This is a genomic window from Thalassotalea sp. PP2-459 (assembly GCF_001913705.1).
Classification (GTDB): domain Bacteria; phylum Pseudomonadota; class Gammaproteobacteria; order Enterobacterales; family Alteromonadaceae; genus Thalassotalea_C; species Thalassotalea_C hakodatensis.
Genome location: NZ_MKQD01000054.1, coordinates 1 through 115,343 on the forward strand (window position 1 = coordinate 1; position 115,343 = coordinate 115,343).

Sequence of the window (115,343 nt, forward strand, 5' to 3'; positions counted from 1 at the left end):
AAGGCGATTTATCACCGATTTTTATGCACTTTAATCAAGTTTAGATATTCAGTTACTTCTTGGCAGTGGTATAATGGATGTCTAATTAAGTCACAAATTAAGTCACAAATTAAGTCACAAATTAAGTCACAGTAATAACAGCTTAATTTTACTCAAAAACACGTCAAATCAGCCATATTGCAATTATCAGATACCCAAAAATATAGATCGGCAAAAACGTACACGTTTTTGATTGTTAAAAAGAATTAATGAAGTTAGAGTATTTGAATTCAAAAATAATAATAACGAGTTATTCTACAGGCTCGTTAGGCAAAACTGGGAATGATCCATGATAGATAGGTCTTTAATTGGAAAGCAGTTTGAATTCAATGCGACTTTAGAGAATTGGGCTGAGGGTATGGATTACTGTGCAATCAGCGTACCTTCAAGCGTAACCAAGTCACTTGGAACTAAAGGGCCTGTATTGGTTCATGCTAGTGTTAATCATTCTGAACCATTTCAAGTAAGCCTTTTTCCTGTTGGCGGTGGAAAGCATTATATTCGAATTAAATCAAAAATACGTAAGCTCACGAATATAAAATTGGGCGATAATATTAAACTTGATTTCGTTGTAGTTGACCCAGAAGACGTAGATATACCAGATGATTTACTAGCTTCACTAGAAGATAGTGGCATGATAGATGGATTCGTAGATCTTCCACCTGGAAAAAGGAACTATTTAATCCGAAGGATAGGTGAGGCTGCCAAACCCGTTACGAGGGCAAAGCGGATTCAGGAAGCATTAGAAGCCGCTATTGAAAGAAACTCTAAGAAGTAAGGCCTAGTGGAAAGCAAGGCAAGAGGTTAAGCCAATGCATAACAAACACATGTTGTCGGATTGGCTTTCCGCTGCGCTCCAAACCAACCGCAAATGCGGGCGTTATATGCAATTCAGGTTTTAGTGTAATATTAAGAAGATCGTATGGAAAATTTAGTTGTTATTAGAGAAGCGCAAAAAAGTGATCACCCATTTATTTTTGAGCTGTCACCTAATTTAGCCGAAGTTGCTCAATTAGAGTGGCATAGCGATGATACCATTCAGAAAATGCAATATGGTTATATTGCTGAAATGCTTGCTGAAACATCACATCCCAATGCCACATTTATCGCAGAAGCCAATAATGTTTCATTGGGTTTTATTCATGTTCGCACGCATAAAGATAGTATTTCGGGTGAAACATGTGGAACTGTGCCGCTTCTTGCTGTTTCTTCTAAATCACAAGGTTTAGGTATAGGTAAACTTTTAATTAATCACGCTGAAAAGTGGGCTAAAAATTTAGGGTGTAGGTTGCTACATCTAGAGGTTTTCGCCAATAATAAAAAAGCAGATAGCTTCTATCAAGATCTTGGATTTAAACCTGAAACGGTTCATATGATCAAACCTATATAGCGTACTGTCCACTAATGTTTTTCTGGCAGCGGTTTTGGTTTAAAATTAGTTAAGAGCAAAACTCATTAAGAGAGTAAAGATGAAAACGTTAAAAACACAAACCGACGCTAAAATTGCTGCGGGGCGACAAGCTAACCCTGATTTCATGAAGGGAGTTGATGATATTATTGAACAAGCAAAAGCTTTTCAACAAGGCAGTGATGCCATAAAAGTAGGTAATAAAGCACCGGGTTTCCAGCTTCCTGATCCAGAAGGAAAAATGACATCATTGGATGTTTTCTTAACAAAAGGTCCCGTTGTTCTTACATTTTATCGTGGAAGTTGGTGTCCCTATTGCAACCTACAACTTAGAGCTTTACAAGCACGCCTAAAAGATATTCATGCACTGGGGGCTACGTTAGTTGCTATCAGTCCACAAGTGCCTGACGGATCAATGAATCGAGATGAAATTAGTGAAATGGATTTTGATGTTTTGTCTGATCAAGATGCAAAAGTTGCTTCAAAATATGGTATCGCATGGGAAGTACCAGAGTTTCTTCTTGAACACATGCGTACAGATCGCAACCTTAATCTTGAAGAAATCAATAATGGCAACGGCAGTGTTTTACCCATTCCTGCTACATTTGTATTAGATCGTGATGGGGTAGTTACTTGGCGTTTTGTCGATGTTGATTATAGGATACGTTCAGAGCCTGAGGATATTATTGATGCCTTGCAAAAACTATCTTAAAGATGTTGCTTTATTAATTCCATTACTGATTTTCTTATCAGCTTGCGGAACCATACATACAGGGTTTGATCCTTTAGATGCTATTTATTCAGGTACTGCCGCTGTTATAAAAGGTAAGGGAGCCTCTGAAAATTGTGAACAAGGTCACGTTCAAGATCGAGTAAATTGTCGAGAAAAGAAAGATGTACAAGTGGAAGCTTTAAAAAAATCTTTAAAAAAGAATAGTGGTAAATAGAGCGTTTAATAAACTACTAAATTAATGACTTGTTAAACGTTTATCAGGCAAAGAGTAAAAAGAGATTATTTATATGGACTTTCTGCTTAACATTCTAATGGCATTAGGATTAGTTCCAGCAAAGGGCTTAACAGATTCGATGCAAAAATCAAAAGCCTTAACCGTTATGGTCATAATTGGGCTTATTTTGCTTGGTGCTTTTGTGCTCTTTCTGTTTTATATGGCAGCTAAGCAATAACCACTGTATGAGGTAGTAATCAGCTAACACGAAAATATAAAAGAAAAAACAGTTGGTTTTTGCATCTTCGTCGCTTATTTTTACCAACTATTTTATTGTCCATTCAACGGGCGCTAGGCTTCAAAACCACAACCAAAAGGAGCTGTAAAAAATTGGAAGCTTCAACAACCATTAGAAAGATGATGGCGGGCAACAAAATTGTCGTGCCTTCATATCAGCGTGCATACTCTTGGGATACTCCGGTGGAGAAATCAGACAAAAACACGCAAACAGATGTATTCGTGTCAGATTTAGAAGAATATAGCAGAAGCAATGCAATTAACCCTTATTATTTCGGCCACTTCCTTTTTGAGGAAAAAGCACAATCTTTCAACGTAATAGATGGCCAACAACGCTTAACTACCATTGTCATTTTTTTATCTGCTCTGTTTGCCAAGCTGAAATCCATAAGGGCTTTATCTGAGGAAGAAGAAATTTGCTTTGAAGATATGGTGAAGAGGCGAAGCGCAATTCGCTTTTGGACTGTTGATTACGATAATCAAATATTCGTTGACTATGTAATAGATCAAAATAAGTTTGACCATAATGGTCTTGAAACAGAGTCGTCACGCCGAATTGTCAGAGCATTCGATTTTTTCAAAAAACATCTTTCTAACAAGTCAGAAGGGTATCTGACCAAAATGTTGTCTATCGTTGGTGATGCAACCTGTACCACGCATCCGGTTCAAAATGAATCAGAGGCGATACAGATGTTTATCTTTCAAAACAGCCGTGGAAAGCGACCGTCAAACCTTGAAATAGTCAAAGCTCAATTCATGCATCAAGTTCACTTGCACGGCAAGGGTAGCGACGAAGTGGAGTCGTTAATTGATGAAATAAAAGGGCGTTTTGAGAAAATCTACAAATCTATTTCATCGATTGAATACAGAATTAATGAAGATGATGTATTGCTCTATACTTTGCGGGTTTACTTTAATTCGCTCTGGGAAACAAATTCTTTAGACAAAATTAATAAGATGTTGGCTAATGAAAAACCACTCGATTTTATCAAATCTTTCTCTAGGTCACTCTCGACAAGCTTTGAACATTTATCACAGTTTTTTGGCCGAAATGAGAGAGAAAGCTTTGCCATTCACTCCCTCATCTCTCTTGGCGGAATAGCGGTCGCGATTCCATTTGTCATTAAGGCGTACCGATATGGCTTGCCGCTTGATGAAATTGGAAAACTTTGCTCGTCATTGGAATCTTTGGTACTTAGGCATCGTCTGATAGGAACGCGGGCTGATATTACTTCAAGAATTAATGATGTATTTGAGAAATTCACCGAAAGCAAAAAAGATATTTCACCAATAATTGAACGCATTGAGTGGATGAAAACCACAACAGACTGGTGGTGGGGTTATTGGAACAATGAAAGATTTAACGAATCTCTACAAGGAAGTATCAACCATTTGGTTGCAAAATATTTACTCTGGAAATATGAAATTTATCTAGAGCAACAAGGAAAAGCCGGTTATTCACAAACTCGGTTCGATAGAGTTATTAGTCCAGAACTTGAACATATTGCGCCTACCACTGAGCCAAAAAGCAAGCCTCATGGCTATGACAACTATGACGAAGAATTTAGGAATCAATTTTTGAACTGTCTGGGAAATTATTTGTTGTTGTCAAAGTCGCATAATTGCGCTGTGGGTAATATTCCTCTGAATAAAAAGCTGGAAACATATATTCACAATGAACAGCAACGTGAGGTTAAAGGACTTGTGCCTGAAAACGGAATTTGGAGCAGGGTAATTATTCAACAGCGAAAAGATAAGATCATTAATGTAATTATGAGCAATTGCTAACAAAATATAATAATAGCATGCACTCGTACACTAAAATGCGCTGCTCATATATTGCCCTGTTTGTGCAGAAGATGATGTGAGGCGAAGCGATAAAAGATAAGGAGAGTCTCATTAAATATTTAATTTTAGCATACATCATTGCATTATCAGGCTGTGCGTTAAGCCCCGAGAATGCATCTAAACCAAAAGTAATCACTAAAACTAAATTGATCACAGTTGAAAAAGAATACACACCTCAGCTGTGGTCACATCATAAGTTATTAAAAGAAACACCTGAATTATGTGCAGTGAAAGGTGTGTCTATTTTATCGTCCTTAGGCTTTAAATCTATTGTTAAAAATGGCAACTATGTTTATGGTAATTTCAGCAGTAACCGAGCGGCAATAAAGTGTGTAAGCGTTAATAAACAAACTTTTGTGTACACGGCTGTTGCGGGAGCTGATGTTAAACTGGTTGAAAAACTAAGAAATGAAATTGCTTGGAAGTTGTAATTGTTGTCTCACAAGCGCGTAAAGCATAGGGCTACTAAAGTGGCTCAATTCGGCTTGGTTTGACATAACCACCAACTTTAGTCCGTTTAAGTTTGTGGTTATGTACTATTGCAAAAAAAAACTGAGGTGAATGCATTTAAGTAACCAAGGCTTGAAGCATTTACTTAGATAAATTTTTTAATGTTAATAACGTTTTCGAAAATAAATGTAGGAATACTCCTCATTAAAAGGAAAATTAAACGATGCGATATACAGCGGTAATAATTAGTCTTTTAGTGTTATTAAGTTTTAATGTACTGAGTCGTGAAAGTCATGCTTTACAGACAATTAAGGCTCAGGCTAACCACTCTAAAATTAAAGTCCTTAATTTTGGTACTTTTCATTTTGGACCAACGCCTGATGCAAATAGCACCGAATTTGACGAAGAAAACAAAAGTTTACATAAAGAAGTAAGAGCAATCTCTAAAATGATTGCGAAATTTCGACCAACTATTATTTGTGTGGAGTCAGTTCCAGAAAAAAATGAGCAACTTAATTTATTATATCAACAATTTTTAAAGCATCCGTCTGAATTAATTACGTCAAGCGGTGAAACCAGTATGATCGCATTTGATGTTGCGAGATTAAACAACATTGAAAAAATTTATGGCATAGATAATCACATGGGATATAACTATAGCGTAGGTGACTTTATTGAAAATAGCCCCGAACTAACCAATTCGATAGATCCTAAAACTTATTTAGAGATCACCAATAACCCATATAAACATTATCCTGAACTTGCTGCATTAGACGAAAAATACGAGTCCCTTTCGTTACTTGAGAAGTTAAAGTTTATAAATCATCCAATATCTTTGAATGCTTCAATAAATGCTAATGCCGATAAACTACTATATGTTGGACTGGATGATAATTTTGAGGGGGCAGACAATGCGGCTCTTTTTTATCACAGAAACATGAAAATTTACTCTAACCTTAACAGGATTAAAATGAATAAAAACGATCGAGTATTTATTTTAATGGGAGCGGCACATACAGCTTTTTTAAGAGAGTTTATAAAGCGAAGCCCTAAATTTGAAATGGTTGATACTTTAGAGTATTTAAAAACGGAATAATTAAATATGATGATTAATAATTACGTGCGATGCTACCTTTTTAGGTTGCTAATTGTGAATGAAATGTTTTAGGTGAAATAAATCGCGTGTAGCACCTTGTTACCGCGTTCGTCAAGGATAAAAACATATAAAAGTCATGCGTGTAGCTCGATTCTACAATAAAATTGATGAAACGGAGTAGAGAATTTCGTAGAGCTTTCTCCTTTGTGTTTAGTCGCCTTGCAGTTTAGTCAAAAGCTTGGCCCATCATAGTCACTTTAAGAAAAATAACAGTTGGTTTTTGCTTCTTTGTCGTTTATTTTAACCAAGCACTTATGCGGCCATTTGTGAAGTGTTAGGCATTCCAAAATTAAGTAGATTATGGAGAACTCATGGGAAAGTATAAATATAAAATTGTAGATTCTAAGGATGTTGATTCAGCGGGATTATTTAAAGGTAAAAAACGCGAAGACGTAGAAGCTTACCTTAATAAACTTGGAACAGAAGGTTGGGAACTCGTGAATGCAGATTTTCGTGAACTCGAAGGCCGGTTAGAATTTTCTGGAATTATGAAAAAAGAAATATAAAACCGTTGGGTATATCAAATGCCTAACAAGGTTTTTCAAGTTGAATACGTAACAGTTTGCTCGGCTTTGCTTGGCTACACAATGTTAGTAAACTTATAAAAAGCCCTTACGTGGGCGTTTTAGCGAAGCTAACGAACCACATGTAAATCACAAATAATTGATAAAGGAGCGAACGGTGGCTGACTTTACTATCACTACATTTGATTGGGTTCCGGAATTTCCTCGTGGATATGTGCGTGACCTTCGTGCACGATGGGCATTAGAAGAAGCAGGCTTAAGTTATGATGTTCATAGTGTCCCATTTCATGAACGTAGTTCTAATCATTTTGAGCATCAACCCTTTGGACAGGTACCTTGGCTAACAAAAGGAGATATTTCAATCTTCGAAAGCGGGGCGATCTTGCTGCATATTGGTGAGTATAGCGAGACTTTACTACCCACCGAGCCACGAGAACGAGCGCGGGTTCAAGAATGGCTATTTGCCGCATTAAATTCAGTCGAAATGGCTAGTTTACCTTGGTTCATTTTTAAGTTTACTGGCGGTGACAGTGAGTCACCAGAGCAAAAACGTATAGGAGCGTTTCTTCATTCTCGCCTTCAGCATATGGAGGCAACGTTGAAGCAGAAAGAGTGGCTTGCACAGTCTTTTTCAATTGCAGACATAGCGATGACTGATGTATTGCGGCTTATTCATCGATTTGATGGTCTTGACGATTATCCAAATTGTCGTGAGTATGTGATTCGGGCGACGTCTCGTCCTAAGTTTGAGAAAGCACACGCAGATCAACTTGCTCACTTTGCAAAGGCACAATAACCTTGCTTCATTTTGAAACAACATGCAACACAATGTGGTAGGCAATCAATATCTCATTGCTTAGACAAACCTTAATCAATGATTGAAACTAAAGAACCCGAGCTTAGGTTAAATCACTTAGCTACAGCATAAGTGTAGTGCTGCTCTTATGCCGTAGCTTTAATAGTTTTTGGTTTAATGTTTGTCTAATGCATTAATTGGCATGCTTGGCGACGCTTTTTTCCCTTCTATCCAATAATCAAAAATAATAGACAAAGTACCGTTTTGTTTTTTCATTGCAATCCAATTGGCCATAAATTGTTCAAAATCATGGTCATACCTATTAATAGGGAAGGCCATAAATATTGGTGGTCTAACAGGCTTAGGAACAACTACAGTGTAGTCTGGGTGTAATAACGTCCAACCCGAAGCAGCGGCTGCACCAAATAACATTGCATCAATATGTTGATATTTTTCTTTAAAAAATAAACGTGGTGTAGAAATTTCCCATGCCGTGGTGGTGACAAAACTCTGCTGAACTTTGTCTTTATAAAAAAATGTTTCAGGAATGCCGATAATGAGTTTGTTATTATCGAGAATTTTTTGCCAATGGGTAAACTCTTCACGGCGTTCTGATTTGACAAGTAACGCTATAGGTTGCGTTGAATAAGGTTTAGTTAACGTGAATTGCTTCATATTGTCGGGAATAACTGGAATGCCAGTGGTTATATCTAAATAACCAGAAGCAAGGAGTGACTTTGTTTGGTGATGAAAAATTCTGACGTATTCAATATCAACATTTAAATCTGCCGCGAGTAAATTGATTATCTCAATATCGTGGCCTACAAGTTTGCCTTTGTCGTTGTGAAAAGAGTATGGTAAATCATCGCGAAAATAGCCAACGCGAATAAAGCCCCTTTGTTGTATGCGAGTTAAAACATCACTTGATGATGCTGTGTCACTAATGTTTTCTTCAGGTTCGGTAAGGTAACGAGAAGGTGTGGTTGTAAAAATTAAATCACGTTGAATAAACTTATCGTATCCTTGATATTGCAAACTTAACTGCTCAAAGCTCACTTTTAATACCATAAAACTGGCGATTGCTATCAAGGGAATTACAATTGAGTTTCGAATTAAATAACGCCACTTTATTTGATTTCTTTTGGCGAAATGACAAGCAATAATTAAAGGAAAACAAACTGCAAAACTCACGGAAAGTAGGGCACTTAAACGGCCAATAATTAAATTTTCAGCGACTAAGAACAACTCAAACATAGCACTAGAGACATTAAATAATTCTAGTAAGCTCGGTATGGCAACGGTTGCATTACTAAAAAGCTGTGGAACACCAAAAATAATGAGGTTGAAGTAATCGTCGGTTGAAATGTATGCGCCCGATAACCAAGCTGAAAACAAAGTAAACAATAATGCCAATAGCTTGCCGCCAACGGGCAAGCTAAATACAATGGGTACGATAATACCTGGAATTTTAATTACCTCAGATGGGCAATCTTCTAATTCTGCTAATGCTTTTTTGGTGTGTTCAATAATAGCAGGTAATACTGCAAAAAAGCTGCCTGTAGCAAAGGCAGTGATCATTGCTACACGACAAATATTCACCGTTTGGCGGTAACTAAATGGTGTGATAATAGCCACAGTAGCTGGAAAAATAATAAAGCCTAACAGTATCACTAAGATAACGGTTGTAACGATATATACGGTCAAGCCTTCTAGTAATGAAGGGTCTAGTGTTGCTGCTGCACGATACCCAATACAAAAAATACCGATTGGTGCTAATTTCATCACTAAACTAGCAATGTTGGCTAAAGACGTTTGAAGACTGGTTAAAACCAATAAAGTATGGCGTTTGCCTTTTATGGTCATTAATCCTACACCCACTAATAAACTGAATAAAACTACCGCAGGGATCACACCATTGGCAAAGGCGCTAAAAGGGTTAGCGGGTATAAATAGTTCAACGAAGCTGAATTCTGGTTGTGGCTTTATGGTACTCGCACTGTAAAACGAGGCATTTTCCCAGTCAGGAAAAGCAATAGAGGTTAATAAAATAAAGAAAACACTGATTGAAATGAACCCTAAAAGTACTAACACACTAAAACGTAAGGTTGATTTTGCCTTGGCAGGTGATAAGCCACCAATCCCCACTATCAGGGCTAATGCAATATAAGGTAAGGCTGTCATTTGTAATAGCATGACGAAGCCATTGGCGATTGAGTCAATACTGGTGTGCATGGTGTATTGGCTACCAAAGGCTAATCCAAGAAACATCGCGATTAATATTTTCGCAGCTAAAGGTAGTTTAAGAGGGTTGAGCACGTGTTAATTGTCCTTAATGGAATTGACTTTAGGGAGAATAGATATGAATTGAGAATCAATGGACCAGATTTTATTCATCTCAATTATCACTGTGGTAAAGGATAAATGATTGAACGGAGTCTGTAAATTTGATCTAATGAATCAATATAATTTCGAATAACAGGCTTTTGTTCGTAATAGTTCTACAATGGCTAATAATACTCACCGTTTGCCATTTAATAATGAGGAGTTAGTTAGATGAAAGATAAGCAATTTAAAGCATGGGGGGTTACACGCTCAAAAGGAAAATTGAATTTTATCTTGATCAGCGGTGTTTTATCTTATGGCTTACCAATGTTTATCATGATGGCCTTTGTGACTAAACCTTTTGCCGAGGGCTTTTTGTCTAAAGCGGCCATCATCCACTATATTGCTTGGCCTGTTGCAGGTTTTTTATTTGGTGTTATCGTATGGTATGTAACTGAATACAAATATAAAAAAGCGTTAGCTAGTCGTACAAAACCTTAATGCTTTTTGAGATGACTTTTCTTGGCGAAGTTAGCGCTTTTTTAAGATAAACCGTATTTTTTACTGATTAATACAAGTAAAGTAGCCTCTGAAATTTAATAACAGTGTAAAGTTGATAGGTGCAGAAGATAGCGCCTTTCGGAATGAGTGTATTCAAGTGAAATATAATGTTTTTCGCAAGTGACGAGAAAATGGGGGGGGTAAATGAATATTAAAATCCACCGCATTTATGAAGATGAATTTCCACAAGGCTTTTATGCCCTTATTGACCGTCTATGGCCTCGCGGCATATCGAAAGATAAAGCACAACTTGATGATCATTGGAAAAGCTTAGCTCCTAGTAGTGAGCTACGAAAATGGTTTGACCATGAACCAGAAAAATGGAACGACTTTAGAAAAAAATACATGAGCGAGTTAAGTGAAAACAAAGAGCATGCGAAAGAGTGCTTAGAAAAAGTGAGCCATAAAAATCTCATTTTATTGTATGGTGCAAAAGATAAAAAATATAGTCATGCTCATGTTTTAAAAGAATATTTAGAAAAGTTAATTTAAGGTTAATACTCCTTTAATATTATTTGGCGTTAAAAGCACTGACAACGTGAAGACAATCAAAAATATAACCGCAGATATTGTTTCTGTCGCAATGAGATAGCATGAATAGAACAAAAGTCGTCGCGTTAAGCGGGGCATCTGGCTCTGGCAAAACAGCTTTGGTAACACAATTAGCAAATAAACTTGGTTGCCCTTATTTACTGTTTGATGAACATACAGACACAAAAACATATCCTGACAATATGAAGCAATGGCTAAAAAGTGGCGCAGATGTCTCACTGATTAAAACACCAACGTTAGTCAGTTCGCTGGAACAGTTACTTTCAATCAATAACAGTCGTTATATTTTTCTTGAAGAACCTTTTGGTAAGCAACGTGATGCTATTTCAAAATTAATTGATTACGTTGTTTTATTAGAGCCCCCGTTAGAACTTTGTTTAGCGCGTATTATAAAAAGGCATACTGAGCATTCACATTCAACAGAAACTATTTTAGCGTATCTTAATAAATATGAAGATCATTTAAGGGATATCTATATAACGGTAACAAATCAAGTAAGAAACAATGCTGATTTGATCGTTGATGAAATAGCGTCAATAAATGATATTTGTGATCTTATTAGCAACTGGTTGGGCGAGAAAGAGCGAAAAAAGTAACGAAATCTTAGTTTTTATTGTTGTCAATTGGCCTAGTTTGTAAAGCTGAACCCCATAAATGCTACTTATGTTGCCATGCTATTTTGATATTTAGACACTAACACATTGACATTATTATAATCATTGAACATTATTACCATATGAATATAGACAATCATCAGATAGATCAAATTATTATCATCATTCCTTAGGGATGGTGGCTCTTTGATGTATTTAATTTTATCAAACCCGCTATAAGGCGGGTTTGTTGCTTCTGCCTTATAGAGTAAACCCTATTTGTGGAGGCAATATGAACAAAGTGGCTATTTTTGGTAAGCCAGGTAGTGGTAAGTCTACGTTGAGTAAAAATTTATCTCGAACAACAGGTATATCATTGCACCAACTCGATTCTATGACATATAAACCTAATGGTGACCTGGTCGAAAGCCATATTTATGAAAGCGAACATGAGAAAATATTATGTTCAGATAGTTGGATTATCGATGGTTTAGGTTCGATGAATTCGTTTTACAGGCGATTAGAAACTGCTGATACTTTGATTTATATAGACTTACCTTACAGGGTTAGTTATTGGTATGTAACGAAGCGACTGTTAAAAGGTCTATTTATTAAGCCAGAAGGTTGGCCAGAAGGAAGTTCAATTATAAAGGGCACGATTAAAAGTTATCAGGTGTTACAGCGTTGCCCTAATTTTTGGAATGATAACTTTGCAAAACATTTAGCGACACTTTCAGAGAGTAAATCAATTTTTATTATTCATTCAGTTGCAGAATTAAATACGTTTATTCATAAAAAGCAACTCCTCTGATTGGTAATGTTACGGCCTCCTGCTCTTTGTTACTTGAATTAACCATAGAATGACTATGCAATAATCCAAGTGCCGCGATCAGAAGGCATTTAATTTGAACAAAACTTAAACAACAAAGATCAACACGCTCTAGTGAATGACAAATAATATCAAAAGTGGAAAGTCAACGTTGGCTATGTATTTTTACGTTGAATTTGATATGGTACTGTATGATTTTTAAGCGAACTTTAAATAAAAGCTAAAACATAAATATAATAATTAAGGAGAGACTTATCAAAACTATATTGAGTTTTCTATTTAGTGCGGTATGTTGGGCCGGTTTTGCAGCTGATAATTCGTTTCAGCAATTGGCAAATTTTACGAGCCAACAATTAACGGACCATTTGTTCGTAGTTAAATCTAATAATTCAAACACCAATGTCGGGGTATATATTGGTGATGCGTATACTGTGTTAATTGATCCTGTGGTTGGTAAATCTCATAATAAAATACTAGTGAATGCGATCAATAAAATTTCAACAAAACCCATTAAGTATGTTCTAAATACACATAGTCATAGGGATCATACCGGTGCAAATACGTTCTATATTGAGCTTGGTGCTACGGTAATTTCAAATAAAAACGGTGCCATTTATGAAAATAACACGCGTTTAACGATGGACAAAAAATACTCCCTAGAGTTAGGAGCTGACAGAATAGATTTATACCCTTTTATATCACATACCGAAGATGACATTCTTATTCATTTTCGTAACAGTAATGCAATTTTCATGGGCGATACGTATATGCATAATACTTATCCACATGCTTATGTTGGTGGTAGTAAAGGACAGTTTAGCGTTATCAATAAAGCCCTCTTATTAGCAAATAAATCAACTAATATCGTTACCGCACATGGGCGTTTGACAGCACAAAAATCAGAGCTTTCAAACTTTAAACAAAAAGCAACTTTGTGGTATAACAAAATAGCCGAGTTAAGTGCGCAAGGTGTATCGGTTGATGCTATTTTAAATAACGAAGAACTAAAAGAAATTAGTAAAAAGTTTAGGCCATTTTCTGTCGGTTTTTTTAATCAGCAAGTGAAAAAAACAATAAAAGCTGAACAGGCAGTGTCGAAATGATCATTTATACTAACCGTTGTATTTTGTGTGCTAATGACTGCTTTTAATGCATCCAAACGTATTTGGTAGCACAACGTTAAATACATTGGTATTTTAGTGTTATTGCGTTAAGGCAAGTTTTGCAAATATAGACACTAAAACCCTAAGCGATTTTTTGTTAAGTAGCATTAGCTATTCAAATTGTAGTTATTGTTTAACTCATATTAAATCTAAGTGAGTTTAAAGAAGGATTACGTATGAAAACAATTGGCCTTTTAGGTGGTATGAGCTGGGAAAGCACAGTTGGCTATTATAAAGCGATTAACGAAGGGGTTAGAGCAGAACTGTGTGGTTTACATTCGGCAAAAATTGCAATGTATAGTGTTGATTTCGCACCGATTGAAAAGCTACAGCACAGTGGTGATTGGCAAGGTACTGCCGACATACTTGTTGATGCCGCAAGAAAAGTTGAATCTGCAGGTGCTGATTTTTTACTAATTTGCACTAATACTATGCATAAAGTGGCGCCACAAATAGAAGCATCAATAACTATTCCATTATTACATATTGCTGATGCAACCGCTGAGGTTCTTGTTGCAAAAGGTATCAAAAAAGTGGGTTTGTTGGGCACCGCCTTCACAATGGAACAACCTTTTTACAAAGGGCGGTTAAGTGAAAAATACGGTTTATCAGTAGTGGTACCCGATGAAAACGACAGACGGATTGTTCATAACGTTATTTATACAGAGCTATGTTTTGGCGAATGCTTGTCAGCGTCTAAGGCGGAATATCTAAGAATTATTAATTCCTTGGCTGAACAAGGCGCAGAGGCTGTAATATTAGGGTGTACTGAAATCGGTATGTTGGTTCAACAACCAGATACGAGTGTTACGCTGTTAGACACCACGTCAATTCACGCCGAAAAAGCGGTGAAAGCCGCGATATAATTTTATAAGTATAAGCTTTGATATTACTAATTTGGGTAAGCTGCCTTTTTATGCTAGCCTTTCGATTAATCAATACACGATATATTCCTCAGTGAATACGATGTATATCGTCAATATTGAAAATTAAATTCAATGTGTATTTTCTGCCGTTTATAGGTGGACTTACGATTTATTAAAAGGAGTTATGATGAAAAAGTTACTGTTCATATTATCTTTATGCTTTACCGTGCCAGTGTTGGCTAATGAACCATTAAACGCGGGAAAAGCGTGGTTAAATATTATTGATAAAGCAAATTATACGAAAAGCTGGCAAGAGGCAGATCCTACATTTAAAGATCAACTTACCAAACAAAAATGGGGTGAGGCACTTAAGAGCGTTCGTACTCCTTTAGGTCATGTGAACTCACGTGAAGTTTTAATTCATAAAGAATATGATTCATTACCCAATATGCCTAAAGGTGATTATGTCGTTATCCAATATAAAACGAATTTTTCCAATAAAAAGGAAGCGGTTGAAACGATAACATTAAGTAAAAGCAGTGGGCAGTGGCGTGCGCTTGGCTACTTCATTAAATAATAATAAAGAACTTAAGTTACGTTGTATAAGCACTAATACAACGTAACGTTGTAGGATTTTATTCTATATATTTACTGTGTTATTGAGTATGCGATAACGCATGAAAATTTGATTTTCTCGCTAGCACAACGTTATTGGTTTTAGCATCCTTAAGAATAAAATTAAAAGGTTTTACTACCGTATTGTAGTCAACAGGGGACTTAATCACGAGAGTCTTTTGATAACTTTGTTGACTCATTAATGTAATACTATTACCGCCACTGATTGAAAAAGTATTCTCTAAAGTTGTGTTTAGTGTAAGCGTTATTGGTTGCATAGACTTATTGATAAACTTTAGTTGAAATACATTTTCAATTTGACCAGTAGAAAGTTGACGATATAACGTATTTCTATCTTTAATAACGGTTAACTCAATTGGACTTCGGTATGATAACCAAACTGAAAAGGCAATCGCTAACGCTATAATTGTAAGAGTGTAAAAAATAACTGCAGTGTTTTTTGTCTGCCTAACCGTTTTTGCGAAACTTATTAGTCGCTCTTTATAGCCGAACCTAGCCATCACTTGGTCACAGGCGTCGATACAAAGCCCACAACTGATGCACTGATATTGAAGGCCCTCTCGAATATCAATACCAACAGGACAAACATGCACACATAAGTTGCAGTCAACACAATCGCCTAAGTGAGCGGGCTTTGAATGTTTTAATTTTCGTGCACCTCGTTGTTCGCCACGCTCATTGTTATAAGTAACAATACTGGTACTTTCGTTAAACATTACCGATTGAAAGCGTGAGTATGGGCACATATGTTCGCACATTTTTTCACGTATCCAGCCAGCGTTGATATAAGTACACACTAAGAAAATGAATGTCCAGTTTAAGAAAGTACTGGATAAGTTTCCGGTAACTAGATCAGTATACAAGGACGTTACAGGATTAAAGTAAGACATAAAAACTAAACTAGTGAGTGCCGAAATTAAAAGCCATATAAAATGCTTAGTGGTTTTTAACATTATTTTTTTAATCGTTAATGGCGTACTATCTAGCGCAATTCTTTGTGCTCGATTGCCTTCAATTCTATGCTCTACCCAAACAAACAATAAGGTCCAAATTGTTTGAGGACACGTAAACCCGCACCAAACACGACCATATTTTTTAGATACAACAAATAACAAGAATGCTGCAATGATAAAAATAAACACAAAAAGCAAGAGATCATGCGGGTAAAAAATGAATGAGAAGAAATGCAACTTTTGTGATGTTAAGTCAAAGAGGACAGCCTGTTGCCCTTGATATTGAAAAAATGGAATAACAATAAATAAACAAAGTAACATTGAAGATAAAAGCCTTCTGACCCGTTGATAATGACCTTTTTGTTCTTTTATATAAATGGGACTATCGATATGTGTTGTCTGAAAAATTACTTGATCTTGCTTTGGTTGAGACATGAACATTAGCTCTAATACTACTTAATAGTAGAATTTTAGAATGTTACGTTTATTGGTTACAGATACAGAATTTTTAATTACAATGGGTACAGAATAATAATTTTATTGAAAACATGCATAAATATAAAGTATTAGCAAAAATGCTAACGCGACAAATTAACCAACATCAATGGTTAAATGGTGAAAAATTACCGTCGATCCGGGAACTGTCTTCAAAGTATGGGTATTCGATAAATACCGTCGTGCACGCATTACGTGAATTAGAGGCTCAATCAATCGTTGAAGCGTCGTTTAAGCGTGGTTATTTCGTGAAAAACAAAGTGTCCCAACATCAGCAAACAATGACATTGTCACATGATCTAGCCTTAGTGAAAGTAAATTTACCTGTGTTGTTTTATGATGTGATGGCAACGGGTGCGGCTTTCGATATTTTACCAAAAAGTGAACAGATAAGTGCTGATAATGCAATTGTAGCGCTAAACCGCATAATCAATCGTGTAACACGTAATCAACCTAATGACTTCGCAATGTATTACGATCAACCTCTTGGTGAGCCCATGCTAAGACAGCAACTTAGTCTGAGGTATCGGCATCGCGGTGCTTCGATTACGGAAGAGCAGTTTTGTATTACTTCGGGCTGTCAGCATGCCTTATTTTTATCACTATTATGTACAACTAAGCCAGGAGACAATGTAGCTGTTGAAAGCCCAGCATTTTATGGTGTTTTGCAAGCACTTGAACAATTAAACCTCAATATTATTGAAATTCCATCTTGCTCAGAAACAGGACTCAAGGTTGATGCCTTAGAAGAAGCTTTGATGAAATGGCAAGTTAAAGTGTGTGTCGTTACTCCTAACTTTGCAACCCCTACAGGTGCTTGTATGCCAATAAAGCATCAGTTGAAATTATTAGCGTTAGCTAATGAATACCACTTTACAATCATCGAAGATGACATTTATGGAGATATGTCATTTTCTCATCTACGTAGTCCATTAAAAGCGCTTGATGAAAACAGTCATGTTATTTTATGTGGTTCAATGTCAAAAGCGCTTTCAAAAGATTTACGTATTGGATGGGTAGTTGGTGGTCAGTTTCAATCTCAACTCGTTCGTTTAAAGCTGGCAACGAGCTTGGCAACGAGTCGTGCACAACAACAAGGTTTAGCAATATTCATGTCCGATGGGGGCTATCGCCGACACTTACAAAAATTAATGGTAAACTTAGCTCATCAAAAGCAACAACTGATCAGTGCTATCAATAAACATTTACCTAGTAGCGTACTTTATACAAACCCTGAAGGTGGTAATAGTTTGTGGGTTGCTTTGCCTGAAACTGTGGATAGTCATCAATTATATTTAAAGGCAAAAGCATTTGGTATTACTTTAACGCCAGGGCAACTGTTTTCTGTGTCTGAGCATTATCCACATTATCTGAGAATGAGTTTTAATCATTCAATGACAAGTAAGCGATTAGTAGCGTTAAAAACGTTAGGCGCGTTAATCACTGAGGTTGAAAGCCCGAGTTAATTTATCAACGCAAAATCAAAAAGCTTTTTGTTTAACGCATGCAGCAGCGTTTGTATTTTTTACCACTTTCACAGGGGCATGGAGAGTTTCGTGTTAATTTTGCAATCTCAATTTGCTCTATAACGTCGCCTGATTCATATCGCCATTGGTTATCTTCAACGGTAAAGCGTGACTTCTCAGACATCTGGCAATATACATTATCAACGATAAAAAATGCAGAAAAGGTCACCGTTGGTAAAAGCGAGGACTGAGCGTTAGACGCTCGTTGCATGAACTCTTCTCGTGAAATGTTTTCAGCATCATGTATCACGAGCTTTAACCATTGAGTTTGTTGGCACCATGCTGAAATATCAGCCTTCAGACTTGCCACCTTTTGAGGTGAAGTATATGTATTACATAAGTAGTTAACATTTTTCACAGCATAACTGTAATATCTAGAACGCATTAGCTGTTCTGGGAAGTTTGCGACTCGACTGCCTTCAACGATACGCTTACAACACGCGTTTTCGTTTTGTTTACTGCCACAAAGACAAAGCATCATTATCCCCAAAAATAGTATTGAGCGCTATTTTATGGTGATTCGAGATATTTGCAACCAACCTAGTGTTAATGGATCGTTTTATTGTTTGTTAATACCACACATTCTGTTTTACCTAAACGTGCATATTTTTGTAACTCTGCAATTTCTTGTTGTTTTAAGCAAGGGTTGCATAGCACGACAGCTGAGCAGTTTCCTTTGCATAATGCAGATTTAATATTGTCAAAACTGACAGGCGTTTTGGTGGTATTTACTTTCAATATTTTGCTTTTATCTAAATGAGGTAGGTCATTTAATGCTGCAATCGCTTCACCTTCTGGATTTACCAAGAGTACCCATTTTTTGTCAAGCGCATGTCGTTTGCATATATCCACATATTGCAATGATGCTTGGCTAACCTCTTGAATTGATTTTACATTAAGCCAGTGAATTGGACGTTTAGCTGTTGTTGAAACGGTTGTTAAATTGTTCATACTGTTCACCTGTACATATACTGTATAAAACAACAGTATATGTATTTTTAACGTAAATCAAGAAAAAAATACCAATATTTTTGATGATCAAAGACAGCTTGCGTGTAAATAATTCAACTTTATGTTCAGAGAGATAAACAATTGTATAAAATATCATTTCAGATCAATTGCTTTTAGATTATTTTTGCAATTAGTTGGGAAACTTCTACGTGATGAGACATAGGTTTTTTAAAGATTATTGCGTGGTTTAATCGAATTTACATTATGCTTATTTTTACATTGCATAGTAGGAAGGACGCATAGAAATCAAATTAAATGTGTTATCAATTAACGCTAGTGGCACTTGTGTGCCACTAATGCGAGGGGGATATTATGAAGAATGCAAGAGCAAATTATGAAAAATTGACGGCTTAGTTAAGACGACTAAGTTCTTTAATACGGCTTTGCGTTAACAAGATATAGCACTTTTTGTAGGCAGAAGCCGCTTTTTTGTCTGGTGAAATATGTAAATACTGCCATCGACAGTTATTCTCGCGGTAAGTAATAAAGTTACGTTGTGAACGCTTAAACATATTTAATGCTGCTCTTCGACCAGTAACGATAGAAAACTCTTCCAATACAAATGTTTGGTTATTAATCCACGTTTGCATTTCTTTATCTACGTTTTCTTTTACGCTGTCAAAACACATTGAAAGCTCGTCAACCTTGTTATAGTTTTGCTCACAAACTTCAATTGTTTTTTCATTCAAGGCACTTGCTTGATAACTGATGATGCTTGCAATGCATAGCAGTGAATAATGTGTATATTTACGTATTAGCTTCATTACGCAGGTAATACCTTTTTGTAAGGTTTAACGGTAACATTTTTATACACGCCAGCATCAATGTAAGGGTCGTCATTTGCCCATGTTTGTGCAGCTTCAAGGCTATCAAAGGCTGCAATGATTAATGAACCAGTAAAACCAGCGTCTCCTGGGTTTTCACTATCAATCGCAGGGCAAGGACCTGCGACTAATAATCGGCCTTGTTCTTGTAACAAAGATAATCGCGCTAAATGTTTATCTCGTACGGTCATTCTTAATGCTAAGCTGTTTTCTATATCTTCACTATAGATCAAATAATACATTTATTATCTCTTATTTTGGATCTTTTGGGGATTCTGATTCTTCTTGAGGTAAATATTTATAAATAGCAAAAATGGTTGATATGGCAAAAACAAACGTCATGCCCATTAAACCAAATACTTTAAAATTCACCCAAAATTCTTGAGAATAATTATACGCGATATATAAGTTTAGTATCGCACAAAGAGCGAAAAATATTGCCCAAGAGAGGTTTAATTTTTTCCAAATATTTTCAGGAAGTGCTAAAGACTCACCCATGAGTTGTTTGATCAAGTTTTTACCAAAAAAGGTATCACTGATAATGAGTACACTGGCAAATAAGCCATTAATGATTGTTACCTTCCATTTTAGAAATTGGTCGTTTTGGAAAAAAATCGTTAGGCCACCAAAAATAGCGATAAGCCCGAAGAAAATCCATTGTCTTTTAGGGATTGGTTGTTTTCGAATAACAAACGATAAAAGATGAATGGCTGAGGCGATAATTAACGCACCTGTTGCCCAATAAATGCCGGCTATTTTCCAAACAATAAAGAAAACAATAAGAGGAAGGTATTCTAAAAATGCGTGCATACGAAAGTTTGTTGTTGACTGATAATAAAGATTCTATCTAAAAGCGGGCTAGATCTCCAAACTTTAATTGTAGAAATAAAACCCGCTTATTTACTCTATAACGTCTTTGACATATTAAAACGCATTTATTCTTCGTTTTGTGGATATCCAAATGGGTTATTTATACTGTATGCAGGTTCTGTAAACCATCTAGCCCCTTGCTCTGTCATGTAAAAGTGATCTTCTAAACGAATGCCAAACTCTTGTGGAAACACCAACATAGGTTCATTAGAAAAACACATACCACGGGCTAGTGGTGTTTGTTCACTTCGAACTAAATATGGCCATTCATGAATATCCAAACCAATACCGTGACCTGTACGATGAGGACAACCGGGTGTTTGATAATCAGGACCTAAACCTTGGCTTGTAAGGAAGTCACGAGCAGCTATATCAACAACACCGCAAGGCTTACCGATCTGCGCGGCATTAAAGGCTGCAATCTGAGCATCCTTTTCTACTTGCCACATTTTTCGTTGCTTGTCAGTTGCTTCACCAAACACATAAGATCTTGTGATATCGGAATTATAGCCATGAAGTTGATAACCAGTATCAATCAATACCATATCATTGTGTTCAAGGTTTTTAGGGGTTTTAACGCCATGAGGATAAGAAGAGTCTTGTCCAAATAACACGATACAAAAATAAGAGCCGTTCGTTGCGCCAACGGCTCGATGAGCTTGATCAATAAATGCTTCTACTTCTTGTGTTGAAATACCAACACGAAGAATTTTTGCAACAGCTTTATGCACTTCTAATGTCATGTTCATTGCTGTTTGTAAAATTGCTATTTCATGATCAGATTTTTGCATGCGGCAACCAGCGGTAACTGGTTTTGCATCAATAAGTTCAAGGTTTTTGGCAACCTTTTGAATACCATTTGCGATAAAAAAAGCGGTAGATTCGTCAATGGCTAATGTGTTGCAATGAGGCGCTATATCACTAAGCGTGTCTATACAACATTGAAAAGGGCTTTCATGTTCATGCCATCCTTGAACGTCGCCTTCAATCACCATGTGTTGGCGTAATGTATCAATTTCAAAATGGGGTGCTATGTAAGTTACAGTTCCATTTTTAGTTAAAAGGGCACCAACTAAGCGTTCGCTCGCATACCATTTCGTACCTGTGAAATAGTGGAGATTTGTTCCAGCGTTTAAGTAAACAGCGTCAATATCGTTAGCTGACATTAGTTCAGTCGCTTTATTTATTCGTGCTTGGTACTCTTCAATGGAAATACCTGGCATAGTAGGCGCAAGGCTTTTAAGCTTTTCTAATTCAATTTCGGCTGTTGAGCCGCCAATTCCAATTGTCATGATTTTTAACTCTACATTGTCGATTTAAGCAAGGGCAGGATTATGACACGATAGTCTTTATAAAGAAATATCGTATACAGTATAAAATAATTTTAGTTGTGGCGTTTCAGTATTGATACACAACTATCGTTGTGGCTAACGAATGAACAAGGTAGTGGTAATATTCTTCATGATAATTAATACGTAAACACGGACATTTTCACCTAGGCAGGCTAGTATCTTTATTGGTACTGTGTGAAAGTAACATAGCAATATTTTGACTCATTTTTAGTATATGTAAAATGAGAAAATAAGACACGATGAGATTTAAGCGCATATCTCCTCTGTTTTTAAAAGAAAAACATGAGGCAGCATTTTTTAGGCAATGGATATAGGAATAACAATGAACGTTAAAAAACAAATTTCCGCTGACAATAAAACCATTACAATTTCAGTTGAAGAACGATTCGACTTTTCTGCCCATCAATCTTTTAAAGAAGCTTATGTTAATCATAATACGCCAGGAAGTTTATTCGTATTAGACTTGTCAAAAGCATCCTATATGGATAGTTCAGCTTTAGGGATGATTTTATTACTTAAAGATCATGTTGAAAATGTATCAGGACAATTAAAAATCGTAAAACCGAATGATGCAGTCAATAAAATTTTGGAAATAGCACAGTTTCATCGTTTGATGACAATTGAGCGCTGATATGAATCAAGACTTGGGTAATGCAAAGCTTGCATTAGTTGTTGATGACTCAAAAATGCAACGCACCGTACTTGGTGTTTTGCTCAAAGAAGAGAAGTATCACGTGCTTTGTGCCGAAAATGGTGCTCAGGCTGTTTCAATGTATATCAAATACCAACCTGATCTGGTATTGATGGATATCAATATGCCGGTGATGAACGGATATGAAGCAGCCAGAAAAATAAAAACATTAACCCATGAAAATAGCCTATGTCCATTGATCTTTATAACCAGTATGGCAACAGATCAAGCCTATATCGAAAGTATTGAAGCAGGTGGCGACGGGATTTTAGTCAGGCCATTTTCTCCCGAAGTTTTTAAAGCAAAAATAAAATCAATACAACGTATTAGTGACTTAATCATTAAGAATAAAGCATTGCAACAAGCGCAACAAAAAGATGTTGAATTAGCAGAGCAGCTGATGTCTGGGGTCATTGAAGCGAGGAATTTTGCACAAGATAAAATAGGTATTCTTAAAAAGGCAGCTACGTTATTTAGTGGTGATATTCAACTGACTGCGCGTTGCCCAAATGGCGATGTGAATGTGCTATTGGGAGATTTTACTGGTCACGGTTTACGCTCATCAATAGGTGCAATACCGCTATCGGAAACCTTTCGTACTATGACGAAAAAGGGCTTCACATTAGTCGATATCATTAGTCAAGTAAACCAACAATTACATCAACTTTTGCCCACCGATCTCTTTTTAGCGGCAGCATTTGTGACGGTATCTAGTCATGAAAATACCGTTTATATTTTTAATGCTGGCCTTCCTGATGCGTATATTTTTGACCAATCAGGGGGTATTAAACAGCGTGTACCTTCGCAGCACCCTCCGATTGGTGTGCTACCAACATTAATAAGCGATGTTAGCTTATCGGTTATTTCTATTGAAGAAGCTGACCGTGTCGTATTAATTAGTGACGGAATTCTTGAAGCACGTAATCCACAAGGCGAAATGTTTGATATTGAGCGGTTTGAACGTGCGGCAACAACAGGCATTGTTCATGGAAATATCACAGAAGCAGTATTAATGAGTGTCAATCAATTTTGTCAACAAATGCCACAAGAAGATGATATTTCATTAATTGATATTCCATGTGGAGGTTGGCAACAACCACATGTTGTTAATACACCACAAGTAGCAAGCGAAGTTAACGATACTAACTCTAGCATAGAAGCGGCTTGGCAGTGGCGGCTTAAATTAATGGGTAGTAGGCTCTCTCGTGTTAATCCTATCCCTATAGCAATGAACCAAATACAAGAAATTGAAGGAAACGCAGAGCACTGGCAAAATTTATTAACCATTTTGACTGAACTATTTGTTAATTCACTTGATCATGGAGTATTAGGGTTAGACTCTACGATGAAATCATGTGCTGATGGCTTTGCTGAGTATTTTTTAGAGCGTGAACAACGTTTAAAATCTATTACAGATGGATTTGTTGAGGTTAATTTAAGTTATTATCCGCTTACCTCTGGCGGGCGTATTATCATCGCTATTTCTGATAGCGGTAATGGTTTTAAGGTAAAGAATTATAATGGCATTATCAGCCAACAGCAGAAAGATAAGGCTGAACATGGTTTAAAATTAAGTGGTAGAGGCATTCATCTTGTGACTCAATTGTGTGAATCACTACAGTACAGTGAACGAGGAAATCAAGTTAAAGCAACTTATGTGTGGCAGTAAAGTGATGTTTATTAAATAGATTGGCGCATGCTGCTATATTTAATAAACCACTAACGTATAACAAATATAATTAACACTAGGTAAAAATAACGATAAAACATGCATCAAACTTCATCGACAGATAAACATGATAAACCAATGAATATAATGATTGTTGAAGATAGTCGTATCAATCAAATGGTATTAAAGGGCGTGTTATCTAACTTGAACCTACATGCTGACATAGCAAATAATGGCCAGGAAGCGCTTGATATATTAAAAAATGGCGTTGAGGGTGACCAGTATCACCTGATTATTATGGACTGCCAAATGCCGATACTTGACGGCTATCAGACCACACAAGCGATCAGACGTGGCGAGGCTGGCAAAAATAATGAAAATATCATCATTATTGCAATGACAGCAAGTGACTTAGCTAGTGATAGAGAAAAATGTCTATCGGTGGGAATGAACGATTATGCAACGAAACCAATAGATGCAGACTTGCTGCACATGAAACTGTGTTATTGGTTAGGAATAACACGACAAGATAATCATGTATCGGAACAATCTTTAACATCAGCTTCTCAACGGGTAGAGATTAACCAAGATGAATCTATCGAGAACGATATATGGGATAAAGCTCAATTTTATCGGCGAATAAAACATAATGAAAAGCTTGCGAAGAGGTTACAATTGTTTTTTCTTGAGGAAGCACCATTACTTCTACAAGAAATTAACAAAGCGGTTCAAGAAAATGATATGGCAAGTGTTAAGGTCAATATTCATAAATTAAAAGGTATGAGTGTTAATTTGAGCGCGAATAAACTGGGTAAGGTAGCAGGGCAAATTGAGACAGCTGTGATTAACAAAGTCTCTTATAATCAAATGGTAATACTGATTCAAGTGTTAGATAACGTTTGTCAAGATTTATACAATAAAGTAAAAAATTCATAAGAGTATGATAAACGAATTGAATAGTTGCTATTTTTCTAGCATTATCAATGTTAATACTCTGCAAAAACAGGTACATAAATGATTAAAAACGATCAGTATACGGTTATGGCTATTGATGATGCCAAAGACACTTTAATGCTTTTAGCCTTTGATTTGTCTGAATCCGGGTATGAAGTGTTAACAGCAGAGTCTGGTGAGCAAGCCTTATCATTATTGGAAGAGTTAAATGTTGATCTCATTTTATTAGATATGCACATGCCAGCAATGTCAGGGCTAACGTTTTTAGAAACACTTAAAAATAGCCGCGCTTTTAAAAATATCCCTGTGATTATGTTATCTGCCTCAGGGCAAGAAGAAGCGATAGTTTCATCATTAGAGAATGGTGCTGACGACTATGTAACAAAGCCGTATATTCCAAGCGTGTTACTTGCACGAATTAGAAACTCGTTACGCTTTATGGAAAAAACTAAGCAGCTTGAGCAATTGGCGAGAACTGATAGTTTAACGGGAGTGCATAATAGAGGTAGCTTTAAGGAATTGGTAAGTTCAGTGATCAGTCAAGCAAAGCGTAAGCATCAGCCAATTTCCCTTGCAATGTTTGATCTTGATTATTTTAAAAAGGTTAATGATACTTACGGTCATGAAGCTGGCGATATTGCACTTAAAGAGTTTGCTACTATTCTCAAAGACTGTTTTCGTGATTATGATATTGTCGGTAGGGTAGGCGGTGAAGAGTTCGCAGTATGTATGCCAGGCACAGAAATTGATGATGCCTACCTTGCATGTGAGCGATGTAGAACGATGCTAGAAAAATACCCAATGAAAGTTGAGTATAAAGACGGCATCAAAGAATTTACACTTACGGTAAGCATTGGAGTTACTTGCCAAAACATGCAGTCTATGACATTCGATGAGTTATTACATGTGGCGGATAACGCATTATATAACGCTAAACAATCTGGCAGAAACCAAACCATTTTAGACGAAAATATAGAAGGTGATACAAATACCATGATGATTGATGATACAAGCGATGAATTGTCAGCTTCTAATTCAGCAACCAGTGATACTGAGCAAGGGAAATACCCAGGGATTGAATATGAAGTTGGTGTGAATAATGTTTTAGGTGACGAAGAACTGTTTGAAGAGATTTTGGTGATGTTTTGTCAAGATCATGGCAAAGATAAAGAAAAGATCGCGCAGGCCATTGAAAATAACGACTACGAATTACTAAAGTCACTTGTACATACGTTAAAAGGGGTTTCGTGTTCAATAGGTGCAATGAGCTTATATGAGTATTGTAAACACCTAGATGTGGCGATTAATGAACATAATTCTGATGAGTATAACGCTTTATTTTCACCGGTAGCGGATCAACTCGATATTGTTGTTGGCGGTATATCTGCTAAGTTAGGCGATAAATTTTAATCAATTTCAATTTCAATGTTACTAGCAGGGATACAACAACAGGGAAGAATTTCGTTGTCACCAACAAAGGCTAAAGGTTCTCCTTGAGGGTATAACACTTGACCTTTTTTTAATGTCACTCGACATGCACCACAAAAGCCATCTCTACAGTGATAATGTACTTCAACATCGTGTTTTTCTAGGCAATTTAACAGGGTTTTATCTTGATCTTGATATTCAATGTTTTGTTGATTTGCAGTAACGATTTTAGCAGGAGGCTTAGACATATTAAAAGTAGGGCAGTTCGCCATAGCAAAGAAAGCTATGGCGTATTAGAGATATGTTACAAATCAAAATCATCAAAATCATCACTTGAAACAGCCGAATCTACTTGGCCAACTAAGTAACTTGAGATTTCAGTTTCTTGTGGTGCAACCTGCACGTTGTCACTAACAAGATAAGCATTCATCCAGGGTAGTGGATTGCTTTTAATAGAGAATGGCATATCGTAGCCAATGGCGGCTAAACGTTGATTACTAATATACTCAATATATTGATTTAATATTTGAGCATTCAACCCGATCATTGAGCCATCTTTGAAAAGGTATTGCGCCCATTCTTTTTCCTGTTCTACAACATCTAAAAATATTTGCAATCCCTCATCTTTTAATGCATGAGCAATTTCTTTCATTTCTGGATCGTCTTTGCCAGAAAACCAATTATTTAAAATATGCTGTGTGCCAGTTAAATGTAACGCTTCATCTCGAGCTATAAGCTTGATTATTTTAGCGTTTCCTTCAAGAAGTTCACGTTCTGCAAATGCAAAAGAGCAGGCAAAACTCACATAAAAGCGAATGGCTTCAAGCGCGTTTACTGAACAAATAGCAAGAAATAAGCGTTCTTTTAACTTACGCATGCTTACTTCTAATTGCTTGCCTTCAACCTCGTAGGTTCCTTCACCTTGCGCTTGCATTAATTGCGTTGTCACAATGACATGATCGAAATACTTTGCAATGCTAGAAGCACGTTTTAATATTGCGGGGTTAACAACAATATCGTCGAATACTTCACTTGGGTCGGTAAATAAATTGCGTAAAATATGTGTGTATGATCGAGAGTGAATGGTTTCACTAAAGGCCCACGTTTCAATCCAAGTTTCTAATTCAGGTAAAGAGACAATCGGTAATAATACCGCGTTAACTGAGCGAGCGGCTACGCTATCAAGTAACGTTTGATATTTAAGGTTGGAAATAAAGATATGCTTTTCTGAGTCAGTCAATCCTTGCCAATCAGAGCGGTCTTTAGATACATCAATTTCCTCTGGACGCCAAAAGAATGAAAGTTGTTTTTCAATCAGTTTTTCAAACGCGGAAAACTTTTGCTGATCATAGCGTGCAACATTAACACTGTTACCCAGAAACATTGGTTCTAGCAATGGGTTATTGGGAACTTGGTTAAAGGTACTATAGGTCATTTATTGCTCCTTGAAGCAGCTTTTAGTGTTATTGTTCAGTAAGCTGCTTCGTTAAATTCTTCAGAAATATTACCGTTAAATAATCGCCACATTGCTTGTGGCTATTAAAACTTAGATTTTACACGCACCGCCTTCACAGTCATCGTCTTCTGCTTCTACCTGACCATCAGCTGCGCCGTCTCTGGTATTGTGGTAGTAAAGTGTCTTAACACCTAATTTATAAGCAGTTAATAAGTCTTTGATGATTTGTTTAACAGGCACTTTACCACCTTCATATTTAGAAGGGTCGTAATTCGTGTTAGCTGAGATAGTTTGATCAATAAACTTCTGCATAATACCAACAAGCTGTAAATAACCTTCGTTGTTTGGAATCTTCCAAAGTAATTCATAATTATCTTTTAACGTGGCGTACTCAGGTACAACTTGTTTTAAAATGCCGTCTTTACTTGCTTTAATACTGATCAAACCTCGCGGTGGTTCAATGCCATTAGTCGCATTAGATATTTGAGAGGATGTTTCAGAAGGCATTAAGGCTGATAACGTTGAGTTTCTCACACCATATTGCTTAATGTTCTCACGTAGCGTTTCCCAGTCTAGCTGTAACGGCTCATTGGTGATTTTATCGATCTCTTTTTTGTAAGTGTCAATGGGCAAAATGCCTTGAGATAAGCGTGTTTCATTAAACTTAGGACAAGCACCTTGCTCTTTTGCAAGCTTATTCGATGCTTGCAATAAATAAAATTGAATCGCTTCAAAAGTACGGTGAGTTAGGTTATTTGCACTGCCATTTGAATAGTACACGCCATTTTTAGCGAGATAATAAGCATAATTAATGACACCTATACCAAGTGTTCTTCGACCCATGGTTGCATTGTATGCAGCTGGAACAGGGTAATCTTGGTAATCTAATAAGCTGTCTAATGCTCGTACTGCTAAATCAGCAAGTTCTTCTAGCTCATCTAAACTATCAATAGCACCTAAATTAAATGCTGATAACGTACATAATGCAATTTCACCTTCAGGATCATTAATATCCTTTAAAGGTTTCGTGGGTAAGGCAATTTCAAGACACAAGTTACTCTGGCGAATAGGTGCTTGGCTTGGTTCAAACGGGCTGTGTGTATTACAGTGATCCACATTTTGTAAATAGATACGGCCGGTACTTGCACGTTCTTGAGCAAATAAGCTAAACAGTTCAATGGCTTGAATACGTTTTTTGCGAATTGACTCATCTGCTTCATATTTTACATATAACGCTTCAAATTCATCTTGATCTGCGAAAAAGGCATCGTATAAACCAGGTACGTCGCTTGGACTAAACAACGTAATGTGTTCACCCTTTATTAAACGTTGGTACATCAATTTGTTGAATTGAACACCGTAGTCAAGATGACGCACGCGGTTCTCATCAACACCACGGTTATTTTTTAATACCAGTAAACTTTCAACTTCTAAGTGCCATAAAGGATAAAATAGCGTAGCTGCTCCGCCGCGAACGCCGCCTTGTGAACAGCTTTTTACGGCTGTTTGAAAGTGTTTGTAAAACGGTATACAACCTGTATGGAATGCTTCACCGTTTCTTATTGCGCTACCTAGTGCTCTAATATTACCAGCATTAATACCAATACCTGCGCGTTGTGATACATATTTCACAATGGCACTAGAAGAGGCATTTATAGAATCTAAGCTATCATCGCATTCAATCAATACACATGAAGAAAACTGACGAGTAGGTGTACGTACACCAGCCATTATTGGGGTAGGTAATGAAATTTTAAAGGTAGAAATGGCGTTGTAAAAGCCTTCTATGTAACTCAGTCTTGTTTCGGCAGGGTATTTTGCAAATAAACATGCGGCCACTAATACATATAAGAATTGTGCACTTTCGTAAATTTCTCCGGTAACGCGATTCTGTACTAAATACTTACCTTCAAGTTGTTTAACAGCAGCGTAACTAAAGTTTAAATCACGACGATGATCAATGAATTGCTCCATTGCTTCGAATTCTTCTGGGGTATAATCAGCTAATATGTGTTGATCATAACGACCAGACTCAACAAGTTTCACCACATGTTCGTATAATTTTGGTGGCTCAAATTGCCCATAGGCTTTTTTACGTAAATGGAAGATAGCTAACCGAGCGGCCAAATATTGGTAATCGGGTGTTTCTTCAGAAATTAAATCTGCGGCAGATTTTATGATGGTTTCATGAATATCTTCCGTTTTAATACCATCATAAAATTGGATATGAGATTTCAGTTCGACCTGTGAAACAGAGACATTTTCTAAATTCTCAGCAGCCCAGGCAATTACCTTATGAATTTTCTCTAAATCGATGGGTTCTTTCTTACCGTTGCGCTTGGTGACAAAAAGGTTGTTGTTCATGAAAAACCTGTATATGTGTTTTGTTTTTTTAATTTTTTAGACTGTAAGCTCACAACGGTGCATCAAAATACTCAATACACAATATCTAGGGGGTGAGCACTAAACTAATCACAAGATAATGAGGTTTGAGCTTCATTGCAAGCATAAAAAAAACATAAATTTACTTGATAAATTTTGACAAATTCTTTTGTTAGTAACAACTAACTTAGTAAGAGTAATTGATTTGCTTTTTTGTAAAAGGCAATCTTTATTTTTGTTTTTTTTATCCAATAGATTTATTTTAGGTTTTATAGTTATTCCCATATTACAAAAAGTAATATAGAAATAACTTATCAATAAAAACAATTAGTTACATTAGTTGTTTTTTTCTTGAACAGGTTGTCTGTTATATAATCGATAATAATTTTTCAGGGGATGCGCTAATGTATTTAGCTTGCCAAGTAGCAAGGTTATCTTGTTCTTTTATATACCCCCATTGAGCAATTGCTGTTGACATGTTTGCAGCGTTGCCTGCTTGAATATCTCTTAATGCATCACCAACGTACAAACATTGTTCAGGTGCAACACCTATATGCTCTGCAGCGTGTAATAGTGGCAACGGATGAGGCTTTCGTTCCGCAAGGCTATCACCGCCTACCATGACTTGACTGTGTGTAAATTCTGTAAAGTTAGGTAACAATAGTGTGGTTAAGTATTCTGGCTTATTGGTAACGATTCCCCACGGAATATCACGCTCATTAAGCGCTTGAAGTAACTCTGGTACCTCAGGGTACAAACATGTTTCAGCGGCTAAATTTTCTTCATAATAATCTAAGAACATACGACGAAGGGCTGGCTGATCATATTCAGTGATTTTATCTGCAAACCCTAATGCAAGTAGACCTTGAGCACCATCAGAAGCAACGGGTCTAAATACCTGCTTTTCTACTGTGGGTAAGTCAAATTGTGATAACACATAATTTAATGCCGCGCCTAAATCATTTGCGGTGTCTAATAACGTACCATCTAAATCAAAAAGTACGCCTTGGTATTTATTGTTTTTCATTCACTCACCTTTTGACAGCATAGAATGTAGTTTACGTCTAATGAATCAATTAATTTATGATTTTCAGTGATAGGGTTGTAATGGATACCTGCAGCATCGAGGCATGTTAACTCATGTGATTCAGCCCAACCAATTAATGTCGAAGGACGAATAAATTTGTCATGCTCATGTGTGCCATCAGGGACTATTTTTAATATTTTTTCAGCCGCTAAAATGGCTAATAAATAAGCTTTTGTTGTTTTGTTTAACGTTGAAAAGAAAACAAAACCCTTTGGTTTAACCATTTTTGCACAGGCGGCAATGACAGAAGCCGGATCAGGAACATGCTCTAACATTTCCATGCAAGTCACAATATCATATTGTGCTGTATGTTTAGCGGCGTGCTCTTCTGCAGTACTTTTTAAATATTCGACATTGATACCTGATTCAAGTGCATGCAGCTTTGCAACATTAAGAGGTTCATCGCCCATATCAATACCTGTTACGTTTGCGCCTAACTTTGCTAGGCTTTCCGCTAAAATTCCGCCGCCACAGCCGACATCGATCACCTTTTTATCGAATAGGTTTTGCGCATGCTGAATGATAAATTGACGTCTAATGGGATTTATTTGATGTAACGGCTTGAAGTCACCTTCGAGATCCCACCAAAATTGCGCAACCTTTTCAAATTTGGCTATTTCATCTTGGTTTACATTAATAGAGTTGGTCATAGTGTCGTTTTTTTATTTACAATTGCTGACTATGTTAAACCATACCAGATAAAAGCGGCAGTAAAAATTCACCATACTAAGTTGACCTAATAATGCATTAATTATAATTTAGTACATATGTATAATTATTAGGTGATATCATGAAATCGTTAACTACGCAGCTTTCAACGTATAAAAGTGTGCATTTAAATCACAAAAATATATGGACACATGTGGTAGGCATTCCATTGATCATATGGGCTGCAGCATTAATGTTATCTTCTATAGAATTTACGGTAACGTTTACCGGTACAGATATTAAGGTAAACCTGTTAACAATTATTTCATTAATGATCTTGGGATATTATTTTATCTTGTCACCGACATTAGCTTTGGTGGCTTTTTTGTTATTCGGGCCGCTTATTTATAGTGCTCTTGCTCTTTCGTCGATGGATCATAAGTGGTTTGTAGCAATTGGTGCTTTTTCTATCGGTTGGATATTTCAATTTATTGGTCATGGGTATGAGAAGGCAAAGCCTGCATTTGTTGATGACTTAAATCAGTTGTTAATTGGCCCACTCTTTTTACTGGCTGAACTTTGTTTTGCGTGTGGAAAACTGTCTGATTTAAACAAAGAAGTGACACGTTTGGCGATTGAAAAGCGACAAGTTTTCGAGAAAGATAAAATACCCGGTTAGGGTTTAGTTGCTTTAGGCTATTAAATATTCGTGATGAAAAACCGATATTAGCCTATCGTATGTACTGCTTTAGAGAAAGCGATGTTCAAATAAACGACGGTGTTGTTATAAAATGAATAACTGTTCAAATGTTGTACAGTGTGCTTCGTGGATAACGCATTAATATTCAATATGTTAGTTAAAAAGAGATTCAATTAAAATAATCACTTGAAATACGGCGTTAACCAGAGCAAAATGTCAGGTTATATGGCCGTATACTGTCCACTAGTTACTAGCGTATACGTATTGCCTTTATAAAATAATAATTTCCAAAAATACATTTAGGGATACTGTCAATTTATGACCGATCTGGCAAAAGAAATACTTCCAGTCAATATCGAGGATGAGCTTAAGAGTTCCTACTTAGATTACGCGATGAGCGTAATAGTAGGGCGCGCACTTCCTGATGTTAGAGATGGTTTAAAACCCGTGCATCGACGCGTACTTTATGCGATGAATGTATTGGGTAATGACTACAATAAGCCTTACAAAAAATCAGCACGTGTGGTTGGTGATGTAATCGGTAAGTATCACCCACATGGTGACACTGCTGTTTACGACACGATTGTACGTATGGCCCAGCCTTTCTCGCTGCGTTATATGTTGGTAGATGGTCAAGGTAACTTTGGTTCTGTCGATGGTGATTCAGCGGCTGCGATGCGTTATACGGAAATCCGTATGGCAAAAATTTCGCATTCAATCCTTGCTGACTTAGACAAAGAAACCGTTGACTTTGTACCTAACTATGACGGTACTGAGATTATTCCTGCGGTTATGCCTACGCGTATTCCTAATTTATTAGTGAATGGTACTTCAGGTATTGCGGTAGGTATGGCAACAAATATTCCGCCACATAATTTAACGGAAGTCATCGATGGTTGTTTGGCGTTAATAGAAAATGATGACATCACCATTGATGAACTTATTGAACATATTCCTGGTCCAGATTTTCCAACCGCAGGTATTATTAGTGGCCGCGCTGGTATTGTTGAAGCTTACAAAACTGGCCGAGGTAAAATAAAAATTCGTGCGCGCGCTGAGATTGAAGTTGACGAAAAGTCAGGTAAAGAAACAATCGTTGTTCATGAGTTACCCTACCAAGTTAATAAAGCTCGCTTAATTGAAAAAATGGCTGAGCTAGTAAAAGAAAAGCGCTTAGAAGGTATTTCAGCCCTACGTGATGAGTCTGATAAAGACGGTATGCGTATGGTGGTTGAAGTGAAACGCGGCGAAGTAGGCGAGGTTGTGTTAAATAACCTGTATAAGCTTACGCAAATGCAGGTGTCTTTTGGTTTTAATATGGTTGCCTTAATCGAAGGTCAGCCAAAATTATTTAACATTAAAGAAATGCTCGAAGCGTTTATTCTTCACCGCAGAGAGGTGGTTACACGTCGCACTATTTTCGAACTAAGAAAAGCGCGTGAACGTGCACATATTTTAGAAGGCTTATCGATTGCCTTAGCTAACATTGATGAAATCATTGAGCTTATTAAAACTTCTCCTTCAAGAAAAGAAGCGGAAGAAAAGTTAATGGCGCAAGGTTGGACACTTGGCAACGTTGGTGAGTTACTCGCTCGTGCCGGTAATGATGCTGCGCGCCCAGAGTGGTTAGAAGACCACTTTGGCATCCGAGACAATCAATACTTCCTGACTGAACAACAAGCACAAGCAATACTCGATCTTCGCTTGCATAAACTTACTGGTTTAGAACATGAGAAAATTCTAAGTGAGTACAAAGAGTTATTAGACATCATTGCAGAATTGTTGCACATTTTAGAAAATCCATCGCGTTTGATGGAAGTCATAAAAGAAGAGCTTGAAGTGATTCGTAATGATTTCGGTGATGAGCGTCGTACCGAGATTACTGATGCTTCTCATGATATTTCGTTAGAAGACTTAATTAACGAAGAAGACGTTGTTGTTACCTTGTCAAGCGAAGGGTATGTTAAGTATCAAGCGTTGACTGACTATCAAGCACAGCGTCGTGGTGGTAAAGGTAAATCTGCTACACGCATGAAAGAGGAAGATTTCATCGAGCGTTTATTGGTGGCTAATACACATGACACCATTTTATGTTTCTCTAACCGTGGTAAATTATATTGGTTAAAAGTGTATCAATTGCCGCTGGCTAGTCGAACAGCACGTGGTCGTCCGATAGTGAATTTATTACCACTTGAAAATGATGAACGTATCACCGCTATATTACCAGTACGTGAGTACGAAGAAGGTAAATATATTGTGATGGCTACTGCCTCTGGTACGGTTAAGAAAACGCCATTAACAGCATATTCGAATCAACGTGCTAACGGCATTATTGCCTTGAATTTACGTGATGATGACACGTTAATTGGTGTTGATATTACAGATGGCACAAATGACATTATGTTGTTTTCTGATGAGGGTAAAGTGGTACGTTTCAATGAACTTGCTCGCGATAGTGAAACAGGTGAAGTGAAAAAAGACCCTGAAACAGGTGAACCAGTACAAGCACTTCGTGCCATGGGTAGAACGGCAACAGGTGTTCGTGGTATCAAACTTGAAGGTGAGCAGCGAGTTGTTTCTTTAATTGTGCCGAAGAACGATGGTGCAGTATTAACCATTACTGAAAATGGTTATGGTAAACGAACTGAACTTGATGAATACCCTGCAAAAAGTCGTGCTACTAAAGGTGTGGTGTCAATCAAAGTGAGTGACCGCAACGGTAAAGTAGTTGGTGCGATTCAAGTTGAAGATAACGACGAAACCATGCTCATTACTAACAACGGTACTTTAGTAAGAACACGTGTTAACGAAGTGAGTATTATCGGTCGTAATACACAGGGTGTTCGTATTATCAGAACAGGTGATGAAGAACAAGTTGTTGCATTACAGCGTATTGATGAAGTAGAAGATGTAGAGCTACTTGTAGAAGGCACTGAAGAAAATACAGAAGGAAGCGAAAGCACTTCTGAGGGCGATATTGCATCAGAAACGGAGCAAAAGCCAGAAGGCCTTGACCAAGGCGATGATGAATAATCACCGCTAGAACGGAATGGAAATAGGCGGTTATTTAACCGCCTATTTTTTTTGATTAAAATTTTACATAAGGTTATGAAAAGCATGTCATCGGTTTACAACTTTTGTGCAGGACCCGCAATGTTACCCACAGCGGTAATGAGCAAGGCACAACAAGAATTTATTAATTGGCAGAATACAGGGTGTTCTGTCATGGAATTAAGCCATCGTAGTAAAGAATTTATGGCGTTAGCAACGAAAGCAGAGGCTGACTTGCGACAATTAATGAATATTCCGGTAAATTATCGCGTGCTTTTCTGTCATGGCGGCGGTCGTGGGCAATTTTCAGCCATCCCGATGAACCTTTTACCCGTTGGTGGTCATGCAGAGTATATTGTTTCTGGATCGTGGTCGAAAGCGGCAGCGAAAGAAGCGGAAAACTTTGGTGAAATACGTCAACAATCTGTTGTTGAAGAGCATGACGGTATTAAAACCATTAAACCTTTTGACCAGTGGAAAATTTCACCTGATGCTGCTTATGTTCACTATTGCCCCAATGAAACAGTAGATGGTTTAGAACTATTTGATATCCCAAAATTTGGAAATATTCCAATTGTCGCAGATATGTCTTCGACCATCTTGTCACATGATATAGATGTTAATAAGTTTGGCTTGATTTACGCAGGCGCACAGAAAAATATCGGACCGTCAGGCTTAACCATTGTTATTATTCGAGAAGACTTGCTAGGCAATGCTCGTAAAGATACGCCTTGTATTATGAATTACACAACTTCAGCTGAAAACGACTCTATGTATAATACCCCGCCAACTTATGCTTGGTATTTGGCAGGGTTAGTATTTGAATGGTTAAAAGGTATTGGTGGTGTAAGTGCGATTGAAAACGTTAATAAACGTAAAGCTAAATTGCTTTATGACTATGTTGATAGTAGTAGCTTTTACCAAAACCATATTGATGAAATGTTCAGAAGTAGAATGAACATACCTTTTTGGCTTAAAGACGAGTCATTAAATGATGCGTTTTTATCAGCAGCGAAAGAAAATGGATTAGTAGCACTAAAAGGTCACCGTATGGTGGGTGGCATGCGTGCAAGTATATACAATGCTATGCCGTTAGAAGGTGTAGAAAAATTAGTAGATTTTATGAAAACGTTTGAACAGAGGAATAGTTAAGTGGAGCAATTAACAGTACAGCCCATCGGTAAAATTAATGGCGAAGTATTCTTACCAGGATCAAAAAGCTTGTCTAATCGCGCTTTGTTAATTGCTGCATTAGCTAATGGTACAACCAAAATCACAAACTTATTAGTGAGTGATGATATTAAGCATATGTTAAATGCGTTAACCACATTAGGCGTAGAATTTACCTTAAGTGATTGTGGTACAGAATGTACCGTGATCGGTAACGGAGGTTTCTTTAAGGCTCAAGAGAAGCTTGAGTTATACCTCGGAAATGCAGGTACGGCAATGCGCCCTTTATGTGCTGCACTTGCAGCGAGTGAAGGCGAATTTGTGCTTACCGGTGAACCCCGCATGAAAGAGCGTCCAATAGGGCACTTAGTTGATGCATTAGCGCAACTAAATGCTGATATCGAATACCTTGAGACTAAAGATTATCCACCAGTTAATATTCGTGGTAAGGCGTTATCAGGTAACTCTGTGACCATTGACGGTTCGATTTCAAGCCAGTTTTTAACCGCTATTTTAATGATCACGCCATTGTTAGCTAGCGATACCCATATTAATATTGACGGTGAACTTGTATCAAAGCCTTACATTGATATCACGTTAGATATTATGAAACGATTTGGTGTTACGGTACAAAACAATGACTATCAATCTTTTCAGGTTACTGGCAATCAATCATATCAAGCCGTTGAAAAGTATATGGTAGAAGGTGACGCTTCATCAGCCTCGTATTTTTTAGCTGCAGGCGCTATTAAAGGTGGAGAAATTACCGTACACGGAGTAGGTACGTTAAGTGTGCAAGGTGATAAACACTTTGCCGATGTGTTAGAAAAAATGGGCGCAGAAGTTACCTGGCAAGATGAATCAATCACGGTTAAAGGACAACCACTAACAGCCGTTGATATGGACATGAATCATATTCCTGATGCAGCGATGACAATAGCAACGACTGCGCTTTTTGCCAAAGGCACTACTACCATCCGTAATATTTATAATTGGCGTGTTAAAGAAACTGATCGCTTAACCGCGATGGCCACAGAGCTAAGAAAAGTTGGAGCTGAAGTTGTAGAAGGGGAAGATTATATTTCTATCACGCCACCTGAAACATTAAACCATGCTGACATAGACACTTATAACGATCATCGTGTAGCAATGTGCTTTTCATTAGTGGCATTAAGTCAGACGCCTATCACGATAAATGATCCTAAATGTACAGCGAAAACGTTTCCTGATTATTTTACAAAATTAGCCGATGTGTCTTGTTAATCTGTAAAATTTCACAATTTATACGCGATTTTACGCGCTAAATCTCGTATACTTCTGCCGATTTTCGACATTAGGAGAAAAATGTATGCAGGAAAGCATCCCAGTGATCACAATTGATGGCCCTAGTGGTGCTGGTAAAGGAACTGCAGCACGCTTAGTTGCTGAACAGTTAGGTTGGCATTTACTTGACAGTGGTGCAATTTATCGTGTTCTAGCTGTTGCAACGCAATATCATCATCTTGATATCAGTGATGAAGAGGCACTTATTCCTATTGCAGCACACTTAGATGTGCAATTTGACATTAGCAGTGAAGAGCAAAGCAAAGTTATCTTAGAAGGCGAAGATGTTACTGACACTATTCGTACGGAAGAAATTGGTGCTATTGCCTCAAAAGTTGCAGCATTTCCACGTGTTAGAGAAGCGTTATTACGGCGACAACGAGCATTTCGTGTCTCTCCTGGTTTAGTTGCTGATGGCCGAGACATGGGCACCGTTGTTTTTATTGATGCGCCTGTTAAAGTGTTTTTAACGGCAAGTGCAGAAGAACGCGCGCACCGTAGATATAATCAGTTGAAAGACAAAGGTTATGATGTTAAAATCGGGCGCCTTTTGGATGACATACGTCAGCGTGATGAGCGAGATCAGAATCGTTCGGTTGCGCCACTCGTGCCTGCTAAAGGGGCTTTTGTTATTGATTCTACTGAACTTTCTATAGATCAGGTCGTCGATAAAATACTTTCATTTACGAATGAAAAATTAACACAATCATCAGAGCTTTAATAAAAAGCTTTGATGAAGCTGCCTAAAAGTATGGATGCTTAAGGCGTTTTTAATAACCCCATGACACATGAATGTGGATTGGATAAATTATATAGAGCTCATATAACTATTATGACTGAAAATTTTGCACAACTTTTTGAAGAAAGTTTAAAAGAAATCGAAACACGCCCAGGTTCAATTATCAAAGGAACCGTAGTAGCTATCAACAAAGACAACGTTTTAGTTGATGCAGGCCTAAAATCTGAATCTGTTATTTCAATTGACCAATTTAAAAGCTCAACGGGTGAAGTTGAAATTAATGTTGGCGATGAAGTTGATGTTGCATTAGATGCAACAGATGATGGTTTCGGTGAGACAATTCTTTCTCGTGAAAAAGCAAAACGTCACGAAGCTTGGCAAGTTCTTGAAAAAGCTTACGAAGAAAAAGAAACTGTTATCGGTGTTATCAACGGTAAAGTTAAAGGTGGTTTCACGGTTGAAGTTAGCAACATTCGTGCTTTCTTACCGGGTTCATTAGTAGATGTACGCCCAGTTCGCGACACTGCTCACCTTGAAGGTAAAGATTTAGAATTCAAAGTTATTAAGCTTGACCAAAAGCGTAATAACGTTGTTGTATCTCGTCGTGCTGTTATCGAATCAGAAAGCAGTGTTGAACGTGATGCTCTTCTTGAGTCACTTGCTGAAGGTATTGAAGTTAAAGGTATCGTTAAGAACCTTACAGACTACGGTGCATTTGTAGACTTAGGTGGCATTGACGGTCTTTTACACATCACTGATATGGCTTGGAAGCGTGTTAAGCACCCAAGTGAAATTGTAAATGTTGGTGACGAGATCCAAGTTAAAGTATTAAAGTTTGATCGTGAACGCACTCGTGTTTCATTAGGTATGAAGCAACTTGGCGAAGATCCATGGGTAGCAATTGCTAACCGTTACCCAGAAGGCTCTAAACTTTCTGGACGCGTAACAAACTTAACAGACTACGGTTGTTTCGTTGAAATTCAAGAAGGCGTTGAAGGTTTAGTTCACGTTTCTGAAATGGATTGGACAAATAAAAACATCCACCCATCTAAAGTTGTTAACTTAGGTGATACTGTTGAAGTAATGGTATTAGAAATAGACGAAGAACGTCGTCGTATTTCTCTTGGTCTGAAACAATGTGTTCCAAATCCTTGGGAAGAATTTGCTAAGAACTTCAGCAAAGGCGATAAAGTATCTGGTAAGATCAAGTCAATCACTGACTTCGGTATCTTCATCGGTCTTGACGGTGGTATTGACGGTCTTGTTCACTTATCTGATATTTCATGGAATGGCGGTGATGAAGCTGTTCGTGAATATAAGAAAGGTGATGAAATCTCAGCTGTTGTACTTCAAGTTGACCCAGAGCGCGAACGTATTTCATTAGGCGTTAAGCAAACTGAAGACGATCCTTTCAATATGTATCTGACAGATAACAAAAAAGGTGCTATTGTTAAAGGTAAAGTAGTTGAAGTTGACGCAAAAGGTGCTAAAGTTGAATTAGCAGAAGGCGTTGAAGGTTACTTACGTGTTTCTGATATTTCACGTGACCGCATTGAAGATGCTACTACTGAATTATCTGTTGGTGATGACGTTGAAACTAAGTTCATGGGTGTAGATCGTAAGAACCGCACTATTAGCTTATCAATCAAAGCGAAAGATCAAGCAGACGAGCGTGAAGCTATGGATAACTTAAACCAACCAGAAGATACAGGTTTAAGTGCAATGGCTGAAGCGTTTAAAAACGCTAAGAGCTAATTTTAACCGGTAATATGGAGAGAAACGTTCTCTCCATTTTGTTACCTTTGTCGTGATGTAGGATGGACACTGGAGGGTCGAATGACCAAATCAGAACTCATTGAAAAGTTAGCTGATAAGTTAAATCACTTATCAGCAAAAGATGTCGAACAAGCTATTAAAGAAGTTCTTGAGATGATGGCGCAAACTTTGTCAAAAGGCGAGCGTATCGAAATTAGAGGTTTTGGTAGTTTTTCGTTGCATTACCGAGCACCACGCGTTGGTAGGAACCCAAAAACTGGTGAATCTGTTGATTTGGCTGGTAAATATGTTCCGCATTTCAAACCCGGTAAAGAATTACGCGAACGCGTAAATGCTTCAATAGCATAGCATTAAAAAATTGAAGAAACGGCATGCATTAGCATGCCGTTTTTGTTTTAATAAGACTAAATAGCTTGAATAGGACCATAGCCTGTGCGCTTATACATTACGGTAATTTTTATTGTCTTGCTTTTACTCATCGCGTTCGTATTTGGCAGTCAAAATAATCAAGACATTACCCTGAATTATTTAATTGCAAAACAAGAAATGACAGTGGCTTCAGCGGTTAGTTTATTTACCGTTATCGGCTTTTTCATTGGTATTTTATTTTCTGTGCTATGGAAGTTAACCATGGCAATGAGAAAGCGTCGCAAACACGTTGAGCAAATAAAATAAGGCTATTATTCAATAATGTTGGAACTTTTATTCCTTTTATTACCTGTTGCAATGGGCTATGGCTGGTTCATGGGGCGCAATAGCGTCAAACAAAGCCAGCAAACAGCAAAACAAGATCTTTCTATCAAGTATTCCACAGGTTTAAATTATCTGTTGTCTAACCAACAAGATAAAGCAATAGAATACTTATTAGAAACCCTTACACTAGAAGATGATACTGTTGAAGCGCACTTTGCCATGGCGAACTTATTTCGCAAGCGGGGCGAATTAGATCGAGCGCTTAAAGTGCATGAACATTTAGTACGTCAAAAGCATTTACCCACTCAGGCAAAACAACAAGCAGCATATGAGCTTGGTAAAGATTTTTTAAGTGCTGGTTTATATGATCGCGCTGAGTCAATGTTTCATGGCCTATTAAAAACCAAAGCGTTTGGTCTTAAATCACTTAATTATCTGTTGCAAATTTACCAATCTACCAATGATTGGCAGCAAGGCATTGCGTTAAAGAAAGTCATTGTAAAGTCAAAAGATAAAAAGCTACTTCATGTGTTGGCAAATTTTTATTGTGAGCTAGCTACAGTTGCCTTAGATAATGATCAATTTATTGATGTAATAGAACTGTTAGAAGAAGCGCTAAAGTATGATGAAAATTCTTGTCGTGCAAATTGGTTACTCGCACAAATATATGAAAAACATCAGCAGTATTATGAAGCTTGCCAATGTTACAAGGCAATCTACGGTCAAGATAGTGAGTTTTTCCCTGATGTTATTGATAGAATGTACTATTGCTTTAAAGAGCTAGGAGAGTTAGATAGTTTTTATAGCTTTATTAAAAAAGTCTATGATGAAACGGGTTCAAGTAGTGCGTTAATTGAATATCTCTCATATATCGAACAAAAACATAGTAATAAAAAAGCACAAGATTTCTTGCTGACAGCGTTAAAACGTAGACCAACGATCAAAGGGTTTAAGCATTTTATTAAAATGCAAATGCAAGACAAGTCTGCTGAAAATGATTCTGAATCGTTAGAGATGATCAAGCAACTTATCTCTGCCTATTTAAATGTAAAACAGCGTTATAATTGTCGTACATGTGGATTTAATAGTAGTACACATTATTGGTCATGCCCATCATGTCATGATTGGGAACAGCTTAAACCCGTGCGTGGCCTAGAAGGCGAATAATACCAATTCGCATAAAGATTAAGTCAGTTCAGAGCGATGTCAGAGGTGTGAGAATAAGCGAAACGTGTGCTGTTCTACATCATACACGTTTTGCGCAATTATCGCGCCTCTAACACGCTCCCAAAGGGCGAGTTTAAACGCTTCATAGCCTGTGTTGTTGATTTTGAAAAGGGAATAACCATTCTCTGCAATCAACGCCGTGCCTCTAAAGCGTTTAATTCTCGCTGAATGACCGAATATTTATGCGAATTGGTATAACGCTTATATTCGTCATATAAAGGCACCGCTTTTGTCGATACTCATTTGCATTAGCAAACTGCGTCTCTCCGCTTCAATTAGTACCTTTCTATTTAGAATATAAGTCGTTATTTATTTATTGGTACAAAGTACGGTAAAATACTTCCAAGTTTATTTTAAGGATAATTCTATGAGTCATGCAAAAGTTGTTGTTGCATTAGATTTTAATAATCAGTCTGATGCGTTAGCGTTTGTTGATACTATTGACCCAACGACATGTCGATTAAAAGTAGGCAAAGAAATGTTTACTTACTTTGGACCTGAGTTTGTTAAAACATTGGTAGTTAAAGGCTTTGATGTATTCTTAGATCTTAAATTTCATGATATTCCTAATACGGTCGCAAAGGCAGTAACTGCAGCGGCTGAGTTGGGTGTATGGATGGTTAATGTACACACTTCTGGTGGTCTTGCCATGATGCAGAAAGCAAAAGAAGCGTTACTACCATATGGTGACAAAGCGCCATTACTTATTGGTGTTACGGTACTCACCAGTATGAGCCAAGATGATTTAATGACCCTTGGTATTAATAAAACGCCTGCTGAGCAAGTGCAATTTTTAGCGCAGCTTGCAAAAAAAGCAGGGCTTGATGGAGTCGTTTGTTCGGCTCAAGAAGCTAAATTATTAAAAGAGCAGCTTGGACAAGATTTCGCTTTGGTCACTCCTGGAATTCGTCCAAAAGGTGCAGCAAGTGATGATCAACAACGTATCGTGACGCCTGAACAAGCGGTGGCAGATGGTGTTGATTACCTCGTTATTGGGCGACCCATCACGAAATCAGAGCAACCAACAGAAGTATTAAACGCAATTAACGCGTCAATTAGCGAAGTTAATCAATGAAAAATTAAAGGGGCTAAATGTTAACATTTAGCCCCTTTATTAATGAATTTTCAGGATTAATATTCAGGTAATTTTTTACGCCGCCAATCAAAGAATATTAACAGCACTAAAATGAGTACGACGAGTTTGAGTAAACCTGACCAGTTCACGCTCTGTATTTGCTGGCTATTAAAACGAGGAAACTGGGGTAAGCTGTGCTGATTAATTTTATTTTCAGTATATAAATGCTGATATAAATACTCACGAATTTCCTGATGATAGTTATCAATACTTTTAAGGTAGTGTAAGTAACTTTCACCGTCGCTTCCAGCAAGGTGATTGACATTCAATTGTAATTGTAGACTAGGCGTCAACCAACTTAAGGCCTTTAAAGTCTCGAATCTACTTTCTGATTGTTGCAAATATTGCTGCCATTGATGATTTACTTGCACATCACTAAGGTGTTGTTGTGCGTAATACCATGGCCAAGAACCACTTGCATCAGGAAGTTCAAAGTTCTGGTATTGTGGGTACAGTTTAATAAATTGTTGAAATGCTTGTTGTGGCGGAGCATCCCAGCCATTATTCATTATCATTCGCTGTTCTAGTGTTGCCGCAAGTGCAGGGTGGTCTTGATACTGATGATTTAAATACAATTGTATACTTGCTGGCAGTAATATGGTTATCGCTAACCAAATAGCGACAAATGAGAAGGTATTAAATACGGAGTTTTTCCCCAAACATATGATCAGGGCAACCACTAAACTCCAAAAACAAAGATACAAGGCTAGCGCGCAAATTAACCACCAGAAAATTTCACTGATATTAAGGTTTAACCAAATCACGGCTAATACGAGTAAGCTATAACTGAGCCCTAATACCAACAAACCGCAAAGTATTAATCGCCGCCAGATTAATCCTGTACCTGCTTGAACTAAGGAATTAAGTATTCGCCACCGGTTTGCTTGTCGTTCATCACTTAATGTTGTTACCGCTAACGCTCCCAGTAATAAAGGCATTAAATATATGAACACAAAACCTAAATCTAAACGACCCGCTTTTTGTTGGTTTGGGTTTAACATTTCTTGCGTATAAATCTGTCCTTGTAATGCTAACGCTCTTACCGGCATATCAGCATAGGCGGTTTGACTTTGGCCTATAAATAAAGCTGACCAAGGTGATAACTGCCACTGTGTTGCTCCAAATAAGTAATAACCTAAATGACCGGCAGTTGGGGGCGACGTTTGTTTTTGATATTGCGTCAGTGTTTGTTCAAATTTTGCATGGCTTTGGGCCTGCGCTTGTTTTTGCTGTTGTAATGCATTATCACCGAATTTAATCGCGAATAACGCACATGTGATCACTAACAAAAGTGTCATTCTTGTGACAACGCTAGATAATAAGAGTTTAATTTCAAATTTAAGCCAATGCATAAATCCTCCTACGTAAGATTTTGCTAAATAACAAACCACCAATGAGAAAAAAGCATATTAATGGCATAAACCAAACTTGCTTAAATGGTGCTAATGAGAAAGAGAGTGACGGTACTTGATATTCAAAGCGTTCAAAGTCTTGCCAGTGAGTTGAATCAGCTTTTGATGAACTATCATGTTCACGTTCGATATGTTCAGCATGTATTTTATTGAGTTTTGAAATTCTAGCAAAGCGATGTGCTTCTGTTTGCTGTTCAAAGTCATAAAAGTGCCATACATCAGTAGCAGATAGTGCCATTGATATATCACGTACTAATAAATAAGGATTGATCCAATACCAGTTAGCGAGCATCGATTGTTGCTTACGTAATTGTTCAACTTGCTGCTGATACAATCGCGTATAAATTTCAGAACTAATACGTTCGCCTTCTTGAATAACCAGTGCTCTATAATTAACGGGCAATTCTTCTATATGGTTTACACCATATTGTGCTAATACTTTTGTTTTGAAATCGTTAAAGTGTGGATCGTCTGGATTATGGCTATCACCTACTTGGTTTATGGCTTGTTTAATTTGTTGGTTAAACGCATTACGGTTAAGTTGAGGGTAGCTTTCACCTGCAATATCCGCTAATAATCGCGGGCTTATAATGGTTAATAAAAACCAAATGGCGATCAAAATATTAAGTGCTTGTGAGGAGTACTTTACCACACTAGAAATGACTAAAATTAGCCCTATCCAAAAACCACAATACGCCAGATATAGCACGAACAATGTTAAAATACGCAATAATGTATCGACATTAAAGCCAAGACCACTAAACGTAATCAAACCAAATGTACAGATAAAAATGGGAAAGATAAATAAAATAGATACAACAAAGTAAGCTAATCCTTTACCAATGAGTAAGCGTGTCAGAGGTATATTCATCGATAGAAGCGGACGTAATGTGCCAGTTTCTCGTTCAGTCACCATGCTGTTATAGGCAAGTGCTATCAGCAATAAGGGCCAACATAATAATAAAATATTAGCGACAGACAACTCTGAGAACCTTAATAGCACATCACTGTCTTGAATATTGGCAAAATTAGCACTGTTTTGTTTATGGGCTTCTATGTATATGGCATTACCAACAAAATGGTTAACGCCATTATCAAAAAAGCTTAATGAACTTGGTGGTCGGAAGGTAAAATGTCCAAAATGAGCAACGCGGTGTGGGTGACGTTCAGGTTGCTGTTGCCATTGCTGTTCAACGATGGTTTGAGCACTTTGTTGTTGATTTAGCGTATGTTTAAATTGTCCCCAGGCGGTTAGTAAGGCAATTAATAATAAAATTTGCATCGTGATAAACAATAAAATCAGCAGATCACTACGACGTTTTTGTTGCCACTCATGGATAAAAATAGCGCGAATTTGTTTCATCGTTTCACCTGCTATGCACTTAAATTAATGGGTTGAGGATAAATGGCTTGTTGGTAGCGTTGATGAAGCGGGACGCTAGCAAGATCTTTTTGACTAAACTGCTCTATGACTTCTCCTTCCTTTAGGATGGCAAACTTATCTCCTAATGTAGTGCTACACTCAAGATCATGAGTAACCATTAATACTGCAGCACCTTGTTGTGCAAGATTATCTATTATATGAATAAACTCTTGTGTAGCACTTGGATCAAGCCCAGAGGTTGGTTCGTCTAACAGTAATAGCTTTGCTTGGCGTAAAATAGCAAATGCGATACCGACTTTTTGTCGCATACCTTTTGAATAATCTTTTAGCGGCTTATGCCACATATTTTTAGCAAGGCCTGTTTGTGTTAATGCTTGCTCAAATTGCTCGTAGGCGGGTTTAATGCCACCTAAATTCGCTAAATATGCTAGATTCTCCATGGCATTAAACTGCGGATATAAATTTACTTGTTCTGGGATATACGCAATTTTATCTCTCGCTGTAGCAAGTGAATGTTTTTGATTTACATCCACAAGTTGTTCATCAATATAGATGTGTCCGCTGTCTGCTTTTAAAAAACCAAGTAACAGGTTGAGTGTTGTACTTTTACCGGCACCATTACTACCAAGTAGGCAATATATTTCACCTGGTTCAATGTTTAATGAAAGTTGTTGCAAAGCATAATTGTCATTAAATGCTTTCGTTAATTCTTCGATGCGTAACATAGGGTTATCCTTGAATTAAAATGTTTGACTAAAGCTAATGTTAACGGTGGGATCTCGATGACGTTGTGTCACTTGTAATTGTTGTAGGGCATCGTGACGAGAGGGGTGATATAATTTTCGTTGCCATTTCGTTTCGTCATCACCTATATTGCTGATATCAACTCGTATTTTTAAGTCGTTAAAGACTATCCCTTCAACATATACATGCCATCGCCCGTATGTGTGAAAATGGCTATATTCATTCACATAAAATTCTTTACGACGTTGGTAGTCTTGATAGCTGATCCCCCAAAAAATATGGTGTTGATTTATGTCTTGTCTAAAATCTACCGTAATGTCAGGGGTGGTTAATTCTGTTAACTGGCGGTTACGGTTAGTCACGGGATCAATAAAGGTTGAGTCAATAAAATTTGCTTGAAATGCTATTTGTGCTCCTTTGACCCATTGATGTAGCGGTAAATTTAAAGAGGATGTGATACCTTTAACTTCTGCTTTACCTGCATTGCCAAGTGCGTAGTCCCCTGAAGGTAAAATTATGTGCTCTAATACATGTTGTCGCCATTCATAATACAGTGCTATTGAGAATGCGCCTTTTTCAGCAAATCGTTGATCGAAAGCTAGAGTGGCTTTTGTTTTTGTTTCTGGGCGTAGGCGGGGATTACCTGAAATTTCACGATCGTTAACTAAATCAGCACTGGCAGCAAAATCACTAAAATCAAGTTGACCTACTGAACGACGCAGACTAATTCGATATTGGCGATTTTTATCGCTGTTATAAGCGAGCGCAAGTGAGGGTTTGAAAAAAAATAATGATTGTTCATCGCTATTATCGCCAGTCACGTTAAGTTGAGAGTATTCTGCAGCAATACCGGTATCTAATACTAATTTTTGCCATTGCCAGTTAAGGTTAGCAAAGGCTTCACCTCGTATTTCTTTAGCCTGTGAATAACGTTTATTCGTTAACTGCGGCGTTAATAAATCTTGTCGTTCAAGTGCCAACCAACTTTCTAAATTACTGAAGGCGACTTCTAGCCCATATTCCTGCTGTTTTAGCATGCCTTGTTCTCCACCCGTTCTACTAAATACATTACGTAAAACATGTTCAGATTTATGTTCATCAAATCGTAAACGGGTGGCGTTTTTAATATCTTCATTAGGTGGCTTGTCGAATGAAAATGAATTAACAAACCAATTCTGCACGTTGTTAATGTTTAAAATTCGCCACTGCCAGTGTGGGGCAAGGACTTTTTGCCATTCTAGACCTAATTCGCCCGTATAAAATTGGCTATCACGATCATTTTGATATCGATTAATGATTTGATTTTGTTGCGGCTGTGTATAGCTTAAACGCTCGTTATCGGTAACAAACTGGCTCCAACCAACTCTCGCGTTGATACTAAAGGTATGTTGATTGAATTGTTTTTTGCTATCTCCTGAAATAAAAATATCGTTTAGCGTACTGGGCCGGGTTTCCTGCTGATAGCTGAGCAGCTCCATTGTGGGACCATAAGTTGAAATGTTAGCATCTCTAGGTGATTTTTGACTGATGGCATTAAACTTAAACGCGCTGTCCCATCCCTTTATGTGGTTAGATAAAACCCATTCAGTACTTGGTGAAAGCTCACCGTTACCTGTTTTTTCAAAGGCAAGTTTCCAATGCTTAGCTGCGCCTTGCTTCAATTTTACTACATTGGCAACAACGGCTTGACCTGCGGCGTCTGAGGAACCAGATGCACCGCGTAAAATTTCTATGTACGCGACTTGTGCAGCGGAAATACGTGAAAGAGTTTCGTTTATTCCACCTGATTTAGTGGTTGGGCGTCGACCATCAATCAATACATTACCAGCACCTGTAGCAAAGCCTCGTATATCATCGTCGGTTTCAATTAACGTAAAACCTGGTAATTGATTCACCATATCTAATGCTGTTAAAGGCGAATACTGATCAAAAAACGTCGTTGAATAAACTTCGTCTTTATGCTCAGCAGCTTTTACATTAAACGGTATGTTAGTAGCACATATAACAGATAAACTTAGCCAAAATAATGCATGATTGACGTTAAACATAATTATTCCTTTGCTTTTAGAATTGGTAATCAAACATCACACGTACATTACGTGGTGCACCGATTAATAATTCATTTGCATAAATAAAGCCTGGACTGTCTTGATGTAAATAAAACACATCAGACCAAGGTGCATATGCTTTATCAAAAAGGTTGTCTATGCGAGCCGTAACTCGATAGTTGTCGCCTTTATAAGAAGCAAAAATATTGGTCAAGGTATAGGCTTTTAAGGTAACGGTATTAGGATTGTCGCCATAACGGTCATCAACAAAATGTATTGATGCCCCAACTTCTATTGGTAAGTTGGCGATGTTATCGTAACTAGAATAAATATTAGCCGTTAGCTCAGGTACATTAGGCGGGGTGTTCCCTGCAAATAATTCAACATTTGCAGAACGTTCAAAGGTAGCCTCTGTATAGGCGGCATTCGCGCCAAGTCGCCAATTGTCACTTAATAGTAATGAGGTTGATGCTTCGATACCTTTTGAACTTCGACCACCAACATTGGTAACACTATCAAGAGCAAATCGTTCAAAAATATCATCACGTTCAATGTTAAAATAAGCAAGAGTAGTTTCTGCTTTACCTTGCATCCAACTGGCTTTTAGACCAACTTCAAATTGAGTTGCGTCTGTTAAGTCAAAGTTTTGATTGTTATTAACTAAAAAAATATTTGAATTGATAGGATCTTTAGCATTGCTATATTGGCCATATAGTACGGTATCATCAGTGAGTTTATAAACACTGCCAATACGCCAACTTATCCAGTTATAATCTCGTTTAAAGCCACTGTTTTCATTTTCACCTTCAGCATTAAAGTTTTCTCTTGTCAGTTTTAATGTTTCATAGCGAGCGCCTGTAACAAGGCTTAATTTATCGGTAAGTTGTAATGCATTACCAAAGAAAAATGCACGCGTTGTCATATCTGTTGGGCTGACACCTCGTAACTCTCGCTGACCATAAACGCCAGGTTGTGGGCTATATGGATCAAGGGCATCTGCGGGCGTTTGTTCAACTTGTCTACGAAAACCACGAGATCTAACAAAGTCTAATGATGTGGTTTCAAAGCCAGTCACCAGGCGACTTTCTATCTCGCCAAACGTCGAATTTACATTTAAGGTAATACGGTTACCTAAAACGTCTTGCTCATGATCTAATATAAAGTAACCATAATAGCGTTGTAGCTCCCCGTAATTGTTACAAGTACCGGCTACTTCAGTACAATAAACATAACCTTCTGCATTTTGCCATGCGCGCGAAGCATCAAATTTAAACAGGGTATATTGTAATCGCATATCTTCATGTATGTGATAGTCGGCATCTAGCCTTAGGAACAATTGATCTGATTTTGCGTATGCGTCTGCAACATTATAATTGTTGTATCGCATAGCACCATCAAGTACTTCACCACGTCCTGTTTCAATAATGCCCAACGGATCTTTAGCATCATTTGCTGGTATTAAAGGCGTTCCGTAATAACTACCTACATCATCCTCTAAATAATCGGCACTAAATTTCAAGGAAAGTTTGTCACTTGCTTGCCATAAAAGGCTGGTGGTGAAATTATTTGATTCTGAATTGGTGTTATCAACGTAACCGTCACTGGCATATCGGCTTACATCAAAGGTGTACCATAGGTTTTCATCTAATTCACCTTGATTACCTAAACCTAAATGATATGAATTATGGCTGCCATACCCGAGTTGTAAGTTTGTGCCATTGTTCATGCCAGCGTATGCTGTTTTAGTTATTGCATTTACCGTTCCTGCTACAGAACCGATACCATTTAACACGGATGCTGGGCCACGCAGTATTTCTACACGTTCAAGGTTAAAAGTATTTTGTGGCCGCATCACCATTGTGCTTGGTCCAATCCATAATCCATCACGCAATACGGTAATTTGTCCTCGACTAAAGCCTCGCATTGAAAATGTTGATGGTGAAGTAGGGTGCTCACCGGTTACAACACCTGGTAGATTTGCTAATGAATCAGATAACTTTGTATAACCTCGCGCACGCATTAGCTCGGCATCAACAATTTCAATTGTTGCAGGTGTTTCCATTGCATTTAAGCCTAGTCCGCTTGCTGTGCTTGATTCATTATTTAGGCCAAGGGTGCCAACGGGGCTACCCATGACCACTAATCGTTCGATTTGTTGTTCTTCAATGTCTTCGTTTTTAGCGGTCGTATCTGATACTTGCGCCTGAGTAACAAAAGCTATTGATAGTGCTGTACTTAATGCAGTAAAGCGTGACACATAGCGGTTGATACTATGCATAAAAATACTCCTAGTAGTATAAGTTAGTTCTTTGTTAATAAAGCTTAAAGGCTATATTGAGTTGTTTTTTGTTCAGTTAGCCGACAAACAGCACACAAAATGTAAATGCACTTGAGAAACCAGCTAAACAATAAAATGATGTGTAATAAATTGATCTCGTTATTAATCTTTTAATTCTATTTAAAGTTATGTTATAACATAACCAATATTGGTTGCAAGATATCAATAAACTATTAACAGGGCAATAACAAAGCGACAGGCTTGTAAGAGGAATTAACCAGAATGCTGTTAACTGCTAAAGATAGAGTTCACTCGACTAAACAGCGTATTGGTGCGCTAGATACCATGCGCGGCTTTGCATTATGTGGAATTATTTTTGCTAATTTGGTCAGCTTTACTGGTTTTTATTCACTTAACTTCAATGAAATTCAAGCATTACCATGGTGGGATCGCGGGGTTTTGTTTGTTATTGATTTTTTAATTGAAGGTAAATTTTATAGTGTTTTTGCCACATTACTTGGTGCTGGTTTTGCTCTTCAATACGCTAAATTGAAACGACAAAATAAAAATTTTACCGCCTTTTGGTTAAAACGAATGTTGGTTTTATTTGTCATGGGCAAAAGCCATATGTATTTAATATGGCATGGTGATATTTTAACCCTATATAGTTTATTAGGTGTTTGTTTGTTGTATTTTAAGGATATCGACGATACGCGTTTATGCCGCTGGATTATTGTATTGTTGTGTGCACCACTTTTGATGCATCTATTATTATCGTTAACTTCACAATTAAATGGTTGGAATGCATTAACAGAAACTGTTTATAATTTGAGAAAAAGCTTAGGTTATCAAGAAGTCAGTTTGTTATCTTTACGCACTGCTCAAGAAGCGAAGGATGTTTTTTGGGGCAATATCTTTAGTGCCATTCCACGTCCTATGGCATATTTAAAAACGGGCCGGCCGTTTCAGGTGTTAGGGCAATTTTTACTTGGCGTATATTTAGCTCGCTTATATTTACGTGGACAAGTTCATGTGCCATCGAAGGATAACATTATAAAGTTATTTGTTGTTGGAGCAGGGTTTAGTTTTATTTATGCTTATATTAAAGCAATAACGGGCAGCCCATTTTCTACGGATTTGCTCGGTTTATTTCAAGGCTTAGTTTATCAGGTGGGTTGTATAATGATGGCGCTTGCTTATATGGCATTGCTTTATCGTTTATCGCATAACGGTGAGAACTTTTCAGGCTTATCGCAGCTTGGCCGTATGGCACTAACCATGTATTTGATGCAAACCACAGTTTGTGTTTTCTTATTTTATGGTTATGGTTTTGCGTGGATGGGGAAAGTGCCTTTTTATTCTATTATTGTTTTTGGCACTTGCATCATATCAATACAACTTCTGTTTGCTCGCTTTTGGTTAAAGAAGTATCAACTTGGTCCATTAGAGTATGTTTGGCGACGATTCACTTAGGGGGTTACGTCGCCACCATTGTGCTATAACATTAACAATATCACACGATATTAAATTGCTTGTAGTACATGAAAGCCATGTTTTTCAAATAAATGTATGAGTTTTATTAACGGTAACCCGACTAAACTGTTTGGATCATCTCCCACTAACTTTTCAAATAAACAAATACCTAATCCTTCGCTTTTAAAACTTCCAGCACAATTAAGTGGCATCTCTGCATCAACGTAGCGCTCCACATCTGCTTTATTTAATGTTTTAAAGTAAACGTGGAAAGGTTCAACCACAGCATGGATCTGCCCACTATCGCTATCAAGTACACATAAGCCCGTATAGAATGTTACACGCTTACCGCTAAAGCTCATTAATTGTTTAATAGCATTTTCTTTGGTGTGCGGTTTACCTAGTATCTTTTCATTACAAAGAGCAACTTGATCAGAGCCAATGATCAGCGCATTATCGTGTAGCTTGGCTACTGCTTGTGCTTTTTCAATGGCGAGTCGCTCCACTAACTGAATAGCCGACTCATCAGGAAGGGCGGTTTCGTCGATATTAGGCTTATCACAAATGAATTCTATCTTTAGTTTATTAAGAATTTCTTTACGAAAGGGGGATGTTGACCCTAACACTATTTTTTTCATTGATATGACTCAAAATTTAATCGGTTTCTGCTAATATAAGGGCAATAAAGAATTTTTAAATCAAATTCGCTAATTTTCTTTTGACACACGGCTTGAACGGCTATATCATGCGCGCCTTATGCAGAATCTGAAACTTCCGATCACGATAGATCCCTATAAAAGCGCACAACGTCGGTTAGTGTGTGAAGGCTTTTTTGAGTCGTCGGAAATGAATAGATTGTTGGCTGCGTGCGAAAGCTGTAGTGAACAAATACATGTTAATGTTGCATTCGGAGTGGATGAACTGGGTTTGATAACTATATCAGGCAAAGGGTCGGTTCCTGCTACGTTAACATGTCAGCGGTGTACTGAGTCTTTAGAGTCAACATTATTAATTGACTTTGTTTTCAGTCCGGTGAAAAATCAGGAAGCTGCTGACGAATTGCCGTCATATTATGACGCAATAGAATTAGATGAAAATGGTGAAGTGAACCTGCGTGAGTTAGTTGAAGACGAGTTAATCCTTGCGATTCCACTAATTCCTAGGCATGATCAACAAGATTGTCAGTCTCCGGCTGATAGTGTTTGGGGAAAGTTGCCTGAAGAGCAAGAGAAGCCGAACCCATTTGACGTGTTAAAAAAACTTAAATAATTAATTGATTTTAGGAGTTAGGCAATGGCAGTTCAAAAGAGCAAGAAGTCTCGTTCAAGACGTGGCATGCGCCGTTCACATGACGCATTAACAGCTGAAAACTTATCAGTAGATCCAGTATCAGGTGAAACACACCGTCGTCATCACGTTACCGCTGATGGCTTTTATAAAGGTGTTAAAGTAGTCGCTAAATAGCGGATACTACATTGAGCGATTTAACCATCGCCATCGATGTTATGGGGGGCGATCAAGGCCCCCTTGTAACATTGCCAGCCGCAATGCTTGCCATAGAAAAATCTGCTGATCTTAAGTTGATTTTATGTGGTGACAACACACTTATTTCAAATTTTCTTCAACAGCATCAGCTAGAAGACCATCCTCGATTATCCATTAAACACACAACTGATGTGGTGACAATGGACGAAAAACCAAGTTCAGCATTACGAACCAAAAAAGATTCATCAATGCGTAAAGCGATTGATTTTGTGCATTCAGGTCAAGCTCATGCTTGTGTTAGTGCAGGCAATACAGGTGCATTGTTTTCAATAGCACATTTTGTGTTAAAAACACTACCTACTGTTGAGCGACCAGCACTTATTTCAGCGTTACCTACACACCACGATGATAAACATGTTTTTATGCTTGATCTTGGTGCTAATGTTTTTTGTGATTCATCGGTTTTATACCAGTTTGGCGTTATGGGCACGGTAATGGCAGAGCAAGTTGAAGCGATTAATAAGCCAAGGGTTGCTTTATTAAACATGGGCGTTGAAGAAATTAAAGGTAGCGATCATATTAAAATGGCCGCAACCTTATTAAGTGAGAACCCTGATATTAACTATGTAGGCTTTATTGAAGGCAATGATATTTTTAATAACAAAGCTGATGTTATCGTTTGTGATGGTTTTGTTGGAAATGTGGCCCTAAAAACGTGTGAAGGCGTTGCTCGTTTGGTGTATCAAAAACTAAAAAGTGTGTTATCGCAACATATTTTTGCCCGATTACTCGGTCGATTTTTCGCTCCAACCTTAAAAAAAATCTTTAAAGCCCTGAACCCCGACCAGTATAACGGCGCAAGTTTGATAGGATTGCGCGGCATTGTGATTAAAAGTCATGGCAATGCTGGTGTAACTGCGTTTACCAATGCAATTTTTGAAGCAATGAAAGAAGTTGAACGTCAAGTTCCTGAAAAAATAACGAAAAAACTTGAACATGGTATAACGAATACCCATTTATCATAAACAGATTACAGATTAATTGGTTGGAATAGCCAGTTAAAAGTCAATAGGTAACTCTATGCAACAAAATTTAGCGTTTATTTTCCCCGGACAAGGCTCACAAGCTGTAGGTATGTTAAAAGACTTTACTGATAATGAGATTGTTCAGCAGACCTTTAACGAAGCCTCTGAGGCATTAGACTATAATGTTTGGCAACTTGTTAATGAAGGTCCAGCAGAGAAGTTAAATCAAACTAACCATACACAGCCCGCTTTACTTACTGCAAGTGTTGCCCTTTGGCGTTTATGGCAAAGTCAATCTAACATTAAACCCGCTGTTCTCGCAGGGCATAGTTTAGGTGAATACTCTGCCTTAGTCTGTGCTGGTGTCCTTTCTTTATCAGATGCCGTTAAATTGGTAGAAAAACGTGGTGAATTTATGCAAGCTTCTGTCCCAGAGGGAATTGGAGCAATGTATGCAATTATCGGTTTAGCTGACGATAAAGTGATTGAAGCCTGTGCTCAGGCGGCAGACGGACAGGTAGTGTCTGCAGTTAACTTTAATTCACCAGGACAAGTGGTCATTGCCGGTCATAAAGAGGCGGTTGAACGTGCAGGTATACTTTGTAAAGAGGCAGGTGCAAAGCGTGCCTTGCCATTACCAGTTAGCGTGCCTTCGCATTGCGCCTTAATGAAAGACGCGGCTGAGCAACTTGCTGAACAATTTAAACAAGTCACGTTTAATACCCCTGACATATCAGTCATTAATAATGTAGACGTGACTGTTGAATCAGATGTAGAAGCCATTAAAATGGCGTTAATTAAACAACTATATAGCCCTGTGCGCTGGACTGAAACCGTAGAAAAATTAGCCCAAGATGGTGTAGATACTGCGTTAGAAATAGGGCCAGGTAAAGTTTTACAAGGGTTAGTAAAAAGGATCAATAAATCAGTTTCTTGTACTTCAATGAATGACAATGCGTCATTGGAACAAGCAAATAACTTATTACAATAGGAACATATATGTTTTCGTTAGAAGGTCAAGTTGCATTAGTGACAGGCGCTAGTCGTGGTATTGGTAAAGCTATTGCAGAACAACTTAAAGCATTAGGCGCAACCGTAGTAGGTACTGCAACGTCTGAACATGGTGCTGAAAAAATCAGCGAATATTTAGGTGCCGGTCAAGGTTTAGTCTTAAATGTTACTGATGATGAATCAATTAGCTCAATGTTTGAAACGATTAAACAAGAGTTTGGCGTTATTGATATTTTAGTGAATAATGCAGGTATTACGCGTGATAACTTATTTATGCGTATGAAAGACGATGAGTGGAATGATATCATCGATACGAACTTATCATCGGTATTTAAAATTAGTAAAGCCGTTATGCGCCCTATGATGAAGAAGCGCTTTGGTCGGATCATAAACATTGGCTCTGTTGTTGGAACAATGGGTAATGCAGGTCAAGTGAATTACGCCACGGCGAAAGCTGGTTTAATAGGTTTTACGAAATCGTTAGCAAGAGAAGTTGCATCACGCGGTATCACGGTTAATACTGTCTCTCCAGGATTTATCGATACCGACATGACACAAACGCTAACAGACGAACAAAAAGAAGGTATTTTTTCACAGGTACCTGCAAACCGTTTAGGTAAGCCAGAAGAAATAGCTAAATCTGTTGCATTTTTAGCCTCTGATGCTGCAGGATACATAACAGGTGAAACATTACATGTTAATGGCGGCATGTACATGGTTTAAACAATGTTTATTTAACATATTGATAATATTTAATAAATAAGCATAATAGCATAACTGTCAACAGGTTAGACCAGCAATAAAAGCAAAACGATAAGCTTGCAAGCTAGCCTGTAGGCGAATACACTACACGCAATTTTGAAAAATTGTATTTTCTACTAAAGGAAAAAAAATGAGTACTATCGAAGAACGCGTAAAAAAAATTACTATTGAGCAATTAGGTGTTAGCGAAGACGAAGTAAAAGTTGAAGCTTCTTTCGTAGACGACTTAGGTGCTGATTCATTAGATACAGTAGAATTAGTAATGGCGTTAGAAGAAGAGTTTGATACTGAGATCCCAGACGAAGAAGCAGAGAAAATTACTACTGTTCAAGCTGCGATCGATTACATCACTTCGAACCAGTAATATGTAAAGTATTCAGGCGGTAATTTTACCGCCTGAATTTTGTTTCATACGCCCCGCTGACGTATTCAAAAAAACAGCTCACCATTCAACGATTCAATTCTATCGGAGGCAACTCTTCCCATGCGTCGTGTTGTAGTAACCGGTTTTGGTATGCTTTCCCCACTTGGCAATGATGCTCAAACTACTTGGCAGCAATTACTTGCGGGTAAAAGTGGCATAGATACCATCGAACATTTTGATACTAGCAGCTTTCCCACTAAATTTGCCGGATTAGTGAAGGGCTTTAATGCTGAAGATTATGGTATTACGAAAAAAGATAGCCGCAAAATGGACATATTCATTCAATATGGTCTTGCAGCTGGTATCCAAGCCATGGATCACTCAGGGTTAACCGTGACAGAACAAAACGCTCACCGCATCGGTGTGGCTGTTGGTTCTGGTATTGGTGGTTTAAGCCTTATCGAAGAAAACCATAGCAAGTATTTACAAGGTGGTGTAAGAAAGCTTTCACCGTTTTTCTGTCCTTCTACTATTTTAAACATGGCAGCAGGCAATTTATCTATTCGTTTAGGCTTGAAAGGGCCAAACATATCTATTGTTACCGCCTGTACTTCTGGTGTTCATAATATTGGCCATGCCGTGCGTATGATCGCTCATGGTGATGCTGATGCTATGATTGCCGGTGGCGCTGAAAAAGCATCAACAGAGCTTGGCATTGGTGGATTTTGTTCCGCTAGGGCTTTATCAACCCGTAATGATGATCCGCAAAGTGCCAGTAGACCTTGGGATAAAGACCGCGACGGTTTTGTGTTAAGTGATGGTGCAGGTATGGTTGTTGTTGAAGAATACGAACATGCCAAAGCGCGTGGCGCAACAATTTATGCTGAAGTGGTTGGTTTTGGTATGAGTGGAGATGCCTATCATATGACATCGCCACCTGCTGATGGCGCTGGGGCTGCATTAGCAATGTCTAATGCATTACGTGATGCAGGAATTTCGCCTGAACAAATTGGTTATATTAATGCGCATGGTACTTCTACACCAGCTGGCGATATCGCTGAAACGAATGCAGTAAAAACCATTTTTGGTGAATTTGCGTATCAAACGATGGTCGGCTCTACTAAGTCAATGACAGGTCATTTACTCGGCGCTGCTGGTGCTGTTGAGACTATTTTTACTGCGCAATCTTTGTTTGAACAAAAAGTAGCACCGACGATTAATCTTGAGAACCCTGATGAAGGCTGTGATCTTGATTACATACAAGATACTGCACGTGACGTTTCGCTAGAGTATGCATTATGTAATTCGTTTGGTTTTGGTGGTACAAATGGTTCTTTAGTGTTAAAAAGAATCTAGAAAATTTCTTGAAACTCAATGAATAAGCCTGAATACTATCTATTCGGGCTTTTTTATATCTGATCATAAAATTTCATGTTGTATTGTTCACTTAATGGTATTAATACTGAAGATATTCCTATCAAAGATCGAGGTTTAGCGTACGGTGATGGGGTTTTTACTACGGCAAAAATTGTTGATGGTACAATCTTATTATTGGCTGAACACATTGAACGTTTAAAAGAAAGTTGTACTCGCATTGCGTTATCGAATATTGACTGGCAAGGATTAAAAGCTGAAATTGTAAAACAATCGGCAGCTTTCCCTTTAGCAGTATTAAAAATTATGATCACTGCTGGCATTGGCGGTAGGGGGTATTCACGAGTTGGCGTATCAAAGCCCAACGTGATTGTTATGGTGCACGAATTCCCGAAGCATTATATCGACTGGCAACAGACAGGCGTTAGCATTGGTATTGCTGAAACTCAATTAGGTATAAACCCTCAGTTAGCAGGTGTTAAACATTTAAATCGTTTAGAACAAGTGCTGATCAGAAAAGAGCTTGATGAAAGCAACTGGCAAGATTTAATTGTCACTGATGTGCAAAGTCACATTGTAGAAACAAGCTGTGCTAACGTGTTTTGGATTAAAAATAATGCTGTTTTTACACCTGAACTTGATAGCTCAGGCGTCGCAGGTTTACTAAGAAATAAGGCGATAAAGCAATATTCCAAAATGAACCTTGTTAAAGCAACTATTGATGCTCTGATAGATGTTGATGCGATGGTTATTTGTAATAGTGTGATGGGTTATGTACCCGTAGCAAACTTTAATGGGCGAACATTATCTCTGTCAGCAGCTTCTCGTTTTATTGGAAAATTAACATGCAATTCATAAAACATTTTATTGAGAAAAAATTTAATTATGCACTAATGTTGCTGAGCATTGTTTGTGTGATTAGCGTAAGTTGTATACTTGGAATAACACAGTACAAAATGGAGCGTGTGAATCCGCTTGAACAAAACACAATGGTAGAGATAGAGCGGGGAATGAGTTTTAATCGTTTTGCTTATCAATTATCAACGTTAGGAATCGTTAAACAACCATTTTGGTTAAAGGTTTACGGTAAACTTAATCCTTCATTTACGCAGATAAAAGCAGGAAATTATTTAATACGTAATGATCAGCGCGTGAAAGATATTTTATTGATGGTCAGCCAAGGGCAAGAACATCAATTTAGTATCACATTTGTTGAAGGCTCTACGCTAACTCAATGGCTAGCACAAATCGTTAAACATCCTAATATTACAAAAACGCTTAATTACAAAGATAACACGTCACTTTATCAACAAGTGGCTTCTGCATTAACACTTGAAACAGCACACCCTGAAGGACTCTTTTTTCCTGAAACTTATGCATTTACGCATAAAACAAAAGACACAGATTTATTAAAGCGTGCGTATCAACAAATGCAAATTCATTTGAATAACGCATGGCAAAAAAGGCAAGGGAACCTTCCATATGCTGACCCTTATGAAGCGTTAATTATGGCTTCAATTATTGAAAAAGAAAGTGGTCAACATTCAGAACATCAAGTCATTTCTTCTGTATTTGTAAATCGATTACAAAAAAACATGCGCTTACAAACCGATCCTACTGTGATTTATGGGATAGGGAGTAACTATAAAGGTAATATCACACGAAAGCATCTAAGAGAAAAAACAAGATATAACACTTATAGAATCAATGGCTTACCTCCTACGCCTATTGCAATGCCAGGAAAGTCAGCAATCATTGCTTCAATGCAACCCGCACAGACTGATTACTATTATTTTGTTAGTGATGGTAATGGAAAGCATATCTTTTCAACGAATTTGAAAGATCACAATCGTGCAGTCGCTAAATATCAATTAGGGCAATAACTTACTTTTTAATTTTGTAATCCAGCCGATCAATAGCGACATGCTTAATGTGCTTTCATTAGCGTTAAACTATCAGTAATGCCTTTCAATTTTACAAGTATTTAAAAGGCGAACTTTATCATAGTGCGCATTGATAATATTAAGTATTATTAGCAGTAGAAGTTGCCACTAGATATTTTGTTTTTCTCATATCTCACGTTTCTTTTTATCTTACATTAATGGCATAAACTGCTATTAAAAAGTTCATTTTCTTTAGTTTGTTGATTGCCTACTGAAGGTTTCTTATTCTTTCAGTTGTTGATCTTTATCTTTCCTTTTGTTACAAAGTGCAAATCGTCTCGCAATTAATACGCATTTTTGAAAGGGAATAAAAGATGAAAATAACAAAAAATAAGATAAGCTTAGCTTTAATGATGTGCACAAGCGTTGTAGGTGGGGTTTTAATTGGTTGTGGTAGTGGGGGAAGCTCTGAATCAAAACAAGAAACAATTACTGAAGATGTAGTTGAAGTGCCAGACAACACAGAGGAGCCTGAACAATCAACATTGTCATTTGAAAAGCAATTTATTGTAACAGCAGCTGATCCTAACCTCTGTATCGATACTACGGCTGACAATAAAGTTGCCTTGACAGATTGTCAAAACACTAAGCCTAGCCAGTTATGGCGTTATGATTTAGCAGATAAATTACTGGTTAATGAATCAACAGATAAATGTGTAACAAGCGCTGATAGCCTTCTGGTACTTAATACGTGTCAAGGTTCAGCAAACCAACAATGGGTATTTGAGGATAATATTTTCTCACAAGATGGGCATTCCTTTGATGTGAATATGAGTGAGTTAAGCCTTATTGTTTATGCAACTCATGGTGGTATTAATCAGCAATGGTTCGTACCTTCTGTGGCCGCTGAATCAATTGATGAGAATTATGTAAGCAGCTTTCCTATTTCACGCGCTAATAAAAGTGCCTACACCATGGAACAAACCATGGATATCATCAATAGAAGAACCCCAATCGACGAACCATTACCTTTTCCGCGAGATGTGAGTGAATTTCCAGGTGATGTTTCAGCTGATAAACCGCGTATTACGAAGCAAGTCACTTTTAATCGATATTTTTATGAAGATACCACGTCTGATACATTGGATAGACAGCACTGGATAAATACTGGCACCTACGCTGTTGCAGGTGAAATTATTGAAATTGACGTAACAGCTGAAGAAAATATTGATGAGTTATATGCCATTATCAATGTGCATACCGATGCATTAGGGTTAAATTCAGCAAATGTGGTAGCCGATAATAGCGTCAAACGTTTTCCTAGCGTGTCTACAAAAATTAGATTACACAACGGCAAGAATCAACTACGAAGCCAGTATGGTGGCCAAGTTGTGATCGCATCGAATAAGTCAGATGATAGTGATGTGACGATAAATGTGTCTAATGTTATTGAAACTACCTATTTCAAACTTGGTCGAGATAATTATAGTGACTGGTTAGCAATCCGCGATAAAAGTGCCCCTTGGGGCGTACTAGAAGGCGAGCATGCGGTACTTGATTTATCTAAAGCTGAATTGCAAAAAGTTGATGACCCAGAAAAGTTATTAAAAACCTTCGATCAAACTGTAACCCTTGTACGCGATCTCGCTGGCTTTGAAGATGATGCTACGGGCGTACATAAAATGCCTACCTTAAAAGAACGTTTTGTTTCTGATGTTCAAATCACCGCAGGTTTTGCCCATGCAGGTTTTCCCATTATGGCTAGCCCAGGCTGGAATTTATATTCACTAGATACCGCACAAAATAATGGTTGGGGTAACTGGCATGAAACTGGTCATAACTACCAGCAGTTCTGTTTATGGAGCAGCGCGTTTGGCACAGAATCAACCGTGAATTTATTTTCACTTTACGCACAAGAAAACGTCAATCAACCTTCTAGAATTCAAATAGAAAATAGATATACCAATGCGATTAATAAATTAAATGATAACTTTTCTTTTACAAACGATGCAGATGTCTGGGATAAATTAGTCTTTTTAATGCAAATTAAACATGCTCTACCTGATATCGGTTGGGATATGTTTAGACAATTAAATAGACGTTTTAGAGAGATGGATACTACGCAGCAAGCATCAGTATGCCAAAGTGATGAAGCTAGTTTTAGCATGACGTTTGAATTGCTTAGCGATATTACTGGCTATGACTTAACAACTCATTTTAAAACCTGGGGAGTTAATGTATCCGAAGCAAGTTATCAAAAAGTAGCGGATAAAAATTTACCTCAACCACCAGTAAATATTTCAGGTGTGAATCCACAGTAAATTCAGTGATGATAGAATGAAGAACAAGGCACAACTTATGTTGTGCCTTTTTTTGACCTTTAATTAATCGAATATTGATATTAAGGAAAGAAGATATTGCAAAGAAACTGCAAGGATTAAAAAGCATTAGCTGAATATTTTTCTTGATACGTATATCATGTAATCATCATTAAAATGAATTCATTATTAAGAGTAAAGATGCAAAAAGGGTTAATGGTTGTATGCGATGGCAGTAATGGGGCAGGTAAAACAACGGTTATCGAAAAGTTAAAAGCGCATGTTATTCATCAAGGCTTAGAGGTTGTTTTAACAAGAGAACCAGGTGGTACACCGATAAGCGAAAAAATTAGAGAAATAATACTCGATAAGAATAACGCAGAAATGTTTGATATTACCGAACTGTTATTATTTGCAGCATCTAGAGCACAACACGTCAATGAAAAGATTCTTCCGGCAGTAGAACGCGGTGCCGTGGTTATTTGCGATCGGTTCGATGCCGCGACCTTTAGTTTTCAACACTATGCGAGAGGTATTGATTTAACCTTGATAAAAACCATTAATGACATTGCAAAAAATGGCTTCCAGCCTGATATGAATATTATTTTAGATCTTGATCCCGTTATTGGTTTATCGCGCGTATATGGCCGCGGTGATAAATTAGATAGGATGGAAGATGAAAAATTAGATTTCTTGATCAAAGCACGAGAAGGTTACCTTGCGCAGGCACGAGAGAATCCAGATACTTTTACCGTCATTGATGCTGCTAATACTAAACAACAGGTTGCTGACGATGCTATTCGCTGTTTAAATTCATTGCTTGTTGCTCGTGGTATTATTTAACGTTTTAGCTATGTTTTACTAAAATAACTAATGGTAAGATCAAGGTGTTAAATTCAAGCATATTCGATAGTGTAATTATCAAGTGTTTGTGCTGTTATTCGTTTTTTGCAATTCACAAGCAGAAGTTTCTCCAGCTTATCACAGGTTAATGTAATGACTACATCTTGGTTATCGTCACATAAGCAACTGCTTTTACAGCAGATAAAACAGCAAACATTACCGCATGCTTTAATGGTTACAGGCGTTGCAGGTTCAGGAAAACTTGAATTAGTGAATTGGTTAGCACAAGCACTATTGTGCCAAGTTTCATTCGTAGATGAGACAAACGGCATTGTGCCTTGTCTACAATGTAAAGGTTGTCATTTAGTCAAACAAGCGTCTCACCCTGACTTATTCCATGTTGAGTTAACCGGCAATAATGTTGGAGTTGATCAGGTAAGAGCATTAGGCCGATTTCTTGAAAAAACCGCGCAGTTTGGCCAACACCAAGTGGCAATTGTGCATCAAGCAGATAAACTTACGGAATCGGCTGGTAACGCGTTACTTAAAACACTGGAAGAGCCAACCAAAAATAGCTTTATTGTCTTGATTGCAAATGATGAACAACGTTTATTACCGACGTTAATTAGTCGATGCCGTGTCGTTGCTATTCGACCGCCTATCGGTGAGGGTTTATTACAGGAATTAGGCGGCCAAAGTGATGACCCATTTGTAAATTTGTCACATTTACCTGAAATTACTGATCCAAAAATAATGGCACAGTTTCATCAAACACGTGAAAAGTTTCATTATTTTATCACGACAACTCATGGTCGAATGGCATTGCTTGAACTTTTAAAATCTAATGATAATAGTGCTCGTTGGCTAGAAAAAATAATAACTGATTTAGTACGAGGGCAATCACAATGGTTGCATGTTGAACCAACAAACGTATCATTTACTAATGACCTAACAAAGCAGCAGTTTTGGCAAATATATAATATCATCAAACAATTTAATCAAAAAAGTGCAAAATTAAGCCAGTTTAATCGTGAATTTGGTTTAGAAAAACTACTGGTCGATATACAAATGATTTTGCAAAACAAGGAGAACGAATATGGAACCGCTCTATCTTGAGTTTGTAAGTGAAAGAGATTTATATCAATCTTATATGCCGTTTGTAAAAAAAGGCGGATTATTTGTGAGAACTACAGAAACGTTTGAGCTTGATACAGATATAGAATTACAGGTACTTTTGCCTGATTCATTAGAGCCTTCAACTATTGTCGGTAAAGTGTGTTGGATAACACCCGTAGGTGCACAAAATGGCACGCCGGCAGGTATTGGGATCAGCTTTATTGAAGATCCTGAAAGTACTCGAAGCCAAATAGAAAAATCGATAGGACGCTTGCTGAGTTCATCTGATCCTACACTTACCATGTAAATATTAAGGAATATTCGTTGTATATTGATTCTCACTGTCACTTAGATCGACTTGATTTATCAGAGTTTGATAATAATTTAGATAATGTTGTAGCAGCAGCAACTTCTGCTGGTGTGAGCCACTTATTGTGTGTTTGTGTGACGCTAAAAGACTTCCCCGCAATGGCTGAGAAAACTGCGCATTTTGATAATGTATTATTATCTTGCGGTGCACACCCTTTAAACCAAGAAGATGCCATAAATGAAAACAACCTTGCCCAGTTAGCGACGCATCCCCGTGTTATTGCTATAGGTGAAACAGGGTTAGATTATCATTACGCACCTGAAACTAAAGACCTACAATTAGATTCGTTTCGTAAACATGTTCGTGTTGCTAGAGCATGTGATAAACCGCTTATTATTCATACTCGTGATGCTCAACAAGATACATTAACAATTCTACGTGATGAAAAAGCAAGTGATGTTGGTGGTATTTTACATTGCTTTACTGAAACTTGGGACATGGCTGAGCAAGCGATTGAATTAGGTTTTTATATTTCATTTTCAGGTATCGTGACGTTTAAAAACGCCAGTGCTTTAAGGGAAGTGGCTAAATTAGTGCCAGATGATCGTTTTTTAATTGAAACAGACTCTCCTTATTTGGCGCCGGTTCCTCATAGAGGGAAGCAGAATCAACCCGCTTATGTCGTGGAAGTAGCTAAACACTTAGCGAGTATTCGTGGCCAATCTGTGGAAGATATTGCAAGGCTATCATCTGAAAATTACCGTCGGTTATTTAAACTTTAATTGATTTATTAGCCCCAAAAAATAGCCCGAAACGAGGAGTTTCGGGCTCAGGGGATGGCTCAAAATAAGAAATGAGCCGTGCGCTAATTAACAAGTTCTATCGCAAATCAATGAATAGGTAAGCGAGCATCATTGTTTAATATTTGAACTGTTAAAAGTAATTGTAGTGCATAAAAGTTGAATTGCTAGATAATTTTTTATTTATTTGTAGTTCCTTGATAATAAAAGATAATTATTCATATAGATGTATGGTAAATAAAAGTTATCCTAAGGTTATGAACGACATTGCCACACCTTATGCACAGAGTTATTAAGGGGGTTCAAAACACTAGACGTGGGTATCAGCCCTATCAGACACGATGTTAACTATTTCGGGTTTGCTTTGTGCTTTGTTTATGCCTACTTAGTACTTGTATGAAAGCGTTAAGATATTTTAGGGATAGAACGATAATGTTTGAAGCTGTGAATACTCATTTAGCTGACTCTTTTACTGCTTGGTTAGCTTAACATTAACTTTAATCCGTCTTTGTAGCGCCTAGATAAATTTAACCTTTTGCCTGATTGCATTTTTACTTCGCTATCGCCACTACTCAGCGGAGTAATTGATTCGATTGCATCTAACCTTACCGCATGAGAACGGTGAATTCGGCAAAACCCTTTGTTTTCCAATTTTGCTATTAATGCCGTTAAGGTCGAACGAATAGGGTACACACGCTCATCAATATGTAAATTTACATAATTTCCGGAGGCTTCCATCCACTCTACATGTTCAATTTTTATAATAAACTCTTTGCCAAGTTTCTTGATTAGCAACCGATCAATATTTGGGGTTCGTTGTTGGTTATCAATTTGTGGCTCTCCTTCCTGAATAGGGTTTGCTTCACCCTGTAATCTACTGAGTATAAAGCGGTAAGCGTGAATAAAGATCACAAAAAACACAAAAGACCAGGTATCTTTTCTCAGCTCATAGAGCATTTCGAAACTGATATTACCAAAATCATAGTGACGAGAATTTAATGCGTAGATAAATTTTCGCATAAGTACCATCAATAAGACATGACAGAATGAAAAGACAATTGCAGCGCTAAAATAGATAGCGAATGTACGCTTAATTTGTTGCCCGTTAAGAGGGACTCTATTGATTAAAGTGATGATTAATGGAAACAATAGAAGTGAGCTTAAAGCGCTAGTATATTCCCATGTAAAAGGCTCCCATAAACTAAAAGGTAAAGTGCCTCCGGTACGCTTGGCTTCCATCAGTACAGATGTTGCTAGTACTGTGGCATTAATGAAAAAATAACAAAATAAAAACAGCATTTCATAGCGCATTTTATTCCGCTGGTAATGCATTAATGTATCCACAACGATTTTTACCTCTTTTGTAATTAACCTTATCCCTAAACGCCACCGTTTATCCCTAACTATTGTTTATTAAGCCTTTTTCACAGTTTCCGTTAATAAACTCATTCATCATAACAGTATTTGAACACAAAGGAATATCAATACTATGAGTTACCCATCAATAAAGGATGTTATAAAAAAGGTTAACTTTCGACCTCAAGATCACTCACAGATGCCACAAAGACGTTATGATCTTGACTGGTTGAGAGTCATTTTATTTAGTTTATTAATTATTCATCATGTAGGTATGTTTTATGTACTCAATTGGGGGTTCCATGCAAAAAGCCAATACCGCTATGAATGGTTAGAAAGTGTGCTTTTAGTGGTTGAGCCTTGGCGTATGCCAGCCATTTGGTTTATTTCCGGTGTCGCTATCAGGTTTATTCTAATAAAAGTGACGATTTTATCTTTTATTTCACTACGCAGTTTACGACTGTTATTACCATTAGCCTTCGGGATCTTTATTGTCGTCCCTCCTCAATTATATATAGAAATGACGGCAAATGGCGATATTGTCATGGATTTTTGGCGATTTATGCAGGCGTTTTATGATCCACAATCAACATTATTTGAACAGTATCAGGCAGGTATATGGCCTCATATTGATGTGAACCATTTATGGTACTTACGATCGCTATGGTATTACTCATTAACGTTGGTATTTTTGTTACCCGCTTTAAACAGTAACATTATCGAAGGGCTTAAGTCATGGCTAGCGAGTAGACATGGGTTTTGGACGGTTTTATGCTTAATTGTCTGCGTTTTTGCTGTTCAAATAATATGGAGAAATGATGAGACACGTTATCCCATAGGCTTTCTGTTTTTAATGCTAGGTTATCTGGTCGGTTGGCATACGGTATTTTGGCAAAAACTGCTTACGGCTATAAGGCCATTATGCGCTAGTTTTATTGTGCTTTGTATTTGCTTTCTGATTGTCTATAACCTTTATTATCTTGATATGTATAAGGGAATTGAGCTTCCTCACTTAATTGAAGCGATTAGTTTATTTACTTATAGTGCGTTACGCATAGTAGGTTTATTTTTAGTGTTAGCGCTTAGCCATCGTTTTTTAACTAAAAAAACACAAAAACTCGCTTACTTTAACGAAGCAGTATATCCATTTTATCTTTTACATCAGTCTATAATTTTGGTGGCAGGCTATTACTTAACACAGTTATCGTTAGGGGCAGTGTTTGAGTCACTGATACTGCTATTTATTACAACAGCCATGTGTTTTCTGCTTTTTGAGTTGATCAAACGTATTGAGCTATTACGCCCATTCTTTGGCTTGAAAATGCAAGGTAGTTATCCTTCATGGAGTGTTTCATTAGGTTATATCATCGGCGGTCTTCTGATCAGCCCTTTAATTTATCAATTAATTTTTTAAGCAATCAAACGCAATATGTGATGATGTTTAAAACATGATTAGCGTCGCATCACAGCGTTTATTTTTTATTTTACACCTTAAGTGTCGACAATTATATTTATTGAACCCTTGAATTAGTTTTATTATCGGTTATGATCGCTGCAATATTTTTTAGATTGTCGACAATTTATGCCGAACAATAACCCAACACATCGCCAAGCAGTCACAACTGCAGATAAAGTATTTCAACAATTACAGTTTGCCATCGTTGAAGGTGAGATAGCAGCAGGTAGTAAAATTAGCGAGCCTGAACTGGCTAAACGCTTTGATGTCAGTCGAGCAACGCTTCGGGAAGCATTAAGTCGCCTAGAAAAATGCCATTTAATTGTGCGAAAACCTAATGTGGGGGCGCGTGTTGTTGAATGCACTATTGAAGGATTATTGGAGATATACCAAGTAAGAGAAGCACTTGAAGGTATGGCGTGCCGACTTGCTGCTGAAAATATGACAAAACAGGAAATTGTCGACATGCAAGCTATGCTTGATATGCATGCTAAGTCAAAAGCGTTGAAAGATGGCATTGCGTATTATCAAGAAGAAGGCGATCTCGACTTTCATTATAAAGTCATCTTAGCAAGTCATAATCAACAACTTATTGATTTGCTTTGTGGGCAACTGTACCACTTAGTCCGTATGTATCGTATTCAGTTTGGCATGAACAGTCCAAGAGCTACTAAGGCGTTTAATGAACATGCCAATATTTTACAAGCTATTATTGACGGTGATGGCGAGTTAGCAGAAATTCTAATGCGGCGACACATCGGCGCATCACGCAAAAATATCGAACAAAAAATTAAACAATTATCGCAAAACGCGCAATAAATAACATAATTCATATATAGCAAGTGAGGAGCTCACGATGTCTACACAATTATCACCTGGCGCAAAGTTTCGTCAGGCCATTACAAAAAATAAGCCATTGCAAGTAGTTGGAACTATCAATGCCTATTGCGCCATGATGGCTGAACAGCTAGGTCATCAAGCCATCTATTTATCCGGTGGAGGAGTAGCAAATGCATCTTATGGTTTACCCGATTTAGGCATGACATCGTTAAATGATGTCATTGTTGATGTTCAGCGGATCACCTCAGCATCAAGTTTACCCTTACTTGTTGATATAGATACAGGTTGGGGTGGCGCATTTAACATTGCTAAAACAATTAAGGATATGGAAAAAGCAGGTGCTGCTGCCGTTCATATAGAAGACCAGGTGGCGCAGAAACGATGTGGTCATCGTCCAAATAAAGAAATCGTCTCGACAGAAGAAATGGTTGACCGTATTAAAGCGGCTGTAGATGCACGAACAGATGTGGATTTTTTCATTATGGCAAGAACTGATGCATTTGCTCAAGAAGGGCTAGAAAAAGCTTTAGCGCGCGCGAAAGCATATGTAGCAGCTGGTGCAGATGGTATTTTTGCCGAAGCGGTAAAAACGGAAGAACACTATCGTGCGTTTACTGAAGCGTTAGATGTACCAGTGTTAGCAAATATCACTGAATTCGGTCAAACAGAGCTTTGGAATAAAGCGCAACTCGGTGAGTGGGGATGCCAAATTGTGCTTTACCCACTTACTGCATTTAGAGCAATGAATAAAGCGGCTGAATCAGTTTATAAAACATTACTTGCTGATGGTGTTCAAAAAGCAGAAATAGATAACATGCAAACCCGTATGGAACTGTATGATTACCTGGGATATCACGAATACGAAAAGAAACTTGATTCGCTATTTGCTGAAGGCAAAAACAAATAATAAAACAAACAAATAAGTACGAAAGCACCCAAGAAAAGTGAGGAAAGAACATGGTTGATAAAAAATTAAGTGGCGCAGGGCTACGTGGACAAAGTGCTGGAGAAACAGCTTTATGTACTGTCGGTAAAACAGGCGCAGGACTAACCTATCGTGGTTATGATATAAACGATCTTGCTGAAAATGCGCAATTTGAAGAAGTTGCGTATCTACTTCTTTATGGAAAGCTACCAAATCAAACAGAGTTAACTCGTTATAAAGCAAGGTTAAAAGGTATGCGTTCAATGCCTGATGCACTTAAATCTGCATTAGAGCTTATTCCAGCAACAGCACACCCTATGGACGTTATGAGAACCGGTTGTTCTATACTAGGTAACCTTGAAACAGAAAATAGCTTTTCAGAGCAATTAGATCATATCGACCGCTTACTAGCGATTTTTCCAGGATTAATTAATTATTGGTATAACTTTAGCCATAACGGTATACGTGTGAACGTTGAAACAGATGCTGATTCCATCGCTGAACAGTTCTTATGGACGTTACACGATAAAAAGCCAGAGCCAATGCATGTTGATGTTATGCATGCATCATTGATTTTATATGCTGAGCACGAATTTAACGCTTCAACCTTTACTGCGCGTGTTTGTGCATCAACATTGTCTGATTTGCATAGTTGTGTAACAGCTGCAATTGGTTCCTTGAGAGGGCCATTGCATGGCGGTGCAAACGAAGCGGCTATGGATATGATTGAGCAATGGCAATCTGCTGACGAAGCAGAAGAGGCCATTATGGGCATGTTAGCGCGCAAAGATAAAATAATGGGCTTTGGTCATGCGGTTTATCGTGAAGTAGATCCACGAAATGCAATCATTAAAAAGTGGTCTGAAAAACTTGCAAAACTTGATGGCGATACACGTCTTTATGACGTTTCTGAACGTTGTGAAGCTGTGATGTGGCGAGAGAAAAAACTCTTCTGTAATGCTGATTTTTTCCATGCTTCAGCCTACAATTTTATGGGTATACCAACAAAGCTATTTACACCAATCTTCGTTTGTTCGCGTGTTTCTGGTTGGACAGCACACGTGATGGAGCAGCGTGAGAATAACCGCATTATTCGTCCATCTGCAGATTACACTGGCCCAGAATCTATGCCTTGGGTTGCAATTGCAGATCGCGATTAATCTTAACATTCTCGTTATGTTTAATTTCAATGGTGGCTAAATGGCCGCCATTTCACTTTTTGTGGACTACGTTATGAACTATGAATATCGCAAACCATTACCTAATTTCAAAATGGCAGGGATGCCTATTGATTTTTACGATACTCGCGCTGCAATAGAGGCGATAACACCGGGTAGTTACGCCAAGCTGCCTTATACATCGCGCGTTCTTGCCGAGCAACTTGTACGTAAATGTGACCCAAGTACCTTGCAGGATGCTTTAAAACAGATTATCGATGGAAAACGTGATTTAGACTTCCCTTGGTATCCTGCTCGTGTTGTTTGTCACGATATATTAGGTCAAACCGCATTAGTTGATTTAGCCGGTCTACGTGATGCTATTGCAGAGCAAGGCGGTGACCCAGCAAAAGTAAATCCAGTGGTACCAACTCAACTTATTGTTGATCACTCATTAGCGGTAGAAGCCGCGGGTTTTGATCCTGACGCTTTTGAAAAAAATCGTGCTATTGAAGATAGACGAAATGAAGATCGCTTTCATTTTATCGAATGGACGAAAACAGCGTTTAAAAATGTTGATGTTATTCCAGCAGGTAACGGCATCATGCATCAAATTAATCTTGAAAAGATGTCACCTGTTATACAGCTGCGAGACGGTGTGGCTTTTCCTGATACTTGCGTAGGTACAGATTCTCATACTCCTCACGTAGATGCTTTAGGCGTTATTGCCATTGGTGTTGGCGGCTTAGAGGCGGAAACTGTGATGCTAGGACGTCCATCTATGATGCGTTTACCGAACATCGTTGGAGTTGAATTAGTTGGACAAAGACAACCCGGTATTACCGCGACTGATATTGTTTTGGCTATTACTGAATTTTTACGTAATGAAAAAGTGGTAGGCACCTACCTTGAGTTTTTCGGTGAAGGCGCTCGTAGTTTATCCATTGGGGATCGTGCAACTATTTCTAATATGACGCCTGAGTATGGTGCTTCAGCCGGTATGTTCTATATTGATGAACAAACTATCGATTACCTTAAAATTACAGGTCGCGAGCCAGAACAAGTCGAACTTGTTGAAGCCTATGCAAAGCATACGGGTTTATGGGCAGATGATTTAATAGGTGTACATTATGAACGTGTATTAACCTTTGATTTATCGTCCGTGGGCCGTAACATGGCAGGGCCATCAAATCCACATCGTCGTTTGGCGACTTCTGAGCTTGTATCGAAAGATATTGCAAAAAATTTAACCGATTGCCAAGCACAAGAGGCAAAAGGTGAAATGCCGGATGGCGCTGTAATTATCGCTGCAATTACTTCTTGTACAAATACGTCTAACCCAAGGAATGTGGTTGCTGCTGGTTTAGTCGCAAAACGTGCTAATGAACTTGGTTTAGTACGTAAACCATGGGTAAAAAGCTCTTTTGCTCCTGGTTCTAAAGTGGCGAAGTTATATTTGGAGGAAGCAGGGCTACTATCTGAATTAGAAAAATTAGGCTTTGGTATTGTTGCTTACGCTTGTACAACTTGTAATGGTATGTCAGGCGCATTAGATCCTGATATTCAACAAGAGATCATTGATAAAGATTTATATGCAACAGCGGTGCTGTCAGGTAATCGAAATTTTGATGGTCGTATTCATCCATATGCTAAGCAAGCATTTCTAGCTTCTCCTCCTTTAGTAGTAGCGTATGCTATTGCAGGCACTATGCGCTTTGATATTGAGCAAGATATATTAGGCAAAGATCAAGCAGGTAATAACATTACCTTGAAAGATTTATGGCCAAGTGATGAAGAGATTGATGACATTGTTAAACGCTGTGTAAAACCTGAGCAGTTCAAAAAAATATATACGCCAATGTTTGATTTAGGCGCATTTGAGCCTGCTGAAAGTCCTCTTTATGACTGGCGCGAAAAGTCTACCTATATTAGGCGTCCACCCTATTGGGAAGGGGCGCTTGCTGGTGAACGAACAATGAAAAATATGCGGCCGCTTGCGGTACTAGGTGACAATATCACCACTGATCATTTATCGCCATCTAATGCTATTATGTTAGACAGTGCAGCTGGTGCATATTTGGACAAAATGGGGTTGCCAGAAGAAGATTTTAACTCATATGCTACACACCGCGGTGACCATTTAACGGCACAGCGTGCAACATTTGCCAACCCTAAACTCTTTAATGAAATGGTACGAGATGAAAACGGTGATGTTATTCAAGGTTCTTTAGCGCGTATAGAACCTGAAGGAACTCAAAGTCGCATGTGGGAAGCGATAGAAACTTATATGGAACGGAAGCAACCGCTGATCATTGTGGCCGGCGCTGATTATGGCCAAGGCTCTTCACGTGACTGGGCTGCAAAAGGTGTTCGTCTCGCCGGTGTTGAGGTAATTATTGCTGAAGGGTTTGAGCGTATACATCGTACCAATTTAATTGGTATGGGAGTACTACCACTTGAATTTATTAACGGTGATACACGTAATACCTATGACATTGATGGTAGCGAAACGTTTGATGTGGTTGGTCAAACCTCCGCTGGCGGCCATATGAAGGTTATTATGGTAAGGGCAAACGGTGAAAAAGTTGAAATACCTGTTAAGTGTCGTCTAGATACAGGCGAAGAGGTTACTGTGCATCGTGCCGGCGGCGTTTTACAAAAATTTGCTACTGATTTTTTAGAGTCAAAAGTGTAATAGGTGATATGCCACATTACTGTTAGGCGGCTTATGTCGCCTTTTTTAACCATAATAATCACCTTACGACTGTAGATATAAATTGATGTAAGGTAGTAACGTTTTAGTTAAGGAAATTAAAATGTCTTTTGCAGCACAAATTAAAATACCCGCGACCTATATGCGGGGTGGAACATCTAAAGGTGTATTTTTTAATATGTCCGATCTTCCAAAAGCATGTCAAAAAGCAGGAACTGCGCGTGATAAGTTATTACTGCGTGTGATGGGAAGCCCAGATCCTTATGGCAAACATACAGATGGAATGGGTGGTGCAACGTCAAGTACTAGCAAAGCAGTGATATTGTCTAAATCAGAAGAAAAAGATCACGATGTTGATTATTTATTCGGTCAAGTTGCTATTGATAAACCGTTCGTTGATTGGTCTGGAAACTGCGGTAATTTAACGGCTGCCGTTGGTGCGTTTGCTATAACGTCTGGACTAGTAGATCAACGTAATATTCCAGACAATGGTTTTTGTACAGTGAGAATTTGGCAGAAAAACATTGCTAAAACAATAATTTCTAAGGTTCCCATTAATAATGGACAGGTGCAAGAAACTGGAGGCTTTGCCTTGGATGGCGTTACTTTTCCCGCAGCTGAAGTACCAGTAGAATTTCTTTCTCCGGTTGATCCTAATGACGCAATGTTTCCTACCGGTAATATTATTGATGATTTGGAAGTGCCGGGTATAGGCACATTTAAAGCGACTATGATTAATGCGGGTATTCCAACAATCTTCCTTCATGCTGAAGATATTGGTTATCTTGGTACAGAGCTACAAGGTGATATTAATGGTAGTGAAGTAGTCCTTCGCTATTTTGAGACTATACGTGCTTATGGTGCGATAAAAATGGGTTTGATCAAAACGGTAGCAGAGGCGCAAAGTAGACAACACACACCTAAAGTTGCTTTTGTTGGCAAGCCAGTAAGTTACCAAGCATCTAGTGGAAAACAGATCCAAGCCGATGACATCGATTTAAATGTGCGTGCGTTATCAATGGGGAAGTTACACCATGCTATGATGGGGACAGCGGCTGTTGCTATTGGTACAGCTGCAGCAATTCCCGGGACCGTTGTCAATATAGCCGCAGGTGGTGGTGAACGAGAAAGTGTTAATTTCGGCCACCCGTCGGGTACGTTAAAAGTAGGTGCAAGTGCGCGATATATTAACGATAAGTGGTTAGTTGAAAAAGTGACTATGAGTAGGAGTGCACGCGTGCTAATGGAAGGTTGGGTACGAATACCTGCTGATAGCTTTTAACGGAAATACACCTGCATGACTTTTCAGCGCTTTAGTTGAACCCAAAGAGCAGCGTTTTTTGTCATTTATACGTCGTTATTGCTTTTTCATGTGGAATAACCACAGATTAATCGCAATGCCTTGTCTAAATACCAATAAACGGAAAAGATCAACAGGGCCTAATAACAGTTGTTACTTTTGATTACAGTTATTGGCTTTGACTTCTGTAAACTAGACAACAACACTGGTAAAGTCAGTGTTGTTGTCTTGAATTTACTTAAGGTCTGTTACTTACCTTAGGTTATTTGCTAGGGTTAGTTTTATTCAAAGGAATTGATTATGGGTAAGAATTTCATTGTTAATTTGACTTTGTTGTACTTTGTGTCGGTACATGCCATTGCAAGTGAAATAAAAATACCGGCGAATATTAAAGTATTGCAAGTTAACGATACGCAATATACTGCAAGTTTTTTTGACCGAAGTACTTCATACGCTATTAGTATTGGTCTAAATGAATTGCACTTACAATTTAAAGAATTGGTTGAGGATGTTGAAAACGACGACCATACCATCATTTACTCTAAGCCATTCGTGATTATTTTCACGCTTAAAACAGCAAAAGACTTAACACTGCTTGTACCAGAGTTTAACTCTGAAACACAGGTAAGAGCCTACGCAAAGAAGCCAACCATTCTTTTAGTTGATCGAAACCAGCGAAACATCAATCACACATTATACGATGTTAAAGATTACAAATCGCAACAAAGCAATCAATTTGATCTAACAATACATGATAAATCTACACGCCTGATAAGTCAGCAGGATGAAAAGCTACCTCAACAAGTTACAGAAAAAAGCCATTCAGATTCGATTCATCAATTTACCGATAAGATGCCGCTTGAAATGCTTCATTATTGGTGGAAAAAAGCATCTACTGAGCAAAAAGTCGAGTTTTTAGACAAAGTTAATCTAGAATCAAAGAAAGGAAAGTAATATGAAATTATTGATAAAAACGTGTGTAATAATAAGTCTCGTTTTGTCTAGTGCTGTAAGCGCAGATGAAGGCATAGAAGTAATAGGCAAAGCAGAAGTGAAAGCTCAGCCGGATCAATTTTCCTTAACAATTAGTATTAAAGAACGTGGCATCGCCGCTAGCAAAGTAAAGCAAATTGTTGATAAAAAAAGTGAACAAGTCGTCAGCATGTTTATCAAGCAAGGGGTGTCCGAGTCTCACATTGATTCGTCAATGTTACGTATGTATCCTATTTTTGAAAAACCAGAAGTTATGATAGAAAACGCTGAATTAGAACACCGCGCTAGTCACAATAATACAGTAAAATTTCCGTTACAAAAGCAAGAAAAGAAAGTACAAAAAATAAGACTTTTTGATGTTGCCCGTACTATTTCTGTAAAACTAAATTCGCTTGAGCAATACGACAGTGTTTTAGAACACTTGGTAAAAATAGGTGTCAGTAATATTTCCCCCATACAGCTAGGTTTTAGTGATCCTGATGCACTTTACCAACGTGCATTATTACAAGCTATTGATAATGCAAAAGCTAAAGCAAGGAATATTGCTAAGCAACTTGGTGTATCGGTAGGAAAAGTTATGTCAATTAAGGAGACTGGTTATCATGCACCTTCAGTGTATCGTATGGCAGCGATGGAATCTAAAGCCGGTTTTAACTCTCAAGCTACAGAACGTTCAGTTTCTGCACAAGTTGCGATAACATTTCAAATAATTTTGTAGAAATAAGGTTTATTTGGGCTGGCTCGCACATAAAGCTTTAATTTCAGCCTTTATCAAGGTATGTTATGCCAATTTTAAAGGCTGACGTGTTAGAATGTCAAAAATCGAACTTTATCAACAACTGAAGCTACAAGTTTCAGCGTTAATAAGCACCGAACATGATATGGTAGCTAATATGGCTAATATCAGTGCATTATTGTTTGAATACCTACCTGATGTTAATTGGGTAGGTTTTTATCGTTCAATCGAAGATGAATTAGTGCTAGGTCCTTTCCAAGGGAAAGTGGCGTGCATACGTATTCCTCTCGGTAAAGGTGTTTGCGGTACGGCTGCAAGTGAAGGAAAAACACAACGAATTGCTGATGTACATCAATTTAGTGGGCATATTGCCTGTGATGCAGCAAGTAATTCAGAAATTGTTATTCCTGTCTATCATCAAGAAAAAGTTATCGCGGTATTAGATATAGATAGCCCAATTAATGATAGGTTTGATGTAGAAGATCAACAAGGGCTGGAAAGCTTAGTGAAAGTGTTTGAACAAACCTTGTATTTAGAGCAACAAGCATTATGAAAGAGCTTGTTGTCATACATGATTACCTTGTTTCTGAAGAAGTCGTTGGTGACTGGGACGGCAATGAAGAACAAGCAACAGAAAACATAAATCAGCTTTATCATACGTTATATGATTACGCTGAGGAAGATATTGATCCAGCAGAGTTAAGCGAGCTTTTAGAGCTAGTTTGGCAACATTGGATTGGGCAAGAGGCATTAGCAGAGTTAACACTTGATGACATCAGTGATTGGTGTCAACATTTACTAATGAATCGTGAACAGTATTTAAACGACGAATAAATTAATTAAGTAGTTATTATGGAAACGAAAACAGAAACTGAAGCGGTTACAGAACAGCCGGCAGAAAAAGAAAACAAACGCACAAGTGCGAAAGAAATTATCGCGCATTTAGCGGAAAAATTTCCTGCATGCTTTTCGGTTGAAGGCCCAGCAAAACCTTTAAAAATAGGTGTATTTCAAGAGTTAGCTGCACGGCTTGAAGGTGATGAAATCGTGAGTAAAACACGGTTACGACAAGCCTTAAGACATTATACAAGTAGTTGGCGCTACTTAAAGGCTATCAAAGTTGGTGCTCAACGCATTGATATTGATGGAAACGAGGTTGCTGAGATTGATCAAGAGCAAGCTGATCATGCCGCAAAATCATTAAAAGAAAGCCAAGAAAAATTTGGTAACAAAAATCCTAAAGACAGTCAAAAGAAAAAGCCTTATAAAGGTAAGACGCCTGAAAATAAGGGTTCTCACGCAAAATCAAATGCTAAAGATAAAGCAAAATATAAAACTGTTAGTGCATCTAAACGTGCGCAATCTAAACCAGCGGCTAAACTTAAACCTGTCGATGCTAGCGCAGTAAACGTTGGCAAAGCCGTTAAAGTTCAACTAGGTAATGCACCGATGGACGCAGTAATTACTGAAATTTCAGGCAATGATATTTCGGTGCAACTAAGTTCAGGAATGGTTGTCAAAACACAGGTTAAGAACATATACATTGAATAATTTGGAGTAGCAAGCATGCTAAAAATTTGTCGTACCGCACTTGCCATATCATTAACGTTTTCTAGCGTTAATCTTTTCGCATTCTCTAATGACCAAGAGACTTCTCTGCCTATTTTAGCGCCAGAGAGTCAGCATGCTGTCTCCAGCAAAAGAATTGCTGCTAAGTTTTCGCGTTCACATTATAAGCCAGTAAAAATTAACGATGATTTGTCCGAACAAATTTTTGATCGTTATTTAAAGCAACTTGATTATGGTCGAAATGTTTTTCTTGCCAGTGATATCACTGAATTTGAACAACATAAAGATGATTTTGACACGGTTGTTGCTCGTGGAAAATTAGATATTCCGTATCATATCTTTAATGTTAACTTACAACGTAGGCTTGAACGTTATCAATTTGCGTTAAGCCTATTGGAAACACCTTTCGATTTCACTAAAGATGAAACCTATACTTTTGACCGCGAAGACGCAGAGTGGCCAACGTCTGAAGACGAGCTTAATGAATTGTGGCGTCAAAAAGTAAAGTATGATGCGCTAAATTTAACATTAACAGGTAAAGAGTGGGATAAAGTTAAAGAAATTTTAACGAAGCGATATAACTACGCGATTAAACGCTTAAAACAAAGCGAAAGCGAAGATGTTTTCCAATTAGTGATGAACAGCTTTGCGCGTGTAGTTGAACCTCACACATCGTATTTATCTCCGAGAAATGCAGAGCGTTTTCAAATGGAAATGAACCTATCTTTAGAAGGGATAGGTGCAGTGCTTCGAGCAGAAGAAGATTATACCGTTATTCAGAGTGTTGTTAGCGGTGGACCGGCGGATAAATCGAACCAATTAAAACCGAAAGATCGCATTGTTGGTGTTTCACAGGGTGATGAAAAGTTTGAAGATGTGATTGGTTGGCGACTAGACGATGTGGTTGATTTAATTAAAGGTCCTAAAGGGACGAAAGTTCGATTGCAGGTTTTGCCTGGTCAAGCAGTTGATGAATCAAGTATTAAAGTTGTATCAATTGTTCGTGATAAAATTGTCTTGGAAGACAGGGCAGCGAAATCAAAAGTAATCTACGAAAAGCCAGGTGATGAGAATAGTAAAAAGTTGGGTGTGATAGATATACCTAGTTTTTACAATGGCCTTTCTGCACATGTGAAAAAAGAAATTGATAAACTGAATGCCGAGAACGTAGAAGGGATTATTATTGATTTACGTGGCAATGGTGGTGGTTCGTTAACCGAATCAACATTGTTGACCGGGTTATTTATTGATCGTGGTCCGGTAGTGCAAATTCGAGATGGTGCAAATCGTATTTCTATCAATAGTGATAAAGATGGTGTTACATACTATGACGGGCCATTAACCGTTATGGTTGACCGTTATAGTGCATCCGCATCAGAAATTTTTTCTGCGGCAATTCAAGATTATGGTCGTGGGGTTATTATTGGTGAGCAGACTTTTGGTAAAGGGACTGTTCAACAGCACAGACCCATTGCTAGAATTTATGATATTAATGAAAACCCTTATGGCAGTATACAGTACACGATTGCTAAGTTTTACCGCATCAATGGTGGTAGTACGCAACATAAAGGTGTAGTGCCTGATATTGCATTTCCCACTGCGATTGACCCAGAAGATTGGGGTGAAAGCAAAGAGGAAAATGCATTACCGTGGGATATGGTACCTAAAGCTAACTTCAAATCATTAACGGATGTTTCAACTGATGTTGAATATTTAACGTCGTTGTATCAAGAACGCGTGAAATCTAATCGAGAGTTCAATTATCTGTTAGAAGACATTGCACGATATCAAGCAGAAAAAGACGACAAAACCGTGTCATTAAATTTAGCTAAACGTGAAGCTAAACGTGATGAAAGAAAGGCGAAACAACTGGCAAGAACTAATGAACGTTTAGTGGCACTAGGTCTTGAAAAAGTAGAAAATTTAGATGATTTACCTGAAGAGCTCGAAGAGTTAGATCCATTTTTAGAGGAAACTGCACGCATCACCTTTGATTTTGTCTCATTGGGAAAAGTAGCAAAAAATAACAGTAAAGACTGAGTATAAGAAAGCCGCCATTTAGGCGGCTTTCTTATATGTAACCTCCTCAATGTACAACAATTGAGCAACAGTAAGAAAAATATCGCATTCTCACTGCTTTTCAGCACAAATTACTTGCACAATGTCTTAAGGCACGGCATGTTATGCTTGCTAACTTATAACTATAATTAAGTATTAAAAAGACATTTTATGACAAATCAAAATCCACCTAAAGCACCCTCAATGCTTGATTCATTTATTCCAATCGTAGTGCTCGTTATATTACTTTCTGCTGCGGTAACCTATTTTTCAGATAACTCTTCGTATGGACCAAATCAAATTGCTTTGATGATCAGTATGGGGGTTGCCATTATCATTGGTTTACGCAATGGCCATACTTGGAAATCTATGGAAGAAGCTATCGTTAAAGGGATATCTGTTTCCCTTGGTGCGGTATTAATTTTACTTGCCGTTGGTGCTCTCATAGGTACTTGGTTATTGTCAGGCACCGTACCGACATTAATTTATTATGGCTTACAAATTATTGATCCTAGCTGGTTTTATGCCGCCGCCTGTATTGTTTGTGGCATTGTAGCCATGAGTATTGGTAGTTCTTGGACAACAGCGGCTACTGTAGGTGTTGCTTTTATTGGGATTGCGGGTGGCTTTGAACTATCGACTGCGGTTACCGCTGGTGCGGTGATTTCTGGTGCATATTTTGGTGATAAGCTGTCACCGCTTTCTGAAACAACGAACTTAGCACCAGCAGTGGCAGGGAGTGAGTTATTTGCCCATATTAAATATATGTTATGGACGACTATTCCTTCAATTTCCATCGCACTTATTTTATTTTTAATCATAGGTTTCAACCATTCATCGGTAGAAGCAGGTACTGCTGAAAATATTCAATTATTAACTGAAACGCTGCAATCAACTTATCATATTTCTCCCCTCAATTTAATTCCGTTATTTGTGCTATTAGCGTTAGCTTATAAAAAGTTACCAGCTTTTCCTGCTGTTGGTATTGGTGCTTTAATTGGTGGTATTTGGGCTTTAGTTTTCCAACAAGAACTTATTCAAACAATTGCTGGTAATGACACCTCGGTAAGCACAGCAAATATTACGGTTATTTGGACTGCGTTTTTCGATGGTATTGTATTAAATACCGGTAATGACGAAGTGGATCAGCTACTTAGTCGTGGTGGTATGTCAAGTATGCTGAATACAATATGGCTTGTTATCTGTGCACTAAGTTTTGGTGCTGTTCTCGAGCATTTAGGCATGTTACGCAAGTTTGTTGAGTCTATTTTATCTGCGGTAAAATCAACAGGTAGTTTAATTGCAAGTACAGTAGCAACCTGTATAGGAACTAACCTGATCACATCAGATCAATACATCGCGATTGTCATGCCCGGTAGAATGTATAAAGAAGAATACCAGCGCAGGGGACTTTCGCCATTAGTGTTAAGCCGTACTTTAGAAGATTCTGGCACAATCACTTCCCCGTTAATTCCGTGGAATACTTGTGGTGCTTTTATGTTTGCGACACTAGCCCTGACCAATTATGAATTTATCATGTATTGTTTCTTTAATTTAATTAATCCATTCATTGCTATTGCATATGGTTATTTTGAATTTAAAATTAAAAGAATAACTGATGAATAACGATTAGCAGCTACAAAGATGAGCCTGTTAATTTTACTGAATTAACAGGCTTTTTCATTTACAGCAAAATAAAGGAAATTTTATGGCTTCCGCTCAAGCGCGCATTCTCGCGGATTATAGTCCCAGTAGTTTTACCATAAACCAAACAGATTTAACGTTTGATTTAGATGATCATCAAACTCTTGTGTCAAATGTGATGCATATTGAACGTATTGACCAGCATGCAACCTATTTAATGCTAGATGGTGAGCACCTTACCCTAAAAGCAATCAAGATTAATCAACAACCTGTACCTGCAAAAGACTATCAAATCACTGAATCTGGTTTACGTATTACAATTGCTCCACAATTAACGGAATTTGTACTATCAATTGATACACAGATTGATCCCGCAAATAACACCGCGTTAGAAGGGCTATATAAATCAGGTGATGCCTTTTGTACGCAATGTGAAGCCGAAGGGTTTAGACGGATCACGTATTATTTAGATCGCCCTGATATTATGTCAACGTTTACCACTACGGTGATTGCAGAACAAACTAAATACCCTTATTTATTATCCAATGGTAATAAAGTTGAGCAAGGAGAAAAGGGCAATAAACATTTTGTTGTTTGGCATGATCCTTTTCCTAAGCCCTGTTATTTATTCGCACTAGTTGCTGGTGATTTTGATCTTGTTGCTGATAGCTTTACCACAAACTCAGGTAAAGAAGTGGCACTTGAAATTTTTGTTGATAAAGGCAATGCCAACAAAGCAAGCCATGCAATGACCTCTTTAAAACATTCTATGCGCTGGGATGAACAAACCTTTGGCCTTGAATATGACTTAGATATATATATGATCGTCGCGGTAGATTTTTTCAATATGGGAGCGATGGAAAACAAAGGGTTAAATATCTTTAATAGCAAGTTTGTTTTAGCTGATCATGAAAGTGCGACTGACACTGACTACTTTAATATTGAAGCGGTGATTGCGCATGAATATTTTCATAACTGGACAGGTAACCGTGTTACTTGCCGTGATTGGTTTCAATTAAGCTTAAAAGAAGGCTTAACTGTCTTTCGTGATCAGCAATTTAGTGCAGATATGAATTCTGCATCGGTAACACGCATTGATAATGTAAGTCATCTGCGTGCGTTACAGTTCCCAGAAGACGAAAGCCCGATGGCACACCCCATACGACCGGAAAAAGTTGTAGAAATGAATAACTTTTATACCATGACAGTATACGAAAAAGGTGCTGAGGTGATCAGAATGATACACACCTTATTAGGAGAGGAGCATTTTCGAAATGGCATGGATTTATACTTTAGCCGCTTTGATGGAATGGCGGTCACTTGTGATGATTTTGTTGATGCAATGGCAGATGCATCGGGGATAGACTTAACACAATTTAAATATTGGTATAGTCAGTCAGGAACACCGGTACTACAAGTAACTGAATCATTTAACCAAAATACTGGCCAATTATCGTTAACAGTAAAACAAGTCAATCAACCAACCAGCACACAGCAAACAAAACATCATTTGCATATTCCCATTCGAATTGAGTTACTAAACGAAAAAGGGAGTCAGTCACACCTCTTAGGATTAACTGAAGAAAAGGGTACCTGGCATTTTGATGGCTATCAGAACAAACCTGTGGTTGGATTTTTATCTAATTTTTCTGCGCCAGTCAAAGTAGAATTTGAACAACCTGATGATGAGTTAATGTTCATCATGAGTAATGCCGTTGATGACTTTACTCGATGGGATGCTGGGCAAACGTTGTTGATAAGGTTCATCACTCGTTTAATAGACGATCCAACCTATGAGTTACCTAATAGTATAATTTTAACGTATCAGCAATTACTAGCATCAACGTTAGACCCTGCCTTAAAAGCAGCTTCGTTAACTTTGCCTTCGTTTGATGTGATTACTGCATACCTAGAGCAAATAGACCCACAAAAAGTCATTGTAGCCATTGAGCAGGTAGAAACTCATTTAGCACGGAGTTTGCAAGATTCATTACTTGAACAATATCAAAATTTCACTGGACAACCTTATGAAAATCACGGTACAGCAACCGCGAAACGTTCTCTTAAAAATCAATGTTTATATTATTTAAGTATGCTTGATGATTATCAGCCATTGTTGACAGAGCAATATCAACAGTCTGATAACATGACAGATACTTTAGCGAGCCTTGGGTCTGCGAGTAAGCACGCTATTTCTACTTTTGATAAATTAATGCAAGATTTTCACGATAAATGGCAAGATACTACGCTAGTGATGGATAAATGGTTCAGCTTACAGGCGCGAGCAGACCGTGAAAATATCTTCGATGTGTTAACAACAATGGAGCAACATCCGTTATTTTCGATGAGTAACCCAAACAGAGCAAGATCGCTTATTGGTGTGTTTAGTCAAAAAAACCCGAAGCATTTTCACCAAGCTGACGGTAAAGGATATGAGTTTCTTGCTAAACATATTAAACGTTTGAATGAAATCAATCCGCAAGTTGCCTCAAGGTTACTCACACCCTTAATTCAATACAAACGTTTTAATGATAAGCATAAAACGATGATGCGTGAAGCATTAAAGGATATTGCCTCAATCGAAAATTTATCACGTGATTTACAAGAAAAATTGGATTCCGTGAACTTATAATGCAAACGTACTATTTTTATATCAACCTTTCTACTCATGAATACTTACCTTATTATCAAGGGAAAGTGAAAGATATTATTGTTAGTTCATCAACCGGGAAACGCGTACAGTTTCCCGCTATGCATTTAAGATCTTTTTTAACAAGTTCAGGGGTAGAAGGGCATTTTTGCTTACAAACAGAAAATAATAAGTTTGTTTCGTTAAAAAAAATAACTAAATAGAGTTATTGCTTTAAACGTGTGGTCTGACCATCGGATGTTTCATTGAAGCATCACAAAAATATCATAACCTTGTAAAAGTCATTGGTTGTAACAAAAAGTTTAGCTTTAAGCTTTGTGTTTTAAACGCCCGTTTAAAACATGTGCATGCAAATGTGGTTGAGATGTATACAAGTCTTTAAAATTAAGGCAATTATTCACCACTTTTACACTTGCCTCGGTGATAAAATGATGCAATTATTGTTTTATACTACACTCTTGAATGAAGTGAATTTTTATCATCAATTGTGAAATGTTGACCTATAATAAATTTACGTTAACACTCAAACATAAAGAATTTACATAAAAACAATAATAATGCCGTTTCGAGTCTGGGGAGAAAAAAATGAAACGAAGCCCTTTAAAACGCTTTTATAAAAAGCCGCTGGCGGTTGGAATTACTGCAGCGATCTTATCGTCTATTGCTAGTCAATCGTCTGCAGCTAATTTTGAATTAGGGGATTTTGACATTCGATTTACCTCTAAATTTTCTGTAGGTGCAAGTTGGCGTGTTGAAGATCGTAACTGGCGTGATAATGTAGGTATTTCAAATAATCTAAAAAATGGTTTAGATTTTTCTAACTACCATCCTATTTTAAATCCTACACCAAGTTCAAATACTATCTGGCAAGGCCAGGGTAGCTATTCAAATAATGGCGATTTAGGTAATTTGAACTATGATGCTGGAGAGATGTTTTCTCAGTTATTCAAAGGTACGCACGAATTAGAAATAAAGAAAGACAACTGGGGTGTTTTTCTACGCGGTATGTATTTCTACGATTTCGAAATGTCAGATGGTGATCGTCCGTGGACTAGCCCCGTATCGGGGAATCGTAATGATCCTTGCCGTGACAGCAAAGCAAAAGAACAAGTGTGCCAAGACGTAAGATTATTACACGCTTATTTCTTTGGTAATTATGACATCGGTGAAATGCCTTTTTCATTACGTATTGGTCAGCAAACTATCGGTTGGGGTGAAGGTCTTCTTATTTCACACGGTATTAGTGAAATTAACCCGATTGATATCTCGCGTGTGAAGGCACCTGGCGCTGAACTGACAGAAGCATTTATTCCGTTTGGGGCTGTTTGGGGCTCATTAGGCGTTACAGAAGATTTTAGTGTTGAAATGTTCTACCAATATGCATGGGAAGAAACCATTTTACCTGCGCCAGGCACTTACTTCTCTACCAATGATTTTGCCGGTGACGGTGGGCATTATAATAATGTACAACTAGGTTTTACTGGTAACCCAGATATGGATCTAGATTATGTTATTGCAGGTTTGAATGAAATTGGCGGTATGCTCAAATCAGGTGATCCATCATTAGTTGCTGCAGCTTCTGCAGGTTATCTGGCTTATCCAACAAAAATAACCTTAAAGGGCCCTGGTGCTAAAGGTGTTAATGCCCCTGAAGATGGTGGCCAATATGGTCTTCGTTTGTCTTGGTTCTTACCTGAATTTGGTGATACTGAATTAAGCTTATATCACATTAATTATCATAGTCGACGCCCAGTTTTTAGTGGTATTACCGCTAATTTCACGACAGAAGCCGTGATGCAAGATCTTGCGACATTAAGTCAAACGACTATTACCGAAGATAACTATGCTGACTTACACGCATTTTCAAAGGTTCAGTTAGATTACCCTGAAGACATTAAGCTTTATGGTTTAAGTTTCAACACGTCATATTCAGGGTTTGCCATTGCTGGTGAAATGTCTCATCGCCAAGATGAACCATTACAAATAGACGATGTTGAATTACTTTTCGCAGCGATGCCACAGCAATTAGCACATCCTGACTCAATTAGTTATCGCCCTGAGCTCGATGGTGTTTCGCAAATGCCTGTATTTGAACCAGGCCAAAAAGCCAATGGTTTTATCCTTGCAGATACCACACAAGCGCAATTAGTGCTGTCTAAGTTCTGGGGTCCTTCATTAGGCGCTGATCAGTTTACTTCGTTATTAGAAGTGGGCGGTATCCATATACATGATATGCCAAGTGAAGATGAACTTCGTTTAAATGGCCCCGGTACAGCTCGAAATGGTGGTATTGAAGGTAAAGAAGGCTTAGAAGTTGCACTACAAAATGGTATTGAAACTAATCCATTTCCTGATGATTTTGCTTGGGGTTACCGCATTGTTACCAAGTTAGATTACAACAATGTATTTGCTGGTGTAAATGTATCACCTAGAATTGTGTTTTCGCATGATGTTAGTGGTATAACCCCTGATCCATTGTTCTTGTTTGTTGAAGATAGAAAGTCAATTAGCGCAGGTATCACGTTTGATTACCAAAGTCGCTGGTCTGCTAACATTTCCTATAACGGCTTTTGGGGCGGTGTAGGAACCACAAATAAGATGGAAGATCGAGATTACGTTTCTTTCAATGTTAAATATTCTTTATAAGGGCAAAATTAGATGAAAAAGATAACTTTATTATCTCTTGCTGTTAGCTTTGCATTTGCCACTGGAGCGCAAGCTAAAGTTGATGAACAACAAGTAAAAAAACTATCGAATGAATTAACACCATTTGGTGCTGTTCGCGGTGCAAATGCTGATGGAAGTATTCCAGCATGGAAAGGCGGTATTACAGCACCTCCAGCAGGTTATGAACCAGGTATGCATCATCTTGACCCATTTCCGCAAGATAAAGTGCTTTATACGGTAACTGCAGAAAACTTAGAGAAATATAAAAACGTATTAACGCCAGGTCAAATTAAATTATTTGAAACCTATCCTAGTACATTCAAAATGAACGTATATCAAACTCGCCGTACCGCATCTTACCCGCAACACGTTTATGATGAAACGTTAAAAAATGCTGCACGAAGTGAGCTGATCCAACAAGGTAATGGCATTACCCAAGCAGCCGTTGGTATTCCATTTCCAATTCCTGCAAATGGCTTAGAAGCGATTTGGAATCATATTTTGCGCTATCGCGGTGAAGCCTTAACACGCGAAGGTGGACAGGTTATGCCTACATCTTCAGGCGATTACACCTATATTGGCTTTGATGAACAGTTGATGATCCCTTATGGTGTTAAAGGTGCCTCTCCTGAGAAACTAGAAGAAAGTAATATTTTGTTCATGTTTAAGCAAAAAGTAACTGAGCCAGATTCGAGAGTGGGCACGGCATTACTTGTACATGAAACCATGGATCAAATTAAAACAGAGCGTCAAGCATGGATTTATAACAAAGGTATTGGTCGCGAACAAAAAGCTCCTACGGTTGCTTATGATGCCCCAGGTACTGCGTCAGATGGTTTAAGAACAACTGATGACTTTGATATGTTCAACGGTGCGCCAAATCGCTACACTTGGACACTAAAAGGTAAGCAAGAACTTTTGATCCCATACAACGATTATCGTTTGCATAGTGATGAATTAACTTACGAACAAATTGTTCAAGCAGGTCATATTAACCCAGAATATGTTCGTTATGAAAAGCATCGTGTTTGGGTTGTAGAAGCTAATCTGAAAGATAATACCCGTCATATCTATAAGAAACGTGTTTTCTTTATCGATGAAGATAGCTGGCAAATTGCAGTCACTGATATCTATGATGATCGTGATGAAATGTATCGTGTTGGTATGGCACATGGTATTAATTACTACGAAGTACCAACGCACTGGTCAACTTTAGATGTGTTCCATGATTTACAATCTAAACGCTATATTGCTATTGGTTTAGATAATGAGCACAAAATGTATGACTTTTCAGCTAAACTTAGAAAGTCGAAGTTTAGATCTAGAGCATTACGCATTGAGAATAGATAAGATATTTATCTAGTAATAAACGGCTGGCTCAATGCCAGCCTTTTTTGTAACAAGGGTTAAAGGTTTTTCATGATAAAAATTTTGGTGACAGTTTTCTTGTTGTTATCTGTTGTAGCTCATAGTGAGCAAGTCCCTAAACCGGCCATTATGTCATCAATGGCAGCTGACAAACTGTTGTTAGATATTACGGCTGTTGATAATGAATTTTTTGTCGCAGTAGGTGACCGTGGGCATATTATTCGCGGTGATTCTATTGATAACTTGCAACAAGTTCCATCACCTGTGCAGTCAACATTAACAGCTGTTGTTATGGTTAATCAATCTATCGGTTGGGCAGTAGGTCATGACAGCGTTATTTTACATACTGCAGATGGTGGTAAAAGCTGGAAAATTCAACAATATTTACCCGGTCAACAAAAGCCGTTAATGGATGTGGTATTTAAAAATGAACAAGAAGGTGTCGCGATTGGTTCTTATGGATTATTTTACCGAACGACTAACGCGGGTAAATCATGGCAACGTGAATACCATATTTCTTTACTATCCGATGAAGATAAAGAATACCTCAACGAATTAAAGCAAGAAGATGAACAAGCGTATTTAGATGAGCGCGCAAATATTTTACCGCACTTTAATCGTATATATCTTGACGGTCGTACCACGTATTTAGTTGGTGAATTGGGATTAATGGCTAAAAGCAATGATTTCGGTAAAACCTGGCAGCGACTAGAGAAAATTTATCAAGGCTCTTTTTACGATATAATTCGCACACAACAAGGTAATTTATTATCTGTTGGCTTGCGGGGAAATATTTTTAGAACACAACAAAATGGCGCACCGTGGCAATATACCAAGTCAGGTGAAACAGCGTTACTTAATGACATAGTGCTTGCTGACGAAAATACCATCTATATTTTAGGTAATAACGGAGTTTTACTTGAAAGCCAAGACGATGGTGTAAGCTTTACCAATAATGCTCAAATAGATGGTAAAGCAATGCTAGCAGGAATTATGTTTAAAAATGAGTTGATCGTAGCTTCTGAAGTTGGGATTAAATTAATACAGGTATCTAAATAATATGAATGTAGATTCGCTTATCAATCGCATTGAAGTCGTTATATTTAGAAAACGTGGTGTAGTATTAGCGCTTTTTGCGATGATCACGGCGTTTCTTATTGTGCAAGCCTCACAAATTAAATTAGATGCTGCATTCACGAAAAATATCCCGTTAAACCATGAATACATGCAGACCTATCTCAAGCATCGAGAAAACTTTGGTGGTGCGAATAATGTCCTAATTTCGGTGTGCCACAAAGACGGTGATATTTTTAACCAAGAGTTTTTTACTGCCCTCAAAGGCGTTCATGATCAACTGTTTTTTATTCCTGGGGTGAATCGCACTCAAGTTCAATCACTGTTTTCTCCTAGCACGCGCTTTGTTGAAGTTGTAGAAGATGGCTTTGCTGGTGGTCCTGTGGTACCTGCAGACTTTCAACCAACGCCTGAGGGGTTGGCTATTGTTAAAGGCAATATAGAAAAAGCAGGCATTGTAGGCCGAATTATTGCTGACGACTACAGTTGTGCAATGGTTAAAGCAACGCTCATGGAGAATCACCCTGAAACAGGAGAAAAGCTTGATTCGATTGCGTTAGCTAATAAGCTCGAAAATGAAGTGAGAAAGCCTTTTGAAAAAGATAATATAACCGTACATATTATCGGCTTTACCAAAATGGTCGGTGATGTTGCAGACGGTGCCAAAGGAGTGGTGACCTTTTTTGCGGTAGCAATTGTTATCACGGCTATCATGGTATTTATTTTCTCCCGATCTCTATCGTTAACACTGTTACCCATTGCGTGTTCTATTGTTGCGGTTGTGTGGCAAATGGGACTACTATCAACATTAGGTTTTGGCTTAGATCCCATGTCTATTCTTGTGCCATTTCTAGTGTTTGCCATTGGTGTTAGTCACGGGGTACAGATGATCAATGCAGTAGGGAAACGCGTTGCACAAGGGTTTACAACGAAAGCTGCTGCTCAGTTCAGTTTCAAATCTTTGGTGGTACCTGGGGTTGCTGCATTACTTTCTGATACCGTTGGTTTTATCACATTATTATCGATTGATATCGGTATTATTCGAGAACTTGCAATCACTGCATCGTTAGGTGTTGCAGTAATCATTTTCACTAACTTATTGTTGTTGCCCATTGTTATTTCATTCCTTGATGTCAGCAAACATAATGCTAAAGATAAAGATGAACGTAGTAGCAGTAATAACCATTGGCAGTGGTTAGCCAGTTTTAGTAAGCGTGGCCCTGCTACTATTATTCTTATTATTAGTGCCGTACTGTTTTCATTAGGCTTTTATTTTTCACAACAGCTGAAAATTGGCGAACTACATGCAGGTGCGCCGGCTCTACATGAAGAATCTCGTTATAATCAAGATACGTTTTTAATTACCGATCGTTATGCCATCAGTGTAGATTACATGTCGGTCTTAGTTGAAACGACAGAGAGCGCTTGTACCAATAGCGAAGTGTTAAAAACGATGGATGCCTTACAATGGCGTATGGAGAACGTTAATGGTGTGCAGTCAGCGGTAAGTTTAGCCTCAGTACTTAAGGTGATTAATGCTGGCTATTACGAAGGCAACTTAAAATGGCGTATTATTTCACCTAACCGTTACGCGATAGCCCAAGCACTCTCTAATATTCCAAGCTCTACTGGTCTATTAAATAATGAATGTTCTGTAATGCCGATAATTTTATTTTTAGAAGATCACAAGGCTGAAACAATTACTCGTGTGGTAGAGCAAGCTAAATTAGCGATTGATGAACTTAATAATGATTTACTCACATTTAAACTTGCTTCCGGACCAATAGGGGTTATGGCTGCCACTAATGAAGCGGTAGAAGCTGCACAAATGCCGATGATGATGTATGTCTACGGTGCGGTAATTTTACTTTGTTTAATTAGCTTTAGAAGTATTCGAGCAACTATCTCGGTGGTTTTACCTTTATTTATTGTCTCTACCCTCGCACAATGGTTAATGACAGTCTTAGATATCGGATTAACGGTGTCAACATTACCGGTTATTGCATTAGGTGTAGGTATTGGTGTTGATTATGGTATTTATATTCTGTCAACGATGAGCGTTCGTTTACGAGAAGGTATGACTGTTAATGAAGCCTATTTAAATGCACTTCAAGAAAGAGGCAGCGCAGTACTATTTACCGGTGTAACTTTAGCTATTGGAGTTTCAACGTGGTTTTTCTCAGATCTCAAATTCCAAATGGATATGGGAATATTACTTACTTTTATGTTTTTAGTGAACATGCTTGCCGCGATTACTATTTTACCCGCGATAGCGAGTTTCTTGTGGCGAGATAAAAGGCAAGTAAGCTAAATTTTTTATATAAATTAAACTGCATAAATAAACGAGAAAATGGCCGAAAGGCCATTTTCTATTTATAACAAGTGAATAAACAACTATCACTGCATATAAAGCTTTACGCTTACTTGTGAACTCTTAGTAAATATTAAAAAATATCTCTCGCAATCGCTTAAATTTATTAATAAAATTCATCAAATAGTCTATGCTCATAGACATAAATATAAAATTATACAAATTATTTCACACGTTTTATCCAAAAGGAAAACGGCATGGCGTTAGTAGATGGTTTACCCTCAGTGATACTTTCGAACGTAGCACAGTTAATACAGCAAAAAGTTCCTGCAGACACCGCTCCTTTAGTTGAGCAGTTTGCTGAACTGTTATATAACAATATTTCTCATAAAGATTTAGCGCATCGAAACGATAGCGATATGTACGGTGCAACATTAAGTCTTTGGAACTCTCTGAATGGGCATAAGGATAAAAAACCTGTTATTAAGGTGTTTAATCCTCAAGTGTCTAAAAATGGTTGGAAATCAAGCCATACCATTATTGAAATTATTGTCAGTGACATGCCTTTTTTGGTTGACTCTGTTCGTATTGCTCTTACCCGTTTAGGGTTATCGCCACACTTGATGATTAATAATCCAATTAAGCTAGTGAGAGATAAAAGCGGTAATATTACCAAGCTAAGCTCATCTTCAAATAAGCGTTTTAAAGCAACCTCGACAGAAACCGTTTTCTTTATTGAAATTGATAGACAAAGTGAGCAATCTGACCTTGATACTATTGCAGATGAATTACGATCAGTTGTCGACGATATTGTTATAACAGTTGCTGACTGGCAACCAATGACAACTAAACTTAAAGATGTTATTCAACGCACTGAAAAAGCCAAACTACCTTGTTCAGATGAAGAAAAGTCTGAAAGTTTGGCGTTTTTAAAATGGATTTTAGATAACAACTTTACCCTATTAGGTTATCGTTCCTATGATGTTAAATCCTTAAAAGGAGACATGGCGTTATCTGCTGATGATGAAACTAGTCTCGGCCTGATGAAAAACTCTAAAGGTACTAAAGAACGGCTGCTTTCAAAGTTAAGTGAATCTGCTCGTGAAATTGCTTTAGGTGATAACTTACTTATTTTAACCAAAACAAATTCTCGCTCACGAGTACATCGTCCAGCGTTGCTTGATTACATCGGTATCAAACGCTTCGATGCAAAAGGTAATGTAATAGGTGAAGAGCGCTTTCTTGGTTTATTTGGCTCTGCATACTATACCAATAGTGCGTTGGAGCTACCCTTAATTAAATCTAAAGTACAAGCAGTATGTGAAGACTCAGGTTATGCGAAAGATACACATGCTTATAAAACCTTGATTAATATTTTAGAAACATATCCACGAGATGAAATATTACAATCGCGCCCAGAAGAATTATTGAAAAACGTGTTAGGCATTTTTCAAATGCAAGAACGTGATTATTCAGGTTTGTTTATTCGAAGAGATGCATTCGATCGTTTTTATTCTTGTATGGTTTACGTGCGTAGAGAACGTTACAACACGGCATTACGTGTGCAAACTCAAAAACTTCTTCAAAAAGCCTTTGATAGTGATGAAGAAGTAGAGTTTACAACATTTTTCTCTGAGTCACCTCAGGCAAGAACACACTACACTGTGCGAGTCAATTCAACAAAAGCAGATATTAACGTGAAAGAACTTGAAAATAACTTGAATCAAGCAGCGCGTAGCTGGGATGATAAACTAGCTGATGCCTTAAATTCGCATAAAGGTGAAGAAAAAGGTAAAGCACTTAGCCGCAAATATGTCAGTTTTCCTCAAGCATATAAAGATGAAGTATTGCCAGGTTCAGCAATTGTTGATATTGAAAAACTAGAAGCAGTTTCAGGCAACAACAAGTTAGAAATGCTTTTTTACCAACCGCAAGAAGAAAAAGCAGACAGCAATTTTGTTAAACTAAAACTATTCCATACTGGTGAGCCATTGCACTTATCTGACGTGCTTCCAATGCTAGAAAACTTTGGTTTACGTGTGATTGGTGAAAGTCCGTATGCTGTTCGTGCAGCAGACGGTGAAATGTGTTGGATATTAGACTTTTCGATGTTATTAACAGGTGATGGTGCTTTTAGTTTAGAAAAAGTACAAACCTTGTTCCAAGATGCATTTTCAAAAGTGTGGACGGGTAAACTTGAAGATGACGGTTTTAACCGATTAATCTTAGGCGCACAATTGGCTGGTCGTGAAGTCTCTATTTTACGTGCCTATGCAAAGTATGAACGTCAAATTGGTGGTACGTTTAGCCAAAACTATATTGAAGATACGTTTGCGCGTTATCCAAATATAGCCGAGCTATTGCTTAAACTTTTCGAGTTGCGTTTTGAGCCTAAAGGTAAACAAAACCCTAAAACAATTGCTAAGTTATTAGAAGAAATTGAATCATCACTTGATAACGTTGCAAACTTAGATGATGACCGCATTATTCGTCGTTTCGTTGAAATGATTAATGCGACTATTCGAACTAATTACTTCCAACCTGATGATAATGGCGAAGAAAAACCTTACATTTCATTTAAAATTACACCAAGTGTTATTTCAGATATACCACAACCCGTACCTGCGTTTGAAATATTCGTATATTCTCCACAAGTAGAAGGTGTTCATTTACGAGGTGGTAAAGTAGCGCGTGGTGGCTTACGTTGGTCAGACAGACGTGAAGATTTCCGCACTGAAGTGTTGGGCTTAGTGAAAGCACAGCAAGTTAAAAATACTGTCATAGTTCCCGTGGGGGCAAAAGGTGGTTTTGTTTGTAAACAACTACCTACAGGTGATCGAAATGAAATATTTGAAGCTGGTAAAGAATGTTACCGCACCTTTATCCGCGGCTTATTAGACATTACCGATAATATTATTCAAGGGGAAGTCATTCCTCCATCGAATGTTGTACGTCATGACGAAGATGACCCGTATTTAGTTGTTGCCGCTGATAAAGGCACAGCAACATTTTCTGACATTGCTAACGGTATTTCAGAAGAATATAACTTTTGGATGGGGGATGCTTTCGCTTCAGGTGGCAGTGTTGGTTACGACCATAAAGGCATGGGCATTACCGCTAGAGGCGCGTGGGAATCTGTTAAACGTCATTTCCGTGAAATGGATATTGACTGTCAAACAACAGATTTTACCGTCATTGGTGTAGGAGATATGGCTGGTGATGTGTTTGGTAATGGTATGTTGCTTTCAAAACATATTCGATTACAGGCGGCCTTCAACCATATGCATATCTTTATAGATCCGTCACCTGATGCGGCAAGTTCATATAAAGAGCGTGAAAGATTATTTAATTTACCAGGTTGCACTTGGGAAGATTACAATAAGAAACTTATTTCAGAAGGTGGGGGTATTTTCAATCGCTCTGCTAAATCGATAAAGCTAACGCCGCAAATTAAGAAAATGCTAGGTACTCAAAAGCAGAGTATGTCGCCTATTGAGTTGATCCAAACCATTTTAAAAATGAAAGTAGATTTATTATGGAATGGTGGGATTGGTACCTATGTTAAGGGAAGTAAAGAGTCTCACATTGAAGTAGGTGATCGTGCAAATGATGGCTTACGTGTAGATGGTAATGAACTACGCGCTAAAGTAGTAGGAGAGGGTGGTAACCTTGGTTTAACTCAACTTGGTCGAATTGAATATGCTGCTAATGGTGGCCGTATTAACACTGACTCTGTCGATAATGTCGGTGGTGTTGATTGTTCAGATAACGAAGTTAACATTAAAATCTTATTAAATGGTTTAGTACAAAACGGTGATTTAACCTTAAAGCAACGTAATCAATTGCTATTTGATATGACTGATGATGTATCTGACCTCGTTATTAAAGACTGTTACCGTCAAACACATTCAATCTCAATTACCGAAATGAGAGGTTCTACACAACTTAAAGAACAATCTCGTTTTATTAATGCACTGGAACGTACAGGCAAATTAAACCGCTCATTAGAGTTTATTCCAAATGACGAAGAAATTGCTGATCGTTTAGCACAAGGTAAAGGGTTAACAAGACCTGAGCTTTCAGTGTTACTTGCCTATAGTAAAATGGTGTTAAAAGAAGATCTTGTTTGTCCTGAGATCACTGAAAACCCGTATCATGATCGTTTATTAATTGAAGCATTTCCTGATGATTTACAAGATAAATATCGTGAACAAATGCAAGAGCATCCATTACGCGCTGAAATCATTGCGACTAATTTAGCGAATAATATCGGTAACGACATGGGCTTTAATTTTGTTCACCGTATGAGTGATGAAACGGGTGCATCTGTTGCTGAAATTGCAAATTGTTATACGATGGCTAGTGAAGTGTTTGAGCTTTCTTCTTATTGGGAACAAATTGGTAATTTAGATAATAAGATCTCTACCATGGTCCAAACTGAAATGCTTTTTCAGTTAAGAAGAACAGTACGTCGTGCAACCAGATGGTTTTTACGTCACCGCAATAAATCAATGGATATTGCTCAAACAATTAAATTTTTCCGTTCTACGTTTGATGTCATGTCAGAAAATTTAAATGACTTCTTAATTGAAGATGAAGTTGAGATGTTAAAACGTGTTGAAAACGACTTGGTCAATGCTGGAGCACCTAAAAATGTCGCTCGAAGAGTATCGCAATTAAGTACGTTATTCTCTGCGATGGACTTAGCTGATTTGATTGAACAAGACGGCAGACCAATTAGCTTAATTTCTCACTTATACTTTAAATTAGGTGCGCGTTTAGATTTACATTGGTTCTTAGATCAAATTAATAAACAGCCAGTTTCAAATCATTGGCAAGCACTAGCTCGAGCTTCATTTAGAGAAGAGCTAGATTGGCAGCAACGTGCTTTAACGGGTGTTATTTTACGTACTGATGAAAAATGTGAAGATGTTGAAGCTTTGTTAGATTCTTGGTTTGATGCTTATGAGCAACCATTATCTCGCTGGCAACACATTCTTGACGATTTCAGAATTGGGCAAACTCACGAGTTTGCAAAATTTTCAGTTGCGCTACGAGAGTTAATGCTACTTAGTTTAAATTGTGATCCAACGAAATAAAAAAAGATAAAAAATCCCCGCACTTGCGGGGATTTTTGTATTAAAATTACCTATATTCTTTTTTACACCGCAAAATGATTAGCTACTTTTGTTGGTGATTTTTTGTCAACACATGCAGAGGTACTATGTTTTATTCAGCGATCCGTAAAGTATTATTTCAAATGGACCCCGAAACAACACATGACTTTACGATTAAAGCACTGAAAAACACGGGTGCATCACTATTAAATTTTCCTTATAAACAAACAGTATCAGAAAAGCCGGTACAAGTGATGGGTATTCATTTTCCAAATCCTTGTGGCTTAGCCGCAGGCCTAGATAAAAATGGTGAGTGTATCCGTGCGTTTGACGATATGGGCTTTGGTTTTGTTGAAGTAGGCACGGTAACGCCTAGACCACAACCGGGTAATGAGAAACCAAGAATATTCAGACTTGAACAAGCAAATGCCATTATTAATCGTATGGGCTTTAATAACAAAGGCGTTGATTACTTAGTTGATCAAGTGAGAAAAGCTAAATTCCGTGGTGTTTTAGGCATTAATATTGGGAAAAATAAAGATACACCCGAAGAAAATGCGAAAGATGATTACATTCACTGTATGCGTAAAGTGTATAATTTTGCGACGTATATTACGGTAAACATTTCATCGCCTAACACGCCTGGGTTACGTGAACTTCAATATGGAGATGCGCTAAATGCCTTGTTATCAGCGTTAAAAGCGGAACAGTTATCATTGGCTCGTCAGTTTGATAAATATGTGCCTATCGCCGTTAAAATTGCTCCTGACTTAACTGAAGAAGAAATACATTCCATTGCTGAGTGTTTAATCGCCAATGAAATTGATGGTGTTATTGCTACCAACACCACACTCGCTCGTGAAGAAGTTTCTCATTTAGCACATGGCAACGAAGCAGGGGGGTTAAGTGGCACTCCTGTTAAAGACAAAAGCACAGAAGTCATTCGTATATTAGCAAAAGCGCTAGATAATAAATTACCCATAATAGGGGTTGGCGGCATTAGTAGTGGCCAAGATGCAAAAGATAAAATTGAAGCCGGTGCAAAGCTAGTACAAGTTTATACCGGTTTTATTTACCAAGGGCCAGAGCTTGTTAAAGATATTGTTCGCGCATTGTGATCTTATTAAATAGGGTCAGGTACAATTAGACTCTACAAGGGTTAAACCATCGTAGGGGCCTTACGTTAACTCTTGGATAAATAACTGAAAGTAAGAAATAAGGGTTTTATATTGAGTATTTGCGCGAGGTTTATCAATGAACAAACCTCGCACAAGTAGAAGTGTGATTCTTGGATTCTTTAGTTACCGGGTGGAATGGTCACTGCTTTTTTGTTTTCTAACGATTCAATTCGCTCTATCAACAGCTTAATTTGCATATCAAGTGAGTTAACATTGCTTGCTACTTCAATTTGTTGGCTATTTCTACCTTGAATGTTTTGTTGAATAGCTGCCATATCATCACTTAGTTGATTGATTTCTTGCTTTAAAGTATTAGCTTGTTGTACTTGTTCAGAAAGTGCATCAACAGTAAATTCTGTAGCCGTTTGTTTTTCAGTAATATTACCAACAGATGCGGCTAACGTATTGACGGTATTTGTTACGTTGTTGTTAGCACTCGCTTGTTTTTTATTTTGTGCGCGTAGTTCTTTTATTTCACTTTGGTTTCTTCGCCATGCAGAAGCCCATAGCTTGTCCATTTCTGCCCAAAGTTTTTCGGTTTTTTCAGAAATAGCTTGTAACTTCGCTTTTAGGGCAACGGTAGACTCGCCCATTTCTTCGCCTGTAGCAGAGAGTTGATCTTCAAGCTGTTGAATACGTTGTTCAGCTTCATTAATAGAGGTTTTTAATTGCTTATTTTGTTCAAAGAAATAATAACCTGTACCTGCCAGTGCGAGGTAAATAGCGACGGTAAAAAATATTGACACACCGGATGTTTTACTTGGGGAAGTTACCGTTTTAGTCGGTGTTGTGCTATTTGTATTCGTTGTTTTGGTTGATGACGGCTTAATATGATCATCATCTAACGTAATGTTTGGAATTTCTGGTTCTACGCGATTAGACAAAATAACGCCTTCTTTGTGATTAACTAAAGTAAACCTCAACTTTAAATCAATTTGTGAGAAGTTTTAATAGTTTTGGGTAAATAAATTCACTAAAAGTATAAAACCGGCAAATATGCCGGTTTTTCATACACACTAGCGACAGTTAATAGCTATCGTTGTGAATGTTTTGTACCGCACGGCCCGATGGATCAGCCATTTTGCTAAAGGCTTCATCCCACGCGAGTGCTTGTGGTGTACTACATGCAACCGATTTACCACCAGGTACACATTTTGCCGCCGACTCTAGCGGAAAGTGTTCTTCAAATATTGCCCGATAAAAATAGGCTTCTTTGGTGTCTGGCGTGTTATGAGGAAATTTAAATTTCGCATTAGCAAGTTGTTGATCAGTCACTTGTGACTCAACGTGCTCTTTTAACCCATCAATCCAAGAGTAACCTACACCGTCTGAAAATTGCTCTTTTTGACGCCATAAAATTTCATCAGGTAAATAACCTTCGAAAGAGGCACGTAAAACACCTTTTTCGATTTTACCGTTACCGCACATTTTATCTTCAGGATTAATGCGCATGGCAACATCCATAAAGTTTTTGTCTAAAAACGGTACTCGCGCTTCAACGCCCCAAGCCGACATAGATTTGTTTGCACGTAAACAGTCGAACATATGCAGCTTGTCTAATTTACGTAGTAACTCCTCATGGAACTCTTGGGCGTTTGGTGCTTTATGGAAGTATAAATAACCGCCAAAAATTTCATCTGCACCTTCCCCAGAGAGTACCATTTTAATGCCCATGGCTTTAATTTTACGTGCCATTAAATACATTGGCGTTGAGGCACGTACTGTGGTTACATCGTATGTTTCTAAGTGGTAAATTACCTCTTTGAGTGCGTCAATACCTTCTTGTTCGGTAAAGACCACACTGTGATGGATAGTACCAATGCTATCGGCGACTTTTTGCGCCGCAATTAAATCAGGTGAACCTTCTAATCCGCAGGCAAATGAATGCACTTTTGGCCACCAAGCTTCCGATAAGTCATTTTCTTCGATACGTCTAGCAGCAAACTTCTGCGTAATTGATGAAATTAATGAAGAATCTAGACCACCAGAAAGCAGTACGCCGTATGGCACATCTGTCATTAAGTGACTTTTAACTGATTCTTCAAGCGCTTCTCTTAACTTTGTTTTGCTGGTGAAGTTATCTTTAACTGCTGAATATTCCATCCAGTTTCGTTGATAATATTTAACTAAATTACCATCTTTACTGTCTAGTAGATGTCCAGGTGGAAATTCCTCAACCGTTTTACAAAGTGGCATTAACGCTTTCATTTCTGAAGACACATAAAAATTTCCGTCTTCATCACGGCCGGTATAAAGGGGGATAATCCCAATATGATCGCGAGCAATTAAATAACTATTGTCCTCTGCGTTATATAAGCAAAACGCAAACATTCCTTGTAATTTATCAACGAACTCAGTACCAAACTCTTGATATAGCGGCAAAATAACTTCGCAGTCTGAATGTGTTTTAAAGTGGTAATCTACGGTGAGTCTTTCTTCGAGCGTTTTATGGTTATAAATTTCACCATTTACTGCAAGAACGTGAGATTTGTCTTCATTATATAGTGGTTGAGCACCGTGCTCTGTATCTACGATGGCGAGACGTTCATGCACCAATATAGCATTATCATTGCTATAAACACCTGACCAATCAGGGCCGCGATGACGAAGTAAACGAGAACATTCTATTGCTTTAGGACGAAGGGCATCTGCCCCAGATTTTATTTCTAATATACCAAATATCGAACACATTGAAGCGCTACCTCTTGTATATGTAAACCAAATTGTGAATACAGCGATTGCTTGCTTGCGGAGAAGTTTATTGAGAAAGCTATCTTTGACAGGACAAATACAACAACTGTGCTGAACACTTTGCCATGAATAATTAAAAAAGCAATAGGTGTTTGTAATTTTATTACATTAATTGCAAAGATAGTTCTCGTTAAGAGTGAAACCTAAGTATTGTTATTAAGATAGTGTGTTACGATAAATCGCTTTCCTCATGTCATTTTTATGCTTATTATCGTTAGTAGGCGTTGATAAATTTTATTGCATTATAAAGGGATTAATATGAAAGGCTTCTTAGCAAAATATCTTATGGTTGCGTTATTTTCAGTGAGCCTGCCTTACTCGGTGTTTAGTCAACCTTTATATCAACAACAAAACGAAAAGCCAGATACCTTAGCTAACGCAAAAAATGTTTCGAACAATTCCATCATCGAAAAAAGTGTCGAAGAGCAACGAATTGTTGATGCGAAAACAGCAATGCCTAATGTGTTTAATGTACTTAAATCAAGAGTAGAAACTTTTGAACAACAAATTAAGCAAGCACGTAATGTTACGGCCTTAACGCAAGTTGTCATTCGTCACGCACGTTTATTGTGGCAGGAAGGTGTTACAAGTTTTGAACAAACTAAACGATTTGATGATAGAAGTCTTTATTGGGCTAGGTTATCAATGTCTGCTGCTTTACGTGCTGCTCCGGCTTTTAAAGAAGCACTTTATACACAGCAACAAGCATTAATGTGGAAGTTTGAATTGATTTCTAGAGGTCAGCAAGACATCTCTTTTAATAAAAATAGCGATAAAAAAATGTTAGTGACCGGGTTTGATCCGTTTTTTTTAGATCGCAACATTCGTCAAAGTAATCCATCTGGCGTTGCGGCGTTAGCGCTTGACGATTTATTGATCAGTAAAGATGGTATAAGTGTGGAAATTGAAACGTTAATATTACCTGTAAGGTTTGCAGACTTTGATCAAGGCATGGTTGAAGCATTGTTATCTCCTTATTTTAATGAAGTTGATTATATAATAACGGTAAGTATGGGACGTACAGATTTTGATTTAGAACGCTTTCCAGGCCTACGACGTAGCGCACATGCGCCTGATAATCTAAATATGTTTACTGGCGCGACAAAAAAAGATCCAATACTTCCTTCATTAAATAATCATCACCTAGACGGACCTGAATTTATTGAATTTAGTTTACCCGTCAAAGCGATGTCTAACGCTGCAGGTCCATTTGCAATAAATGATAACCGCAGTGTAACCACAGTGACAGGTCCACTTACGGTTGAACATATTATGCAATTGCAAAAACGTACTTCAGTAGAAGGTTCAGGAGGTGGTTATCTTTCTAATGAAGTGTCGTATCGAAGCTTATTGTTACGTGATCAATTAAATCCAATGCTAGCGGTAGGGCATATTCATACACCAAGTATAAAAGGGTATGAGCCTCAAAAATCAAAATCTATTATTCAACAACTGAAAAAAATGCTGCAGTTAGCAATAACGGATAAATAAATCACCATTTTAAACGTTCGAAGCTTCTCTACTTGTTGTTCTGTAAAAGCAGGGTAAAATAGCGCGCAATTATCTTTGTACTAACTGTTTGAGCCTTATGTTTGAATTAAAATACCATACCCCATTTGAATGGACAGAAGCTGTGCTAGCAGACTTTGATACCTTTTTACAAGATCACGCCGCGGCAGAAAAAAAAGCGTCAGGAATGGCGGTGTCTATGTTATCCCATTATCCAGATAGAAAGACATTAGTACGTGCCATGACAGACTTAGCGATTGAAGAGTTGATTCACTTTAAGCAAGTGATCAAGCTAATGCAGGCACGTGATATACAACTTGGCAACGATGCGAAAGATGTGTACATCAAAAAAATACGCGGGTTATTTCGTCACGGTCAAGACGTATTCTTCTTAGATAGACTTTTGGTTGCAGGTGTTATTGAAGCGAGAGGTCATGAACGATTCTCTCTTGTTGCTCAAGCGCTTCCTGAAGGGAAAGAAAAAGATTTCTATGTCAGTATTGCTAAATCTGAAGAAAAACATAAAAATCTCTTTGTAGAGTTAGCCTATGAATATTTTGATAAAGCTGAAGTTGACCAAAGGTTAGAAGAAATTTTGATAGCAGAAGCTGATATTTGTTCACAATTACCCTTTACAGCAGCGTTACATTAATCGCTGATGAACGTGATTGAAAAATATCTTCAGCGGTATGCTGAGCCTGAGGTGATGTTAATCGATAAATTGCCTTCAGGTTTACGTTATCACCACGTAGTGGTAATACCGGCCTATAAAGAGTGTACTGCTTTCTTAACACAATTTAATGAAAGCAGTTTACTTGAACAGGGTTTTTTAGTCATTCTTGTTGTAAATCAACCTGAAACAGATGAAGAGAATAGATTACAATTGGCGCTTCAAACTGCAGCGTTAGCGAGCGGGCCCTTGTTATGGCAAAACCAGAATCTCGCTTTAGTACAACTTGCTGATTCACCTTCAGCAATATTAGTGGTGGACAGATTCACAAAAGGCATTCCAGCAAAACAAGGGGTGGGACTGGCACGAAAAATTGGAGCAGATCTCGCTTGCCTATTAATGCAACAACAGGTGGTGCTTAGTCAATGGATTCATTCAACGGACGCTGACGCAACCTTGCCGACTGATTATTTTTCAGCAGTAAAAAGTTGCAATGAAGACGTGGCCATTGCTACCTATAATTTTACTCATCAATGTGATGATAAGAAGATTTATCAGGCAAATGCGCTATATGAACAAGCAATGCGTTACTACGTAGCAGGATTAACATATGCCAACTCCCCTTATAATTTTTATACTATAGGTAGTCTACTTGCGTTTAAAGCTCAACATTACGCCCAAGTTCGGGGTTTTCCTAAACGAAGTGCAGGTGAAGACTTTTATTTAATTAACAAACTTGCCAAGCTTGGTAAGGTATTTTTTATTGAACGCAGCACCGTACTTTTAAACGCTAGGCTTTCAGATCGGGTGCCATTTGGCACAGGGCCTGCGGTTGAAAAGATAATCACTAAAGCCGAACAAGGATTAGGATACTATTATTATCATCCGGCCATTTTTGATAATTTGAAAAATGTGTTAGATAACGTAGATACGCTATTTGAATTAAGATTTTCTTTAAACATATGGCTCGAACAATTATCAACGAAGAGTAAACATGCATTAATTGCTATCGGATTTACAAAGTTTGTTGAACAGCATTTAAGTGCTAAAAAAATACAGTTTGAGAAGCAATTTATCGTTTGGTTTGATGCCTTTAAAACGTTAAAGTTCATTCATCATATACGTGATAATGGTGTTGAGAATATTTTGTTATCTTCTGCAATAGAGCAAGCATGCTTTATGCCATTAAGCGAGAATTAAAGGGGTCAGGTACATTTAAAGTTTTCTTATATATCCTGTTCAATAATAACTAACTAGTTCGGAATAAGAAGTTAGCTAATCAAGTTGTTATCCCGAGTTCAGATTAACTATCTACTCAGCTAGATGGGTACAAAAAAGCAATAAAAAACCCCTTTCAAATGAAAGAGGTTTTTTAAGTGTAATAAGTAATTACCTGTTACTCATGCGAAAGACTGTAAACATAAGCACTAATAACATGCACTTTCTTCTCACCTAAAATATCTTTCCAAGCGGGCATTACACCAGCACGTCCATGACGAATAGACTCTTGAATACCACGCTCTGAACTTGTATAAAGCCAAATGTTATCATTTAATCTAGGCGCGCCAAGGGCAATACCCATTGCTTCACTACCTTGACCTTCAGCCCCATGACAAGCTGCACACATAACAAATTTTTCTTTACCAGATTCAATGTTACCTTGCTTAGCTTCACGTCCGCTTAAGCTTAGCACATAGGCAGCTACATCCTTAACACCTTGTTCACCACCTAACATGGTTTCCCAAGCGATCATACCTTGTGCTTTACGGCCTTCCATAATGCTGTGTTTAATGTCAGCAGGAGTGCCTCCGTATAACCAATCTTTATCAACAAGATTAGGGAAACCGGTAGTACCGCGAGCATCAGAACCATGACACTGCGAACAGTTTTGCAAGAATAAACGTTTACCCACTTCAATCGCTTCTTTTCGTTGTAGCAATTGCTCTTGGGCTGGTGTTAGTTCTTGGTCAAGATCAAAATCAATTTCTTGATGTTTAGCACTCGCAATTTCTTCAATACTAAATGTTGCAAATTTATCGAAGATAGGGCCAAACCGTTGTTCTGCCGCTTTCATTTCCATATCGTATTCAACGATAAGTCCTTTTTCTCTAGCTTCGGCGGCTTGTTGTTTTGAGTCTTCCATGCTCACAATGCCTTGATTAGAGCTTGTCCAACCAAATAAGCCTTTAAAATTACCTAACCCTGGATACATTAATAAATAGCCAAAGCCCCAAATAATGGTGACCAAGAAAAATGTGCTCCACCATTTGGGTAAGGGGTTATTTAATTCTTCTATACCGTCGAAATCATGGCCAGTTGACTCGCCCTCAGGGACACCAACAAAGTTCTTTAAACACCAACGTAGTAGGAGAAAACAACCTACTAACGTTCCAAGTGTGAGAACAGTTATCCAAATACTCCAGAAACTAGACATTATTATTAGTCTCCTGTTTGTTATTTTCTTTTTTGTGATCTTCTTCAAAAATAGAATTAGCAGCTTTGTCAAACGTTGACTTGCGCTTCTTGTTATATGACCAGATCACAATGATGATAAATAAAGCTAATATTAATAAAGCTATTACGCCTCTAAGCGTTCCATAATCCATGACGATTACTTCAATGCGTGACCAAGAGATTGTAAGTAAGCAATTAAGGCATCCATTTCAGTTTTGCCTTTTACTGCTAACTTAGCATTCTTGATATCTTCAGCTGAATATAATGGAATTGGATTACCATCTTCATCTTTATGGCTTCTATTTCTTGTTAAGAAATTAAACGTTTCCAATTTCTTTGCCGTTAAGTTGCCATCAAGTGTATTTTCGGCTAACCAAGGGAAGCCTGGCATATTAGATTCTGGTACCACTGAACGAGGATCGATCAAGTGCGCACGATGCCAGTCATCACTATATCGACCACCCACACGTGCTAGATCAGGACCAGTACGCTTAGAACCCCATAAAAATGGATGCTCCCATACATGCTCACCCGCAACAGAATAATGACCATAACGCTCTGTTTCCGCACGGAAAGGGCGGATCATTTGGCTATGACATACGTTACAACTTTCGCGGATATAGATGTCTCGTCCTTCGAGTTCTAATGCCGTATATGGACGTAAATTTTCTACTGGTTGCGTTGTTTCTTTTTGAAAGAAAAGTGGTGTTATTTCTACAAGACCACCAATGCTAATAGCGAAAATAGTAAAGATAAAGAACAAGCCTACACTTTTTTCGACTTTTTCATGTTTATTTTTCATGTTCAGCCCCCTTATACTTGTTCAACACGCTTAAGACTATTGTCTTCTGCGTAAATGGTTTTGAACATGTTGTAAGCCATTAATATAAAGCCAGCTACAACTAATACACCGCCTAAGAAACGGATAATATAGAAAGGATATGAAGCGGTTAAGCTTTCTACAAAACTATACGTTAACGTACCGTCTGTATTGACAGCACGCCACATTAATCCTTGCATAACACCCGAAATCCACATTGCAACGATGTACAGAACTACACCCGCGGTGTGCATCCAAAAATGTACATTGATTAACTTAATGCTATACATACGGCCTTGGTTAAATAACACAGGTATCAAGTGATACATTGCACCAATTGAAATCATGGCAACCCAACCTAATGCACCTGAATGAACGTGTCCGATAGTCCAGTCAGTGTAATGTGATAATGCGTTTACTGATTTGATTGCCATCATAGGGCCTTCAAAAGTTGACATGCCATAGAAAGATAATGAAACAATTAAGAAGCGCAAAATTGGGTCGTAACGTAATTTATGCCAAGCACCTGAAAGGGTCATAATACCGTTGATCATACCGCCCCAAGATGGAAGGAATAGAACAATAGACATTACCATACCAACACTTTGCGCCCAGTCAGGTAATGCAGTGTAATGTAGATGGTGAGGGCCAGCCCAGATATAAAGTGATACTAATGCCCAAAAGTGAACAATAGAGAGGCGATAAGAGTAAATTGGACGTTCAGCTTGTTTAGGCACAAAGTAATACATCATCCCTAAGAAGCCAGCTGTTAATAAGAAACCTACTGCATTATGACCATACCACCACTGCATCATGGCATCGATAGCACCAGAGTAGATTGAATACGACTTCATCATCGATACCGGTATAACCATACTGTTACCAATGTGTAAAACAGCTACGGTAAGAATAAAACCGCCGAAGAACCAGTTAGCCACATAGATATGTGAAGTTTTTCTTTTTATTAATGTACCAAAAAAAACAATGATGTAAGACACCCACACGACCGCGATCAAAATATCGATTGGCCATTCTAATTCAGCATATTCTTTACTAGAAGTATAACCAAGGGGCAAGGTGATTACCGCGAGCACGATAACGAGTTGCCAGCCCCAGAAGGTAAATGCTGCAAGGGAGCCGCCAAAAAGGCTGGTTTTACACGTTCTTTGTACAACAAAATATGAAGTCGCAAATAACGCACTGGTACCAAAAGCAAAAATTACCGCATTGGTGTGAAGAGGACGTAATCGGGAATAGGTTAACCAAGGAGTATCAAAGTTTAACGCAGGCCATATGAGCTGCGCAGCAATAATAACACCAAGTAAAGTACCTACAATACCCCAAATTACAGTCATTACAGTAAACTGACGTACAACATTGTAGTTATAGTCAACTGCTGACGAATCATTTTGAGTCATGGTATGGTTTCCGCAGTTATAATTATAAAATAGTTTCAAATTGAAGAGTGATTTATAGTAATAGTTATAGCCTAAAAATTACTTAATCACATAGCGAGTCTTAAACCCGCGCGAATAATAGACATTTAGCACCAAAAAGTCACCTGTAGATAAGAGAAAATTTGTTTTAAATCAAAAAAAATCGTTAAAGTGTTTAATTTGTCATCAATTCCCTGTAAATTCCACATTTTTAAAGACTTACCCTGAATAAAATGTATCGTAAATTTTTCTTAACTTTTCTTTTTTTGATGCTAGTAAACTGTACAGATCATAAACCTGAAAAGACAATAAATCCAATTTGTATCGATGGGCAAAGTGCTTGCGTTGTTGAGGTTTTAAACAACCAAGTTGATCTAAAGTTCAATCAACAAAGGTTAGTCGCAGAAACGCCATTTATTATGCGAGTTGATTCAAGCAATAATAGCGAAATCATTAAAGTTACGGGCTATATGGAAGGAGAAAATATGTACATGGGTAAAATACCGTTAATGTTTAACGCTGATAAAGAAGGGTACTATGAAGCGCAAGGATTTGTTGGTAGTTGTGGTAATACAGGTATGCAGTGGCGTATATGGATAACAGTGACCAATAATGCTGAACAGTCTGAAACGTTTTCTATCACAGTACCTAGTTATTTGCGTTAACTCATTACTAGCCATATCGCGACAAAAAACATCAGTAACGCAGAAGTTTTATTGAGTATTTTTACATTTTCATGTTTAGCTAATAGCAGAGAAAGCCCTTTACCACCGGTGGCATAAATAAACATGCAAACAAACTCACAAATAAGAATAATGGTAACCAAAACAAATAATTGAGGTGGTAACGCGTAACTTTTGTTGATAAAGGGGGGCAATAAAGAAACCATAAATGCCCAACCTTTAGGGTTAGCTATGGCGGTGAAAAAGCCTTGTTTGAATAACGCGCTGATATCTGTTTGTTGAGACGTTGATATTTTACCATGTAAAGATAGCGTACCTTTACTACGCCACATTTGAATTGCTAGATAACTTAAATAACAAGCCCCGATAACCTTAAACAGCAAGAATAATAAAGGGCTACTTAACATTAAGGTTGCCACGCCTAACACAGCAGAAATTGCTACAATAGCAACACCTAATAACTCACCATACATCATCCAACAGGTTTTTCTCACGCCAATACTCATGCCTAAACTGAGTGCTAGTGTCATGCACATGCCAGGCGTTAAACTGATCAAGAAGAAGGTCGATATAAAAAGAAGTATTGTTGAGAGATCCATAATGTCGCTTTAAAAGTAAAATTAAGTGTTATTTATCGTGATTTTTTGTCGTTTTATCGATGCTTGAGTTGTTATACGTAAAGCTATGTAAATACCATTGTGAGTTTATAATGGGTTAAGTAACATATTTAATAACAAAAAGTTTTTAATTAATTTGTATATATAGCGAAACAATAATGATTTTAGCTAAACCTTCAAACATCATAAGTTTAATTGTCAGTAGTGTATTATTTGCAGGGTGCAGCGCACCTTCAGCCATACACGAAAACACCCAAAACTTTACTGCGCCCGAAAAATGGCTAAGTGCCATGAGTGAGCAACAAACCCCTATTGTCAATAATTGGGTGAATAGCTTTCAGGATGAAACTTTGCTTACATTGATAGAACAGGCATTGAATAATAACCAAGAATATAAAAGTAATTATTATTCACTTATGTTGGCAGAACAGCAAGTAACAATTGCAGGGGCAACTTTATTACCTGAATTAAGTTTAACCGCAGAGCAATCACGCAGAAAAACAACCAGTAATACCACGCAATCTTATAATAATACCGCTGATATTTCTTTACAGTTAAGCTATGAAATTGATTTATGGGGTAAATTATCAGCTCAGCAACGCCAAGCAAACTTGCAATACGCTGCAGCGAAAGCGCAACTAGAGCAACAGCGTTTGACATTAATCACTGAAGTAGCGAGTACGTGGTTTTCATTAGCAGAAGCTAATCAATTGCTTTCTCTGTATCAGGAGCGGGCAAAAAATTTATCTGATAACTTAGATATGATGGAGCGTTCATATCGATTAGGATTAAATCAAGCACTTGATGTCTATTTAGCTAAAAATGATGTCAGTAGCCAACTTGCTCGCGTAGCGGATCAACAACAACAAGTACGACAAATTCAACGACAACTATTTTTATTATTAGGATCGCCAGAGCAACCTATTGGCTTTAACACTCAAGAGTTACCAGTGTTGAACGAAAATATTGCAGTTGGAACTCCTTCAGAAATACTAGCTCGCCGACCTGATCTAAAAAGTAGTTGGTATGACTTACTTGCTGCAGATGCAGGTTTAGCCATTGCACACAAACAACGTTTTCCAAGCATTCAATTGCGTGCAAATATTGGTGATAGTGCCGATGATATCGGTAACTTATTAAGTGGGGACCCTTTAGCTTGGTCATTAATTGGTAGCTTAACTGCACCGATCTTTAATGCGGGTAAATTAGCGGCACAAGAAGAAATTTCTCGCATCACGGTTAAGCAAAAAGAACAACAATATTTGCAAAGCTTACACGCAAGTTTTGTTGAAGTTGAGAATGCTTTAAGCAATAGGCAAGCGCTTCAAGAAAGATATAGCCAATTTAATCAGTCGTTAGAAAATACCTTAGCGGCACAAAAGCTCGCCTTCGATCAATATATGAAGGGCTTAGTAACATATTCAACGGTACTTGAAGCACAACGACGAGCCTTTGATACCCAAACACAGCTAATACAGCTAACCAATCAAATATTACAAAATAAAATAACATTACATGCAGCCCTTGGTGGAAATACCAGTGAGTTGGCCAATGGTTTATGGAGCGATGAGTAACTACTATGAAAAAGCTTAAATTAACGTTTATTCTTCCTTTAATTGTGATTATCGCGTGTGTCGTAATCGCAATGTTTATTATCGGTAATCCACCACAGAGTAAAAGACAAGCACCAAAGCGTGTAGCGCAATTAGATGTAGATGTAAAAACCATCAATCCAACGAGCTTTACAGTCATTATTGAAAGTTATGGAACGGTAAAACCAAGAACGCAAAGCATTCTATATCCTCAAGTATCAGGCCAAATCGTGAGTATTTCTGAAAAGTTTCAAGCGGGTGGCTTCTTTGAAAAAGGAGATGAACTTGTTCGTCTTGATGACCGTGACTTAAAGGCAGAAGTTGCGATAGCGAAATCAAATTTATTGAACGCTCGTCAAACATATAGTGAAGAACAAGCAAGAGTAGAACAGGCTAAACAAGACTGGACGCGATTAGGTAATAACGAACAAGCGCCAGATCTTGTGATGAGAAAACCACAAATTCAAGCGGCGAAAGCAAATGTTGAATCAGCACAAGCAAGTTTGCATAAAGCTGAACTTGCATTAGAACGAACACGTATAATTGCACCTTTCTCTGGCAGAATATTAAGCAAAAATGTCGATGTGGGTCAGTTGGTATCTACAGGAACACAATTGGCTGAAATTTATGCGATTGATTATGTTGAAATTCGTTTACCGCTTAAAAATAAAGATTTACCTTATATCGATTTACCTGAAAATACGCGTTTATCACAAGCACAGGTGCAACCTGAGGTACGCTTTGAGTCTAGCTTGGTAAAGGAGCAATTTTGGCAAGGTAAGGTAGTACGCACAGAGGGCGCCTATGATGTTAACTCTCAGCAATTATATGTTGTAGCACAAATTACAGACCCTTATGGTATTGAAGTTAACAATGGCATGCCGATAAAAATCGGTCAGTATGTTAGTGCTGAAATTACGGGTAAAACCGTTGAAGGTGCTATCACGATTCCGAACAGAGCTATTTACCAAGGAAGTTACGTCTATGTTGTTGAAGATAATGTGTTAATTCGTAAAGAAATCACCACGACATGGCAGAACGACAAGGTTGCTATTATTGATCAAGGTCTCGTTGAAGGTGATTTGCTTGTATTAACGCCGTTAGGTCAAGTCACTTCGGGTACACGTGTGGCGATAAACGAGCGTGATGGGCAAATTGCCAACAGCAATGATAAGCCTAAGCGAACGATGAAAAAAGACGGTAAAAAAGGCAATAAGTTAACTAACCAAGCTGCTCGCAAGCAACCTCAAGGAGGTGAGCTATGATCGCTTGGTTTGCTCGAAATCATGTAGCCGCTAATTTGTTGATGATCACCATCTTAATGATGGGTGTGATGTCAATAAAAAGTAATATTCCACTCGAAGTATTTCCTTCATTTGAATCAGACATTGTCAACGTTTCAGTAAGTTTACGTGGAGCAACACCTGAAGATGTTGAAAAAGGGGTTGCGATCAGAATTGAAGAAGCTGTAGAAGACCTTGAAGGTATTGAAAAAATCAGCAGCACTTCAACTGAAGGCTCTGCAAGGGTGCGTATTGAAGCGGATTCTGGCTACGATGCACGAGAGCTTCTAAATGATGTTAAAAGCCGCGTTGATGCGATTAACACATTCCCTGGGGAAGCTGAAAAACCTGTCATTTCGTTACTACAACGTAAAAGAGAAGTTATTGCAGTCACTGTTGCTTCTGATTATAGCGAAAAAGAGATCAGAACCTTTGCGGAACAAGTGCGCGATGATTTATTAACGTTACCAGAAATTACACAAGTGTCGTTAGATGCGGTGCGTGACTATGAAATTAATATTGAAGTGAGCCAACAAAAATTACGTCAATATCAAATAAGCATTACTGATATTGCAACTGCTGTTCAAAACAGTTCATCTGATATGTCCGCAGGGAACATTCGTACTGATGGTGGTGATGTATTAGTGCGAAGTAAAGGGCAAGCATATCGCAAAGATGAATTTGAACAGATTGTGATCAAAACCAATGCTGATGGTTCTATTATTCATGTAAGTGATGTTGCTACCGTTAATGATGGTTTTGAAGAAACACCTATGCGTGCTAGGTTCAATGGTAAGCAAGGTGCGATGATTGAAGTTTATCGTATAGGTGATCAGAACGCGATAGATGTTGCTGATGCTGTAAAAGCATATATTGAAGATCGTCAATCTACCTTGCCCAAAGGGTTCGAACTTAGTTATTGGGATGATGACTCTGAAATCGTAAAGAGCCGCTTAAATACGCTTATCAGTAATGCACTACAAGGTGGCTTCCTCGTATTGATTTTATTGACATTATTTTTACGTCCAACCATTGCTTTTTGGGTATTTATTGGTATCCCGGTTAGTTTTATGGGCGCATTTATCATGATGCCGGTATTTGATATCTCAATTAATATTATGAGTTTATTTGGTTTTATATTAGTGCTGGGGATCGTGGTTGATGATGCCATAGTCACCGGTGAAAATATTTACCGGCATTCCCAAACGGCATCAAGTGGCTTAGAAGCTGCGGTAAAAGGCACTGAAGAGGTGGCTACTCCAGTTACCTTTGGTATTTTAACAACCGTTGCAGCATTTTTACCTTTAGCGTTTATTGACGGCATGCGCGGTGCGATTTTCGCACAAATTCCTGTCGTTGTGATACCGGTTTTATTGTTTTCCCTTATTGAGTCAAAGTTTGTTTTACCGTCGCATTTAAAACATTTAAAAATTCGTAATAAAGATACCGATAATTCGACCGGATCACGTTTTAGTCGTTGGCAGCAAAATTTTGCTGATGGCTTTGAAGGCGCAATTATTCGCTACTATAAACCCATTCTGGCGATTGCAACAAAGCATCGTCTAACTACGCTAAGTTTATTCATTGGGGTGTTCTTCATTATCATCGCATTTATTATGTCAGGCTGGACAAAGTTTGT

102 protein-coding genes (1 of these 102 running past the window's edge) are annotated in these 115,343 nt (G+C 37.9%); 75 read left to right on the forward strand and 27 right to left on the reverse strand.

Translation table 11 applies throughout. The features are described from left to right. Positions 1 to 328 precede the first annotated feature (328 nt). The 10 genes from BI291_RS13325 (at position 329) to BI291_RS13365 (ending at position 7,465) form a co-directional block, all read left to right on the forward strand. Positions 329 to 817: a YdeI/OmpD-associated family protein gene (locus BI291_RS13325; RefSeq protein ID WP_074499265.1), complete on the forward strand. Its 489-nt coding sequence runs from the start codon at positions 329 to 331 to the stop codon at positions 815 to 817. A 144-nt stretch (positions 818 to 961) separates the two neighbouring features. Further along, a complete protein-coding gene (locus BI291_RS13330; RefSeq protein WP_074499266.1) occupies positions 962 to 1,429 on the forward strand; it encodes an N-acetyltransferase in 468 nt (155 codons plus the stop codon). 79 nt (positions 1,430 to 1,508) lie between these two features. Continuing rightward, positions 1,509 to 2,159 carry a peroxiredoxin-like family protein gene (locus BI291_RS13335; RefSeq protein WP_074499267.1) on the forward strand — a complete coding sequence of 217 codons (651 nt, stop codon included), beginning with the start codon at positions 1,509 to 1,511 and terminating at the stop codon, positions 2,157 to 2,159. Next, the gene (locus tag BI291_RS13340; protein ID WP_074499268.1) at positions 2,137 to 2,394 is read left to right on the forward strand and encodes a hypothetical protein; all 258 of its coding nucleotides are present in this window, start codon (positions 2,137 to 2,139) and stop codon (positions 2,392 to 2,394) included. Before BI291_RS13335 ends, BI291_RS13340 begins: the two co-directional genes overlap by 23 nt. A 73-nt stretch (positions 2,395 to 2,467) precedes the next feature. Next, the gene (locus tag BI291_RS18445) at positions 2,468 to 2,632 is read left to right on the forward strand and encodes a hypothetical protein (protein ID WP_175573129.1); all 165 of its coding nucleotides are present in this window, start codon (positions 2,468 to 2,470) and stop codon (positions 2,630 to 2,632) included. Positions 2,633 to 2,784: 152 nt separating this feature from the next. Continuing rightward, positions 2,785 to 4,479: a DUF262 domain-containing protein gene (locus tag BI291_RS13345; RefSeq protein ID WP_217693833.1), complete on the forward strand. Its 1,695-nt coding sequence runs from the start codon at positions 2,785 to 2,787 to the stop codon at positions 4,477 to 4,479. 206 nt (positions 4,480 to 4,685) lie between these two features. Further along, positions 4,686 to 4,970, forward strand: coding sequence for a hypothetical protein (locus tag BI291_RS13350; protein ID WP_217693834.1), 285 nt, complete (start codon positions 4,686 to 4,688; stop codon positions 4,968 to 4,970). A 242-nt stretch (positions 4,971 to 5,212) separates the two neighbouring features. Beyond that, positions 5,213 to 6,085, forward strand: coding sequence for a DUF5694 domain-containing protein (locus BI291_RS13355; RefSeq protein WP_083602059.1), 873 nt, complete (start codon positions 5,213 to 5,215; stop codon positions 6,083 to 6,085). Between the two features lie 371 nt (positions 6,086 to 6,456). After that, positions 6,457 to 6,651 carry a DUF4177 domain-containing protein gene (locus BI291_RS13360; RefSeq protein WP_074499270.1) on the forward strand — a complete coding sequence of 65 codons (195 nt, stop codon included), beginning with the start codon at positions 6,457 to 6,459 and terminating at the stop codon, positions 6,649 to 6,651. Between the two features lie 175 nt (positions 6,652 to 6,826). Further along, positions 6,827 to 7,465 (forward strand): glutathione S-transferase family protein, encoded by a 639-nt coding sequence (locus BI291_RS13365; protein WP_074499271.1) that lies wholly within the window; start codon positions 6,827 to 6,829, stop codon positions 7,463 to 7,465. Positions 7,466 to 7,639: 174 nt separating this feature from the next. Here BI291_RS13365 and BI291_RS13370 read toward each other — a convergent pair whose 3' ends face one another. Continuing rightward, positions 7,640 to 9,781, reverse strand: coding sequence for a cation:dicarboxylase symporter family transporter (locus BI291_RS13370; protein ID WP_074499272.1), 2,142 nt, complete (start codon positions 9,779 to 9,781; stop codon positions 7,640 to 7,642). 237 nt (positions 9,782 to 10,018) lie between these two features. Here BI291_RS13370 and BI291_RS13375 point away from each other — a divergent pair, with 237 nt between their 5' ends. The 7 genes from BI291_RS13375 to BI291_RS13405 all read left to right on the forward strand — a co-directional run bounded on the left by BI291_RS13375 (position 10,019) and on the right by BI291_RS13405 (position 14,928). Continuing rightward, positions 10,019 to 10,288 carry a hypothetical protein gene (locus tag BI291_RS13375; protein WP_074499273.1) on the forward strand — a complete coding sequence of 90 codons (270 nt, stop codon included), beginning with the start codon at positions 10,019 to 10,021 and terminating at the stop codon, positions 10,286 to 10,288. 204 nt (positions 10,289 to 10,492) lie between these two features. Beyond that, positions 10,493 to 10,840 carry a DUF488 domain-containing protein gene (locus tag BI291_RS13380; RefSeq protein ID WP_074499274.1) on the forward strand — a complete coding sequence of 116 codons (348 nt, stop codon included), beginning with the start codon at positions 10,493 to 10,495 and terminating at the stop codon, positions 10,838 to 10,840. Positions 10,841 to 10,941: 101 nt separating this feature from the next. Beyond that, complete coding sequence (locus tag BI291_RS13385) at positions 10,942 to 11,496, forward strand: hypothetical protein (protein WP_074499275.1); 555 nt, start codon at positions 10,942 to 10,944, stop codon at positions 11,494 to 11,496. Positions 11,497 to 11,785: 289 nt separating this feature from the next. Next, positions 11,786 to 12,304 carry an adenylate kinase gene (locus tag BI291_RS13390; protein WP_074499276.1) on the forward strand — a complete coding sequence of 173 codons (519 nt, stop codon included), beginning with the start codon at positions 11,786 to 11,788 and terminating at the stop codon, positions 12,302 to 12,304. A gap of 284 nt (positions 12,305 to 12,588) precedes the next feature. After that, positions 12,589 to 13,425 carry an MBL fold metallo-hydrolase gene (locus BI291_RS13395; RefSeq protein WP_074499277.1) on the forward strand — a complete coding sequence of 279 codons (837 nt, stop codon included), beginning with the start codon at positions 12,589 to 12,591 and terminating at the stop codon, positions 13,423 to 13,425. A gap of 236 nt (positions 13,426 to 13,661) precedes the next feature. Beyond that, positions 13,662 to 14,351 (forward strand): aspartate/glutamate racemase family protein, encoded by a 690-nt coding sequence (locus tag BI291_RS13400; RefSeq protein ID WP_074499278.1) that lies wholly within the window; start codon positions 13,662 to 13,664, stop codon positions 14,349 to 14,351. A 184-nt stretch (positions 14,352 to 14,535) separates the two neighbouring features. Then, entirely contained in the window at positions 14,536 to 14,928 is a 393-nt protein-coding gene (locus BI291_RS13405; protein WP_074499279.1) for a DUF4019 domain-containing protein, read from the forward strand. 79 nt (positions 14,929 to 15,007) lie between these two features. On the opposite strand, the gene ccoG is transcribed toward BI291_RS13405, so the two are convergent. Then, a complete protein-coding gene (gene ccoG, locus BI291_RS13410) occupies positions 15,008 to 16,375 on the reverse strand; it encodes a cytochrome c oxidase accessory protein CcoG (protein WP_074499280.1) in 1,368 nt (455 codons plus the stop codon). Between the two features lie 113 nt (positions 16,376 to 16,488). On the opposite strand from ccoG, the gene BI291_RS13415 reads away from it, so the two are divergent. After that, a complete protein-coding gene (locus tag BI291_RS13415) occupies positions 16,489 to 17,901 on the forward strand; it encodes a PLP-dependent aminotransferase family protein (RefSeq protein WP_074499281.1) in 1,413 nt (470 codons plus the stop codon). A 31-nt stretch (positions 17,902 to 17,932) separates the two neighbouring features. Here the strand turns inward: BI291_RS13415 and BI291_RS13420 are convergent, their stop codons facing one another. The 6 genes from BI291_RS13420 to BI291_RS13445 form a co-directional block, all read right to left on the reverse strand. Further along, positions 17,933 to 18,442, reverse strand: a complete 510-nt coding sequence (locus BI291_RS13420) for a YchJ family protein (RefSeq protein WP_083602066.1) — start codon at positions 18,440 to 18,442, stop codon at positions 17,933 to 17,935. 65 nt (positions 18,443 to 18,507) lie between these two features. After that, positions 18,508 to 18,912, reverse strand: coding sequence for a hypothetical protein (locus BI291_RS13425; protein ID WP_074499283.1), 405 nt, complete (start codon positions 18,910 to 18,912; stop codon positions 18,508 to 18,510). A 410-nt stretch (positions 18,913 to 19,322) separates the two neighbouring features. Next, a complete protein-coding gene (locus tag BI291_RS13430; protein WP_074499284.1) occupies positions 19,323 to 19,736 on the reverse strand; it encodes a lysozyme inhibitor LprI family protein in 414 nt (137 codons plus the stop codon). After that, entirely contained in the window at positions 19,736 to 20,038 is a 303-nt protein-coding gene (locus BI291_RS13435; RefSeq protein ID WP_074499285.1) for a YciI family protein, read from the reverse strand. Before BI291_RS13435 ends, BI291_RS13430 begins: the two co-directional genes overlap by 1 nt. A 10-nt stretch (positions 20,039 to 20,048) precedes the next feature. Then, positions 20,049 to 20,606: a septation protein A gene (locus BI291_RS13440; RefSeq protein ID WP_074499286.1), complete on the reverse strand. Its 558-nt coding sequence runs from the start codon at positions 20,604 to 20,606 to the stop codon at positions 20,049 to 20,051. 125 nt (positions 20,607 to 20,731) lie between these two features. Next, on the reverse strand, positions 20,732 to 21,958 hold the full coding sequence (locus BI291_RS13445) for a Xaa-Pro peptidase family protein (protein ID WP_074499287.1): 1,227 nt from the start codon (positions 21,956 to 21,958) through the stop codon (positions 20,732 to 20,734). Between the two features lie 382 nt (positions 21,959 to 22,340). Between BI291_RS13445 and BI291_RS13450 the strand changes: the two genes are divergently transcribed. The 4 genes from BI291_RS13450 (at position 22,341) to BI291_RS13465 (ending at position 26,742) form a co-directional block, all read left to right on the forward strand. After that, entirely contained in the window at positions 22,341 to 22,649 is a 309-nt protein-coding gene (locus tag BI291_RS13450) for an STAS domain-containing protein (RefSeq protein ID WP_074499288.1), read from the forward strand. 1 nt (position 22,650) lies between these two features. Next, positions 22,651 to 24,378: a SpoIIE family protein phosphatase gene (locus BI291_RS13455; RefSeq protein WP_074499289.1), complete on the forward strand. Its 1,728-nt coding sequence runs from the start codon at positions 22,651 to 22,653 to the stop codon at positions 24,376 to 24,378. 99 nt (positions 24,379 to 24,477) lie between these two features. Beyond that, positions 24,478 to 25,314, forward strand: coding sequence for a response regulator (locus BI291_RS13460; RefSeq protein ID WP_074499290.1), 837 nt, complete (start codon positions 24,478 to 24,480; stop codon positions 25,312 to 25,314). A 78-nt stretch (positions 25,315 to 25,392) separates the two neighbouring features. Then, complete coding sequence (locus BI291_RS13465; RefSeq protein WP_074499291.1) at positions 25,393 to 26,742, forward strand: diguanylate cyclase; 1,350 nt, start codon at positions 25,393 to 25,395, stop codon at positions 26,740 to 26,742. On the opposite strand, the gene yfaE is transcribed toward BI291_RS13465, so the two are convergent. The 5 genes from yfaE to ubiG form a co-directional block, all read right to left on the reverse strand. Then, entirely contained in the window at positions 26,739 to 27,032 is a 294-nt protein-coding gene (yfaE, locus tag BI291_RS13470; protein WP_254849583.1) for a class I ribonucleotide reductase maintenance protein YfaE, read from the reverse strand. The two genes, BI291_RS13465 and yfaE, sit on opposite strands and share 4 nt — an antisense overlap. 32 nt (positions 27,033 to 27,064) lie before the next feature. Next, positions 27,065 to 28,195, reverse strand: a complete 1,131-nt coding sequence (gene nrdB / locus BI291_RS13475) for a class Ia ribonucleoside-diphosphate reductase subunit beta (RefSeq protein ID WP_074499293.1) — start codon at positions 28,193 to 28,195, stop codon at positions 27,065 to 27,067. Positions 28,196 to 28,306: 111 nt separating this feature from the next. Then, entirely contained in the window at positions 28,307 to 30,580 is a 2,274-nt protein-coding gene (gene nrdA, locus BI291_RS13480) for a class 1a ribonucleoside-diphosphate reductase subunit alpha (protein WP_074499294.1), read from the reverse strand. Positions 30,581 to 30,965: 385 nt separating this feature from the next. After that, positions 30,966 to 31,625, reverse strand: a complete 660-nt coding sequence (locus tag BI291_RS13485; RefSeq protein ID WP_074499295.1) for an HAD family hydrolase — start codon at positions 31,623 to 31,625, stop codon at positions 30,966 to 30,968. Next, positions 31,622 to 32,335 carry a bifunctional 2-polyprenyl-6-hydroxyphenol methylase/3-demethylubiquinol 3-O-methyltransferase UbiG gene (gene ubiG, locus BI291_RS13490; protein WP_074499296.1) on the reverse strand — a complete coding sequence of 238 codons (714 nt, stop codon included), beginning with the start codon at positions 32,333 to 32,335 and terminating at the stop codon, positions 31,622 to 31,624. The genes BI291_RS13485 and ubiG overlap by 4 nt, the downstream gene beginning before the upstream one ends. Positions 32,336 to 32,475: 140 nt before the next feature. Between ubiG and BI291_RS13495 the strand changes: the two genes are divergently transcribed. The 10 genes from BI291_RS13495 to pyrF all read left to right on the forward strand — a co-directional run bounded on the left by BI291_RS13495 (position 32,476) and on the right by pyrF (position 44,087). Continuing rightward, positions 32,476 to 33,012 carry a DUF962 domain-containing protein gene (locus BI291_RS13495; RefSeq protein ID WP_074499297.1) on the forward strand — a complete coding sequence of 179 codons (537 nt, stop codon included), beginning with the start codon at positions 32,476 to 32,478 and terminating at the stop codon, positions 33,010 to 33,012. Positions 33,013 to 33,351: 339 nt separating this feature from the next. Further along, complete coding sequence (gyrA, locus tag BI291_RS13500) at positions 33,352 to 36,066, forward strand: DNA topoisomerase (ATP-hydrolyzing) subunit A (protein WP_074499298.1); 2,715 nt, start codon at positions 33,352 to 33,354, stop codon at positions 36,064 to 36,066. 84 nt (positions 36,067 to 36,150) lie between these two features. Beyond that, positions 36,151 to 37,236 (forward strand): 3-phosphoserine/phosphohydroxythreonine transaminase, encoded by a 1,086-nt coding sequence (gene serC, locus BI291_RS13505; RefSeq protein WP_074499299.1) that lies wholly within the window; start codon positions 36,151 to 36,153, stop codon positions 37,234 to 37,236. After that, positions 37,237 to 38,517, forward strand: coding sequence for a 3-phosphoshikimate 1-carboxyvinyltransferase (gene aroA, locus BI291_RS13510; RefSeq protein ID WP_074499300.1), 1,281 nt, complete (start codon positions 37,237 to 37,239; stop codon positions 38,515 to 38,517). Positions 38,518 to 38,602: 85 nt separating this feature from the next. After that, positions 38,603 to 39,298, forward strand: a complete 696-nt coding sequence (gene cmk, locus BI291_RS13515; protein ID WP_074499301.1) for a (d)CMP kinase — start codon at positions 38,603 to 38,605, stop codon at positions 39,296 to 39,298. 111 nt (positions 39,299 to 39,409) lie between these two features. Next, positions 39,410 to 41,071, forward strand: coding sequence for a 30S ribosomal protein S1 (gene rpsA / locus BI291_RS13520; RefSeq protein ID WP_139302621.1), 1,662 nt, complete (start codon positions 39,410 to 39,412; stop codon positions 41,069 to 41,071). Positions 41,072 to 41,152: 81 nt separating this feature from the next. After that, complete coding sequence (ihfB, locus tag BI291_RS13525) at positions 41,153 to 41,440, forward strand: integration host factor subunit beta (protein WP_074499302.1); 288 nt, start codon at positions 41,153 to 41,155, stop codon at positions 41,438 to 41,440. Positions 41,441 to 41,524: 84 nt separating this feature from the next. Then, on the forward strand, positions 41,525 to 41,767 hold the full coding sequence (locus tag BI291_RS13530; protein WP_074499303.1) for a lipopolysaccharide assembly protein LapA domain-containing protein: 243 nt from the start codon (positions 41,525 to 41,527) through the stop codon (positions 41,765 to 41,767). 15 nt (positions 41,768 to 41,782) lie between these two features. Beyond that, entirely contained in the window at positions 41,783 to 42,952 is a 1,170-nt protein-coding gene (lapB, locus tag BI291_RS13535; RefSeq protein ID WP_074499304.1) for a lipopolysaccharide assembly protein LapB, read from the forward strand. A 427-nt stretch (positions 42,953 to 43,379) separates the two neighbouring features. Next, positions 43,380 to 44,087 carry an orotidine-5'-phosphate decarboxylase gene (gene pyrF, locus BI291_RS13540; RefSeq protein WP_074499305.1) on the forward strand — a complete coding sequence of 236 codons (708 nt, stop codon included), beginning with the start codon at positions 43,380 to 43,382 and terminating at the stop codon, positions 44,085 to 44,087. 56 nt (positions 44,088 to 44,143) lie between these two features. Here pyrF and BI291_RS13545 read toward each other — a convergent pair whose 3' ends face one another. Genes BI291_RS13545 through BI291_RS13565 form a run of 5 tightly spaced genes read right to left on the reverse strand, consistent with a single transcriptional unit; the run spans position 44,144 to position 52,013 of the window. After that, positions 44,144 to 45,499, reverse strand: coding sequence for a DUF3526 domain-containing protein (locus BI291_RS13545; RefSeq protein WP_074499306.1), 1,356 nt, complete (start codon positions 45,497 to 45,499; stop codon positions 44,144 to 44,146). Then, positions 45,486 to 46,922, reverse strand: a complete 1,437-nt coding sequence (locus BI291_RS13550; protein ID WP_074499307.1) for a DUF3526 domain-containing protein — start codon at positions 46,920 to 46,922, stop codon at positions 45,486 to 45,488. The genes BI291_RS13545 and BI291_RS13550 overlap by 14 nt, the downstream gene beginning before the upstream one ends. A gap of 11 nt (positions 46,923 to 46,933) precedes the next feature. Continuing rightward, entirely contained in the window at positions 46,934 to 47,668 is a 735-nt protein-coding gene (locus tag BI291_RS13555; protein WP_074499308.1) for an ABC transporter ATP-binding protein, read from the reverse strand. 15 nt (positions 47,669 to 47,683) lie between these two features. Continuing rightward, positions 47,684 to 49,735, reverse strand: a complete 2,052-nt coding sequence (locus BI291_RS13560; RefSeq protein ID WP_074499309.1) for a TonB-dependent siderophore receptor — start codon at positions 49,733 to 49,735, stop codon at positions 47,684 to 47,686. Positions 49,736 to 49,751: 16 nt separating this feature from the next. Further along, entirely contained in the window at positions 49,752 to 52,013 is a 2,262-nt protein-coding gene (locus tag BI291_RS13565) for a TonB-dependent siderophore receptor (protein WP_074499310.1), read from the reverse strand. A gap of 282 nt (positions 52,014 to 52,295) precedes the next feature. On the opposite strand from BI291_RS13565, the gene BI291_RS13570 reads away from it, so the two are divergent. Beyond that, on the forward strand, positions 52,296 to 53,486 hold the full coding sequence (locus BI291_RS13570) for a DUF418 domain-containing protein (RefSeq protein ID WP_074499311.1): 1,191 nt from the start codon (positions 52,296 to 52,298) through the stop codon (positions 53,484 to 53,486). Between the two features lie 50 nt (positions 53,487 to 53,536). On the opposite strand, the gene BI291_RS13575 is transcribed toward BI291_RS13570, so the two are convergent. Beyond that, entirely contained in the window at positions 53,537 to 54,124 is a 588-nt protein-coding gene (locus tag BI291_RS13575; protein WP_074499312.1) for a nucleoside triphosphate pyrophosphatase, read from the reverse strand. Between the two features lie 118 nt (positions 54,125 to 54,242). Between BI291_RS13575 and yceD the strand changes: the two genes are divergently transcribed. From yceD to BI291_RS13645, 14 genes are all read left to right on the forward strand, one after another. Continuing rightward, on the forward strand, positions 54,243 to 54,755 hold the full coding sequence (gene yceD, locus BI291_RS13580) for a 23S rRNA accumulation protein YceD (RefSeq protein ID WP_074499313.1): 513 nt from the start codon (positions 54,243 to 54,245) through the stop codon (positions 54,753 to 54,755). A gap of 24 nt (positions 54,756 to 54,779) precedes the next feature. Continuing rightward, the gene (rpmF, locus tag BI291_RS13585) at positions 54,780 to 54,950 is read left to right on the forward strand and encodes a 50S ribosomal protein L32 (protein WP_074499314.1); all 171 of its coding nucleotides are present in this window, start codon (positions 54,780 to 54,782) and stop codon (positions 54,948 to 54,950) included. A gap of 11 nt (positions 54,951 to 54,961) precedes the next feature. Next, a complete protein-coding gene (gene plsX, locus BI291_RS13590; RefSeq protein WP_139302622.1) occupies positions 54,962 to 55,996 on the forward strand; it encodes a phosphate acyltransferase PlsX in 1,035 nt (344 codons plus the stop codon). Positions 55,997 to 56,051: 55 nt separating this feature from the next. After that, positions 56,052 to 56,987: an ACP S-malonyltransferase gene (fabD, locus tag BI291_RS13595; RefSeq protein WP_074499315.1), complete on the forward strand. Its 936-nt coding sequence runs from the start codon at positions 56,052 to 56,054 to the stop codon at positions 56,985 to 56,987. A gap of 8 nt (positions 56,988 to 56,995) precedes the next feature. Further along, the gene (gene fabG, locus BI291_RS13600; protein ID WP_074499316.1) at positions 56,996 to 57,730 is read left to right on the forward strand and encodes a 3-oxoacyl-ACP reductase FabG; all 735 of its coding nucleotides are present in this window, start codon (positions 56,996 to 56,998) and stop codon (positions 57,728 to 57,730) included. 169 nt (positions 57,731 to 57,899) lie between these two features. Further along, complete coding sequence (gene acpP / locus BI291_RS13605; protein WP_074499317.1) at positions 57,900 to 58,133, forward strand: acyl carrier protein; 234 nt, start codon at positions 57,900 to 57,902, stop codon at positions 58,131 to 58,133. A 120-nt stretch (positions 58,134 to 58,253) separates the two neighbouring features. After that, positions 58,254 to 59,489 carry a beta-ketoacyl-ACP synthase II gene (gene fabF, locus BI291_RS13610; protein WP_074499318.1) on the forward strand — a complete coding sequence of 412 codons (1,236 nt, stop codon included), beginning with the start codon at positions 58,254 to 58,256 and terminating at the stop codon, positions 59,487 to 59,489. A gap of 75 nt (positions 59,490 to 59,564) precedes the next feature. Further along, positions 59,565 to 60,365, forward strand: coding sequence for an aminodeoxychorismate lyase (gene pabC, locus BI291_RS13615; RefSeq protein WP_074499319.1), 801 nt, complete (start codon positions 59,565 to 59,567; stop codon positions 60,363 to 60,365). 35 nt (positions 60,366 to 60,400) lie between these two features. Then, positions 60,401 to 61,390 carry an endolytic transglycosylase MltG gene (mltG, locus tag BI291_RS13620; RefSeq protein ID WP_217693835.1) on the forward strand — a complete coding sequence of 330 codons (990 nt, stop codon included), beginning with the start codon at positions 60,401 to 60,403 and terminating at the stop codon, positions 61,388 to 61,390. Positions 61,391 to 61,764: 374 nt separating this feature from the next. Next, positions 61,765 to 63,711, forward strand: coding sequence for a M60 family metallopeptidase (locus tag BI291_RS13625; protein ID WP_074499320.1), 1,947 nt, complete (start codon positions 61,765 to 61,767; stop codon positions 63,709 to 63,711). Between the two features lie 198 nt (positions 63,712 to 63,909). Further along, positions 63,910 to 64,551, forward strand: coding sequence for a dTMP kinase (gene tmk / locus BI291_RS13630; RefSeq protein ID WP_074499321.1), 642 nt, complete (start codon positions 63,910 to 63,912; stop codon positions 64,549 to 64,551). Between the two features lie 153 nt (positions 64,552 to 64,704). Further along, complete coding sequence (locus BI291_RS13635; RefSeq protein WP_074499322.1) at positions 64,705 to 65,667, forward strand: DNA polymerase III subunit; 963 nt, start codon at positions 64,705 to 64,707, stop codon at positions 65,665 to 65,667. Continuing rightward, a complete protein-coding gene (locus tag BI291_RS13640) occupies positions 65,648 to 65,974 on the forward strand; it encodes a PilZ domain-containing protein (protein WP_074499323.1) in 327 nt (108 codons plus the stop codon). The genes BI291_RS13635 and BI291_RS13640 overlap by 20 nt, the downstream gene beginning before the upstream one ends. A 17-nt stretch (positions 65,975 to 65,991) precedes the next feature. Continuing rightward, complete coding sequence (locus tag BI291_RS13645; protein ID WP_074499324.1) at positions 65,992 to 66,759, forward strand: TatD family hydrolase; 768 nt, start codon at positions 65,992 to 65,994, stop codon at positions 66,757 to 66,759. 498 nt (positions 66,760 to 67,257) lie between these two features. Here BI291_RS13645 and BI291_RS13650 read toward each other — a convergent pair whose 3' ends face one another. Further along, positions 67,258 to 68,121 (reverse strand): LytTR family DNA-binding domain-containing protein, encoded by an 864-nt coding sequence (locus BI291_RS13650; RefSeq protein WP_254849584.1) that lies wholly within the window; start codon positions 68,119 to 68,121, stop codon positions 67,258 to 67,260. A 145-nt stretch (positions 68,122 to 68,266) separates the two neighbouring features. Between BI291_RS13650 and BI291_RS13655 the strand changes: the two genes are divergently transcribed. From BI291_RS13655 to pyrD, 21 genes are all read left to right on the forward strand, one after another. Beyond that, a complete protein-coding gene (locus BI291_RS13655) occupies positions 68,267 to 69,547 on the forward strand; it encodes an acyltransferase family protein (protein ID WP_074499326.1) in 1,281 nt (426 codons plus the stop codon). A gap of 168 nt (positions 69,548 to 69,715) precedes the next feature. Next, positions 69,716 to 70,408, forward strand: coding sequence for a GntR family transcriptional regulator (locus BI291_RS13660; RefSeq protein ID WP_074499327.1), 693 nt, complete (start codon positions 69,716 to 69,718; stop codon positions 70,406 to 70,408). 37 nt (positions 70,409 to 70,445) lie between these two features. Beyond that, positions 70,446 to 71,336, forward strand: a complete 891-nt coding sequence (prpB, locus tag BI291_RS13665) for a methylisocitrate lyase (RefSeq protein WP_074499328.1) — start codon at positions 70,446 to 70,448, stop codon at positions 71,334 to 71,336. A gap of 50 nt (positions 71,337 to 71,386) precedes the next feature. Next, a complete protein-coding gene (prpC, locus tag BI291_RS13670; RefSeq protein WP_074499329.1) occupies positions 71,387 to 72,514 on the forward strand; it encodes a 2-methylcitrate synthase in 1,128 nt (375 codons plus the stop codon). 73 nt (positions 72,515 to 72,587) lie between these two features. Beyond that, a complete protein-coding gene (acnD, locus tag BI291_RS13675; protein WP_074499389.1) occupies positions 72,588 to 75,206 on the forward strand; it encodes a Fe/S-dependent 2-methylisocitrate dehydratase AcnD in 2,619 nt (872 codons plus the stop codon). Between the two features lie 121 nt (positions 75,207 to 75,327). Then, entirely contained in the window at positions 75,328 to 76,506 is a 1,179-nt protein-coding gene (gene prpF / locus BI291_RS13680) for a 2-methylaconitate cis-trans isomerase PrpF (RefSeq protein WP_074499330.1), read from the forward strand. A gap of 318 nt (positions 76,507 to 76,824) precedes the next feature. After that, positions 76,825 to 77,478 carry a DUF2057 family protein gene (locus BI291_RS13685; protein WP_074499331.1) on the forward strand — a complete coding sequence of 218 codons (654 nt, stop codon included), beginning with the start codon at positions 76,825 to 76,827 and terminating at the stop codon, positions 77,476 to 77,478. Position 77,479: 1 nt separating this feature from the next. Then, the gene (locus BI291_RS13690) at positions 77,480 to 78,235 is read left to right on the forward strand and encodes an SIMPL domain-containing protein (protein WP_074499332.1); all 756 of its coding nucleotides are present in this window, start codon (positions 77,480 to 77,482) and stop codon (positions 78,233 to 78,235) included. A 94-nt stretch (positions 78,236 to 78,329) separates the two neighbouring features. Then, positions 78,330 to 78,806 (forward strand): GAF domain-containing protein, encoded by a 477-nt coding sequence (locus tag BI291_RS13695; RefSeq protein ID WP_074499333.1) that lies wholly within the window; start codon positions 78,330 to 78,332, stop codon positions 78,804 to 78,806. After that, entirely contained in the window at positions 78,803 to 79,087 is a 285-nt protein-coding gene (locus BI291_RS13700; RefSeq protein WP_074499334.1) for a hypothetical protein, read from the forward strand. The genes BI291_RS13695 and BI291_RS13700 overlap by 4 nt, the downstream gene beginning before the upstream one ends. Positions 79,088 to 79,105: 18 nt before the next feature. Next, positions 79,106 to 79,804: an RNA chaperone ProQ gene (gene proQ / locus BI291_RS13705; protein WP_074499335.1), complete on the forward strand. Its 699-nt coding sequence runs from the start codon at positions 79,106 to 79,108 to the stop codon at positions 79,802 to 79,804. A 15-nt stretch (positions 79,805 to 79,819) separates the two neighbouring features. Beyond that, positions 79,820 to 81,862 carry a carboxy terminal-processing peptidase gene (prc, locus tag BI291_RS13710; RefSeq protein ID WP_074499336.1) on the forward strand — a complete coding sequence of 681 codons (2,043 nt, stop codon included), beginning with the start codon at positions 79,820 to 79,822 and terminating at the stop codon, positions 81,860 to 81,862. 189 nt (positions 81,863 to 82,051) lie between these two features. Next, a complete protein-coding gene (gene nhaC / locus BI291_RS13715; protein WP_074499337.1) occupies positions 82,052 to 83,506 on the forward strand; it encodes a Na+/H+ antiporter NhaC in 1,455 nt (484 codons plus the stop codon). 82 nt (positions 83,507 to 83,588) lie between these two features. Then, positions 83,589 to 86,156 (forward strand): aminopeptidase N, encoded by a 2,568-nt coding sequence (gene pepN, locus BI291_RS13720; protein WP_074499338.1) that lies wholly within the window; start codon positions 83,589 to 83,591, stop codon positions 86,154 to 86,156. Next, positions 86,156 to 86,377, forward strand: a complete 222-nt coding sequence (locus tag BI291_RS13725) for a DUF2835 domain-containing protein (protein ID WP_074499339.1) — start codon at positions 86,156 to 86,158, stop codon at positions 86,375 to 86,377. The genes pepN and BI291_RS13725 overlap by 1 nt, the downstream gene beginning before the upstream one ends. 382 nt (positions 86,378 to 86,759) lie before the next feature. Next, positions 86,760 to 88,820 (forward strand): DUF1302 domain-containing protein, encoded by a 2,061-nt coding sequence (locus BI291_RS13730; protein ID WP_074499340.1) that lies wholly within the window; start codon positions 86,760 to 86,762, stop codon positions 88,818 to 88,820. A gap of 12 nt (positions 88,821 to 88,832) precedes the next feature. Next, positions 88,833 to 90,191 (forward strand): DUF1329 domain-containing protein, encoded by a 1,359-nt coding sequence (locus BI291_RS13735; protein WP_074499341.1) that lies wholly within the window; start codon positions 88,833 to 88,835, stop codon positions 90,189 to 90,191. Between the two features lie 69 nt (positions 90,192 to 90,260). Further along, positions 90,261 to 91,268 (forward strand): YCF48-related protein, encoded by a 1,008-nt coding sequence (locus tag BI291_RS13740; RefSeq protein ID WP_074499342.1) that lies wholly within the window; start codon positions 90,261 to 90,263, stop codon positions 91,266 to 91,268. A gap of 1 nt (position 91,269) precedes the next feature. Then, positions 91,270 to 93,594: an RND family transporter gene (locus BI291_RS13745; RefSeq protein WP_074499343.1), complete on the forward strand. Its 2,325-nt coding sequence runs from the start codon at positions 91,270 to 91,272 to the stop codon at positions 93,592 to 93,594. Between the two features lie 257 nt (positions 93,595 to 93,851). Next, positions 93,852 to 98,693 carry an NAD-glutamate dehydrogenase gene (locus BI291_RS13750; RefSeq protein WP_074499344.1) on the forward strand — a complete coding sequence of 1,614 codons (4,842 nt, stop codon included), beginning with the start codon at positions 93,852 to 93,854 and terminating at the stop codon, positions 98,691 to 98,693. 125 nt (positions 98,694 to 98,818) lie between these two features. Next, entirely contained in the window at positions 98,819 to 99,829 is a 1,011-nt protein-coding gene (gene pyrD / locus BI291_RS13755) for a quinone-dependent dihydroorotate dehydrogenase (protein WP_074499345.1), read from the forward strand. 179 nt (positions 99,830 to 100,008) lie between these two features. Here pyrD and BI291_RS13760 read toward each other — a convergent pair whose 3' ends face one another. Both BI291_RS13760 and asnB read right to left on the reverse strand, forming a co-directional pair. Beyond that, positions 100,009 to 100,773, reverse strand: coding sequence for a hypothetical protein (locus BI291_RS13760; protein WP_074499346.1), 765 nt, complete (start codon positions 100,771 to 100,773; stop codon positions 100,009 to 100,011). A gap of 142 nt (positions 100,774 to 100,915) precedes the next feature. Further along, positions 100,916 to 102,580: an asparagine synthase B gene (gene asnB, locus BI291_RS13765; RefSeq protein WP_074499347.1), complete on the reverse strand. Its 1,665-nt coding sequence runs from the start codon at positions 102,578 to 102,580 to the stop codon at positions 100,916 to 100,918. A gap of 318 nt (positions 102,581 to 102,898) precedes the next feature. Here asnB and BI291_RS13770 point away from each other — a divergent pair, with 318 nt between their 5' ends. From BI291_RS13770 to BI291_RS13780, 3 genes are all read left to right on the forward strand, one after another. Beyond that, positions 102,899 to 104,131 carry a hypothetical protein gene (locus BI291_RS13770; protein WP_083602069.1) on the forward strand — a complete coding sequence of 411 codons (1,233 nt, stop codon included), beginning with the start codon at positions 102,899 to 102,901 and terminating at the stop codon, positions 104,129 to 104,131. A gap of 97 nt (positions 104,132 to 104,228) precedes the next feature. Next, on the forward strand, positions 104,229 to 104,801 hold the full coding sequence (locus BI291_RS13775) for a tRNA-(ms[2]io[6]A)-hydroxylase (RefSeq protein WP_074499348.1): 573 nt from the start codon (positions 104,229 to 104,231) through the stop codon (positions 104,799 to 104,801). A 6-nt stretch (positions 104,802 to 104,807) separates the two neighbouring features. Next, positions 104,808 to 106,019 carry a hypothetical protein gene (locus tag BI291_RS13780; RefSeq protein WP_074499349.1) on the forward strand — a complete coding sequence of 404 codons (1,212 nt, stop codon included), beginning with the start codon at positions 104,808 to 104,810 and terminating at the stop codon, positions 106,017 to 106,019. Positions 106,020 to 106,215: 196 nt separating this feature from the next. Here the strand turns inward: BI291_RS13780 and BI291_RS13785 are convergent, their stop codons facing one another. From BI291_RS13785 to ccoN, 4 genes are read right to left on the reverse strand one after another with little or no spacing between them, the layout of a single operon-like run. Continuing rightward, positions 106,216 to 107,253 (reverse strand): cbb3-type cytochrome c oxidase N-terminal domain-containing protein, encoded by a 1,038-nt coding sequence (locus tag BI291_RS13785; RefSeq protein WP_074499350.1) that lies wholly within the window; start codon positions 107,251 to 107,253, stop codon positions 106,216 to 106,218. Beyond that, a complete protein-coding gene (locus BI291_RS13790; protein ID WP_074499351.1) occupies positions 107,246 to 107,425 on the reverse strand; it encodes a cbb3-type cytochrome c oxidase subunit 3 in 180 nt (59 codons plus the stop codon). The genes BI291_RS13785 and BI291_RS13790 overlap by 8 nt, the downstream gene beginning before the upstream one ends. A 5-nt stretch (positions 107,426 to 107,430) precedes the next feature. Continuing rightward, the gene (ccoO, locus tag BI291_RS13795; protein ID WP_074499352.1) at positions 107,431 to 108,075 is read right to left on the reverse strand and encodes a cytochrome-c oxidase, cbb3-type subunit II; all 645 of its coding nucleotides are present in this window, start codon (positions 108,073 to 108,075) and stop codon (positions 107,431 to 107,433) included. Between the two features lie 11 nt (positions 108,076 to 108,086). Continuing rightward, on the reverse strand, positions 108,087 to 109,511 hold the full coding sequence (gene ccoN, locus BI291_RS13800) for a cytochrome-c oxidase, cbb3-type subunit I (RefSeq protein ID WP_074499353.1): 1,425 nt from the start codon (positions 109,509 to 109,511) through the stop codon (positions 108,087 to 108,089). Positions 109,512 to 109,762: 251 nt separating this feature from the next. Between ccoN and BI291_RS13805 the strand changes: the two genes are divergently transcribed. Continuing rightward, entirely contained in the window at positions 109,763 to 110,194 is a 432-nt protein-coding gene (locus tag BI291_RS13805; protein WP_074499354.1) for a hypothetical protein, read from the forward strand. Here BI291_RS13805 and BI291_RS13810 read toward each other — a convergent pair. Then, complete coding sequence (locus BI291_RS13810) at positions 110,191 to 110,814, reverse strand: LysE family translocator (protein ID WP_217693836.1); 624 nt, start codon at positions 110,812 to 110,814, stop codon at positions 110,191 to 110,193. The genes BI291_RS13805 and BI291_RS13810 overlap by 4 nt on opposite strands. Positions 110,815 to 110,987: 173 nt before the next feature. On the opposite strand from BI291_RS13810, the gene BI291_RS13815 reads away from it, so the two are divergent. The 3 genes in view from BI291_RS13815 to BI291_RS13825 are tightly spaced (at most 5 nt apart) and all read left to right on the forward strand, a layout consistent with a single transcriptional unit that may run on beyond the window. Next, the gene (locus BI291_RS13815) at positions 110,988 to 112,403 is read left to right on the forward strand and encodes an efflux transporter outer membrane subunit (protein WP_074499356.1); all 1,416 of its coding nucleotides are present in this window, start codon (positions 110,988 to 110,990) and stop codon (positions 112,401 to 112,403) included. Between the two features lie 5 nt (positions 112,404 to 112,408). After that, entirely contained in the window at positions 112,409 to 113,686 is a 1,278-nt protein-coding gene (locus tag BI291_RS13820) for an efflux RND transporter periplasmic adaptor subunit (RefSeq protein WP_074499357.1), read from the forward strand. Continuing rightward, a protein-coding gene (locus tag BI291_RS13825; RefSeq protein WP_074499358.1) for an efflux RND transporter permease subunit crosses the window boundary here: on the forward strand, positions 113,683 to 115,343 show its 5' portion. The gene runs 1,441 nt beyond the window's last position; only the first 1,661 of its 3,102 coding nucleotides appear in the window; the start codon lies at positions 113,683 to 113,685; its stop codon lies beyond the right edge, outside the window. The genes BI291_RS13820 and BI291_RS13825 overlap by 4 nt, the downstream gene beginning before the upstream one ends.

Bases quoted from the DNA above. Each gene is read 5' to 3' on its own strand.
- mltG (WP_217693835.1), top strand. From the start codon at position 60,401: ATGTTGCTGAGCATTGTTTGTGTGATTAGCGTAAGTTGTATACTTGGA.
- BI291_RS13485 (WP_074499295.1), bottom strand. From the start codon at position 31,625: ATGAAAAACAATAAATACCAAGGCGTACTTTTTGATTTAGATGGTACG.
- acnD (WP_074499389.1), top strand. From the start codon at position 72,588: ATGAACTATGAATATCGCAAACCATTACCTAATTTCAAAATGGCAGGG.
- BI291_RS13685 (WP_074499331.1), top strand. From the start codon at position 76,825: ATGGGTAAGAATTTCATTGTTAATTTGACTTTGTTGTACTTTGTGTCG.
- BI291_RS13385 (WP_074499275.1), top strand. From the start codon at position 10,942: ATGAATAGAACAAAAGTCGTCGCGTTAAGCGGGGCATCTGGCTCTGGC.
- nrdB (WP_074499293.1), bottom strand. From the start codon at position 28,195: ATGACCTATAGTACCTTTAACCAAGTTCCCAATAACCCATTGCTAGAA.
- BI291_RS13405 (WP_074499279.1), top strand. From the start codon at position 14,536: ATGATGAAAAAGTTACTGTTCATATTATCTTTATGCTTTACCGTGCCA.
- BI291_RS13625 (WP_074499320.1), top strand. From the start codon at position 61,765: ATGAAAATAACAAAAAATAAGATAAGCTTAGCTTTAATGATGTGCACA.
- BI291_RS13440 (WP_074499286.1), bottom strand. From the start codon at position 20,606: ATGCACGCATTTTTAGAATACCTTCCTCTTATTGTTTTCTTTATTGTT.
- BI291_RS13360 (WP_074499270.1), top strand. From the start codon at position 6,457: ATGGGAAAGTATAAATATAAAATTGTAGATTCTAAGGATGTTGATTCA.
- BI291_RS13430 (WP_074499284.1), bottom strand. From the start codon at position 19,736: ATGAAGCTAATACGTAAATATACACATTATTCACTGCTATGCATTGCA.
- BI291_RS13390 (WP_074499276.1), top strand. From the start codon at position 11,786: ATGAACAAAGTGGCTATTTTTGGTAAGCCAGGTAGTGGTAAGTCTACG.
- pyrD (WP_074499345.1), top strand. From the start codon at position 98,819: ATGTTTTATTCAGCGATCCGTAAAGTATTATTTCAAATGGACCCCGAA.
- ccoO (WP_074499352.1), bottom strand. From the start codon at position 108,075: ATGAAAAATAAACATGAAAAAGTCGAAAAAAGTGTAGGCTTGTTCTTT.
- BI291_RS13775 (WP_074499348.1), top strand. From the start codon at position 104,229: ATGTTTGAATTAAAATACCATACCCCATTTGAATGGACAGAAGCTGTG.
- BI291_RS13435 (WP_074499285.1), bottom strand. From the start codon at position 20,038: ATGTATTATTTGATCTATAGTGAAGATATAGAAAACAGCTTAGCATTA.
- fabF (WP_074499318.1), top strand. From the start codon at position 58,254: ATGCGTCGTGTTGTAGTAACCGGTTTTGGTATGCTTTCCCCACTTGGC.
- cmk (WP_074499301.1), top strand. From the start codon at position 38,603: ATGCAGGAAAGCATCCCAGTGATCACAATTGATGGCCCTAGTGGTGCT.
- BI291_RS13415 (WP_074499281.1), top strand. From the start codon at position 16,489: ATGCATAAATATAAAGTATTAGCAAAAATGCTAACGCGACAAATTAAC.
- BI291_RS18445 (WP_175573129.1), top strand. From the start codon at position 2,468: ATGGACTTTCTGCTTAACATTCTAATGGCATTAGGATTAGTTCCAGCA.
- BI291_RS13725 (WP_074499339.1), top strand. From the start codon at position 86,156: ATGCAAACGTACTATTTTTATATCAACCTTTCTACTCATGAATACTTA.
- yceD (WP_074499313.1), top strand. From the start codon at position 54,243: ATGCAGAATCTGAAACTTCCGATCACGATAGATCCCTATAAAAGCGCA.
- lapB (WP_074499304.1), top strand. From the start codon at position 41,783: ATGTTGGAACTTTTATTCCTTTTATTACCTGTTGCAATGGGCTATGGC.
- nhaC (WP_074499337.1), top strand. From the start codon at position 82,052: ATGACAAATCAAAATCCACCTAAAGCACCCTCAATGCTTGATTCATTT.
- pyrF (WP_074499305.1), top strand. From the start codon at position 43,380: ATGAGTCATGCAAAAGTTGTTGTTGCATTAGATTTTAATAATCAGTCT.
- fabG (WP_074499316.1), top strand. From the start codon at position 56,996: ATGTTTTCGTTAGAAGGTCAAGTTGCATTAGTGACAGGCGCTAGTCGT.
- prpF (WP_074499330.1), top strand. From the start codon at position 75,328: ATGTCTTTTGCAGCACAAATTAAAATACCCGCGACCTATATGCGGGGT.
- BI291_RS13750 (WP_074499344.1), top strand. From the start codon at position 93,852: ATGGCGTTAGTAGATGGTTTACCCTCAGTGATACTTTCGAACGTAGCA.
- BI291_RS13575 (WP_074499312.1), bottom strand. From the start codon at position 54,124: ATGAAAAAAATAGTGTTAGGGTCAACATCCCCCTTTCGTAAAGAAATT.
- BI291_RS13735 (WP_074499341.1), top strand. From the start codon at position 88,833: ATGAAAAAGATAACTTTATTATCTCTTGCTGTTAGCTTTGCATTTGCC.
- BI291_RS13785 (WP_074499350.1), bottom strand. From the start codon at position 107,253: ATGTCTAGTTTCTGGAGTATTTGGATAACTGTTCTCACACTTGGAACG.
- BI291_RS13805 (WP_074499354.1), top strand. From the start codon at position 109,763: ATGTATCGTAAATTTTTCTTAACTTTTCTTTTTTTGATGCTAGTAAAC.
- BI291_RS13745 (WP_074499343.1), top strand. From the start codon at position 91,270: ATGAATGTAGATTCGCTTATCAATCGCATTGAAGTCGTTATATTTAGA.
- BI291_RS13560 (WP_074499309.1), bottom strand. From the start codon at position 49,735: ATGTTTAACGTCAATCATGCATTATTTTGGCTAAGTTTATCTGTTATA.
- BI291_RS13565 (WP_074499310.1), bottom strand. From the start codon at position 52,013: ATGCATAGTATCAACCGCTATGTGTCACGCTTTACTGCATTAAGTACA.
- BI291_RS13465 (WP_074499291.1), top strand. From the start codon at position 25,393: ATGATTAAAAACGATCAGTATACGGTTATGGCTATTGATGATGCCAAA.
- BI291_RS13635 (WP_074499322.1), top strand. From the start codon at position 64,705: ATGACTACATCTTGGTTATCGTCACATAAGCAACTGCTTTTACAGCAG.
- pabC (WP_074499319.1), top strand. From the start codon at position 59,565: ATGTTGTATTGTTCACTTAATGGTATTAATACTGAAGATATTCCTATC.
- BI291_RS13740 (WP_074499342.1), top strand. From the start codon at position 90,261: ATGATAAAAATTTTGGTGACAGTTTTCTTGTTGTTATCTGTTGTAGCT.
- BI291_RS13400 (WP_074499278.1), top strand. From the start codon at position 13,662: ATGAAAACAATTGGCCTTTTAGGTGGTATGAGCTGGGAAAGCACAGTT.
- BI291_RS13570 (WP_074499311.1), top strand. From the start codon at position 52,296: ATGCTGTTAACTGCTAAAGATAGAGTTCACTCGACTAAACAGCGTATT.
- BI291_RS13445 (WP_074499287.1), bottom strand. From the start codon at position 21,958: ATGACAATTGGAATTGGCGGCTCAACAGCCGAAATTGAATTAGAAAAG.
- BI291_RS13325 (WP_074499265.1), top strand. From the start codon at position 329: ATGATAGATAGGTCTTTAATTGGAAAGCAGTTTGAATTCAATGCGACT.
- acpP (WP_074499317.1), top strand. From the start codon at position 57,900: ATGAGTACTATCGAAGAACGCGTAAAAAAAATTACTATTGAGCAATTA.
- rpmF (WP_074499314.1), top strand. From the start codon at position 54,780: ATGGCAGTTCAAAAGAGCAAGAAGTCTCGTTCAAGACGTGGCATGCGC.
- BI291_RS13355 (WP_083602059.1), top strand. From the start codon at position 5,213: ATGCGATATACAGCGGTAATAATTAGTCTTTTAGTGTTATTAAGTTTT.
- BI291_RS13495 (WP_074499297.1), top strand. From the start codon at position 32,476: ATGAAATCGTTAACTACGCAGCTTTCAACGTATAAAAGTGTGCATTTA.
- BI291_RS13380 (WP_074499274.1), top strand. From the start codon at position 10,493: ATGAATATTAAAATCCACCGCATTTATGAAGATGAATTTCCACAAGGC.
- tmk (WP_074499321.1), top strand. From the start codon at position 63,910: ATGCAAAAAGGGTTAATGGTTGTATGCGATGGCAGTAATGGGGCAGGT.
- prpC (WP_074499329.1), top strand. From the start codon at position 71,387: ATGGTTGATAAAAAATTAAGTGGCGCAGGGCTACGTGGACAAAGTGCT.
- BI291_RS13450 (WP_074499288.1), top strand. From the start codon at position 22,341: ATGAACGTTAAAAAACAAATTTCCGCTGACAATAAAACCATTACAATT.
- BI291_RS13555 (WP_074499308.1), bottom strand. From the start codon at position 47,668: ATGTTACGCATCGAAGAATTAACGAAAGCATTTAATGACAATTATGCT.
- BI291_RS13550 (WP_074499307.1), bottom strand. From the start codon at position 46,922: ATGAAACAAATTCGCGCTATTTTTATCCATGAGTGGCAACAAAAACGT.
- prpB (WP_074499328.1), top strand. From the start codon at position 70,446: ATGTCTACACAATTATCACCTGGCGCAAAGTTTCGTCAGGCCATTACA.
- BI291_RS13545 (WP_074499306.1), bottom strand. From the start codon at position 45,499: ATGCATTGGCTTAAATTTGAAATTAAACTCTTATTATCTAGCGTTGTC.
- BI291_RS13815 (WP_074499356.1), top strand. From the start codon at position 110,988: ATGATTTTAGCTAAACCTTCAAACATCATAAGTTTAATTGTCAGTAGT.
- BI291_RS13730 (WP_074499340.1), top strand. From the start codon at position 86,760: ATGAAACGAAGCCCTTTAAAACGCTTTTATAAAAAGCCGCTGGCGGTT.
- BI291_RS13790 (WP_074499351.1), bottom strand. From the start codon at position 107,425: ATGGATTATGGAACGCTTAGAGGCGTAATAGCTTTATTAATATTAGCT.
- BI291_RS13660 (WP_074499327.1), top strand. From the start codon at position 69,716: ATGCCGAACAATAACCCAACACATCGCCAAGCAGTCACAACTGCAGAT.
- BI291_RS13820 (WP_074499357.1), top strand. From the start codon at position 112,409: ATGAAAAAGCTTAAATTAACGTTTATTCTTCCTTTAATTGTGATTATC.
- BI291_RS13460 (WP_074499290.1), top strand. From the start codon at position 24,478: ATGCATCAAACTTCATCGACAGATAAACATGATAAACCAATGAATATA.
- rpsA (WP_139302621.1), top strand. From the start codon at position 39,410: ATGACTGAAAATTTTGCACAACTTTTTGAAGAAAGTTTAAAAGAAATC.
- ubiG (WP_074499296.1), bottom strand. From the start codon at position 32,335: ATGACCAACTCTATTAATGTAAACCAAGATGAAATAGCCAAATTTGAA.
- BI291_RS13655 (WP_074499326.1), top strand. From the start codon at position 68,267: ATGAGTTACCCATCAATAAAGGATGTTATAAAAAAGGTTAACTTTCGA.
- yfaE (WP_254849583.1), bottom strand. From the start codon at position 27,032: ATGGCGAACTGCCCTACTTTTAATATGTCTAAGCCTCCTGCTAAAATC.
- nrdA (WP_074499294.1), bottom strand. From the start codon at position 30,580: ATGAACAACAACCTTTTTGTCACCAAGCGCAACGGTAAGAAAGAACCC.
- BI291_RS13780 (WP_074499349.1), top strand. From the start codon at position 104,808: ATGAACGTGATTGAAAAATATCTTCAGCGGTATGCTGAGCCTGAGGTG.
- BI291_RS13455 (WP_074499289.1), top strand. From the start codon at position 22,651: ATGAATCAAGACTTGGGTAATGCAAAGCTTGCATTAGTTGTTGATGAC.
- gyrA (WP_074499298.1), top strand. From the start codon at position 33,352: ATGACCGATCTGGCAAAAGAAATACTTCCAGTCAATATCGAGGATGAG.
- ccoN (WP_074499353.1), bottom strand. From the start codon at position 109,511: ATGACTCAAAATGATTCGTCAGCAGTTGACTATAACTACAATGTTGTA.
- BI291_RS13770 (WP_083602069.1), top strand. From the start codon at position 102,899: ATGAAAGGCTTCTTAGCAAAATATCTTATGGTTGCGTTATTTTCAGTG.
- fabD (WP_074499315.1), top strand. From the start codon at position 56,052: ATGCAACAAAATTTAGCGTTTATTTTCCCCGGACAAGGCTCACAAGCT.
- BI291_RS13330 (WP_074499266.1), top strand. From the start codon at position 962: ATGGAAAATTTAGTTGTTATTAGAGAAGCGCAAAAAAGTGATCACCCA.
- BI291_RS13420 (WP_083602066.1), bottom strand. From the start codon at position 18,442: ATGATGCTTTGTCTTTGTGGCAGTAAACAAAACGAAAACGCGTGTTGT.
- serC (WP_074499299.1), top strand. From the start codon at position 36,151: ATGTCATCGGTTTACAACTTTTGTGCAGGACCCGCAATGTTACCCACA.
- asnB (WP_074499347.1), bottom strand. From the start codon at position 102,580: ATGTGTTCGATATTTGGTATATTAGAAATAAAATCTGGGGCAGATGCC.
- BI291_RS13375 (WP_074499273.1), top strand. From the start codon at position 10,019: ATGAAAGATAAGCAATTTAAAGCATGGGGGGTTACACGCTCAAAAGGA.
- BI291_RS13690 (WP_074499332.1), top strand. From the start codon at position 77,480: ATGAAATTATTGATAAAAACGTGTGTAATAATAAGTCTCGTTTTGTCT.
- BI291_RS13700 (WP_074499334.1), top strand. From the start codon at position 78,803: ATGAAAGAGCTTGTTGTCATACATGATTACCTTGTTTCTGAAGAAGTC.
- proQ (WP_074499335.1), top strand. From the start codon at position 79,106: ATGGAAACGAAAACAGAAACTGAAGCGGTTACAGAACAGCCGGCAGAA.
- BI291_RS13335 (WP_074499267.1), top strand. From the start codon at position 1,509: ATGAAAACGTTAAAAACACAAACCGACGCTAAAATTGCTGCGGGGCGA.
- BI291_RS13425 (WP_074499283.1), bottom strand. From the start codon at position 18,912: ATGAACAATTTAACAACCGTTTCAACAACAGCTAAACGTCCAATTCAC.
- ccoG (WP_074499280.1), bottom strand. From the start codon at position 16,375: ATGTCTCAACCAAAGCAAGATCAAGTAATTTTTCAGACAACACATATC.
- prc (WP_074499336.1), top strand. From the start codon at position 79,820: ATGCTAAAAATTTGTCGTACCGCACTTGCCATATCATTAACGTTTTCT.
- ihfB (WP_074499302.1), top strand. From the start codon at position 41,153: ATGACCAAATCAGAACTCATTGAAAAGTTAGCTGATAAGTTAAATCAC.
- pepN (WP_074499338.1), top strand. From the start codon at position 83,589: ATGGCTTCCGCTCAAGCGCGCATTCTCGCGGATTATAGTCCCAGTAGT.
- BI291_RS13340 (WP_074499268.1), top strand. From the start codon at position 2,137: ATGCCTTGCAAAAACTATCTTAAAGATGTTGCTTTATTAATTCCATTA.
- BI291_RS13640 (WP_074499323.1), top strand. From the start codon at position 65,648: ATGGAACCGCTCTATCTTGAGTTTGTAAGTGAAAGAGATTTATATCAA.
- BI291_RS13695 (WP_074499333.1), top strand. From the start codon at position 78,330: ATGTCAAAAATCGAACTTTATCAACAACTGAAGCTACAAGTTTCAGCG.